Consider the following 115,343-nt stretch of genomic DNA (forward strand, 5'->3'; position numbering starts at 1 on the left):
TATCAATTAAACCATGTAACAAATCTTCACCATCTGGTAAAGATACATAGGACCAATCTGGGTTCAGTACGCCTGTCATAATTGCTTTTGTAATTTCTCCCGCTGTATCCTTTATTCCCTCTAGCGGGACTCCTGAAAAGGCCCATACATATATAACTGTAAGTGCTATAAAAATAATCCAGCGATATACACTCGGTTTCTTCGGTTTCGGTACGATTATCGTCGTTTTACTCATTATAATTTCTCCCGCAACAATGTACTTACATAATCAATTAGCAATACAACAACAAGAGTATAAATAATAATAGAAGCAGTTTGTTGATATTGTAAAAATCCAAGTGTACGATCGTAATATAATCCAATACCACCCGCTCCTACTAAGCCTAGAACAGCTGCTGCACGCACATTCACCTCAAATGTATAAAGGACATAGGAGACAAAGTGCGCTTTTACTTGCGGAATTACCCCATAAACAATCCATTGCACCTTATTTGCTCCTACCGCTGTCATCGCTTCTAATGGACCTGGGTCAATTGATTCAATTGACTCATACAACAATTTCGCCACGAGTCCAATCGAGAAAAAAGTAAGCGCCAAAATACCTGGAAGTGGTCCTATTCCAAAAATAGCTACGAAAATTGCCGCTAATAATAAATCTGGTATTGTCCGGATAAAATTTAAAATCAATCGAGCTGGACTGTACAAAAATGCGCTAGTAAACACATTACTTGCCGCAAATAGTGCAATTGGAATAGCTAAAATCGCTCCTAAAGTCGTCCCAATAATTGCCATGCGTATTGTATCTAACATTGCTGTTGTAATAACTTGAAAATAGCTCCAATCTGGCGGCACCATCTCTTTCAGCAAATCCATCATATTAGGAAAACCAACTACTAGTTTTGTAAATGATGCGTCGACCTGCACACTACTTCCCCACAAAAGTAAAATAACTAGAATAGCCGTTAACATATGTTTCAATTTACTCGGCGGCTTCGGTATCGATTTCGAATATATCGTCACGTCATTCATTTAGCTGCCACCTCTAATAATTCGCTTTTCTGAGCTACGTCCCCATAAATTCCAGCAAATTTTTCATCCGTTGCCTCTTCTACTGAACCATCAAAAACAATTTCACCTGCATGTAATCCAATAATGCGTGTAGCATATTGCCTAGCTAAATCAATAGAATGTAAGTTTACAATTGTCGTAATTCCAAAATCTTCATTAATTTTTTTCAAATCATCTAGCACTTGCTTTGTTGTCAACGGATCTAACGATGCAACAGGTTCATCTGCCAATATGATTTTCGCTTCTTGCGCCAACGCTCTAGCAATCGATACACGTTGCTGTTGTCCTCCTGATAATTCATCAGCCCTCGCATATGCTTTTTCTAAAATATTCACTCTTTTTAACGATTGAAATGCAAGCTCCAAATCCTCTTTTGGAAATAGACCTAACGTTGTACGCAGTGTCGAATGATACCCAACACGTCCAGCTAATACATTCTTCAATACCGTTGACCGCTTTACAAGGTTAAAGCTTTGAAAAATCATACCAATATCCCGGCGCATACGTCGTAACTCTTTTCCTTTTGCAGCAGTAATAGACTCACCTTCTATTATGATTTCACCTTCCGTAATCTCATGAAGGCGATTTACCGATCTGAGAAGTGTAGACTTTCCAGCCCCGGATAACCCTACCATTACAACAAACTCACCTTTTTGAATTTTCAAATTTATATTATTCAATCCTTTTGTACCATTCGGATACACTTTGGAGACATTTCGAAACTCTATCACACATCTTACCTACCTTCTATGTATTCAAAACGGCAAACTAACTGAAACTACACCCCTTCCAGTTAGCTGCCATTTTCATATGTATTATTGCGTTTTTACTTTCTTTCCGTATTCACGAACGATATCAAATTTACTATCATCAGATTTAACGTATCCTTCATGTGAGTATACTTCTTTAATGATTTTGTGCCCTTCCTCATTCTTTCCTATTTCAATGAAAGCATCCTGTAATTTCTTGCTCCACTCTGCATCTAAATCAGAACGTACAGAAATCGTATCGTTTGGAATTTCCTCCGTAAATTTCACTATTTTCGTTTGATCGAATATATTAGGATAATCTTTTTTTACAATATTACGAGCATCTTGGAATACAACAGCTGCATCTACATCACCATTTAAAAGCGCAATAAGTGACTGATCATGACCTTTTAATGTAACAGGTTTCACATCTTTCAACGGATCAATTCCCTCTTTTAACAATACAGCCGCAGGCCATACATACCCCGCTGACGATGTTACATCCTGATAACCAATTTTTTTACCTTTTAAATCTTTTACACTGTTAATATTAGAATCTTTCTTAACAACAAACTCAGATTTATAAAAGTCTACTAAATCTTTTGTAGGAGCTCCTGTCTCATCATCTACACCAAAACGTTGTGCCTGTAAAATTACATTTGCAGCCTTTTTCTCATGCGCTAACACATACGCTGTTGGAGGTAAAAAGCCTACATCTACTTGCTTAGATGCCATCGCTTCTACAATTGTATTGTAATTCGTTGAAATACTAACTTTTACCGGCATATTTAATTTATCACTTAATAGCTTTTCCAACGGTTTTGCCTTCGCCTCTAACGTATCTGCATTTTGAGAAGGAACAAATTGAACATTTAAAGTCTTCGGTACATAACCTTTTTTCGTATCTTCATTTTTACTTGCACTTGATTCCTTCGTTCCACAGCCACTTAATAATCCCGCTGCTAGTACAACTGTTGTACTCATTACAAAAACTTTTTTCAACATATTAATGCCTCCATTTTTGTTGTTATAAAATAACCTTCCGTAAACATGAAGAAATATATCACACATTTTCACGAATAATTCCCTATTTACAGAATCTTTACACATTCTATACATTCACATTAAAATTCCCTTCATATATTTGATATGCTTAATTAGTAGATAACAATAGAAAAGGTGAATGATATTGAATCAAAATCAAATTGTAACTTTAAATATCTTATTAACAAGCGATATACATGGTACTGTTTATCCAATTCACTACCAAGATAACTCCCAAGCAGACATTGGTTTAGCTAAGATTTCCACTCTTATAAAAAAAGAACGTTCTCAAAACACAAACGTTCTTTTAATTGATAACGGGGACTTCATTCAAGGAACACCATTTACTTATCATTACGCTACATACGAAAAAGATATGGAAAACCCAATGTCCTTATTAGCCAACTACTTAGAGTATGACATTGCAATTATCGGAAATCATGAATTTAATTATGGAATGGATATATTAAATAATGCTGTGGCTACTGCAAATTTCCCTTATCTATCAGCAAACATTTTAGATAAAAACAGAAAAGAACCTTATTTCGGGAAACCATATATAATAAAACATATTGAATCAAATATAAAAATTGCTATTTTAGGGGTGACAACGCATTACATCCCCCATTGGGAACAAGCACATCATATTAAAGATTTACAATTTGAAGATGCATTTGAAACAACAAAAAAATGGGTTTCTTACATCCGTAAACATGAAAAACCAGATTTACTAGTCGTAGCCTATCACGGGGGATTTGAACGCGATTTACAAACCGGGGTACCGACTGAAGTTTTAACAGGTGAAAACCAAGGATATGCAATGTGCCATGAAATTGAAGGCATAGATATTTTACTAACAGGCCACCAACACCGAGAAATCGCTCACACCGTGATTAATGGTGTAACAATTTTACAGACCGGATGCAATGGACACTCAGTTGGAAAAGTAACAGTAACATTCGAAAAAGCAGAACAAAAATGGGTGAAAAAAGAGAGTTATTCAGAGTTATTGCCGGTACAAGGAATTGCGGCAGACCAAGATGTTCTTTCCTTGGTTGCCGATTATGAAGAGAAAACACAAAATTGGCTTGATCAACCTATTGGACTAATCTATGGGGACATGCAAATTTCAGATGCTATGCAAACTCGTTTGCAAGACCATCCTTTTATTGAATTCATAAATAAAATACAGATGGATATAGCTAATGTTTCAATTTCGTGCACAAGTTTGTTCCATAATACATCTCCAGGTTTCCCGAAACATGTAACAATGCGTGACATCGTTTCTAATTATATTTATCCAAATACATTAAAAGTAATTAGAATAACCGGAGCGGATATAAAAGATGCTCTCGAACTCTCTGCTTCTTATTTCACATTAAAAGCAGATGGATCCATCATCGTAACCCCTACCTACATAGAACCAAAGCCGCAACACTATAATTACGATATGTGGGAAGGGATTTCGTACGTATTAAACATTTCAAAACCAATTGGTGAGAGAGTAGAATCTTTACAGTATAAAGGTGCTCCCCTTAATATAAATGAAGAATATGACGTTGTTATGAATAATTATCGCGCAAGTGGCGGAGGGAACTTCTTTATGTTTCAAAATAAGCTAGTAGTAAAAGACATACCAACAGATATGTCTGAACTTATCGCTAACTATATATTGAAGCACAAAAGGATAGAAGCAACAGTCAATCACAACTGGAAAGTTATTAAATAACGAATTTAACAAATAAAAAAAGATGGGCTATGCCCATCTTTTAATTTAATTTTGCATTCTCTTGCTTTTTTAAAGCTTTTAATTTCGCCGGTGTAACATCCGTTCCTTCTTCGTTAACGACTTTAATTCCTTTTAATTCGTTTAACATATTTTGACGAAACCCTTTTAAATATTGTTCACGTAGCGATTGGCGCTCACGTTGTTCTTCTTCAGTTAAGCCTTCAGCTTTTGCTTTTTTCGCTAAGAAGTTAATGCGTTCAATGAGTTCTTGACTTGGCATCTCGAATCCCCCTTCTACTCAAAACTGATTATTATCATACAATAGTTAGTCCTCTTTATCAAGCAATTGCTTTGTATATTCTACATACCTTCGATGTACAGTTGCTTTTGAAACATCATGACCAAAACCACGAAGTGTTGCTGCAATTTCTTCAAAAGTTAATTCATTCCGGCGTAAACGTACAATTTCCTCAATTGGCACTTCTTTTTTCTCACGTCCTATACTTAAATGACGATTTTTCAAATTATTCTCTGGACGAAATCCTTTCTCTACCGCCCTTTGCATGCCACGTTTAATTTTTAAATTGTGGATCTTTCTTTGATACTCTTCAACAATCCCTATTATATTTAGCACCATCGAATCAGAATCTGAAAGCTGTAATTCACCACTATGCGTGTGCGTATAAACTTTTATCCCCTCTTTATGTAAACAATGCATTAATGCAATCTTTGCATTTCCTCTACCAAGACGCGTTTCATCTTGTATAAGTAGTACATCAACTTGTTCATCTCGAATTGTATCTAGCACTTCTAATATGCCATCACGTTCAATTGTATAACCGCTAGCCTGCTCCTCAATTACCTTTGTAACATCCATTTGATAGCGCTCAGCTAAATGCAATAATTCATCTTTTTGACGCAATAATGATGTTTCCTGTTCTTCTTTTGTTGTGCTTACACGTGCATAAATAATTGCATTCATTTTGAACCCTTCTTTCTCACTATATCTTCCTTATAGTGTATCATAAATTTGCCTTTCGTTCGAACTTATGTTTGTAGAATGTTTTTTCGCATGTTATACTTAATAATAAGAAAAATGAAAGAAAACGAGGTGTTAGAAAACATGGAAAAGTTAACGAAACGCCAGCAAGACATTCTCGACTTTATTAAGCTAAAAGTACAAGAAAAAGGATATCCACCTTCCGTACGTGAAATCGGTCAAGCAGTCGGCCTTGCTTCTAGTTCTACAGTGCACGGACATTTATCACGACTAGAAGAAAAAGGATATATTCGACGCGACCCAACAAAACCACGCGCAATTGAAATTTTAGGTGACAACCGAATAGAAACACAGTCAGTTATTCAAGTTCCAATCGTCGGAAAAGTTACTGCCGGTTTACCGATTACAGCAGTCGAAAGTGTAGAAGATCACTTCCCACTTCCAGCAAGTATCGTTGCTGGAGCAGATCAAGTGTTTATGTTACGCATTTCTGGAGATAGCATGATTGAAGCTGGTATCTTTGATGGTGATTTAGTTGTTGTTCGCCAACAACAGTCTGCAAACAACGGTGAAATTGTAGTTGCTTTAACAGAAGATAACGAAGCAACTGTTAAACGTTTCTATAAAGAAAAAGATTATTTCCGTCTACAACCGGAAAACTCTTCACTAGAACCTATTATTTTAAAACAAGTGTCAGTTATCGGAAAAGTAATTGGCGTATATCGTGATTTACATTAAAAATAATAAAAAGAAGATAATTCCCTTATTTATATAGGTAATTATCTTCTTTTTATATTTTGATAGATTTCCGTTCATTCAAAAGAATGCGTTTCATTAATTATTAACGTGTTTCAATAGTAACATCTCCAGCAGCGGTTTTACCGCTAATCTTTTTACTACCATTACCAATCGTTATATTTTTATTGTCTTCATTAAAAATTGTCACGTCTCCAGCAGCGGTTTGCCCAGTTATAACTGCATCTTGTGGTTTTTCCAATAAAGTAATATCTACATCTCCAGCAGTTGAACTTGCCTCTAAATCATATTTAGAATCATGATCAATAATATCTATATCCCCACTAGCCGTTTTTGCTGTTACTTTCCCTATTACTTTTTTAAAATTCACCTCACCAGCTTTTGTAGACCCCTCCACACTCTTTGCTGTTACATGTTTCAAATCCACTTCTCCGGCGAGTGTTTCAACACTTACGCGGTCACTTTTCACATTACTTATTTCTATTTGTCCAGCGGATGAATTTACTTTTATCTCTTGATAAGAACGTTCTGGTACAAATATAGTCAATGTAGGCGTTTGAAATCCGAAATTGTAAAAGGAAAAATTAAATGAAACACCTTTTTCTATTTCCCCTATGACTTTTAATGTGTCACCATCTTCAGCAATACGAATCTCCTGTTTACTTACGTCTCCTGTTTGCTTTACATAAAAAGAGGAATCAGGAGATTTTTGTACAACAATATCTCCAGCATCTAACTTAACTTCCACATTTTTTAGCGTTTCGTTTTTAATAACTTCTTCCTTATTTCCTTTCTCTACAGTTTCTACTGCTTTCTTATATGTTTGTGAAATCCCTATTACTCCAATAATGATACAAGCGATAGCTACTAATAATATTTTTTTCATCATCTACTCCCCTTTTATCATTTTGAAGTTCCATACTACATAGCGTACACATAATCTTTTAAACCACTTCGTACTATAATAAGCTACAATACATAACAACAAACCTACTCCAACAAACGTTATACTAACGAAAAGGTCCAACCATATAAAAGTACCCATAAATACTTTTACAATAACGAAAAATGGTGTCACTACACTAGCAATACCACCGACCCAAAAGGAAAATATAAAAGCTATAATTGCAATTAATGGGCCTAACACAATAATAAAATTAAACAAACTAAGTCCAACCGCTGCCATGACAGCTCTTGTTACATTCGAAGTCGATGGATCTTTTTTCATCTCATCAAAGCGATACAAAGCAAGCAAGTCTTTCGCAATTACTTTCGGAGAACCAAGTCCCTTTATTATTTCTGATTCAGTTTTCCCCTCTTCCATCCCAAACTGAAAGTGTTCTTCATAATCAAATAAAATATCTTGTTGCTCTTCTTCTGGTAACTTTCTAAGATGACTTGATAATTCTTTAAGAAACTGTTCTTTACTCATCCCATTCCACCCCTTCAATAATTTCTTGAACACCTCTAGCAAAATCACGCCACTCAGTCACTAACAAATGAAGTTGCGTCTCCCCTTGCTCTGTTAGTTGATAATATTTACGGGGCGGTCCTTCCGTGGATTCTTTTAAATATGTTTGAAAATATTCCTCTTTCGTTAAACGACGTAATAGCGGATATACAGAACCTTCCGATATTAAAAATTTATTTGAAATTTGCTGAACAAGTTCATAACCATAACAATCCTTACGTTTTACAAGCGCCAATACACACAGTTCTAACACACCTTTTTTAAACTGAACGTTCAAGGACAATCCCCCTTTCTTATTTCAGTACTGTTCAATACACGGTACCTGTTATATCCATAATATACCATTAAGTACTGTTTATTGCAAGGTACTAAATTTTCGCACTTTAATTTATCACTAAACACATCCACAACATCAAACACTGAACAAAACATACCATGCAATTGTTTTTCTATATATACTCATAGCCAGCACGCATATTAAATCCTTATTCCACCACCTCCTCCCGAACAAAAAAATGATTTAAAGTTTACTAAGTTAAATTGAAGAAATACAATAGCACTTTAAATAATCTCCATGATTTTTTCCGGGCATTTCGCGGGCACCTATTTTGCCCACAAATAAAAAAAGCCCTAATACCGTAGTATTAGGGCTTTTTTCTCTCTTAGTATAGAGACATATATTGATCGCGTTCCCATTGGTGAACTTGCGTGCGGAAAATATCCCACTCAATTTCTTTTGCTTCAATGAAGTGCTCAAGTAAATGATCACCTAATGCGCCACATACGATTTCATTAGATTGTAAAGTAACTAATGCTTGCGCTAATGTTGCTGGTAAGTCAACGATACCTGCTTCCTCGCGCTCTTCTTTTGTCATTACATAGATATTACGGTCTACTGCAGCTGGTGGAGTTAATTTGTTTTTAATTCCATCAAGACCTGCTGCTAGTAAAGTTGCCATTACTAAATATGGGTTTGCAGCTGGGTCAACACTACGTACTTCTACGCGTGTACTAATACCACGAGATGCAGGGATACGTACTAACGGGCTACGGTTTTGTGCAGACCATGCTACGTAACAAGGAGCTTCGTATCCAGGTACTAAACGTTTGTAAGAGTTTACAGTTGGGTTTGCTACCGCTGTAAATGCTGGTGCATGTTTTAAAATACCCGCGATGAAGTGACGAGCATCATCACTTAATTGTAAGTCTCCGTTTTGATCGAAGAATACGTTCTCACCATTTTTAAATAATGATAAGTTACAGTGCATACCTGAACCATTTACACCGTATAATGGTTTCGGCATAAACGTTGCATGTAAACCATGTTTACGAGCAATCGTTCTTACAACAAGCTTGAATGTTTGAATGTCATCGCATGAGCGAATTGCATTTGCATATTTAAAGTCAATTTCATGTTGACCTGGTGCAACCTCATGGTGAGATGCTTCAATTTCAAAACCCATTTCTTCAAGTTCAAGAACGATATCACGACGACAGTTTTCCCCTAAATCCATCGGCGCAAGGTCGAAGTATCCACCGTTATCGTTTAATTCTAATGTTGGATTTCCTTTTTCATCAACTTTAAATAGGAAGAATTCTGGCTCTGGTCCAAGATTGAAATCTGAGAATCCTAATGCTTCCATTTCTTTTAACACACGCTTTAAGTTGTTACGTGGATCGCCATCAAATGGAGTACCATCAGCATTGTAAATATCACAGATTAAACGAGCTACTTTACCTTTTTCAGCTGTCCAAGGGAAAATTACCCAAGTATCTAAATCCGGATATAAATACATATCAGATTCTTCAATACGTACGAAACCTTCAATAGAAGATCCATCAAACATCATTTTGTTATCAAGAGCTTTTGTTAATTGGCTCACTGGAATTTCTACGTTTTTAATTACCCCTAAAAGGTCCGTAAATTGCAGACGGATATACTTTACATTCTCTTCTTTCGCCAAACGGAAAATATCTTCTTTTGTGTACCTAGCCATTATAAATTCCTCCTTAGTCCCTCTAAACACCTTAAGAATCAGTTATCTTTAGTGAAAAAACCTTGAAATGTCACCTTGTCGCAATGAAGTCCGATTAAATCTACCTGTATGTTGTAGTTCATCTCGAAGAATTTTGCGAAGCTCGGATTTTGAAATTTCTTTCGTTTCTTCTTTTACTTTCACTGCTTCTGTTTGATTTTCTTTCATTTGCAATACTTGTTTAATTCCGGCCATATTTAAGCCTTGATCTAACAAATCTTTAATTTCCAACAATTTATCTACATCGTTAAATGAAAATAATCTACGATTCCCTTTTGTACGGGTTGGAAAAATAAGATTATGCTCTTCATAGTAGCGAATTTGACGTGCAGATAATTGTGTTAAATCCATTACAATACCAATAGGAAACAGCGGAGCAGAACGTCTATCTTCTTTCATCACTTCAGTTCCTCCTTCGCCTTAACTGCTTCTCATTTTATACCACGTTATGTTTAGTGTCAATAGATGTTAGCTTTTCTTACATGGTTTTTTATAATTTTTTTCATTCTTTTTTCTAATGGCACAAATCATTACTTTCACACGAAAAAAAGCTGTCGAAATCGACAGCTTCCCTTTAAGAAATTGTTAATAGATTTTTTTCAATTAACGCATCAATTGCAGAACAAATCGCAATTTTCACATGAGAATACGTCAATCCACCTTGTACATATGCAACATACGGAGGACGAATCGGACCATCCGCAGATAATTCGATACTTGCACCTTGAATAAATGTCCCAGCAGCCATAATTACATCATCTTCATATCCCGGCATATAGTTTGCATACGGAGTGAAATGAGAATTAATTGGAGATGCATATTGAATCGCTTGACAGAATGCAATCATACGATCTTTATCGTCAAATTGAACAGATTGAATTAAATCCGTTCTTGGTGCATTCCATGCCGGTGATGTATTCATCCCTAATTCCTCTAAAAATGCCGCCGTAAAAATAGCACCTTTCAGCGCTTGACCAGCAACATGCGGAGCCAAGAAGAACCCTTGATACATTTCTTGCAGACTGTATAAAGACGCTCCTGCTTCCGCACCGATTCCTGGAGATGTTAAACGATATGCACACGCTTCAACATACTGTTCTTTACCGACAATGTAACCACCCGTTTTAACAATTCCCCCGCCAGGATTCTTAATAAGAGAACCTGCCATTAAGTCCGCACCAACATGACATGGCTCGTTTTCTTCAATAAATTCGCCATAGCAGTTATCTACAAATACAATAACATCAGGTTTAATCTCTTTAACAAACGCAATCATCTCTTTAATTTGTGAAACTGTAAACGACGGACGAGTAGCATATCCTTTTGAACGTTGAATACCAATCATCTTCGTGTTACTACGGATCGCAGCTGCAACAGCTTCAAAGTCCACAAATCCCTCTTCAGTTAACGGAACTGCGTTATAACCAATATTATATTCTTTAAATGAGCCTACACCTTTTCCGCGCACACCAACGATTTCTTCTAACGTATCATACGGTTTCCCCGTTATGTATAGTAACTCATCTCCCGGACGTAAAATACCAAATAAAGCTGTTGAAATTGCATGAGTACCCGAAATAATTTGAGGACGAACAAGACCCGCTTCCGCTCCAAATACATCCGCATACACTTTCTCTAACGTGTCACGACCAATATCATCATACCCATAACCTGTCGTCGGAATAAAATGCGAATCACTAATTTTATGTTTACGAAAACTTTCTAGCACACGAAATTGATTACTCTCAATTACTTCATCCACACGTTTATGCACTTCTATAATTTGACTTTCTACTTCTTTTACGATTGGAGCAATTTTTTCTCCATTTTTCAAACGATCAAACATTATTATTTTCTCCTTCTTCCACTAAAAATCTCTTTAATTGCCCATTAAGCGATGAATGAGCAAATATATATCCTGTACAATCATATACAAATTTATCTTCTAGAAACTCCATTTTAGTTAATAACGTTTCCGTCTTTAAAAGCGTTAACAACCTACCTTCACTCGGAGGAATTTCCACTTGATAATCATCCATTTCTTCCTTCATCTTCATTCCTATCGCTTCTTTTATACACAGTAAATCACTTTCTTCAAAAGCACTAGTCATTAAGAAATCACTTTTCGGAAATGGAATGAAGTTTTGATGCAATTTATCTTTTTTATTATATAACGTAATAATAGGAATATGATTAATTTCAAGGTCTGACAATAATTGTTTTACTGTCTGCTCATGCCCTACATAATTAGGATCTGCTGAATCAACAACATGTAAAATAACATCCGCTTCCCCAGCTTCTTCTAACGTAGATCGAAAAGCAGCAATTAGTGACGTAGGTAAATCTTGTATAAAACCAACCGTATCAGTCAAAAGCACTGTATACCCAGAAGGTAATGGCATCTTTCTTGTCGTCGGATCTAGCGTTGCAAACAATAAGTTTTCTTCAAACGTATCAGCTTCCGTTAATCTATTAAACAACGTAGATTTCCCTGCATTTGTATACCCAATTAACGCAACTTGAAATACTTTATTATCTTTCCTTCTCTCACGATATCTTTTCCGATGTTCTACAACAACCGCAAGTTGCTTCTTTATTTCATCAATACGTGATCGAATATGACGACGGTCCGTTTCGAGCTTCGTCTCTCCCGGCCCTCTCGTACCAATTCCACCACCAAGACGTGATAAAGACAAACCTTGCCCCATAAGGCGCGGCATTGTATATTGCAACTGAGCTAACTCTACTTGAAGCTTACCCTCTCTCGATTTCGCACGTTGCGCAAAAATATCTAGTATTAACTGCGTTCGGTCAATCACTCTCGCATCTAATACTGAAGATAAATTCCGAATTTGACTTGGTGTTAACTCGTTGTTAAAAATAATAACAGCTGGTTCTAATTCTTCAGTTAACAGCGTAAGCTCTTCAAGTTTACCTTTTCCTATATAAGTTGCAGGATGAAACTTCGGACGCTTTTGCGTCGTTGATACTAACACTTCCGCTCGCGCAGTCTTTGCTAGCGATGCCAGTTCTTTCATGGAATGCATAAATTTTTCATCATCATCTTGCGACAATTGACAGCCAACTAATATGACTTTTTCTTTTTCTTCCATCAAATATGTTCACTCATCCTTTTCGAAATTTAAACCTTCTAATATAATAGCAGAGGAAGCATATTTCATCTAGTTAGCGGGGGAGAAAATTCATGGCATGGGAGATTTTTAGCATCATAGGCACAATCGCCTTCGCACTAAGCGGAGCCATTGTTGCAATGGAAGAAGATTATGATATTTTCGGGGTATATATTTTAGGAATGGCAACCGCATTTGGGGGAGGTGCCCTTCGTAATTTATTAATCGGTTATCCAATCGTCGCATTTTGGCAACAAGACATGTTATTCCAAATCGCACTATTATCAATGACGATTATTTTTCTTTTTCCAAATAAATTAATTAGACATTGGAAAAAGTGGGAAAACATCACGGACGCCATCGGTTTATCAGCATTCGCTGTACAAGGAGCACTGTATGCTCAAAAACTAGATTTACCAATCAGCGCTACAATCGTAGCTGCTGTTTTAACAGGCATCGGCGGCGGTATTATTCGCGACCTTTTAGCTCGCAGAAAACCTCTTGTCCTTCGAGCTGACGTATATGCGTTTTGGACGATTTTAGCAGGGTTCTTAATTGGCGCTAAAATTATTGTTAGCGATTGGGCTCTATACACCTTATTCATTTTAATTGTTTGCTTCCGCATGATTTCTATTCATTACAAATGGCATTTACCGCATAGACGTATTGATACAAAGGAACGTTCAATGCATAAATAGCGCTCTAACCTCTTTACATATCGTAAAGAGGTTTTTCTTTTCTAACGAGTTTTTCTTTACATAATGTTCATACTAACTTTTAAAGCGAGGTGAATACAAATGACAAACCATGTTAATAAAGGTGCTCAAAAAAGCTCAGTAGACCAAATTACACACGATCCTAATTCAGCACACGAAAAAAGCGCTAAAATGGAACGCTTCCATAAATCTTACCAAGAAAAAGCGAAAAAAGAGTAACGTACTTATACATCAAAAAACAGACGCACAGTTTACGTACTGTGCGTCTCCTCTTCAAGCATCAAATCCATACTTGATATCCCAATTAAATCATATTTATCATACGTATCCTCTTGTAACAATCGCATAGCTTGTGTGCGAATTGATTTTTCAACAATATTCCGTACGTATCGCCCATTACTAAATGATGTAATTTGTGACGAATACTTGACCGCATGTAAATGATCTCTAAATTTCCACTCTGCTTCTTTCGATAACTGATATTCACGCTCTTCATACATTCTCTTTCCAATTTCCAACAACTGATTTACCGAGTAATCCGCAAATTCAATAATAAACGGAAAACGAGATTGTAATCCTGGATTTAATGAAAGAAAATGATTCATCTCTCTTGAATATCCAGCTAAAATTAATACAAAACCGTGCTGCTTATCTTCCATATGCTTCACAAGTGTATCAATAGCTTCCTTCCCAAAATCCTTCTCTCCACCCCGCGCTAATGAATACGCCTCATCAATAAATAAAATCCCTCCCATAGCCTTCTTTATTAAATCCCTTGTCTTTTGTGCTGTATGTCCGATATACTCACCTACAAGATCAGCACGTTCAGCTTCAACTAAATGCCCCTTCGATAAAATATTCATCTCAAACAACAATTTCCCTATCATTCTAGCAACGGTTGTCTTCCCAGTACCCGGATTCCCCCTAAATAACATGTGAAGCACTTGCTTCTCAGACTTCAACCCCACCTCTTGCCTTTTTTTATTTACATAAATCCAAGCATAAATTTCTTTTATTATCTTTTTTATATCATCCATCCCAACAAGTTTTCCCATCTCTTCTTCAATTCTCTGCAACATCTCATGTTTAGTAGTGGTTTCACTTGAAATTACCGTTTTATTTTCTGATGCCGGTAACGAAATTTTCTTTCGATGATTTAATACAATATTAATTTGATTGTTATTTTTCTTACGCATCGATTGTTCCATACAATCACCTCATTTTATCCACTCACCAAATATTATTATTCCAGTCCCTCTTGCAAATGCCTATTTTCAGAAAAGTTTGCTATAATATAAGAAATAATCAAGGTGGTGGGACTATGGAAACAACGGAATTCCATGATACAATACAAGCCTTTTCTATTTTTTTATTGAATAAAGGCCGAAAGTCTTCAACCATTAAACGTTATGTTTATGACATTGAAGATTTTGGACATTGGTTAGAAAAAAACAAAAAGCTCCCTTCCAGTAATATATGGGCAACACTTTGTACAAAAGACTATGAAGATTACTTTTCAGACTTAAAAAAGAATCGACACTACTCTGAGAAAACAATGCATCGTGTATTTATTGTATTAAATAGAATGCATCATTTTCTTAACATTCCAAATCCATTAAAGAATATGGAAATTACTATTCAACCAAACCGTGCATTGCGTAATGAAGATTTCATTTCATGCGAGGAAGAAAAAAGATTAAAGTATATAGTCACTTCATTAGAAGGACTTTCAGAAAAACAACGTCCTGTTCGTCCATTATTAATGGATCGTAATATTGCCATTTTAAGTCTATTAATCGACTACGGACTATCCTTACAAGAGCTTACAGCATTAACTATGCATCACGTTCATTTTGAAACTAATACACTTTCTATTCCGGCAACCGCAGGAGTAGAAAGAACAATCCCCTTAGCAACCGAAGACAAAAAACAACTGTACACATATTATAAAAGTATTCCAGAACCAGTTCGTCCTAAATATCATAGTAATGACCCGTTGTTTGTCGCATTCGATTTTAACCGCGGAACATACAGATGGGTATATGAAAACGACGCACCAAAAGCACTAACAGAAATCGCTATTCAAAAAATGATCCGACTTGAAGTAGCAAGAGCGAATTTACGTAAAGGCATTTCTGGACAGCATTTCCGGAACACGTTTATTTTACGCCTAATAAAAAAACAAACCCCAGAGCCAGAGATCATAAAATTAGTTGGCTTCAAATCAAAAATTTCACTAAAACGGTATTATCAATATGCTGAAAATAAAAAAAACGCCCTATAATAAGGCGTTTTTTTATTTTTTTCTCGAAACAATCAATTTCATGATGACCATTTAACCATTCCCTGCATCTACTATGATGAGTTTCGTTCACATTCTTATTAGAAAGGAGAGATTTAATGTCTCGCTTTAACGACGATCAAAATAAATACTCCAATCCGTGCTTTCCAACTAGCGCTGGACGCATTCCAACTACCCCAACAATCCCAATTACTAAAGCGCAAATTAGAACATTCCGCGCAATCATTAACGATTTAATAAAAATAATTCCTAAACTTTTCGCCAATCCATCTCCCAAAAACATAGAGGATCTAATAGATACATTGCACCTACTAAGCAAATTCATCTGTTCACTAGACACCACTTCCGCTCTGAAAGCACAAGGATTAGCCATCATTAAAAACTTAATAACTATATTAAAAAATCCAACCTTCGTAGCAAGTGCTGTATTTATTGAACTTCAAAACCTAATTAATTATATACTATACATTACAAAGCTATTCCGAATTGACCCGTGTACACTCCAAGAACTCCTTAAACTAATAGCCGAATTACAAACTACCCTAGTTAATTCAGCTTCGTTCGGTCGAGGACCTACTGGACCTACTGGACCTAGAGGTAATACGGGCGCTACTGGTTCCACTGGTCCTAGAGGTAACACAGGCGCTACTGGTGCTACCGGTCCTAGAGGTAACACAGGCGCTACTGGTGCTACCGGTCCTAGAGGTAACACGGGCGCTACTGGTTCCACTGGTCCTAGAGGTAACACGGGCGCTACTGGTTCCACTGGTCCTAGAGGTAACACGGGCGCTACTGGTGCTACCGGACCTAGAGGTAACACGGGCGCTACTGGTTCCACTGGTCCTAGAGGTAACACAGGTGCTACTGGTTCCACTGGACCTCAAGGTGCGCAAGGTAACACAGGTGCTACTGGTTCCACTGGACCTCAAGGCGTTCAAGGTAACACAGGTGCTACTGGTTCCACTGGACCTCAAGGTGCGCAAGGTAACACAGGTGCTACCGGTTCCACTGGACCTCAAGGCGTTCAAGGTAACACAGGTGCTACTGGACCTCAAGGTGCGCAAGGTAACACGGGTGCTACTGGACCTCAAGGCGTTCAAGGTAACACAGGTGCTACTGGTTCCACTGGTCCTCAAGGTGTTCAAGGTAACACGGGTGCTACTGGTTCCACTGGACCTCAAGGTGCTCAAGGTAACACGGGTGCTACTGGACCTCAAGGCGTTCAAGGTAACACAGGTGCTACTGGTTCCACTGGACCTCAAGGTTAACACAGGTGCTACAAGGCGTAACAACACACCTCAAGGTGCTCAAGGTGCTGGTTCCACAGCTGGTCCTCAAGGTGTTCAAGGTAACACGGGTGCTACTGGTTCCACTGGACCTCAAGGTGCTCAAGGTAACACGGGTGCTACCGGACCTCACTCAAGGTAACACGGGCGCTACCTCAAGGTATTCAAGGTAACACGGGTCAAGGTAACACGGGCGCTACTGGTTCCACTGGTCCTCAAGGTATTCAAGGTAACACAGGTGCTACCTCAAGGTATTCAAGGTAACACGGGTGCTACTGGACCTCAAGGCGTTCAAGGTAACACAGGTGCTACTGGTTCCACTGGACCTCAAGGACCACAGGTGCAAGGTCAAGTTCAAGGTAACACAGGTGCTACTGGTTCCACTGGACCTCAAGGTGCGCAAGGTAACACAGGTGCTAAGGTCAAGGCGTTCAAGGTAACACAGGTAACACGGGTGCTACTGGACTCACGTTCAAGGTAACACAGGTGCTACTGGTTCCACTGGTCCTCAAGGTGTTCAAGGTAACACGGGTTCAAGGTAACACGGGTGCTACCGGGTGCTCAAGGTAACACGGGTGCTACCGGACCTCAAGGTGGGTGCTCAAGGTAACACAAGGGTGCTACCGGACCTCAAGGTGTTCAAGGTAACACGGGTGCTACCGGACCTCAAGGTGCTCAAGGTAACACGGGTGCTACCGGACCTCAAGGTGTTCAAGGTAACACGGGTGCTACCGGACCTCAAGGTGCTCAAGGTAACACGGGTGCTACCGGACCTCAAGGTGTTCAAGGTAACACGGGTGCTACCGGACCTCAAGGTGCTCAAGGTAACACGGGTGCTACTGGTTCCACTGGACCTCAAGGTGTTCAAGGTAACACGGGCGCTACTGGACCTCAAGGTGTTCAAGGTAACACGGGCGCTACTGGACCTCAAGGTAACACAGGTGCTACTGGTTCCACTGGACCTCAAGGCGCTCAAGGTAACACGGGTGCTACTGGTTCCACTGGACCTCAAGGCGCTCAAGGACCAGCGGGTGCTACTGGCGCTACTGGACCTCAAGGTAACACAGGTGCTACTGGTATAGGAGTTACCGGACCTACTGGACCTTCTGGTGGACCTCAAGGTAACACGGGTGCTACTGGTTCCACTGGACCTCAAGGTGTTCAAGGTAACACGGGTGCTACCGGACCTCAAGGTGTTCAAGGTAACACGGGTGCTACCGGACCTCAAGGTGTTCAAGGTAACACGGGTGCTACTGGACCTCAAGGTGTTCAAGGACCAACGGGTGCTACTGGTATAGGAGTTACCGGACCTACTGGACCTAACTTCCCAGTAGCGACAATCGTTGTAACAAACAACATTCAACAAACTGTACTCCAATTTAACAACTTCATTTTTCATACAGTATTTAACGCAAACAATATTATCTTCAACGGCACAGATACAGTTACTGTTATCAACGCTGGTATTTATGTAATTAGCGTATCCATCTCTACAACTGCACCAGGATGTGCTCCGCTCGGAATAGGAATTTCAATAAATGGAGCAGTCGCAACTGACAACTTCTCTTCAAATCTAATAGGCGACTCACTTTCATTTACTACAATTGAAACGTTAGTAGCTGGCACAAATATTTCTGTCAAATCTACCCTTAGCGAAATTACAATTCCCGAAACAGGCAACACTAACATCCGACTTACTGTATTTAGAATCGCTTAAATTTCACTATTTATTGTTTATGACAAATAAAAAAAAGAGCGAGAAACTCGCTCTTTTTTTGTTATGTACAATAATTCATTACTACTCTAATTCAATCGAAACATTTTTTTGTGGTACAAATGTAGAAATTGCATGTTTATAAATAAGCTGTTGCTTACCTTCTGTTTCCAGCAGGACTGTAAAATTATCAAATCCTTTAATTAATCCACGAAGCTGGAAACCATTTAATAAGTACAGCGTAACGAACGTATTCTCTTTACGGAGTTGATTTAAAAACTGATCTTGAATATTGATTGATTGCTTCATGTCGAATCCTCCTCTTTTTCTCTACTTACTATTATTCGACTTTAGTTGTAGCTTTCCTTCTATGTATCGTAAAATTTCTGACGTTTTTTCACCATCAGTAACATCGAACCACGCGACATCCATCTTATTACGGAACCACGTTAATTGACGTTTTGCATAACGGCGTGAATTCGTCTTTAATTGTGATACCGCTTCTTCTAAAGATACACGATTCTCAAAATAATCATATATCTCTTTATAACCAATCGCTTGAATAGATTGACAATCTCGCACTCCTCTTTCATGTAGACCTTTTACTTCTTCTAATAAACCTTGTTCAATCATTAGGTTAACACGTAAGTTAATGCGATCGTATAGCATTTCTCGATCCATTGTCAAGCCAATTAATGAAACATCGTACAGTAACTCATTTTCTTGTTTTTCGAGCTGGTTACTCATTTTTTCACCCGTCGTGTGAAAAATTTCTAACGCCCGAATAACACGCCTTACATTATTGGCATGAATACGCTCCGCACTTTCTGGATCTACTTCTTGCAACTTTTTATGTATATATTCCACACCGCGTTCTAATGCTAATTTTCCCATCTGTTCTCGGTATGTAGCGTCCCCAGCCTCATCTGTAAACTGGTAATCGAATAGAACAGATTGTATATAGAGACCGGTTCCACCAACAATAATTGGTAATTTCCCGCGCTCAGTAATTTCTCGAATGCACTTACGGACACGTTCTTGAAATTCCGCCACAGAAAATGAATCTTCCGGATCTTTTATATCAATCATATAATGCGGAATTCCGTCCATCTCATCTGTCGTCACCTTTGCAGTCCCGATATCCATCGTACGATAAATTTGCATGGAATCACCACTAATAATCTCACCATTCAACGCTTTTGCAAGATCGATACTTAATTTCGTCTTCCCGACAGCAGTTGGCCCAATGATGACAGCAACTTTTTCACGTTGCACTTCTCCCATATCATTCAACTCTCTTTATGTAATATACTCCATCTATTGATTATACCCAATCTTACCAATTTTAACGGCATGATTGCAAGTTCTTTGAATCTAGTACATGAAATTATACATAAAAAAAGAGCATAGCTTGTCCAATTCTGCATATACATGATAAAAAATAGCTCGGGAGAGGGTGCAGTGACTATGAAACAAGCGACTATCGATTTTCCATTATTAATAAAAGACCTTATTTTAGCTACCGCTACAAAAGAACAAAATTGTTCACAAGAAGAATTATATTTCGCACTAAATTGTTTACTACGTTCCTTTCATTCTACTCTTCAAGAAACAGCGTTACATCCAGAAAATAAAAATACAGAGTATATGCAAACTCAATTTTGCACCGCGTATAAAATTATTACAGGTAAAACAATTTACCCTTTTCAATAATTCTTATAAAAAAAGCGGCCGCTTAGACATTTTCAAGCAGCCGTTTTTTATTTTAATACATTATTTTATAACTTTCACTTTAACGGATTTACGACCCCAACTATCAGCAGTGCTATCTGAACCAACTAAAACGTCAATACGGTTTCCTTTAATCGCGCCACCAGTATCTCCAGCAATTGCTTCTCCATATCCTTCCACCCACACTTTTGATCCTAGAGGAATTACTTTCGGATCAACAGCAATAACTTTCATATTTGGATTTGCTGTTAAATCATGCCCCATCGCAGTTAACACACGACCACCATATGTGCCATTTTCACTCGGATTAGCTGTGTAAGCTGTCGCTTCTACTGTTATTTCACGACCAGCAGGTGCACTTGTTTCAGTAGATTTCGCCACTGGCTTAGCTGCCGGCTTCGCTTGTGCTACTGGTTTACTTGATGCCCCACTTTTAACAGATTCTTTTCCGTTAACTGCCGTATCATTTTTAGCCGGAGTTTTCTCCTTAACTGATGCATCATTTTTAACCGCCGTTTTCACCTTAGTTGGTGCTTCATCTTGAGCTGGAACTTCTTTTCTTTCAATAACAGGTGCTGTACCTGTTAAAAATGGTACGTGAACATACGCCGCTTTCCCACCATATTCGAATTGTAACCATTCGTTTTGTACTTGATTTGTCGTTTCAATCAAGTCATCTTTTTTAAGCGTACCAAGAATTTCTGAATCAGTATTCGCTCCAGCACGAACGTTTAATACATTTGCTGTTACATAATAAGAACTTTTCGTAAACTCAGCACTTACAAACGCTTCTTTGCCATCTAATTTAATTTTGGACCATCCGTTTTCTGTATTTATAACATCTAATTTATTCCCACTTAACATTTTACCTACAAGCTTTGATTCTACAGTTGGGTTTTCTCTAACGTTTAATACATCTGTTGTTACAATCGTTTCCGCTTTAGCAGAACCTGCAAAAATCCCAAGACCAAAAACTGCTGCTGTTGCTATACCTAATAATTTTTTCATGAATAGCCTCCATTTGCTTTGTTTTCGTGTTCTCATTATAGCAACAGTTTTTTGTAGAATTTCGAAAATCACACAATTACAAAGCATTCGTAATAAACGATTAATGATTTGTAACATAAATTTCCATATTAAAGAATTGCATTTCTACCAAAATTAGCAATAGTTTTCATATATTTCTCACAAATTAGTATAAGAATTTTTTTCCAGAAAAAATTACAGTATTACTTTTTTGTTACAAAAAAATCACTTTTCATTACATCTTTTACCAAAATCCATCATAATCCAATTATTAAATTACTTTTTGTAATGAAAAAGGAACAACTCCTATTAGCTGTCCCTTTTTATCTTTTATTTAACTTTCTTCTTCCAAACACCTATCATAATAGCTGAAACAATCGTCCCAATTAATATAGAGAAAATGTATAGCAACGGTTTATTCACTAATGCGATAACAAACAATCCACCATGCGGTGCCGGCAATGTAATTTGGAATAACATAGATAAGGAACCCGCGATACTTGAACCAACAACACAACTTACTATTACTCGAACTGGATCGGCAGCTGCAAATGGAATCGCACCTTCTGTAATAAACGAAGCTCCCATAATATAATTTGTTAAACCAGATTTACGTTCCGCTTCTGTAAATTTTGTTTTAAAGAATGTGGTTGCTAATGCAATCGCAAGTGGTGGTACCATACCACCAGCCATCACTGCTGAGTGCACTCCAAAATTCTGTGCTTCTATGGCAGCAATACCAAATGTAAATGCCGCTTTATTAATTGGACCACCCATATCAATTGCCATCATACCACCTAAAATAAGGCCTAATAATATAGCATTTGTACCACTCAAACCATTTAACCATCCTGTTAACATTTCATTTAATGCTACTACAGGCGGGTTTACTACTTTTTGCATAACAACTCCTGTAATCAACAATCCAAAGACTGGATATAACAAAACAGGTTTAATTCCTTCTAACTGTACTGGTAATCCTGAAAATAATCTTTTCAATCCTAAAACAACATATCCAGCTAAGAAACCAGCAATTAATCCACCTAAAAATCCAGCATTCGCTTGTGCTGCTAAAAATCCACCAACAACACCAGGCATAAAACCAGGACGATCAGCAATAGAGCTTGCGATAAATCCAGCTAAAATTGGTACAAGGAATAAAAACGCACCTGTTTCTCCACCGCCAATAGCCATTAATATTTCAGCAATAGGACCTTTTGCCTTAATTCCACCGAACATAAACGCTAGCGCGATTAAAATCCCGCCACCAACAACGAATGGAAGCATATTACTTACACCGCTCATTAAATGCTTATAAATTCCCAGCCCTTTTTCTCTCTCTACACTTTCTGCCTTCCCATCCTTTTTTACACCCTTAAAGATTGGTGCATCTTGTTTTACAGCTCGATTAAGAAGGATTTCAGTTTTTCTAATGCCATCAGCGACCGGCACTTGAATGACATGTTTTCCAGCAAAACGGTTCATTTCTACTTGTTTATCTGCCGCAACGATAATCGCTGTTGCACGTTCAATATCCTCTTTCGTTAAACCATTCTTTATACCTGTTGATCCGTTCGTTTCAACTTTAATGGCTATACCTAACTCTGCTGCTTTTGCTTTTAAACTATCCGCAGCCATATATGTGTGAGCGATACCAGTTGGACAAGCTGTAACAGCTAATACGTACGGTTCATTCCCTTCTGGCTTTGCTACTTCAACTTCTTCTTCTTTTTCATTCTCTTTTTCATCAAATAAACGAAGAAGTTCCTCTTCATCCTTTGCTTCTAATAATTGTTTACGAAAACCTTCATCCATTAATAATGTAGATAGACGCGACAACGTTTCTAAATGAGTATTATTCGCCCCTTCACTTGCAGCAATCATAAAGAATAAATGTGCAGGCTGTCCGTCAAGCGATTCATAGTTGATACCGCTTACACTTCTACCAAAACAAATTGCTGGTTGCTTAACAGCTTTCGTCTTCGCATGAGGTATAGCAATACCTTCACCAATTCCTGTTGTACTTTGTGACTCCCGCTTTAGAATAGCTTCTTTAAATTCAGCTTTATTATTTAAACGATTAGCACCATTTAATTTCTCAACTAATTCATCTATGACAGCTTCTTTATTTGAAGCTGTCATATTCATAATGACTGTATCCCTTTTTAATAGTTCTGTAATTTTCATATGTTGCTTCCCCCTATCGCTTAGCTACAATTACTTGCGACAATAATTCTTCTACTTTTTCCTTTGTACATAAATCTGCCGAAAATGCTGTTGCACTCCCCGTTGCAACACCATATTGAAATGCTTTTTCAATATCTTTTGTCTGTTCATATTTACCTACAAATCCTGCAACAAGGGAATCTCCTGCCCCAACTGAATTAATTACAACACCTTTTGGAACAGTTGCTTCATATATACCTTCTGCCGTAAATAATAAAGCTCCATCTCCTGCCATTGATACTATAACGTGCTCTACACCTTGTTCGATTAATTTTCTTCCATACGGTAAAATGGCTTCTACTGTTGAAAGCTCCACTCCGAATAACTCACCAAGTTCATGATGATTTGGCTTTATTAAAAATGGCTTATTTTTAGTTACATACTGCAGTGCACTTCCACTTGCATCTACTACTACACGAATACCTTTTTCGGCTCCAAACGCTGCGATTGATTCATAAAAGGTAGTTGGAATAGAAGAAGGTACACTTCCAGCTAGTACAACACAATCTCCAGATTGCATACTTTCGATTTTTTTCATCAATTGTTCAAATTGCTCATTTGTCACAATAGGACCCTGTCCATTTAACTCTGTTTCTTCTTGCCCTTTTATTTTCACATTAATTCGAGAATCTCCATCTACTTGGACGAAGTTCGTTGTTACACCTTCACCATGCAATACATCTTTAATAAATTGACCAGTAAATCCACCCGTAAATCCAAGCGCTACATTTTCAACACCTAAACGATGAAGAACACGAGAAACATTAATCCCTTTTCCTCCAGGAAACTTCATATCTTTCTCTGCTCGGTTTACTGTTCCTAAATCGAAAGAATTAACTTGTACTACATAATCAATAGATGGGTTTAAAGTAACTGTATAGATCATTGTTTATCAGCCTCAATTACATTGGTTTGTCTTTTATATTTTTCTAAATCAATTTCTAAATGGTTTGTAATAATGCTTGCATCTTCAACATTTGCAATTTTCGCAAACGCAACTTCTGAAAATTTACTTTCATCAATTAAGAAATACCCTTCGTTCGCTAATGTTAATGCCATTTGTTTCAAGAGTGCTTCTTCTGGATCTGGCGTTGTATACCCTAACTGTTCATGTACACCATTAGCTCCTAAAAAACATTTATCAAAACGATACTTCTGCATACTTTCCTGTGCCATAGCACCAATTAAAGCTTTCGTCCTACTCTTCATCATCCCGCCTAATAAATACGCACAAATATTATTTTCAACTAAAGCTTCAATATGCATAAGTCCATTCGTTACGACAGTAACATCTTTGTTTATTAAAAATGGAATCATTTCAAATGTTGTACTTCCTGCATCTAAATAAACGCAATCCCCTTGTTCAACAATACTAGCCGCATACTTGGCAATTTGTTGTTTTATTTGAATGTTTTTGGATGATTTTTCAATCATCGTGGGCTCCTGTCCTTTTCCTGTTAAAACAGAGGCACCACCATGAACTCTTTTTAATAACCTTTGTTTTTCCAATTGTGCTAAATCACGACGAATTGTCGACTCAGAGCTTTCTGTTCTTTCCACTAATTGCTGTAATTTAACCACTTTTTGTTCTTTTACAAGTTGTAGTATCATTTGATGACGTTCAGGAGTTAACATCTTCTTCACCTCTTCTTTGATTACAGTATAATGAAAACGATCACAAAAATCAACCACAAACAACCAAAAATAATCATTAACAATCACAATCGGTTATAAACAACAAAAAAGAAACCTATTTGATACAACAATCAAATAGGTTTCTTCTCTCGCTTCACTTATAAAGAAGCTTTATAAATTGCAAGAACATCATCTTTATTTAATTTTTTAAAGTTACCGAATTCACCATAAGCCATCGCTTTATCCGCCATTAAGTCAATTTCACTTTCTCTAATAGCGTAATCAGCTAATGTTACTGGCGCTTCAATCGAAGTCCAAAATTGACGTAATGCCTCAATTCCCTCTAATGCAATCTCTTTATCGGTCTTCCCATCTGTTTCTACATCGAATACACGAATAGCGAACTGTTTAAAACGACTTATATTTTCATCTACAACATGCTTCATCCAGTTCGGGAATAAAATCGCAAGGCCACCCCCATGTGGTATATCATGAACAGCAGAAACTGCATGCTCAATATTATGAGTTGCCCAATCTCCTCTTACTCCCATCGCTAAAATGCCGTTTAACGCCATCGTTCCGCAATATAATATTGTTTCCCTATGCGCATAATTTTCTAAATCACTTAAAAGCTTAGGAGCTGTTTCAATGACTGTTCTTAAAACAGATTCACAATAACGATCTTGTAGTTCTGTATTTGTTCCATGATGGAAATATTGTTCTAATACGTGTGACATAATATCTACCATACCGTAAATTGTTTGATCTTTCGGTACAGACGCAGTATGAACTGGATCTAAGATTGAAAACTGAGGGAATGTAACTGGACTGCCCCAGCCGTACTTTTCATTCGTTTCCCAGTTTGTAATTACAGAGCCTGCATTCATTTCAGAACCTGTTGCCGCAAGAGTGAGTACAGTACCGAACGGTAACGCCTCGCTAGCAAATGATTTTTTCGTTACAATATCCCATACATCTCCATCATATTTACTACCAGCAGCAATCGCTTTCGTACAGTCGATTACACTTCCTCCGCCAACCGCTAAAATAAATTCGACTCCATTGTCTTTACAAATTTGAATCCCTTTCTTTACTGTTGATAAACGAGGATTTGGTTCAACACCCGTCAACTCAAACACTTCCGCATTTATATCCTTTAAAATAGAAATTACATTATCATAAATACCGTTTCTTTTAATACTTCCTCCTCCATATACGAGAAGAACTTTTTTACCTAACTGTGGAATTTCAGTTTTTAACTGCTCTAATTGTCCTTTACCAAAAATAAGTTTTGTTGGATTACGAAATACAAAATTTTGCATATACCTTTACCATCCCTTCCATATGAAAAGCAACTATACTTTTGTATACCACACTTTTTTAATTTCACAAACAAATTTGCTTAACAAAAAAATCCCAGCCTTAAAGGCTGAGATTTTTTATTGATAATAAGGCGAGATCATTAAGTAAACAATAACACCAGATAAACTTACATATAACCAAATCGGCATCGTCCAACGTACAATTTTACGGTGACGTGTTAATTGATTCGTAAAACCAAATACTAGTGCGAACAATGCAAGTGGTACAATAATCGCCGCAAGGATAATATGTGTAATTAAAATGATGAAATACACATATTTAATGAATCCTTCTCCACCGAAATGTGTTGCTGGTGCTAAGTAATGGTACGATAAATACGAAACACAAAATAGTAAAGTCGTTGTAAATGCTGCCAGGATAAAACCACGGTGCATTTTCACATTCTTTTTAATAATAGAGAATAAAGCTGCTAATAAAAATACAAACGTAAAACTATTAAAGATTGCATTTAACATTGGTAAAATTGTTACATCAAAATGGACTTCTCCTTCATAGCCAACAGGTCCAAAGAACAAAAATAATATAATCGCATTTACAATTACAGAAAGCGTTATCACAATAGGAGCATAGCTTTTCTGATTTGTTGATTGATCCACCAAAATGGTCACTCCCTCTTCCTTCAAATATGTATACGTAACCTCACTATTTTAACATATTATTCACAGTGTAAATGTGACAATAGTTTGACACAGCAAGACAAGGCAAAGAAAAAATCCTTCTTAATAAAACTTCTTAAGAAGGATTTTATCGCTTTATTATTTAAATAGCAATGCAATTAGTTTTTGTTAAAAAACGTATTGCTATACGCTTGATATATTTCAGACACTTGATATCCCATTAGTGAAATTGCTGTTAATGAAAAGAAACCAATCATAAGAAATCGAAACCACATATAAATCTCCTCCTTGTATTTAGCTTAAAAAACGTTAGCTATCTTACAAGTTAAGTGGCACTCTTCTTCATCACTTTCTTTCCTCTTCACAATCGCTGTTATAAAACGAATCATAAAGAATATAACAAAAGGAATTTGTTTATCATTTATATTGGCATAGTTTGGTAACGGCTCTCTTTGCAAATCGAACGGAGATGAGAAGGAATAGAACATACCTTGCTCTTCCATATATACGATTACAATCTTCATACAAAATACTATCCCGAGAAACGAAACAATATCTTGCCATTCTGTCGTATATAACAGGTTATACAGCTCTAATACGTACTCTTCCATCGTCATCCCCCCTTCCTTTTTTATCATTTTGCTCTCCTTCATATAAAAAGTCAAGAAAAAAGTTTATTTTCACTATGCTAATAGTAATTACTTGTTTCTTTACTTATATATGAATCTTTTCTAGCAATGATTGGATATACCATTCTTCGAAAACAAGATATCATAGGAAGTTCGATAGCCGAATTCATGCTATAGGTAAAATAATATGTGACGTCAAGAACAAGGCGCTAAAACATCGGAACACGAATCTGTACGGTATGCTGATAGTACCTAGATCACGAACCTATATGGTCTGTCGTGAGAGTGGTGATGGCACACCGCAATCTTGCACGTCAGCGATACCAGAAATGGACTTCTCCTTTGGTAACAAGAATCCCACTGACATTAGTCAACTTGCCCCTTTAAGGGTGGGAGTGTCAAATAACCTATTGTTGTTTTTTATTTATGCAAATTACTTTGTCGTATTCACATCTAAAGTTTTAAGAGATTCTTTTCCATCTCTCAAATAACTATTTACGAGACTTAAAAGTAACTTCCCACCAACCAACATCGCACGTTCATCAAAATCAAATTGAGGATGATGATGTTGGTATGTTGCTCCTATTTCTTCATTACCCGCACCTGTAAAGAAAAATGCTCCTGGAACATGTTCTAAATAATATGCAAAATCTTCTCCACCCATAATCGGTGGTACTTCAATGACTCTGTCTCTTCCAAGATCACGTTTCGCAATCTCCATAAAATGACTCGTTTCATCTAAATGATTTATTAATATTGGATAACCCCGTTTATATTGAATATTAATTTCAGCATGAAGAGACTGACAAATCCCCTCAACAACTCGTTTAAATTCCTTCTCCATAAATTCTCTAACTTCAGGATTTAACGTCCGAATTGTCCCTGTAAATGTAGCAGTATCCGCAATAATATTATCTGCTTGACCAGCATGGAATGTACCAACTGTTAATACAGCAGATTGCAACGGATCTACTTTTCTACTAACTAAAAGTTGCAATTGATTAATAACTTGTGTTGCAACGATAATGGCATCTACAGTATGATGCGGCATACCGCCGTGACCGCCTCTCCCTTGAATCTTCACTTCAAAAGTATCAGCTGCGGCCATCATTGCTCCAGCTTTCGCCCCAACAATTCCTACAGGCATTTGAGAAGATAAATGTGTGCCAAAAACAACATCTACTCCTTCTAAACAACCATCCTCAATCATAGCAATTGCCCCACCAGGTTCTTTCTCTTCTGCATGTTGATGAATAAGGACTATTTTCCCTGAAAGTTGGTCTCTGTTTTCACTTAATATTTTTGCGACTCCTAAAAGTGTTGCTGTATGTCCATCATGGCCACAAGCGTGCATTACGCCAGGAATCTTTGATTTATATGAAACTTGCTTTTCATCTTGAATAGGTAGTCCATCAAAATCAGCACGCAACGCGATCGTCTTCCCAGGTATTCCACCTTCAATTACGCCGATTACCCCTCTTCCCCCGACATCTGTTTTCACATCAATATGAAAACTTTTTAAGATTTCAGCTATTTTTTTCGGTGTTTCTATTTCTTGAAACGATAGCTCTGGGTATTGATGAAAATCTCTTCGCCACGAAACCATTTGGTTATATAAACTTTCCAATTCTTTATGCCATGTTTCTATCATAAAAATTCCCCTTTCTTTTTAACACTTTAAACAAAAAAATACACAATATTCTGTATTTAATCAATAAAAAAAGAGAACTTTCTTTAAAAGTACTCTTAATTCTCCAAAATATGAAACGTTCTACTTTAGTTACTACTTTGCTTCAATACAAAAACTGAAAATTCAGGTACGCTCCAAAATCTAACAGGCATTCGCGTCGTCCCAATACCGCGATTTACATATAAATGTAATGGCTTACTCTTTCCTTCTAATTCATACATTCCTTCAACATACTTCTCTGCTAATTTTGTGGTAATTAAAGGACCTACAAAAGGAATCTGAACTTGTCCTCCGTGACTATGTCCTGAGATTTGAAAATCAACTGGATAACAAGCTACTTTGTCTACAACATCAGGCTCATGTACTAATAACATATTGAAATCTTGTTGTCTTAAGTTTTTTAAAGTCGAGTCTATTTGTGGTTTCCCTAATAAGAAATCATCCAAACCAGATATTGTAATATACTTGCCATTTTCCACTTTAATTTTCTGCACGTCATTTACTAAAACAGAAAAACCCGCTTCCTCCATGTACCTTTTGTAGAATAAACTACCGCCCCCGCCTCTATCATGATTCCCAAACACAGCATACTTTCCGAGAGGAGCATGAATTTTCCTCAAAATTTCTTTCGCCTCTTCTCTTTCCTCATTATAAGATCCGAACTTATCTATTAAATCCCCTGTAAAAACTACTATATCTGGACGTAACTCATTCATTTTCTCAACCAAATTATCTAGTTGCTTCAGTGTAAACTCTGGCCCTAAATGCACATCTGAGAATTGCAATATCTTTTTATTGTTAAACTCTTTAGGAATCGTAGGAGCTTCTATTTCATTCCACGTGACCGATACTAATCTTCGTTCTATTTCTGTTGCATAGAAATACAAGCTTATTGGAATCATTAATATACTTATGAGACTAATAATAAATTTCTTTAAGATTGATTTTTTTCGCTCTTTTTTTACATGATGCGTATTCATATTTTCACCTCTAGATGTACTTTAAAACCTTTTTGTTACATTGATGTGACAACATGAAAAAACGATACGAATTTCAATTTTTTCGTAAATATATCTGCGTACACTTGTTCTCTGAACTTTTATACGTTATAATAACAACTTAAATAGCATTATTTACATATGAGGTGAAAACATGAATAAAACAGAATTAATCAAAAACGTAGCGCAATCAGCTGAAATTTCTCAAAAAGAAGCTACTGTAGTTTTACAAACTGTAGTAGAATCAATCACTAACTCTTTAGCTGCTGGCGAAAAAGTACAACTTATCGGATTCGGTACATTTGAAGTTCGCGAAAGAGCTGCTCGTACAGGCCGTAACCCACAAACGGGTGAAGAAATGCAAATCGCAGCTTCTAAAGTACCTGCTTTTAAAGCTGGTAAAGAACTAAAAGAAGCTGTAAAATAATGAAAAATAGCCTTCTCATTTATGAGAAGGCTATTTTTTTCATTATATAATTAATAAAAATCTGACCATTATGCTGCTTATTTTGTTCCTTTATGCAAATATAACCTTTACTTTCAAAGAAAGGTTTTGCTGTAATACTTGCCTCTGTATATATATCCCTATGTTCTAGCTTCATTACTTCTTTTTCTAACTTTTGTAATATATAAGAAGCTATCCCTTTCCCTTGATAATCTTTATGTGTAAACAAACGATTTATGTAATGTTCATCATTATAATCCCCAAATCCAACTATCACACCGTTGTTATCCGCTACATAACTAATATTCTTTTCTAAAGACTTTAGCCAACTTTCTCTATTTAGTCGCTTTGGTGCCCATGCCTGTAGCTGTAACGTATTATAATCTTGTGCATTAACCGTATGAACCGTTTCATAGAACAATTGTAATACTTGCTCTAAATCCTCTTTCTGGAATGTTCTAATTTTAATATCTTTAAACATATGTAAAACTCCTTATCAAACTAACTCTTCTATTTCGGTTATCTGGATAATTATTTCGTGTTTATTTTTGAAACAGTTTCTTCCACTATATAAGATTCACTACTTCTGCTCTTTCTATATTATATCGATCTTTCCTTCTAAACGAACAATAAACAATACTTATACAAAGTATTGTTTATTGTAAAAAAGCATATTAAATTCGTTTTATAGCTGAAAGTGTTTAAGATTTCAATTTAACTCTTTGCAATCTTAATGCATTTAATACGACTGATACAGAACTAAACGCCATCGCTGCACCTGCAACCCAAGGAGCTAAGAAACCGAGCGCCGCAATTGGAATTCCTAGGCCGTTATAAGCTAATGCCCAGAATAAATTTTGCTTAATATTTCTAATCGTCATTTTACTCATGAAAATTGCATCAGCAATACTATTTAAATCGCCACGGATTAACGTAATATCCGCTGCTTCCATTGCTACATCTGTTCCTGTTCCAATTGCCATTCCAATGTCCGCTGTAGCAAGAGCAGGAGCATCATTAATTCCATCTCCAACCATAGCCACTTTCTTACCACTAGCTTGAAGTTTCTTCACTTCTTCTGCTTTTCCTTCTGGTAATACTTCTGCAATTACGTGATCAATACCAACTTGCTTTGCAATTGCCTGAGCAGTTTGTGTATTATCTCCTGTAATCATAACGACATCTAGACCCATTTTCTTAAGTCTTGCAATTGCTGCTTTTGAAGTATCCTTTACAGTATCTGCAACAGCAACAATTCCAGCATATTCCTTATCTATCGCTATAAGCATTGCCGTTTTTCCTTCTCGCTCTAGTTCTTCCATCGCTTTAGAAACTTCTTCAATATCAATATTAAACTTCTTCATTAATCGGCGTGTACCAATTAATAACTGTTTCCCTTCTACAACCGACTCAATACCAAAGCCAGGAATTGCTTCAAACGTTTCTGAACTTGGGATATCAATTCCCTTTTCTTTAATTCCTTCTACAATTGCTTCTGCAAGTGGATGTTCAGAATTTCTTTCTGCTGCACCAACTAATTTTAATATTTCCTTCTCATCAAATCCATCTGCCACAATTATATCAGTTAATACCGGTTTTCCATTTGTCACTGTACCCGTTTTATCTAAAATAATCGTATCTAATCTGTGCGTCGCTTCTAAATGCTCTCCACCTTTAAATAAAATACCGTATTCAGCTGATCTTCCTGATCCCGCCATAATAGATGTAGGTGTTGCAAGACCTAATGCACATGGACAAGCGATAACAAGCACTGCTATCATTTTCTCAAGTGCTCCTCCAAAATCACCAGGTGTAACAAATATCATCCATACCGCAAATGTGATTATAGCAATCACAACTACAACAGGTACGAAAATACCTGAAATTTGATCAGCTACCCTTTGAATAGGAGCTTTCGAACCTTGAGCCTCTTCCACTACTTTAATAATTTGAGCTAATGCAGTGTCTCTTCCTACCTTAGTTGCCTTAACTTTTAAAAATCCATTTTTATTCATTGTAGAACCGATTACTACATCCCCAATTGTTTTATCAACTGGAATACTCTCGCCTGTTAACATCGATTCATCTATCGCTGATTTTCCTTCTACAATTTCTCCATCTACTGGGATTTTTTCACCAGGTTTAACATAGACAATATCACCAGCTACCACTTCTTCGATTAAAATTTTCATTTCTGTGCCATCTCGCACAACTGTGGCAGTTTTCGCTTGTAATCCCATCAACTTTTTAATAGCTTCTGATGAACGCCCTTTTGCTTTCGCCTCAAATAATTTACCTAAAATAATTAAAGTAATAAGTACCGCGCTCGTTTCAAAATATAAATCTGTCATATGTTCTGAAGAACCAATTGATTGAATACTTAAATAAACACTATAGAAATAAGCTGCGGACGTTCCAAGTGCCACAAGAACATCCATGTTTGCACTTTTATTGCGTAACGCTTTATAAGCACCAATATAAAACTGGCCTCCAATTATAAACTGTACTGGAGTTGCAAGGGCCAGCTGCACCCATGGGTTCATAAGCATATCAGGTAAATAAATAAAAGATGTAAATGAAAAATGACTCACCATTGCCCACAATAACGGAAATGATAAAATAAACGAAAACATAAACTTCTTCTTTTGTCGCTCAATTTCTTTTAAGCGGTGATCTGTTGATGAATCTTGCTCATCCGATTTCACTTCTAATTTATATCCTAATTTTGTGATTGTACTCTTCATCTCATTTACACTGATTTCATTAGGGTTAAAGTCTACTGTAGCTGATTCTAAAGCGAAATTTACTGTCGCCTTGTTCACACCATCTAGTTTATTTAAACGCTTTTCCACTTTATTCGCACACGCTGCGCATGTCATTCCCGAAACGGTAAACTCCGCTTTATCACTTACAATGCCATATCCTAACGATTCAACTTTTTCTTTAAATTCTTTCGGATTTGTTTTAGTTGGATCGTACAAAATTTTCGTTTTTTCAAGTGCAAAATTCACATTTGCATCCTGCACACCTTCTACTTTTTTAAGACCTTTTTCAATTCTATTTGCACATGCTGCACATGTCATGCCTGATATTTGGAGATTGGCCTCTTTTTGTTCATTCATGTCTCTCACCTCTATATACCCTTATAAGGTATAATTTTTAGCAAAATAAATCGTACTCCATATAAAGTACGATTTATTTCCATATTAAAAATTATTATTGAACATCATAGCCTTGATCTTCAATTACAGCAACGATATCTTTTAATGTTACAACTGATGAGTCGATAGTAACTTCAACAGTTCCTTCTGCTAATTGAACTTTTACTTGTTCAACGCCGTTTAGTTCTTTCACATTACTTTCAATAGAGTTTACACAATGCCCACAAGACATACCCTCAACTTTTAATGTTAACTGTTCCATTTAAAATCCTCCTCTTGTTTCTTCATTGTTTGTTAATCACAACTACATCTTACCATACCCCCCTAAGGTAATCAATGGTTTTATATAATGATTTAAAAATTTTTCTAAAACCTTTATTTTCTCTTTATTCCACGCATCAATTTTTATACCATCTGTCCATACCCCATATATGTATAAAGAAAAACCAAGCCAGTCAAATACTAGCTTGGTTTTTACGCTTTTGAAAAACGTTCAAAAACGGTCATTAATTCTTCAATTGCTTCGTCACCATTCCCGTTTTTAATAGCTCCTGAAACACAATGATTTGTATGATTCTTTAAGACGCCCATTCCTACTTTTTTCATCGCTGCATTGATCGCTGAAATTTGCACTAGAATATCAACACAATAACGATCATTTTCAATCATATTTTGAATTCCACGAACTTGTCCTTCAATTCTCTTCAATCTATTTATAATTTGCTCTTTTTCTTTTTCTGATCTATGCATAGCCGTTGTTTCCTGCTCTTTATGATCCATATTATCACCTTCTTAAAGTTTCTCTTCATCCAATAAAAACAAATACTTTTTACGAGTATACCAATTATAGCATTAAATATCTATGTAATGATACCCTATATGAGTATCTTATCTTTATATGATTATTCTTAACAAATACTTAGCTTCTCAATCCCAATTATCATTATACCCTTTCCCTTTTTCAAAAAAACAATGAAATCTCCCACTAAAACTCAATAAAAAAAGCCTCAATCATCACAAATTTGAATTGAGACTTTTTTTCTTTCTATTATATATACATCTATTGTTGATCACATAATTTTGTGTCATTAACTACAGAAGTTCCTTCAACGGTAACTGTATGAAAACAATCATTTACACGAACTGTAACAACATTATCTTGTCGATCAATAATATGATATTCATTAAATTCTTTATTTAGAGCACTACGAATTTGTTCTCCTTCATAAATTGGAATACCGTGTGATAAAACCCAAATAAGCCCAGCGATAGCAAGAATAGTTTTCATACGACCTACCTCCTTGAGAATAAAGTGAACTTTTAATCAGTGGTGTTTTCAGCCCTACTGATTATTAGTTGAATCAATTGGGCTATTATGCGGGATAAGTTCATTTCGTTTATAGTATGTTTATGCTAATTGTGACGGAATTGTGACAACTTTTTGTCTCTTTAGACGAAAAGTTGAAACAAAACTTTCAAAAAGGACAATTCTACTTACGTGAACAAAAAGGCTATGGAGAATTTCCTCCATAGCCTTTTTGTTGAATTTTATTAAACGACCATTTCACTATGCTTAATCTTAAGCGTTTCGATTTGAATTGTAGCATGTTCAATATGGAACTCCTGTTTTAACATAGTAATAATATTTTGAAGCACTTCTTGATCGTCCTGTTTTTTATCGATCATTACATGGACACTTAATGCATCTAATCCTGATGTAATTGTCCAAATGTGGAGATCGTGTATATCACGTACACCCTCTACTTCTTTAATAGCTTGCTTAACTTGTTCTATCTCAATTGAAACAGGTGTACCCTCCATAAGTATATGAATGGAATGTTTTGTTACTCCCCATGCACTCTTTAAAATTAATAGCGCTACAACCACTGAAATAATTGGATCTGCAATATACCATGAAAATAACGACATAAGTGCACCAGCTACTAACGCACCAACTGAACCTAAAGCATCTCCAAGAACATGTAAATATGCGCTACGTAAATTGACGTTATTTTTCACATCACCTTGTCTCATAAGAGCCCATGCACTAATTAAATTTGCTAGTAAACCAATTGATGCGATTAACATCATCGGACCACTTGCTACAGTTGGTGGTTCAAAAAACCTTCCAATCGCTTCCCACACGATAAGTCCAGCTACAACAAATAATGTAATACCATTAATTAATGCCGCCAATATTTCAAAACGATAATATCCATACGTTTTTGTAGAAGTAACAGTTCTAGCTGCTAATCCAATGGCAATTAAACTTAATAATAACGAACTCGTATCACTTAACATATGTCCTGAATCAGATAATAAGGCTAAACTATTTGTAACTAGTCCTCCAAAAAATTCAAGAAACATAATAATTGCCGTAATTACTAATGCCGTAATTAAACCTTTCTTATTCCCTTCTCTACTCTCTTCAAAATGATGATGTCCGTGGGAATGCCCGTGAGTATGCCCATGATGTTGGTGACCGTGATGATGTCCCATATAAATTCCTCCTTTTAATCTTGTTTTATCTTTAATAATTCTTCTATTGAATTTTCACTTTATTTATAAACGGCTCTTTTCTTACTTGAATTGAACTTGTTGGACAGCCGTCACTAGCTGCCAACATTGCTTTCAAGAAAATTTTGGGGATTCCCATTATTCCTTCATTGTTATCTAATACACCAAATGATTTTCCTTTTCCATCTAATTGATATATATCAGGAGCTACGGAAGCACATAATCCACATGACCCACAATTTTTTTTATTTACGACAGTATAATGTAACAATATAAATCACCTCCGATATCCACATACAATACATAGGTAGGGTATATTAAACCGTTTGTTTTATACCCATTTTCATTCTTAAATAATAATGACATATCGGTTTTAAATCGTTATCAAATTCATAAACTAATGGTGTTCCTGTTGGAATGTTTACATATTCTATATCTTCATCTGAAATTTGATCTAAATATTTTACTAAAGCTCTTATTGTATTTCCATGCGCTGCAATAATCACTTTTTTTCCATCTTTTAAATTAGGGGCTATTTCTTCATCCCAATATGAAACAACTCGTTTTTCTGTATCTTCTAGATTTTCTGTAAGGGGAAACTTATTATCTTTTAAATCTCTATACTTCGGATGTGCCGCTTCATATCTCTCATCATCTTTTGTAAGAGCTGGTGGGCGTACATTTGTTGAACGTCTCCATAAAGTTACTCTCTCATCACCATATTTTCTCGCTGTTTCTTCTTTATTTAATCCTTGAAGTGCACCGTAATGTCTCTCATTTAATTTCCATGTTTTATGAATAGGTATCCACATCAAATCCATTTCCTCAAGAGTAATCCACAAAGTACGCATCGCCCTTTTTAAAACAGATGTATATGCTATATCGAATGAGAATCCATTGGCTTTCAAAACCTCTCCAGCTTCTCTTGCTTCTCGAAGACCAGCATTTGATAAGTCTATATCTGTCCAGCCTGTAAACCGATTTTCAACATTCCATTCACTTTGTCCGTGTCTTATTAAAACGAGCTTAATCATACTTATTATCTCCTCTCCTTTTAAAATTGCATTTTCATAAAGAAATTTCTTTATGAAAATGCCTTACTACATATCGAATTCTTTATTTTTCATTTCACTACTATGACTAAACGCTAATTCAATTAATCCATTTACATGAGAATCATCTAATGAATAAAAAACAAGTTTTCCTTCTTTACGCTTTTTTGCTAATCCTATTGTTTGTAACAGTCTTAAATGATGCGAAGCCGTTGCAATACTACTATGAATAATACTGGCGACATCACGTACACAAAGTTCCTTTTCCGTATACAGTGCATACGCAATTTTTAATCGTGTTTCATCCGCGAGTGCCTTGAACATTTTCGCTACACTACTTATATTTTCTTTCTCCAACATGTCACTTGCATGCTTTACTTTTTGCTCATCGTGATAACAAAGTTCACAATGTTCTTCTTTCATAAGTAACACCTCTTATTCAAATATATATTTGATTATAAATGTAGTATACCTTATTAACCAAAAACATTCAAATGTTCATTTGAATGTTTTTGGTTAATACCTTAAATATGTTTATATAGCAAAGAGAATCCCACATAAAACATAGGATTCTTTTTATATTATTATTGATTTCTCCAAAATAAATTCCCTCTACAAATGACTAATATACCTTAATCCCTTACTTAAAGAAGTCGGCACAACAGATGCATGATTCTCTCCTTCAGCTTCATAAAACTTAAATCTTAACTTCTCATGTTTTAATTGGAGTAGACGCTCTGATAATTCATTTGCATCTACAACCATATGCTCTCGTTCTAAGGAACCAACTGTAAGGAATACTCCCGTTTCAACCTTAGCATTGTTTAATTGATTTATAAGATTCTCTTCTTTTTCAAGTACAGATTGGTTATTCCACCAAATAGACGGACTACTAATAAAATAATTTTGAAAGGCATTTACATTTGTAAATAGTATATGTAATGCAAATAATCCGCCTAGAGAATGTCCAAATAACGTTTGCTTCTCTTTATCAATTTCAAAATTATTTTCAATTTGTGGTTTCAATTCTTCTTCAATAAACGTAAAGAAGTTATGTGCCCCTCCTGTTTTAGGCCACGGTTTGCCATCTGGTTTTAAAGGAGCATCTTTTGAAATTACGGCAGGTGTAAAATCATAGCATCTTTCCTCTCCTGAAAATGCCCCTTCAATCGGATATCCAATACCAACTATAATAGCTGGTGAAACACCTGTTTTTTCTGCTCTAACTGATTGTATTTTAACCGCTTCATGGAATGTTTGAAAAAAGGCATTGCCATCTAATACGTATATGACAGGATATCCTGACTCTGGTGCTGGCTGCCTCGGCTTTGAAATATGAATTTGATATTCCTTACCTTCTAATTTTGAATATATTTTCCACTGTTCTGTATTAGATGTAATAATCTGCTGTTTTTCAATAGTAGTATTCATCTTATATCCCCCCTTTTAACTCGTTACATATATTTCTACTTTTTCTTCTTGAGATACAACGCTATCGTATCCGAAACAAACAGGAGACCCATTATACGGATCAATCATGACACGCGCATCAATATGAAATACTTCTTTTAATACTTCATTTGTAATGATTTCTTCTGGGCTACCAGTTGTAACAATTTCCCCTTCCTTCATTGCAATAATCTCATCTGAAAATCTAGCTGCATGGTTAATATCATGTAATACCATTACGACCGTACAATTATGTTCTTTATTTAATTTCTCCACGATTTGCAGTACATCTAATTGATGAGACATATCAAGGTATGTAGTTGGTTCATCTAGTAATAAGACTTCTGTCTGTTGTGCTAACGCCATTGCTAGCCAAACCTTTTGTCTTTGTCCACCTGATAAATTTGCAATTTGTCTCGTACGAAATGCTGACGTTTTAGTTACGTCTAATGCCCAATCAATCATTTCTTTATCTTTTGCCGTTAACTTATTCACGTTATTGCGATGTGGATAACGCCCATAAGAAATTAATTCTTCAACTTTAAGCTCTCCTGGAGCGATTGGATTTTGCGGAAGTAACGCTAATTGCTTTGCAATTTCTTTCGTTGGAATTGTATTTAAATCTTGTCCTTGTAAATACACTTTTCCGCTTTTTTGCTTTAAAATTCTTCCCATTGTTTTTAATAATGTCGATTTCCCACAACCATTTGGACCTATAATTGTCGTTACTTTTCCTTCTTGTATTTCCACATTTAAATCGCGGAATACGGTAAGCTTTTCATAACTTGTTTCTAAACTTTTTGCACTTAAAATACTCACTTTCATTCCCCCTCTTACGCTTTCGTCTTATAAAGTAGATATAAGAAATACGGTACACCGACAATTGAAATAACAATTCCAACCGGTAACTCTACAGGTGTGAATACTGTTTTTGCAATAAAGTCTGAAGCAATTACAAGAAACATTCCAATTACTCCGCACGTAGGAATTACATGCTTATGTTGTATACCGACAAGTCTTTTCGCTATATGCGGTGCCATTAGTCCAATAAAACCAATACTTCCTGAAACAGCAACGCATGCACTCACAAGCCCAATACTACTTAATAGTAAAATAGATTTCTCTCTTTCTACTGAAACACCTAGACTTGTAATACTCGTTTCTTCCAATTGAAATAAATCTAATAAATAAGCTTTCTTTTGTATAAGAGGAATTAATATAATAAGCCATGGCAACATAGCAACAATATACTTCCAGTTTGCACTATATATGCTTCCAGACACCCAAACTGCAGCCATTTCGAAATCCGTTGACTTCATTTTGAGTGATAAATACATAGAAAAGGCTCCAAATCCTGATCCAATTGCAATCCCTGTTAATAAAAGTCGCTGCGAGTCTAGCTTACCGTTTTTCCAAGAAAACAGATAAATTATTATCGCTGCACCTAATCCACCTATTAAGCCAAACATCGGCATCATCATAATAGAAACCCAGTCTGTGCTCTTTAATTGCCCTTGAAAGAAAAACATAAAAATTACGATTGCTGTACCTGCTCCGGCATTCACTCCTAAAATACCTGGGTCCGCCAAGCCATTTCTCGTAATTCCTTGAATAACGGCCCCCGCAACGCCTAAACCTAATCCTACTAATCCAGCAATTATAATGCGCGGAAGACGAAAATCAAAAATAACTAAATCATGCTCTGGTACTGGGTCTATTCTAAAGAGTGTTTTAAATACATCTGTAATCGTAATATCAAACGTACCATTCGTTAAACTAATATAAATAGCACATAGTATTAAAAATATACTAATCCCCATTGTCATTCCAAAACGTTGACTTGAACTTTTAAGCATGTCTCTCTCCTCCTCTTGTACGGATTAAATAAAGGAAGAATGGAATTCCAATTAAGGAAGTAACGACTCCAATTGGTGTTTCAAATGGATAGTTTACAAATCTACTTAAAACGTCACATAATGCTAAGAAAACTCCACCAATAACGCCTGCGCAAGGCAAAATCCACTTATAATCTACCCCAATTATAAAGCGCGTAATGTGTGGAATAATTAAACCTACAAAACCAACTTTCCCCACTAAAGCAACTGCTGTTCCTGTTAAAAAAATAACTGATAAAATTGCCATCGCTTTAACTAGTTTTGTACGCTGCCCTAGATTAATAGAAACTTCTTCTCCTAAAGAAAGAATGGTAATAGATTTTGATATTAAAAGTGCTAAAATTATACCAATTATCCCAAATGGTATCGTGATTTTAATGATATTAGGGTCCACTTGATCTAACTTTGCATTAAACCAAAAACTAACATTTTGAGAAATTTGGAAATACGAAGCCATCGCGGCTGATAAACTACTTAAAAATGTTCCAATAACCGTTCCTATAATCGCTAACCTAACAGGTGATAAGCCATTTTGAAGGAGTGAACCAAAACCAAACACTATACCTGCCCCGAGCGCTGAGCCAATCATTGAACATAAAACCATACCGATTGATGACATTCCCGGAAGAAAAATCATACAAAGTGTAATAACAAAGGCTGCACCATCCGTCACACCCATAATAGAAGGGGATGCAAGATAGTTTCTTGTCATCCCCTGCATAAGTGCTCCTGATATGGCTAGAAATGCTCCGACTAAAAGAGCTGCAACTACCCTTGGTAAACGTGAAGTAATAATAATATTATGATTTACATCGCTTGAATCAAAATGAAATAAAGCATTCCACACTGTTTCAGCATCAATGTTTTTCGCCCCATATAAAACAGAAAGTATAACTGTAAATAAAATCAATATGGGCGCTATACATAAAATGGTTACTGGTACCGCATTCGTTTTCTGCATATCATTCAACGCACCTTACTTATTGTATTATTTAGATAAATTTTTCACTGCTTCTTTTAAGAATGCTGTTTTACTCCAAGCTGTGCCACCTTGTGCCATTGGATCTACAACGTTTACAAATACTTTCTTTTCTTTTGCAGCATTCATACTTTGCCAAATTGGATTGCTTTCAATTTCTTCTAGCACTTTCGGGTTTTTATTTTCACTTTCCTCATATTGTAAGAAAATATAATCTGGGTTAAGTTCAGCAAGTTTTTCAAATGAAATTTTCTCTTGTGCTTTTACAGTTTTAAGTTGTTCTGGAGCAGTTAGTCCAAGATCTTTATAAATTACAGGGTTGAAGTATACTCCTTCTGGATATAGGAATAATTCATTTGCTCTTAGTCTAATTACAAGTACTTTTTTGTCTTTTAACTTATCTCCTAATTTTGCTTTTGCTTTTTCAGCGTCCGCATTGTAATCTTTAATAATTTTTTCTGCTTTATCTTTTTTACCAGTTAATTCTCCCATTAACTTTAAGTTATCTTCCCAATCTGTTGAAACGTGTGATACCGGGAACGTCGGAGCTACTTTCGTAAACTTTTCAGCTGTTTCTGCTGGGAATTTCGTACTAGATGTAATAACATCCGGTTTTAATTGAAGTAATGTTTCAAAATTAGGTTGCATTTTTTCACCCACAGATTTTGCACCCTCTAATTCTTTTTCAAGATACTTTGGTAATTTACCACCTACAGTAATTGCACCGACTGGTTTAATTCCAAGTACTGCTGCATCTTCCATCGACTCTAAACTAGCTGTCGCAATTTTATCTACTTTTGCTGGTACTGTATATTCTTTACCTAAATATGTAATTTTTCGTTTTTCATCTTTTTTTGTTTCCGTAGCTTTTGTCTGTTGCTTTTGTTCCCCTGAAGTTTTATCCGTACTATTACATGCTGCTAAACCTACACTTAAAACTGTAACCATCCCTAATGTAAATAACTTCTTGTTCATCTTTATATATCTCCTCTCAAAACTTGTAAATAGATTATTTTCATATGAAAACTTAACTACATGAAACTTGTCCCAAACATATATTTCATTAGATTAATAATTTTATCCGGAACTCATTCTCATTCACTTCCCCTAAACTATAATTCTTTTACACCTCACCCATTGATAATCTTTCCTAGTGATAATGATTATCGTTACTAAGTATATATTTAATATGCAATTATTTCAAGAATGATTTGAAAAATTCCAACAAACTGAATTAAAAAAGAAGTATCCTCCTAATATTAGGGAGATACTTCTTTTTTTAGAAATTTATATGTAATTCAACTGGACAATGGTCTGATCCCATCACTTCACTATTAATTTTCGCATCGGTAATTTTATGTTTTAGCCTTTCAGAAGTTACAAAATAATCTAAGCGCCATCCGATATTTTTCGCTCTTGCTCCCATACGGTATGACCACCATGAATATGCTCCTTCTTGATCAGGGTATAAAAAGCGATATGTATCAACAAAGCCTTCTTCTAAAATATTTGTAAACTTCTCTCTTTCTTCATCCGAAAAACCAGGATTTTTTCGATTACTTTTCGGATTTTTTAAATCTATTTCTTTATGGGCAACATTTAAGTCTCCACAAAAAATAACTGGTTTCTTTTCATCTAATCGCTTAATATAGGCCCTGAAATCATCTTCCCATTCCATTCTGTAATCTAAACGCTCTAATCCTCGTTTTGAGTTTGGCGTATATAACGTTATGATGTAAAAATCTTCGAATTCTAAAGTAATAACTCTTCCTTCTTGATCATGCTCTTCAATACCTAAACCATATGTAACAGCAATCGGTTCTTTTCTCGTAAAAATAGCCGTTCCTGAATATCCTTTTTTCACAGCATAATTCCAATATGTATAATATCCATCTAGATTTAAATCAATTTGTCCACTTTGTAATTTAATCTCTTGTAAACAAAATATATCTGCACTGGATTCTTCGAGATACTCTAAAAATCCACCCTTTGCAATAACTGCTCGCAAACCATTTACATTCCATGAAATTAACTTCACTTATAGTCCTCCTCTTGATGTTCACTTCCAAATTTCATGCTATCACAAAATAGAAAAAGAATCATATTTTCATCTTTGTAATCTTGCTCTTACATTTGTGAATACGTACATACGCACATGATTCAGGTTATACTAATTTCAGAGGTGATGATTTTTGCATAATGAAGGGTTTTCGTTAACAAATGAGTATTGGCAAGCAATTATTCATAATGATTCTTCATATGATAACAAGTTCTTTTATGCTGTGAAATCAACCGGGATCTTTTGCCGACCATCGTGTAAATCGAGAATACCGAATAAAAACAACGTACGAATTTTTCTAAATGCAGAGCAAGCACTGCATGAACACTTTCGTCCGTGCAAACGTTGTAAACCAAATGGGATAATTTTACCTAATGAAGAGTGGGTAGAACAAATTAAAGACTATATCGAAAAACATTATGACGAAGCACTAACTCTCGGCCTACTTGCAGAAATGTGCCACGGTAGCCCTTTTCATTTACAACGCACTTTCAAAAGACTGATAGGAATAAGTCCCATAGAATATATACAGCAATTTAGGATTGTTAAAGCGGCAGAATATCTTTCACATACAAATCAATCCGTTAAGGAAATTAGTACTGCTGTCGGGATAGAAAACACGGAGTATTTCGCAACTTTATTTAAAAAGAAAACCGGATTTACTCCTACTGAATATCGAAAAAAGAACGAAATGAAAGAGGGATACAATAATGAATTCCTATAAAAATAAATCTATATATTGGACGCTAATTACACATAAAAATTGGCGCTTGCATATTGCTGCAACTGAAAATGGACTATGTTTCATTGGATCTCAAGACGAAAACTTTGAAGAACTAAATTTGTGGGCTAGAAAAAAACTGCCACAACATATATTGACTCGCAATCCAGATTACCTGCAAACATATACAAAAGAAGTTATCGAGTATTTAGAAAACAAGCGAGAAACTTTCACATTGCCTATTGATGCTTACGGAACTGAATTTCAATTATCTGTTTGGAATACGGTACGTGAAATTCCTTACGGAAAAACATATTCTTATTCAGAAATTGCAGAAAGAATTCAAAAACCTACAGCTGTACGTGCCGTTGCTTCTGCTATTGCTGCCAACCCACTTCTTATTACAATTCCTTGCCATCGCGTTATAGGAAAAGATGGCAAACTAACTGGTTTTAGAGGCGGATTAGAAATGAAGAAAGAATTGCTTACATTAGAAAAGTTACCGGTGAAATTCATATGACAGCAGAATATAATAGCACATTGACTTTAGCAGTTCCGAAAGAATTTAGTTTCCAAGAAAATTTACGCTATCTATCACGTTCTAAAAATGAATGTATGTTTCACATTGAAGATAACAAAATTTATAAAGTCATCCCTGTTCAAGATGTAAATCCTTTTGTTGAAATTAGTATAAATACTGATGGCAATATTCAAATGCGTTTTTTAGGAGAATCATATATCTCTAAAAAATGGATATGCGATGCTATAGCTAACTATGTAAAAGAGTGGTTTGATTTAACTACGGATTTAGCTCCCTTTTATAAATTAGCAAAACATGACCCACTCCTTCAAGGTCCTATTCGAGAGTATTATGGGCTTCGCACATTAGGTATTCCAGATTTATTTGAAGCACTTTCCTGGGGAATTATTGGTCAACAAATTAACCTCACATATGCCTATACTCTAAAAAGAAGATTAGTCGAAAACTTTGGCACTTATGTAGAATGGAACGATAGAAAACATTGGATATTCCCCTCACCTGAAGTAATAGCAAATCTAAGTGTAGAAGATCTCGCATTATTAAAAATGACTACAAGAAAATGTGAATACTTAATTGACATCGCACAGCTCATTACAGAAGGTAAATTATCAAAAGAATCTCTATTAGAAATACAAGATGTGAGGCTAGCTGAAAAACAATTAACTAGCATTCGCGGTATAGGTCCATGGACTGCTCACTATGTTTTGATGCGTTGTTTACGATTCCCTTCAGCCTTTCCAATTGATGATGTCGGCCTGCATAATGCTATCAAATTTATTACAGGCTCCGAAAAGAAACCGACTAAAAATGAAATAAAAGAATTTGCAGCAAATTGGACAAGTTGGGAGTCTTACGCGACTTTTTATTTGTGGCGGGTGCTATATTAAAATTTCCTAATAAAAAACAGATAGGAAAACCTATCTATTTTTTCACATGTAAAAACTTCACACATACTGGTTCTGGAACATTTATGCCCGTCTGTACAAGCGTTAACTTACCTGTAAATTCATTCCTAGTAAATAAAGTCAATGTATTAGATTTTTCATTCGCAGCAATTAAAAATCTTTCGGTCGGATCTAAAGAAAAGTCACGTGGCCAATCTCCTTCTGTCGATACTGTTTCAACAAAAGTTAGCTCCCCATTATGCTCGTTCACTCGAAAAACTACGATACTATTATGTCCTCTGTTTGCTGCGTAAACGAATTTGCCATCAGAAGAAATATAAATTGCACTTCCATAACTCTCTTCACTATACTCTTCAGGTAATGTCGAAATGTATTGTTTTTCTTTAAAACTGCCACTCTGTGCATCATATTGCAGTACAATAATTTCTGAACTTAGTTCCGTCATAACGTATGCAAGATGTTTATTGGGATGGAATACAAGATGTCTCGGACCGCTACCAGGTTTAACAGATAAACAAGCAGCTTCCATTAATCCTCCATCACTTTCTTTATATGTAATCACCTTGTCTATTCCTAAATCAACTGCTACTACATATTTTTCATCAGGAGTGAAATTCGCATAATGAGCATGTGCCTTTTCCTGTCTTTCCTTATTCAGTCCTGAACCTTTATGTTCTACAATTGTCGTAGCAGTATTTATACTTCCACTACCCTTTTTCACTATATAAGATTCAACTGTTCCTTTATGATAATTCGCTGCTACTACTATACTATTCTCCCGATTCACACTTACATAGCACGGCGATGCCCCTTCGAAAACTTGCATATTAATCGAATTTAGATTACCGGATTTATTATGAATGGAAAAACTAGCAATTCCACCTAATCCATTATCTTTCGCAACAGAATAAAGGTACTCGTTGTCATGACTAATCGTTACATATGTCGGACTTCCTATATGAGCTGCTAATTCAATCCCTTTAATTTTTCCAATGTTCGTATCAAGTATAAATTTATAAATCCCCTTACTATCCACCTTTGTATATGTCCCTATATAACCATGATACTGATTTTCACTCATAACATTTCCCCCTTTTACACATGTCTTGTAAACAAGTTTCACCTTGTATTTTTACTATAGAAAAGAACCAAGTAGTACTTCATGACTACTTGGTTCTCTTTTTAAGCTTGCTCTTCAAATCGTCTTGCGATTTCTACAATAACTTGAACAGCTTTTTCCATAGTATCTACCGAAACATATTCAAATTTACCATGGTAGTTTTCACCGCCAGTAAAAATGTTTGGTGTTGGTAATCCCATATATGATAATTGAGATCCATCTGTCCCGCCGCGAATTGGATGAATATTCGGTTCAATATTTAAACTTTTCATTGCCTCATACGCAATATCAACAATTTCTCTCACCGGTTCAATTTTTTCAAGCATATTATAATACTGATCATTCATCTCTAAAACAATTGCATCTTCGCCGTACTTTTCTTGCATGTTTTTCACAATATCTTGGATGTTATTTTTACGCGCTTCAAAATGATTACGATCAAAATCTCGAATAATATAATAAGCTTTACTTTGTTCAACATCACCATTTAAAGAAAGTAAATGATAAAACCCTTCATATCCTTCAGTATATTCTGGCGCTTCTTCTACTGGCAAGTATCTATCAAATTCCATAGCGAGTTTACTTGCGTTGCGCATTTTGTTTTTCGCTGTTCCAGGATGTGTATTTGTCCCTTTAAAAGTTAACTTAGCGCTTGCAGCGTTAAAACTTTCATATTCTAAACCACCTAATGGCCCTCCGTCCATCGTATAGGCAAAGGATGCACCAAACGCTTCTACATCAAAATGCGATGGTCCACGGCCAATTTCTTCATCAGGTGTGAACGCTACTCTTATTTTCCCGTGTTTAATTTGCGGATTATGTATTAAATAATTCATTGCCACCATAATTTCTGTAAGACCAGCTTTATCATCTGCCCCAAGAAGTGTTGTACCATCAGTTGTAATAATTGTATGTCCTTTATATGATGGTAGTTCCGGGAACTGTTCTGGCGTTAGTACAACGTTTAACTCTTCATTTAACGTAATTGCTTTCCCATCAAAATTTTCATGAATTTGTGGTTTTACGTTTTTCCCTGTAAAGTCTGTCGCTGTGTCTAAATGTGCTAAAAAGCCGATTACAGGAACATCTTTATCTGTATTTGCAGGAAGTGTTGCCATTACATAACCATTACCATCCATCGTCACTTCTGATAATCCAATCTCTTTTAACTCTTCTACTAATAACTTACCAAATTCAATCTGTCCTGGTGTTGTTGGCACTGTATGACTTTCTTCATTTGATTGTGTATCAATCTTCACATATCTCGTAAATCTTTCAATAAGTTCTTGTTTCAAATTCGTTCACTCCTTTTTATATTTCTTTCTCTAGTATAATCCTTAAAACGAAATATTTTAACTTTTTTGACTGTGAAGGTGTATATTTCATGTACATTGTTAACACTTTAAAAAAAACATAAAAATACATAATATTTGTACATTAAAATTCTAACATGTAATATACATAATTATATAATGGGAGGTTTAAAAGATGAGACTAACTCTCTTTCGCTATTTTCTTTTTTTCTTAGGATTAATTTTCTTTGGGCTCGGAAACGCTCTTGCAGTCAAAGTTAAATTCCTCGGGTTACATCCTTGGGAAGTTTTAAATATGGCTCTCTATGAACGATTCGGATGGACACTTGGTACTTGGAGTGTTATATGCGGGTTATGCCTCGTACTTATTTCTTTACTAGTAGATCCAAAATATATAAACGTAGGCACATTTTTAAATGCATTGCTTATCGGCCCTATTATGGACTTTTTCTTACAATCAAACATCCTTCCAAACGCTACTGATTATTTATGGATAAATTTATTCATTTTGTTTTCTGGTATTGTAATTACAGGTATTGGGGGCGGTATGTACGTTGCGGCTGGAATTGGTGCTGGACCTCGTGACGGATTCATGCTTACTATTTCTGACAAAACTGGACTGTCTATTAGCCGGGCTCGAATCATTGTAGAATGCGTGGTATTAGTCATTGGATACATACTAGGAGGTCCTGTTTTTATCGTAACTTTCCTATACACTTTTATTCAAAGTCCGATATTCCAGCACTCATTTAAGATATTTCAAACACTCTTACATACTTTATATAACAAAAATAAAGAGCAAATTAGTGAAAATATATAAAACTCAACTTAATACAAATTACTCTTCCTGTTAACTTTCTTGCAAATAATACACCCTATTTACGATTCCCACCGCAAATAGGGTGTTTCTTTTTTCATCCGATAATATATATTTAATTAAACATCAAGAGCATATACTACTCATTCACAATAAAAGTATATACATCATTATAAATACAACCATTGACCCTAATAACATACTTCCCAGGCTCACTAAAACTAATTGTGTATTTGTCCAACTGAATTTCCTCCTTATTTCCAGAAAGAACGTCGATGCTTCTACCACTCAATAAATAAGATTCACTTTGATTCAGCGCTACATTAATAGCATTGAACTTCTCCTCTTTCACTTGCGTTGTTTCTGCAGCGCTTACACTTGGTTCTAAAAAAAGTAATCCACTTAATCCAATTGAACCCGCTAGAGCTACTCCTGCAAATTTTTTCATTTTTTTCATCACAATGGCCTCCTTATAATTTTAGTGTCAAGGCGATGTCCCCCCTACACCACAAAGCCTATATGTTAGGAAATGAAAAGTAAACGTGTACAGTAAGACAAAATTCTACATTTTTCTCTCCTATATGAATATAAATCCAGCGTTTGGAGTTTTGTCACATTTAAAATTGTTTTCCTAAACCAATTTTTCAATAAATTATTCAAAAGCTGAATAATTACTTATTTGATTTAACATTCTAAAAATAGTTGATAAAAACTATTTCTCTTCAAAAAAAGAGTGTGTTTTAAAAGTAGTTTTTAAAACGCACTCCATATCCCCCATTTCATTCTTCTCTCCATAATCTCTCTACATTTATTAATTGCTGTTCTTTAAATTCTAGCTTATACACGTCCGGCTTTGATGTATTCATTAAAAATTCAAGCCTATACTGGTTATCAAAATAGTTCATCATCAATGTCATTACAAGCCCATGTGTACCAACTACAATTTTATGTCCTTGAAAATCTATTAATATTTCTTTTAATATTTTCACGACTCTTCTCTGACAATCCACATACGACTCTCCTCCAGTTAGTGTGAAATCTGGATTAGAGAACATCTTCTTTACGAGTGGATACACTTCCTTATCTGATATAATCTTATCCTCACTTAAAAACCTACACTCTTTGAGATTTTCATATACTACTATTTCTTTTTCATGGAAATTAGCTGACTTTTCTATCGTTAACATAGCCCTCTTATACGGACTTGAAATGAAAGTATCAATCCCCTCTGTTTTTAATATCTCAGTTACTTTATGAGCATCTAAAGTTCCCTTCTCAGTTAATCCACGTGTTCTTTCATCTCCTTCTAATTTTGGTGATTCACCATGCCTAACCATATAGATATATGTATTCATAAGTCCTCCTTGAAAATATTTATAAGTTAATTACTTATTTTAATCTCTGCCGTCTCAAAACTTGAGTACAATCAAAATATTAATTAATTCTTCTTTTAAACTATTTTATGAACTTTGCTAAACTGTTCGTCTAATCCATTCCCAAACTAAACTCTCAAATAGATCAGGCTGTTCAATTTGCAAATTATGTCCCGCCATATCTAACACCGCTAATGTTGCTCTTGGGTAATCTTCAATAATTCGTACAATATCTTGATAACCTACTGATATATCTTGTCTCCCAGCTAACAATAGAACTGGTTTCTCATATTTCTTACGATGAAAGTCTAAAGTAAGAGAATAATTCTTTTGTAATCTTTCAATAAATTCATTATTAGCAACATCTAGACCCGGCTTAATCTCTTCTTTGAATCGCTTATATGTATATTCATTCGCTACCACTGCTAATTCGCAAAATTCTTCCCTTTCGGTTGAAGTGAGCGTTTTTAAAAATTCCTCATCTCTTACAATTACCTGTTTATCTGGTAGAAGTCTTTTTCCTGGTTGTGCTACAACAACAGGACATACTAATAATAATCCATTAACCCTCTCAAACATCTTTGAAAGTATCCCTCTAGCTAAATATCCCCCGTATGATTCTCCTACCAATAAAAATTCTTCAGCAGAAATGATTTCCTCAATAAATGTGATAAGCACTTCTACTATACGATCTGAACTATTTATCCAATCTGGAGCATTCGATTTCCCCATGCCAGGTAAATCAATATAAATTCTTTGATAACCTTCATATTTCTGAAATACTGATTCCATACACCTCTTCATTAACCTATGGTCAGGAGCACAACCATGTATGATAATGACTGGTTTACCTTCTCCCACAATTTCATAGTATATTTCTGCGTCCTTAATCCGGCATATTATAAAAAAGACCTCCCTAGTTTTATATTTATCTTTAAAGACAACTGTCTCAAACCAATAGGAATATACGTTCTTATTTTATATCTTTTCATAACATTTTTTCAAATTTTAATTTTCAGACTTGAAAATTAAAAAGCTTCCTCCTAGTTTTATTTCTTAGAAGGAAGCCAATATATTTTTACCTTATCGAAATTCGAAACCTTATTCTTATTTGTTTCATTACCCTTTATTCTTCTATTTTCATTAACACAATTCTCCAACCATCCGGATCCTCTATCGTTATCCCCTTATCTTTCCAATATGGATTTTCTGGTTCTACTTCATCGTATCCCATTGCATGCAGCCTTTTACTCACTTTTTTCATTTCACTATCTTCACGCATGTAAAATACAAGTAAATTGTCTTTTGTTGGAGCCGGACAAGGGCTTCCATCTATATGTCTTGTAAATTCTAAATGATACTCTTCATCTGGTAGACCGAACATGATCCCATCATAGCCATCATGATCGTAGAATTCACCTATACGTTTTAAACCTAATCCTTTTTCATAGAATGCTATAACCTCTTCAAATTTATCAGTTGGACGTGCTATTCTAAACTTCACCCATTTCATCATGATTTTTCCTCCATATTAAAAATTAATTACTGTATTACATATTATTGTATATAATCAACACGTTTCTTTAATCCCTCATTAGTATGAGAATAGCTACATACAAAGGTCTTACTTAATACTCTATAATAACGAAAAACTCACCTCATCTAGAGAGAAGTTCCCATCATTTTATCCCGCTATTTGCGGGCAGTAAGACTACCACCTCAAAATTCGGCGAACGCGAGGGAGTTATGTGGGAGTCGGGCTGCCCGTAAAATCCCGATTGGTGAGGGCTAAAAATCAGTGGGGATGGACAAAACCCCAACTGATTAAAGTTTCACTTTATATGCAATTTTACATCTCCGCTTGCAAATCACTAAAAAACCTTTAAAATCTAAAGGATGACTAAATATACAAATTCTATCTGCATTCCTTATAAATTAAAAATTATTGAACTCAATACTTTTTCAATTTTAATAAGTATTACATTCTTCATTTTTTTCTTATAAGCATGCTTTTTATAAGGAAATCTGATACAATCCTTAAGTAATATTAATATGTATTGATATTACGAATATAGTACATACTTAAAGAAGGTGATTTTATTGAAAATAAATAAAAATTTACAACTATGTATATTAATTACAACGCTAATATGCTATTCAATCTATTTTATGTTTTTCTTTCTGTTCCCTACTCATTTTTCAAATTTCAATGTACGCTTCGCTTCACTCATCGTTGAAGTCATTACATTTATATCGCTAATTTACTCTATATATTCTAAAAAAGTTAGTTCAAATCCTTTTTGGATATGTATTACAATTGCAATTGGTAGTTTTTTATTAGGAAAAGTAGTATATACGTATCAAGATACCTTTTTCGAACTTCCAATACATCATTTTACTGTTTCTGATGTATTTTACATGTTTTTTCTATTCTTCTGTCTTATCGCTTTCTGCTATAAGATCTTAAAAGAATGCAATAAATGGGAAAAATCTTTCTTTATTTGTGATATATGTATAGTACTTACTTCCATATTCACATTAGAATGGTATTTATTTAATCAGCCAAATTTAAATATATTCTCACTTTCACTCGGAGATATTTTCCTTTCATTTCTATATCCAATTGCAGATCTATTATTTCTTCTACTAGGTGTTAGTCTCTTTTTCCGCCCAACAATTTTTAAGTCCAAGCGGAAAATTTATATCTTTATTTTTGTATTAATTAGTTCTGCAACTTTTAACTATATTTATTTTTACTTAAATACCCATTTATCAACTGACACTATAACATTTTTACGTCTTTTATATAGAATACCTATATTGCTTATCGCAATAGCTGGGTCTATTTCAGAAGATGATAATAGCCATAAAAATTATTTCATTGTAAACCCTATACTAGGAAAGAAAGTTTTAGTCGTATTTCCCTATCTTGCTGTTGCAATACTAATCGGGTTTACGTTAAAAGAACAAACATCATCTTCAACTCTCATTACAGGGAATTGTATCGCTTTTGTTTTCGTACTTATTCGCCATTCTATTGTGCGTATGCAAAACGACACCCTAACAAAACGTTTACAAGTATTTAATGCTCAACTAGAAGAAAAAGTTACTTTAAGAACTTCTGATTTAGTCCATAAATCAGAGGCCCTATCTCAGAAACAACAAAAATTCAAATCATTATATGAATATCATCCTGACCCTATTTTTACAATTGATTTAAATGGAGTATTCTTAAATGTAAATAAGGCAGGAAGCGTCCTACTCGGAGCACCAACAAACGAGTTACTTGGTGAGACATGTTTTTCTATCATTTTAGATGCAGATAAACATAAACTGATATCTGCATTAGAAAAAGTTAAACAACAAGAATCCGCATCTTTACAACTTAGTTCTCAATATAAAGATGGCTTTACTTATTTTTTATACGTTACCATCGTTCCTATTATGATAGATGGACAAATTTCTGGAAGCTATATTATGGTAAAGGATATTACCGCACTAAAAAAACAACAAGAAGAAATAAAATATTTAGCATTCCACGATACTGTAACGAAAATTGGGAACCGATCCTTTTTCCATAGGAAGTTAAGAAAATTTATAAAAAATGCTCAAACAACACAAAGTGAGTTTGCATTATTATATTTAGATTTAGATCGCTTTAAAGTAATTAACGATACACTTGGACATTCGTCAGGTGATTACATATTAGAAGAAGTAGCAAAACGTTTCCAATCATGTCTTCCATCACATACTCATCTGTCAAGAATCGGTGGCGATGAATTTACAATTTTAATCGAAAACTATACGGACTATGATTCCTTATTCAAGTTATGTAACCAATTATTTGAAGGCATGAAAAAACCGTTTGTCCTACATGAGCATAAATTAACTTTATCACTTAGTATCGGCATCGCTATATATCCATCTGGTGGAATTGATACCGCTACACTCTTAAAAAACGCTAATGTTGCAATGTATGATGCTAAGGAAAAAGAGCTTAACTCTGTCTCTATTTATGACGATGTAATCGCTAAAAAAATCGAAAGACGATTACGATTAGAGAAAGATTTACCAAACGCAATTCAAAATGAAGAATTGTTCCTTTTATATCAACCTCAAGTTGATAGCAAATCAAATAAAATTATCGGTGCCGAAGCTTTAATCAGATGGAATCATCCCGAATTAGGTGTTATTTCTCCGTATGAATTTATCCCTATCGCCGAAGAAACACTACAAATTATTCCAATAGGAAAATGGACATTACAGCAAGCCTGTCAGGAAATGAAACGTTGGCACACACTCGGATATTCTCATTTAAAAATAGGAGTAAATTTATCTGCTAAAGAATTTGAACAAGAGGACTTTGTAAAATCTATTTCTTCTACTTTAGCAACTACAGGCTTACCAGCAAGTTCCCTTGATCTAGAATTAACAGAACGAATTGCAATGATGGATGAGAGAGAAACATTGATAAAACTGCGTACACTAAAAAGTTTAGGGATTCACATTTCAATCGACGACTTTGGTACAGGCTATTCTTCCCTAGCCTACTTACCTTTATATCCAATCGATACGTTAAAAATCCCAAGAGAATTTATTACAATGTCTGAAACGTGTGAAGATGGAATGGAAATCATTAAAACGATCATCACATTAGCACATACACTAGGAATGTCTGTCATTGCTGAAGGTGTAGAAACGAAAGAACACGTAAATTTCCTTCAAAAAAATAAATGTCAGTTTATTCAAGGTTATTATTACAGTAAACCTATTTATACAAATGAATTTACTAAACTGTTAGAAAACGGTATTCGTCCATAGTATATAGCTCTATACAGAATATAATCGGCATAAGTAACAATGAATTTGAACAACTATAGTAAAAAGGAAAGAAGATACCTTCTTTCCTTTTTTTTCTATTTAAATTTCTATTACTTCACCACTTCATTTATTATATCTATTAATTGATGAATTCCCTCATCATTTGTTTTCTTAAATCCATTCATGTTTTGAATATATCTCTCCTTATTGGCATACAACTTATTTACCACATCTGTAAATGTACTGGCGCTTATTCTATCTTGAAGTAATACTTCCGCATACCCTTGTCGTGCAAAATAGTCAGCATTTAAAACTTGATCCCCTCTACTGGAACCATTAGTTAACGGAATAAGCAACATCGGTTTCTTCAAAAATAACAATTCAGAAATAGCAGTAGAACCCGCTCTGGAAACTACAACACTTGCCATATTCAGTATATGCGGCAACTCTTCGCCTATATATTCAAATTGCATATAACCTTCCATTCCAATAGATGGATCCACCTTCCCTTTACCACACATATGAACAATATTAAAACTTAATAATAATGTATCTAAACTTTTCCTTACCATATCATTTATCCATTGTGCACCTTGACTCCCACCCATTATTAACAGTACCGGTTTATCTTGCCTAAATTTACAATAGCTTCTTCCTCGTAATACGTTACCGCTCTCAATTTCTTCCCTTACAATTGGTCCTACATAAACCTTTTTCTCATTACTTACATTCTCCCCTGTATGAGGGAATGTTGTGCATAGTTTTGTAGCAAAAGGTAATGCTATTTTATTTGCTAACCCTAACGTACTATCTGGCTCACGTATTACGATAGGTACATGATTTAACCATGCCCCTATAACTACAGGAAATGAAACAAATCCTCCTGCCGAAAAGATAACGTCAGTCTTCATTTTCTTAATTAATTTATAACTTTGTAAACAACCGTTTATAATTTTAAAAGGATCTTTAAAGTTCTCCCAATCCCAATATCTCCTAAGCTTCCCTGTTGAAATACTATTATACTTAACATTTCGAACTAATAATTTTTCAATTCCATTTTGAGATCCAATATACTCAACTCCCCATCCTTTTTCCATAAATTTAGGAATCAATACCATATTAATCATTACGTGTCCGGCTGTACCGCCCCCAGTAAAGAGAATCTTTTTATTCATAACTTATATCCACCTTTATCATTAAAAATCTAGCTTTATATTAATCTTTAACTCAAGTCCTATATCTTGTAAGAGATCTTTGATGAGTTCATAAAAATCATTTCCATACTCACTACACTCATACTGAGCAAAAACTTGAATCACATGCCTAGTTCTAGTCTCTAGTGCTGGCTTTATTCGATTAACCTTTTTTCCTTCCACATACGCTCGATATTGATTTATTGCCTCATAGAGGTGCAACACATGCGCTTCTTCATCTTTCCAATCCAGCGTATCAACAATCGAAAGAAATAGCGTACTTTGATTATCTATTGCTTCATAACTATTCATATACTTCTTACACCCTTTTTTATTTTTCATTGAATGCAGATGTCACTGTGCTTCGCATACTCAAGTACATCTTTCAATGATTGATGAAATTGGATTTTCGGGACCCAACCTAACTTTTTTATATCCTCTAACACTAAACTTTTATTTGAGTCACTCTCAAAATTATCTGTTTCTTTTATAGTAAAGTTCAGCTGTGTTAATCCTTTATATTGTTCTAGTACATCTAATAAAGATCGTTTTACTCCTGATCCAATATTATATTCTTTTCCATTTATACCATCACGTAATAACACATGATACGCTTTAACTACATCACGTACATCTAGAAAGTCCCTACTATCTTTCAAACTGTTTACTTCAATAATTGGTTCACTTTTACCCGACTCTATATCTATCATTTTTTTTGCCAGAATAGAACAAATACCATTCGATACTCCTGGACCAATTAAGTTCGAGGGCTTTGCAATGATAATATTTGAATCCATTAACCCACCCCAAGCCTCTGCGACGATTACTTGCATAGTTTTACTTAAACTATATGGATTTGAAAATTTTATGTTGTTCATACTATCTGCTTGCAATGCAGATCCTATAACTAATGTTCTACAATGGGGTGCTTCTTGCTTAATTGCTTCTAATAAATATAACGTCCCTATCACATTAATCTCCATGTATTCAAGAGCAGCTGTCCAAGACTCTATGACCGAATTTCTTCCTGCTAAATGCAATACATAGTCTGGCTTTATTTGTTTAATTACCTTCATTACTTCGCCCTTATTAGTTAAATTACAAGTAATTCCATTCCTGCATTTTTCTCTATGTGAACGATTTTGAAACATAGGAATTACATGAAAGCCCTTGTCTAAAAAATATTGGCAAGCATGGCGCCCTGTGAAGCCATTTGCACCAGTTATTAAAAGGCTCACATTTTTTTTCATAGTAAAAATCCTCCTTTTTCTAACATTTGTTTCACCTCATGTTTTGCAAGTAAGTCTTGTTGAGAACTAAAACTCTTCACATCCACAAGCGGATAACTAGCATAATATTCTTGAAGTCCTTCTATAGGAATAGTCGGTAGTACCACAAAATAATTTTGATCAAAACTAATACTTGTTTTACTCTCTACCTCAGATAAAAGCATTTCACTTAATTTTTCACCAGGTCTTATCCCTACCTCTTTTATCTTCACGTTTTCTTTTTTCGAATCTTCAATCAATACTTTTGCTAAATCCGTTATTTTACATGCTGGCATTTTCATAACAAAGATTTCCCCTCCTCTTCCTTCAGATGCTGCTTTAAATAACAATCCAACAGCATCTTCAATTGTTAAGAAAAATCTAGTCATATTTTCATCAGTAATCCCTACCTGTGAAGACTTTTTAATTTGCTTTTTAAAGAGCGGTACCACACTTCCACTCGTCCCTAAAACATTTCCACCACGAACACAAATGAATTTTGTTTTCTTCGTTTGCACATTCGCATGAACCATTAACTTTTCACCAATTGCTTTTGTCATCCCATACGTATTTGATGGGTCGGCCGCTTTATCAGTTGAAACATATATAACTTTCTCAACTTGCTTCTGGATTGATGCTTCAATTACATTTTGCGTACCATGTATATTTGTTTTTATAGCTTCATAAGGATAATACTCACATACTGGAACATGTTTTAAAGCTGCAAGATGGAATACATAATGTACACCTTGGCAAGCATATACGAGTTGGTCTTTATCACGAATATCTCCAATAATAAATTTCAATCTATCTTCATTTATAAATTGTTGCTGCATTTCAAACTGAACTGTTTCATTTCTTGAAAAAACTCTAATTTCTTTCGGTGATTTTTCTAATAGTTGTTTTATAAGTTCATGCCCCCACGAACCTGTACCACCAGTAATTAAAATTATTTTATTAAGCATTCCTTTTCCTCCTACCGGACATTTCATTAAAAATTGTATTTATTAACGCGATTGAATTATTTTCAATTGATTCAAATCATAATCGTCGTTTGTTACATTTAATTGACAAAATAAAAAAACAGAAACTATTAAACATAGTTTCTGTTTTTTATTTCACTTCTTAACAGTAAGATTTTTTCATACTGTTTGCATGATAACTATATTACTTGTAGAAAAACACCGTTCATTTATTTCTTATACTCGTAATAAAATAAATAGAATGGTGCATAGCCAATGCCATGTTTACATTCATGAAAAAAGGGAGGTAATGGAATGTACCGAAGCAATTCAAACAACTCAAATAATATATATAACGATCCTTTCAAAGCACTTCCTCTCTCCCTATTCGATGTAAAAAATGAGTTAAAACAAAAAAGCAAACTCATTCATTCTGGCACCATGTATACATTAACGAAAGAAGAGCAACTCATCATCGACAAAATAAAAGTACAGACAAAACAACTAAATAAAAATAACGTCACAAGAACACGTGCATACTATCAATTTTACATTCAATATCCCGAAATACATTGGGCACTACTTGGACATATGGTATCACGTAACGGTGGTTGGAATATGACTGATTTAAAGGGAGACTTATATACGAGGATTTTATCAGAGAAGGATCAAATTACATTTTTTTCTTTTTTAGAAAGAGGAAATTGGCTCATTTTTCAAGATGTATATCCTCAATTTTTGCTATATGAACAAAGTGTTAAAAAATCACAAAAGCTATTTCATCTTCTTCCTCACCTAAATGTTTCTACATTTATGGAAACGATGTGGAACGATTTTTGGAAAACAGGTAACAAAAAAACATTGGCGATCGCAACTATTATTAATGAACAAAACTACTTAGAAAAAAGGGTTATTCAAAATGTCCACTTTCAAAAGACTGTACTAAATAGTATTGGATTTAAACTCTTTGATTTCTTTCAGTTTAATCATATCCTTTTCCCATTCTACGAAAATGATAAGAAACAAAAAGTATTACTATTTGGTGATACAATGAAACATTTTACGTCCTTGCATGAACGAATCTTAATTGGAAAAAGGTTGTATTCACTATTATTTCGGGATACACATATTTTATCTCAAATAATAAGTTGGGCCGAGCATCATCCACACACAGGCTCAAGGAAAGATTACTGGCCTCATTTATTTTCAAGTGTAAATGAATCTTTTTCCCGTGAGTTTTATAAACGCCGAATAAAGAAATGCCAGTTGCGTAGTGGTGCATATCGTATATACAGCCCTGCACTCATCTATGCATGGCGCGATATGAAACATGAAGAAGATAAAAGTAAAGATTGGTTTACTGATTGGCAAGTTGTAAATTACTTAGTTGATAAGGAGGAAAGTATAAGTGGACAAATTTCAGAAGACTACTGCAAAACACTCGAAAAAATTGAACTTGCAATTCTCGCAAAGAAAAATGTCCTCCTCCGAGAGGAAGAATGACTTTCTAGCTTTAATAATTACAGTTTTTCTCTCTGCTATTATTGGAACTTGTTTAGATGCTTTCTTTGTTAATAAACAAATATATTCTTTTCCAGTTAGACCCTTCTCATCCACATTTTCAGTTAACATAGCTTTCACATTACTCGTACTACCGATTTTATCAGCCTCTTTTATACAAATTTCAAAAACATTATCTACAGTTTCTAGAACTCTATTTATTATTTCAATAGGCGTTTGCGCTAGCATTTTTGAGCAAGTTGCTGAGAGGCTAGGTTTATTTGTACATAATGGGCATTGGCATCATACTTATTCTTTGTTTGGGTATATGATTTTTCTTGCTTTTATTTGGAAAGTATATCGTTGGCTACCAAAATAAAGAGACCGTTTGTATAACGGCCTCTCCTCTTAAGCATAATCTTCAATTCTTACTACTGAACGACTTTGAAGACTTTTTGATCGCAAACGATATGCAACTACTTTCTTCTTATATTGCTTTATTACATCAACGTGTTCCTCGTAGCTATATAAAGAAAACTTAATCGTTTTCTTTCCTATCTTCGTCTCAATAACTAATGGTGTTCCATTCCCTTGCGGCGGAAAATAATGCTTATCCAAAAATAAAGCCTCATTAAATTCATGAATAACTTGAAGTTTCATTTCTCCTTCTATACTTTCCCCATCTACTGTTACAGTAGTATTTTCCTCATCCAATTTTTGATGTAACTCAAATCTACTAATAATTGATTCTACGACAGAAGTTGGCATACTAGAAACTAGTACTTTAACAGCACCAAAAATAAATAATGTAACTATAAACCATGTTGTCATTTTAATCATCTCCATTACACTCTAAAATGAGTAGTGTTATGCTCCTTATTACGATTCATTAATTTTCAAAATAAAAATTTCATTCCATAAGGTACTAATATACTAATAAGTATCCCTGTTACAATCATCGTTACCGAACCGATAGTTGCTTCTTTCTCTCCCTCTTTCACTAGACGACTCACACCAATGATATGTGATGCGCAGCCCATCCCAACTCCTTTTCCAATTGTACTTGTTATACGGAAAAGTTTAAGTACTGTCGGTCCCATGATAGCACCTGTTATTCCCGCAACAACTACAAAACTAGCAGTCATAGATGGAATACCCCCAATTTGTTCGGCTAATGAAATTGCAATAGGCATCGTCGCTAATTGCGGGATAGTTGTTAATATAAGTTCCTTATCTATATTCAACATTTCCCCAATCACTACATTCAAACTTATTAAAGCCACTATACCGATTACTACCCCAACAAGTATCGATAAGAAGTTTTTCATAAGTATTTTTCGTTCCTTAAATAGTGGTATTGCTAAAGCTACAATCGCAGGGCTCAAGAAACTGGAAAGAATATCTCCCCCATTTCCCTTATAATCTTGATGAGAGATCCCGAAAATAAGGAATATGCAAATCATAATTGCCGTAACTGTTAACACCGGTAAAGTAAATGGAAACGTAAATTTTTTATATAGCTTTGTCGCCAATAAATAAATCACTACAGTAATAAAAATTAAGACCATTTGAATAGCGCACCTTATCAATTTTATTTTTTAGATGTTATTAATAATTGACTTACATAACCTGAAATAATCAATGTTACTAAAGTACTTACAACAACTAGAAAGAACATAATACTACCCTTACTTAAAAGAAATGAACCGTATTCCATTAGCCCCGTCGTTGAAGGAATTAAAAATAAAGGTAAAAATACTATTAGCTTTTCTGCACCTATCTCAAACCATTTTAATGGCAAAATGCGAGTAGAAAGAAGCAGAAAAAGAATTAACATTCCTATTAAACTTCCTGGCATAGATAGATGAAATACTTCCTGAATCCATACACCAACCAAACTAAACATATATAGCACTCCTACTTGAAGTAAAAGCTTCAAAAACTTCAATTGCTACTCCCCATTTCAATACCAAATCCCCACAATTTATTATTGAATCTCGTTTAATGTCTCTGCAAATCTTGTAATTCCAAGCTGAATTTGTTCGACATTCGCTCTGCCAAAAGTAAATCGTATATATTCACTTTTCGAACCTAGGACGCTTCCTGGGACAAATGCTACACCATTGCGTATAGATTCACCTAGTAAATGGTATTCATCAAACGTTCCTTGGACTTTACACCATAAATGTATTCCGCCCTCTGGAACAAAAAATTCAACCTGGTCCCCTAATATTTCTTCAAGCTTTCTAATTAACTCATCTCTTCTTTGCTTCAGTTGTCCACGAAGCATAGTAATATGCGTATGAAAATCCTCAGATTCTAAAAATTGGTTCGCTACCCACTGTGTAAATACACTATGACCGAAATCAACTTGCTGCTTCGCATCTGCCAATCGCTCAATTACGCGCGTGGGGCCAATTACCCAACCAATACGTAATCCTGATGCAACAATTTTTGATAATGAGCTTACATAAAGAACATTCCCATTTTGATCCATCGATTTCAATGTTGGATTCACTTCTCCATTAAAAGAAGTCAAACTATACGGATCATCTTCTACAATCGGTATACCAAATTCAGAAGATAGTTCTAAAACCTTTTTACGTCTTGCCAACGAAAGTACCGTTCCAGTTGGATTTTGATAATCTGGATTTAAAAATACCATACGAATGCGATGCTTTTTGTGCAAATCGATTAAGTCATCGGGATTCATTCCATGCTCATCAACTGGTAAACGGAATATGTTTAAACTTGCTGATTTAAACATCGGAAGTGAATAACAATAGGAAGGATCCTCAATTGCAATCGCATCGCCAGGTTTTAACAAACATTGAACGATAAGATTAAGTGCCTGCTGAGCTCCAGATGTAATAAGAATAGAGCTTGAATCTGCTTCTATTTGTTTATATTGCTCGACATGTGCTGCAATTGTTTTTCGCAACATTTCATTTCCAAGTGGATGGTCATAACCGAGATTTCCCATAAATGTTTTCTCCGACAAAATTGTTCGAAATCTATCACTCGGAATTAATTCTGGTGACAATTCACCACTCGCTAAATTGATTAAATCATCTTTTTGTGTTTCCGTTCGAATTTGTTGAACAAGTGGTACATTAGGCAAGAACGATCCATCCTCAACGTACCTACCCCAGTTCGGTATTCGTTTATGTGACACACCCCATATGTCTGTATTCACCCGGGTGCCGCTTCCTTTTTGCCGTTCTACTACCCCAAGTGATTTTAATTCCTCATAAGCAGCTACTACCGTACTCCGGTTCACTTGTAACTCCTGTGCTAACATACGCTCAGAAGGTAATTTTCTATCAGAAGGGAATTCACCGGTAGAAATGCCTCTTTCAATGTAATCAGCAATTTGTTTATAAACTGGTATCTTATTTTCACGATTCGGTTGCCATTCCATTTAGTTCCCTCCTCTCCAAGCAGGTGTCCTGAATTCATTAATAATAGTATTCACTGTGAAAATGGTATTAATCAAGCGCATGATTTAAAAATGTCTCAACCGTCACATTAAAACTAGTAGGCTGTTCTAAATAAGGCAAGTGCCCACTATCTTTCAACTCAACGAAAGTCACGTTTCTCAGGTGTTTTTCAAATTCTCTCACATACTTTTCCGGAACAAAATAATCATTCTCTCCTCGTATTATTAATGCAGGACATGCAATGTTAGAGAGGTATGGTCTTTGATCGTAATCAACTAATTCAGCGAATAGCCTTTGAATATGCATCGGATTAATAGTTTGTAGGGATTGATGAAATCCTCGGACAATTGCATCATTATCTTCTACTCCCATTGCTCTCAATAACGTACCCGCCCAAGTTTTCCCTTTATCATGCAAGCTAAGTAAATCATATACTTCAAGTCGTTCTTTACGATCTGCCGGTTCTAAATAGGGAAATGCATTTACAACAATTAATCTAGAAACAAAACCTGGATATTGAATAGCAAAATCAACCCCTACTCTAGCCCCTTTTGAAAGACCACAAATGACTACTTTTTGTAGCTTTAAATAATTGCATAACTCATACAAAACATTTGAGTATTCTTTAAAACTAATTTCCAGTCCTTCAGATTTCCCATGTCCAGGTAAATCAAGTGAAATCACTGTCCAATTTCCCTTGAAATATTGTCTTTGATATAACCAATTGTTTGAGTTTCCTCCAAGACCGTGTAAAAACAATATGACAGGACCCGATCCTTCTATATTGTAATAAACCTTTTGATTTTTATATATAAAATACATATAAATCCCCTTCAGTTATAGCACTACATTTTCTTATTCTTTAATGGATATATCCAAAACGGCTCTCTTTCTAACCACTCAACTGTTTCTGGAACACCGTCTTCATACTCTCTTTCCAGCTCATCCACTTTAGTTGCAAATTGTGATGCATGTGCTCGTAATGCCTCTAATTTTTTCGGAACATATTCCGTCACTTCATTTTTAAAATCCGGAGGGCCTATTTCGTCTTCATGATTTTTCGAAAAAGCTACAGCATAAAAGACCGGTCGTTTACTTTCCGAAATATTAGCTAATGCCTCTACTACCGCTGCCCCTGTTGCATCGTGATCTGGATGAACTGCATACCCAGGATAGAAAGAAATAACTACAGAAGGATTCAATTCTTCAATACAGTTTTGAATCAGACTTCTTAATTTTTCAGGCTCTTCAAATTCAAGAGTTTTATCACGATATCCCATCATACGTAAATCTTCAATCCCTAAAATATTTGTAGCTCGCTTTAACTCTTTCTCTCTAATAGCATATAAAGACTCCCGTGTTGCAAAAGGTGGATTCCCCATTGCTCTCCCCATTTCACCAAGTGTTAAGCAAACATAAGTAAGAGGGACTTTCTGCTCAGTATAGGCCAAAATTGTGCCAGCCACGCAATATGACTCATCATCTGGATGCGGGAAAACAACTAAAACGTGGCGCTCATTTTTCATCAATATATTAACTCCTTCATCATATATAAACTCTATAAAATAACGACCGCATACCAAGTAACTCCTACAAGAAGCACTAAAAGAAGAATGATATAGATAGCTGATAAGTTTTTCACATTCCTCTTTGTAGACTTACCGTAATTCTCCTCCACATTTCGTGCAACTAGTACGGTCCCAAACAGTGATACAACTACAATAATAACAACTAGTGAAATCGCAAAACTCATTGTCTTTTCACCTCTCTAAAACCAGTCTATTTATAAACAAAGAAGATACATATAAAATGTCCTTCTTAAGGTACAATAAAATACTACCTTTCTTCTCTTATCATAATGGAAGTTTGCGAAAAACGGACCAACCACTTTTAGGTTTTTTTGCTCATCCACTTCAAAATAAAAAGCAACTGATCTCCTAGAATCAGTTGCTTTTTTACAAGGCTAATTATATTCATTTTCACTTAAAATTAATCCGATTTAAAAGTTTGGTCTTTTCATAATGAAACATCGATTGAGATAACTCAAAAATGGTTCCATTTACAAGATGAACTGTATTTTCAATAAGAAGTGCCGGATCACCTTCATTTATTTCTAAAAGCTGTGCATTTTCTTTATTTACTTTTTCACAACTAATAACTTTATCGGCAAAGCCAATATTTAATCGTAAATCTTCAATGAAATAACTGTATACAGAGCTTAATGCTATTTCTTCATTCAAATAAGGAATGATATCCTTTTTGAAATAACTTACTTCAATAGAGAATGGTTTCCCATCTACAATTCTTAAGCGCTTCAAAAAATATAACCTAGTTCCAACTTCACATTGCATCCGCTTTGCTATCTCTTCGTCCGCATCTATTACTTCAAGCTCTAACACTTTCGTTTCAATATTTTGTGAAACGAGGTTTTTCGTTAATCCACGCAAACTGCCTAGATTAATGTAATCTGTTACAGAAGTTTCACGTAAAAACATGCCACTACCTTGCACTTGAAAAATATAGCCTCTATTAACAAGCTGGCTAATCACTTTACGTATCGTATTACGACTTACTTCAAATCGGTTCATCAACGCTTCTTCTGTAGGTAGTTTTTTCGTTTCATTAAAAAGTCCTTCTCGAATGTCTTGCTCTAAAATATCTGCAATTTGTTTATACTTTGCACTCATACACTTTCTCCTAAAATACTCTTTTATCTTTTATAAATTTTCTCCTCTCGTTTCGATAATATGCTTATACCAATGAAACGAAAGTTTCTTCTTACGTTTTAAGTTATCATTATGATCGACAAAAATAAAGCCATATTGCTTTTTATATCCATTTAGCCAACTTAACAAGTCAATAACTGACCATGCATAATAGCCTTTTAAATTAATCCCTTCTTGAATCGCACGCTTCATTACTTTTAAATGCTCTTCAATGAATTTAATTCTCGGAACATCTACAATTTCTCCGTCAATGATTGGATCTTCATCACCTAATCCGTTTTCTGTCACATACATCTTTATGTCACCGTAACGTTCTTTCAACATATGCAATCCATCTAAGAAACCTTCCGGAGATATTTCCCATCCCCATTTTGTATATGTTTTATCTTCCATTTTAACTGTTCGATAAAACCCATCAAAAGAAGGGTTACCCGGAGCAAGTGTTGAGTTTTCTCGAGAATGCTCCTCGCTCTTTATATCCATATCGTATTTTTCTACTCGTATCGGTTGATAATAATTCAAGCCAATAAAATCATTTTTTTCGGCATTTTGTTTAATGATTTCTAATTCTTCAACCGTCCAATTAGGAGTCCATCCTTTTTCCTTTAATTCCTGCACAACATAAGACGGATACTCACCTTTTAAAACTGGATCATAGTACCAATACATTTCATATTCATTCGCATGATTTGCTGCTAGTATATTTTCTTTTTGATCATCCACACTATAAGCAGGTAAGAAAACATGCGTAATCCCAATCTCTCCATATTGTTTCAGCTGCTTGTACACTGCAACTGTTTTTGCATGCGCATAAAATACATAATGAGTCGCTTGAAAGTACTTTGGAACATCATTTTGTATTCCAGGTGGATGTGCACCTTTTAAGTACCCTAATCCACAAAACATCACTGTTTCATTAAAAGTAATCCAATGTTTAACTCTATCACCAAATGCCTTAAAGCAAATCTCTGCGTACTTTACGAAAGCTTCTGCTGTTCGTTTATTCGTCCATCCACCGTCTTTTTCTAAAGTTAATGGTAGATCCCAATGATATAAAGTTACAAACGGTACAATCCCGTATTTTAAACATTCATCAATTAAGTTGTTATAAAATGCTATTCCTTTTTCATTTACCTCTCCATCTCCAGTCGGCAAAATTCTCGCCCAAGAAATAGAAAAACGATACGATTCTAATCCCATCTCAGCCATTAAGCGAACATCTTCCTTATATCGATGATAATGATCAACAGCTACATCACCATTTGTCCCATTGTATGTTTTGCCAGGAATTTTTGAAAACTCATCCCAATTCGTAACACCTTTTCCATCTTCATTCCATGCACCTTCTACTTGATAAGAAGCTGAAGCAGCCCCGAATAAAAAATCATGTGGAAACTTCATAGTATATACCTCCGTTTCATTACAATAAATCAAATTTATTACTACATATAAAATTTATAGGTACAAATTTTATATGTGTAATTATAGCGTAAGTTTCGATTTTTTTCTATCATGAACGTACGATATGTAAAACTATATTTAATGTTAATTTTTAGAAAACAAAAAAGAAGCGACGTAGTTCATCGCTTCTTACAATCACCATCTTTACTCTTTTATAAGTGACTTATTCGCTCTTATAACTTCTTGATAAAGTAATGGTGACCATTTTTCATTTATATAATCTTGAATTATCCAGCCCACTCTCGTAGGATTCTTTTGCTTCATATAGTTTGCAATTTCAGGATTTATGTAGGACGCATAATAATATGGACTATTCCATGCTGTACCACCAGAAGACAAGCTTGTAAAATTAATATATAGATGATTAAAATCTTCACTATTGTTAATCGTTTCATTTATCGTATCTTTAATAGATTTTACTTTCTCATCATAACTCACTTTATATTTATCTTGTACTGTTACATTTACATTTTGATTTACATTTGTAGTAAACGTCTCATTGTCTGGCCAATAAAAATTATTATATCCTCCAGACTCATTACTGCCACTATATCTTTTTAATAATACAATTTTCCCACGAGCATCTCCAAGTTTTATATTTCCTTCTGTTTTTAAAAAGATAGGATCAAGAAAATAATTTTTTTCAAACGTACTACTAAATGAGTTTTCCGCTCCTTTCATATCCTCATACTCTTTTTTTAAAGACATAATAATCGTTTCACTTGGGTTATCTTTTAAAAATTGTTTCGCTTCATTTATAAATCCGTGTAACGTTACATAAAGATATAATGGCCCATGATGAAGAACTATCGTATTATCATCTGTTAAACGCCCTCTTATATCAAAAATTCTAGCTCCGTGATCCGTTTGATAACGAAAATCATATTCTTGCGTCATTCCCCATACTTGCTTTATCGGATTTTGCAACTTGAACGTTCCACTATCATGTGTTCCTGGAATTGAAATTCGTGTTAACGGTATGTCATCAGGTATAGGTTTCATCCATTTTGACCAGTTTTCAAGCCCATTACCAGAGCTAGCAGCAATTGCTTGCTTATCATTCAAAGCAAATACAAATGTGCTAAGTATAGTACTACATATGAATAATTTCAAAATAAACTTCTTATTGCTCATTTTTATTCCTCTCTTTTTCTGTTTTTACATCAAACTTATTGAATATAATATAAGCTACTTAATAAAAAATAAATAATATTTCATAAATATGAAATATTACATAGAAGTAAAATTAAAAAATCATTCACATATTCTCAATGCATTAGGAAAATTTAAAGTCCCTTTCTACTAGATAAATTATAGTAATCAACAGCATAAACTTCAATGGGCTTTCATATGCAATATTTCATATTTGGGTCCTACATGATATAAATAAAAAACTTATGATGATTATTTATTCCGTACGTGCTAATATACTTATATTAAAATATAAATACATACCTTATATACTCTGAACTACATTATTCAACAGTTAAAACTTAATTTTTTATTGGGAGGATTTACAATGAAATTATTAAAAATAAAACATATAATTCCTTTGTCTGCAGCAGCAATTACATTCATATGTAATCAAGGTGCAGCTGAGGCTTCCACCATTCATACAGTAAAAAAGAATGATACACTTTGGGGTATCAGTAAACAATATGGAGTTTCAATACAATCTATTAAACAAGCGAATAATAAAGGAAACGATCAAACTTTTATTGGTGAACAGTTACATATTCCAGGATCCATGAAATCAAATGAGGTCACTGTTCATCAAAACGACAAACCTAAGAACATCTCTGGACAAATTATTTATCAAGTACAGCCTGGAGATTCATTAGAAACTATAGCAAAGCGTTACAATGTTACCGTTCAATCTATAAAACAAATTAACAATACAGTCGGAAACAAGCTTTATACAGGACAACATTTAAAAATTAATTCAAGTATTTCAGAAAAAGAAAAAGACTTAATGGCAAGCTTAGTTACTGCTGAAGCAGGTGGCGAATCATATAAAGGAAAAGTAGCAGTAGCAAAAGTTATATTAAATCGTGTAAATGCAAAAGGTTTTCCAAATACAATAACAGGAGTTATTTATGAACCTATTAAACACGGATATGCATTTACCCCTGTTACAGATGGAAGAATTAATCAGCCTGCAAGCGCAGAAGCAAAAATGGCAGTAGAAGAGGCTATCTCCACAAATGGAATACATTCTGATTGGCTTTATTTCTATAATCCGAAAACATCAACAAGCAAATGGATTACTACACGTCAAACAGTAGCAGTAATCGGTAACCACGTCTTCGCTAAATAAAACTGTAATTTTCTTCAGATTTATTCACTTAACAACTATTTCAAATGATTAACAGACCTCTTTACTTAAAAGGTCTGTTCTTTTTATATCTAAGCTTTTTATTAACCATATGATAAAATGATTGTTTAAAAGTATCTCTCTTTTCAAATAAAAAACTGTTGTATCTCATTCATCATTTAGAGTAATTGAGAAAGTATCAAATCCACAACTATGACTTTATTAATACAAGCTATTTCTTAACTTTGTAAAATTGTTATACACTAGGAAAATAGCAAACAAACTATTCGGTAGCAGGTGAAAAAAATGTATGATATTACAATTATCGGTGCTGGAGTGAGTAGCATTTTTATGGCTTATACATTAGCCAAAAGCAACAAAAAGGTTTTAATTCTTGATAAAGGTAAACCGTTAGAACATCGAAATTGCTCTTTAAAACAAGGGGAAATATGTAACTGTACTGCATGTGATAAATATTTCGGGTTTGGTGGTTTAGGAAAGTCTGAAGGGAAATTTAATTATACAAACGGATTTGGAGGCGAACTCGAGCAAAAAGTAGGTAAAGAAGGATTTATGCAACTCATGGCGGAAGTAGATGAAATTCTATGTCAGTTTGGTGGAAGTTCAGTTTCAAAATATTCTACAGAAAATCCAACTCTCACTAAGAAGGCTGAGACATGTGGTTTACAAATGCTAACAACAGAAGTAAGGCATCTGGGTACTACACTTTCAAGTAACATTTTTCAGCAGCTCTATGAATTTTTACTTACCAAAATAGATATCCAATTTCATATAGATGTACAAAATATCGTTAAGCAGAAAGACCATTTTAAAATATATACAAATCAAGAAACTGTCCATTCTAAGAAATTAGTATTTGCAACCGGTCGTTCCGGGGCGGATTGGTTAAAAGAAATGTGCACTTCTCTAAATATTTCTCAGGAGCAAACCCGTGTAGATTTAGGTATTAGGGTAGAGATGAAAGAACATCAATTACGTTCTATATTAAAAGATACATTTGAGACGAAACTTTCTTATCAGCATGAACATTTCACGGCTACTACTTACTGTATGAATCCAAAAGGACGTATTATTCGAAAGTACGAAGAAGGTTTAGTTATGCCTGACGGTCAAAATTTTCGAGAGCAAGGAACTGGCACTTCTAACTTAAATTTCACTTTATTTATCCCGCGCTATTTTCCAACTCTCAAAGAAGCAAATGTATACGCAAGTTCAATTATTAAAAGCATTAACCAAGGACGAGATCGGATTGTTATACAGCGTTTAGAGGACTTAATAAAGAAACAACCTACAACGGAGAACAACATGAAACATAATCGTATACAGCCTACACTACACGGAGATTATGGAGATTTGAATAAAGAAATTCCTCAATTATATATTGAAGGACTCAAAAAATTTTTATTACGTTTAGAACAATTTATCCAAGAACCTATCGATAAAGATACTTTATTATATGGAATTGATGGAAAGTTCTATGCCCCTACGATAAAAATCAATAACCATTTTGAAACAAGTATGAATGGGCTATTTTTAATTGGAGATTGTTCAGGCATCACTCATTCATTATCTCAAGCAGCTGCAAGTGGTCTGTATGTTGGAAAATATTTATCAGACATTTAATTACTCTAATCAAATGGAAAGGGAGCAACTAATTGCTATTGCTCCCTTTTCCCTATTACTTCTCTTATAACACATGATGCAATCTGCTATTAAAAAGAACGTACATATTATACAGATGTAAACAAAAAACAACTCCAAAATCAACTTTTATTGTATATTTTGGAGTTACTTTACGTTTATTCTATGATTGTTTCTAAAGGTAAATCTGTATAGGAATTATCCTCACCTATATTCAAGATTACTTCACATTGACGTAATCTCAATTCAAAGAGCGTTATAGGATCACGATAAACTTCAGGGTTTGATTTCATTTTATGCAGTTTATCTTGTTTTTCTTTTATTTCTAAATGAGTGTTTTTTACAGCTTGTTCCAACGCGTCAAATGGATTTCTAAAGAACATATTAATATCCCGCTCTTGTGTGTTTTCAAACAGCTCAAATTGCAAGAAAAACTTCTTCATAATAGAAGCCGTTACATCTGTATAATCTTCATTTTCTAAATACTGTTTATATTTGTTATATAGCATAGCTTTATTTTTAGGAAGAACTCCAAATAATTTACCGGCACTTTTCAGTAAAAATTGTGCTGGCGTAAATCGGCGTAAAATATTTACTTCTTCCATTTGTATTCTAGTTGTCATTCTATCAGTATCTCTGCGCCAGTCATCAATTACTTTAAAGTCACATTCTAACTGTATTCGATTTTCTCCAAATAAAGAATTAAGTCCTTCACTGGTTTCTTCTAAGTACAATTGACTTTGAAGGAGCTCGTTATTAGAAGTCGCAATCCAATTTTGCATAGAGCGAGCAAGATTAGGTAATACAGTTTGTTCTAGATATTGTTGCACTCTTTCATTCATCGCTGTGTTTAGTTCAATATCAATGTGACCAAAATCGCTTTCTTCACTAATTAAATCGGAACAACTCTGCAATAGTTTCGGAATATGTTCTGTAAGATCATTAGTAATTTCGTTTTTCATTGTACGATATGATTCTGTAATTAAATGAATTTTGTCCTTCTCAAAAGCAGTAAGGTTATTAATACAAGCATTTAGTTTAACTAACATATCTTCATTCCAATTAATAGAATCTACTAGATTATTTTCCCTCTCGACGCGTTTATCCAAAAGATATGTAATTGTTTTTCGAATGAAAAACAATAGCTTTTCAGTACGTTCTGCATCGATATTTTTATGGTTAAAGTTAAAATGAATAAACTCAGTTAAATCGTTTAGTTGTTTACTATTTGTATATAACGAAGAATAAGGGAAAACTCTTGCATTAGGGAAATATGTATTTATTCTCACTTGCGTATCTTGTATAACTCTTTTTGCTTCTGCTTCATTGTAAATGTTATCGATTTTATTTAATAAGAAATGAACTTGTAGATTTGGTGTATGTTCTTGAATACTTAATAGAATGTCACGTTCTTTGTCAGTAAAAGGTGAATCCGTATTCAATACGAATAATAATTCATCTACAGAGTTTAAATATTCAAACACCTCATCTCTCGCGTCATTGTTCCTATTAAAGCTAGGTGTAACAACGAATGTAAGTTTATTTTCACTTAAAAACCTGCATGGTAATTTAAATTCAACACATGCTCTATCTCTATATGTTTGACGGTGCACTGCCATCATGTTATGGAAATCAGAGAAATTCTCAGTTGTTGTAATTTCCGAATCTGTTATAGCGTTAATTTCTGTATAAGCGTCATTTTTAAAAACAACAACATTTGAGATTGAGTTTTCTAATATATTTTCTCCTAGAATAGAGTTAATAAATGACGCTTTTCCGTTTCCTGAAGTTCCAGTTACTAATAGGCGATTTGTTTTTAAATCTGCAAGCTCGCCTACTAACCAGCTAAATCGGTGACCCATTTCTAAATCATGTTCTTGTGCCCACCCTGTAATAGATTCAAAAAGATGTAAACTATACTCTAAGCCATTCACATGATTAATAGAATATGACAGTAGGTTTTCCGCATATTTTATATCCGCTGAATCTATTTTGGAAGGAAAAATCTCATCCCATGCCAATACTGCTGCAGATGGAAATACAGCATGAGAGGGATTGACTACCTTTAACCAATTTGTTAACAGATTTGGAATAATATCGTGTAATTGTCTAAGCATATATTGACCTTGAATTAATTCAAAGTATGTTTCTTCGTAAAGAGAAGAAATTTCGTCCCATATATCGGACGAATGCATTTCGATATGTATGAAAAATTCATTTATTGTGTTAAGCCATAATAAGTAATTTTGTTCATCTTTATAGCTGTGCCAAAGTGATGAAACCATTTGCGTAAATTGCACTTGATCTACATTATTTAATGTAACTAATACTGTATAAAAATAATCTGGTGAAATATTTTTAGTAAATCCTTTATCTATATATTCTTTTAGAACCGCAAACCACGGATAAGATTCTGTTCGAATTAACTCGTTCACAGCAAGCTCTACTGCACTATCAAAATCTTGCTGTTCTTCATAAAAGGAACGTGCAATTGTTGTGACGTTTGGATAATCGGGATTTAAAGAAACCGCTTCTTTTATAACAGCGAAAGCTGAATCAAAATTATTTTGCTCGATGTAAAGAGACAGTAATTGCAGTACAATTTCGGTCATAAGTATTTTGTTATCAGTAGTAATGGAAGTATACACATTTTCAGCAACTGATAATTGGTTAAGTTCGAAGTAAGCATCCGCAATATTTTTTTGTGCCCATGGCGCTAATTCATTACTAACTTTCTCCCATTTAAAAATAGCTGCTTCAAAATCTTGATGGTGATAATAAAATTCACCTTGTGCAAAACGAATATAAGATCCATCAGAAATCTCATTTTTTTCTTCGTTTACATAAGCTTCTCCAAGTACTTGAAGAGGTGGGTGTGTTTCATTCTCCATTAGGAATGTTTCATAATACATCTTTTTTATTAATTGTTTTTCTAATCTCATCTTTTCCCCCACTATATCTCGAAAATACATTTTTCGAGATATGTCAATACTTTTTTGTATGTATGCTTTTTATCTTAACAAAGAATTCCTTTTGGAAAATTTCATTTTCCTTTCATTTTTCAAGTAAGATTGAATTTTTATGAGAAAAGTTTCAGTTCTTTTTCAATTCCCTTTCAATTGTGAAACAACATTAAATGTTCCTAATAACCTAATAACACTATAATATTCCACATTATTTTATTAGGAAAATTCAATGTGGATTGCATTATAAAAACAATCTATAACGAATATATATGCAACGTTTGATTCGCTGACAAACAAAAAAACCTCATATAATAGTTGTTAGATGAACCTATATGCCACGTCTCTTCAGAATTTCAAATACATCACAATAACTTAAAAAACAACAATAGTAGTCAACGGCTTTTCAAACAATATCTTTCTCGAATTGTTTTCCTTAAAATATTTCAGTATTTATGTAATTAAATTCCATTAACCTATATAAATAACTAGTCCAAAAAAATATATTTGCATATCATGTTATAGTAAAGAATTTAGGAAATCCTAAAAAGGAGGCATTTTCATGTTTGAAGATAAATCTAAAATAAATTACCCCTATGAATTTACAGAAACTACAACAGTTCCTCTAAAGAACCCCATTGATAAAAAATTTAAGAACGGCACAGGTACACATAATTTTCCAATAACAAAACATTACAAAGAAAAAGTTCTATATACTGAAAAAATTAATAATAATAAAAATAAATAATCGTATAGATCCTTATAATATAATTAACCAAATAAGAATCAATATTTGGCCATGCATAGTTATGTTTTTAGCAATGTGTAAATCTTTATTATGCAATTCACGTACCTTTTAAAAAGTGCTGATATACAGCGCTTTTTTATACATAGATACATTAAATCTGCCCTAGACTAGAGATGAATTACTTATAACATTAAGTATTTAAACAGTTATAAATAAAAATAAAATAGTCTGACTACAGTATACATGTAGTCAGACTATTTTATTTTTACATACCCTTTTTCTTTCAGTTATTGTTTCTACTATATGGGGTAACAATCCCATTTCTAGTCCCAACAGATTAAGAAATAATCCCTTCTTCATTCATTATGTTTAAGAGGGATTCCTCCAATGAACTGTACCTTTTGTTAATGCTTTCAATCTTAATTTCACTCATAATAAGTGCTCTTAAAATTTCTTGCTGCTTTTCTTTCATTTCATAAATACGAATTGTCCGTTCGTTCATGATTTTATAATTTATTAAGCCTAGTTTATAATCTAAAATGAACACTGCTTTTTTAACCTCCTGAGCTATCACCTCAATATACTCTGTCCGTTCTTCTTTGATATTCTTCACTGAAACTTCTTCTAGTAGCTTCCCGCTTTGAATGATACCAATAGTATCTGATATTTGTTCCAATTCCGCTAAAATATGGCTGGAAATTAATAAAGTAATGCCATATTCTTTACAAAGCATTTTAAATAAATTTTTTAACACTTTAACGCCAGTAGAATCTAACCCATTGAAAGGTTCATCTAAAACCAACAGTTCTGGCTTTGTCGTAATTGCTCTGGCAATTCCTAACCTCTTTTTCATTCCAAGGGAAAAATCTTTAACTTTTTTATTCTCGATATTATTTAATTTCACAAGGTCTAACGCATGATTAATGCTATTTTTATCGTAATAGCCCATGTACTCGCAATGTAAGTAGAGATTCTCTTGAGCTGTTAGTTCTTCATAGAAAATAGGATATTCATTAATCATCCTCATACGTTTTAGCAATTTAAATGATCTATTCGTTAATTTCTCACCAAAAATTTCAATCTCACCACTTTTCGGTTTGATTAAATTCATGATCATTCTCATAATCGTTGTTTTACCAGCACCGTTTGGTCCTAATAATCCGTAGATTTCCCCTTTTTTCACATGTATATTAACCCCAGAAACAACCTCACTGTCTTCAAACGATTTTGTAAGTTGATATATTTTTAATATATATGACATTTCACCCTCCTTATTAACTTAATATCCGGATTTTAAGAATCGGAATTCATCTTTATCTTACTTAATAAAAAAATTATAAATGGTAGATTTTTTATTGATCAAGAAGAAAAAACAAGCGCTACATTATTAAATGAGCACTTGTAAAATACCTATGACTACTACCTTTACTTGTTATTAGAGATGTACTTATTTTACGGGATAAAAATAGACAATTGTTTTAAAAGTTAAAAATGAAATTTCCTTTTCAATATTTCTTTCCATTTGTTTGGAAAACCATAGGAAAGAATTAGACATACGGCACCAATAGATAAAAAGACTTTCATATCCTCAAGAGACCTTGAAAAGGTATAGGGACGGTTACTATATTGTCCTAATATAAAACTGATCCATGCTGTCAAAACAAATACAGATATTGTAATTACTCCCGCAAAAGCAAGCCATCTTTTTTTGTTCTTTTTATAAAACATTCTGTTCAGCCAGATTAAAGTAACACACATTAAAAATATAGGAATTGCTATAGTAACAGACCAATTTATTTGTTTATCAGCTATATCTAATGCAAGTAATAAACATATAGTTGTAATATTTAATATAAGAGCTTTCCTTTTAACTTTCTTAGAAAAAACATAAATTACAATCCAAAAAGAAATGACTGAACTGCTACTATATAGAGACCATGTTAAAGTGTTAGCTAATATAAAATTAATTAATGTAGGAATGAAAAGAGCTAAAAGAGCCACTACGCTAAAGATACGAAAAGTTAGTTTTAGTACATTATCTCTTACATTTTCATACATACTGTAATAGTGTGGAAAACCATTTTCTTTAAGAAGCTGTTTATCGCTCGAGACCTTAGGAATATAGGTAAAGCATAATGGGCAAGGTATTTGGTCCCTCTCTACCTGAATACCGCACTTTGGACAATATGCCACTAATATCCTCTCCTATTAGATTCTATTTTCACATTAATACCATCTTTTTTTAGTTTTCTAAAGAACTCCCGTTCCACAATTTGAATATCAGATATATTTCCGAAAGTAATATACATGTAAGAACCATAACTAATAACTCCGGCTTTTATTTTATTACCTACACTGGGGGGTGGATAGAATTCAAATCGCTCAATAAAAGGTTCTATGTCCTTATTCAGAGATACTACCCCTAAATTAGAGATAGAGCTTGTATACAAGCTTTCTCCAAATTTTGAATGTATAATAGGTGCCAATTGGTCCTTAATAGTAAGTGGCAAAAGTCGTAGCAAAACATTTCTTTCTCCACGAACATTTCTAGCAATAAGTGGTTTCAATTGTTTGCTGTTTAAATATCGTTTAAATTCTATTTGAACCTTCTGTACAATCTCATGAAATGTGTATTCTCCTAGCCGAGGATCAATTGTTATGGGTATACTAACAAAGAAATTGCGAAGTGTTTGACTTTCAAAAAAGTTCCGTAAGTTAACAGGTATATTTATGGTGATAGGTTTAGGCTTAGCTGCTAGCTCATCTTGAATTTCGATTAATACCTCTATGTATTTAGATATTAAATAAGTAGTAATGCTTATACCTTGAGATTTAGCTAACTGTTTAATTTCTCTTATATCGATTTCTCCTGTAGTAATATGATATATTCCCTTCTTATCAAACTTAAATGGGAGTTTGTATGCATAATCAAGACCTTCTTGCCAGCTTGGTACATTTTCTTCGTAATATGTAGCAAAAGAATCTTCAAACTCTAAGTTAATACTATTTTTCATTTCCATTTGCAAATCAAGAGATTCTTTTCTCATTACATAATAAGTCACCAAGAGTTTCAAAAATTCTAGAGCTCCCGTACCGTCTGTCAGCATATGCGAAACTTCAAAAGATATCCTTCTGTTATAATACAGAATGCGATAAGGGAATGTATTATGACTGGTAAAAAACAGATTAGAACAAGGATAGTAATGCTCTATTGAAGCAATAGGAATTTCATTCGTTTTTTTAAAATAATTCCAGAAAATCCCCTTCTTTACGATTACTTTAAATAGAGGGAGTTGTTCTAAAGTTTGTTCAATAGCCCATTGTAAAACTTCAGGATTAACCATGCTTTTAAGGTTAACTGAGAGTCTAAAAACCATAGAAACTCTCGATGTAACAGTTGAAGCATATAGCTTTCCGGCATTATCTAGTTTGTACCACTCTACGTTCATCGTTAACTCCTTTGCATAAAGAAAGAATCTAACAGTTTTTATTCAATGAATATATACTATAAGTAATGATAGTATAAAAATACATACAGTAAGTACATTCATCTTGATTCCTCCTAGTTTTATATTTTCACAAACAAGGTCTCTTTATTCTTCTCCAACAAGACGAATGAAAAAATCTTGTAGACCCAACGGTGAAATAATTACCGTGTCTGTACCCTGTATCCTCAATTTGCTTGTCACAAACGTACTGCGATACAAACCCACCCATTTTGAAAAAGGTTGATCAAAATGGGTAAAGGGTTATGAAGTTATGAAGTTATGAAGTTTTAAAATTCAAATTAAATAACATTGTTTTCTTTGTGCATATTTATCCTAAGATACCTAGAAATTTATTTATTAATTTTAAAATTAACGAACAAATTTAAGGTCTATGTCTCCATTATTAGCATTGATATCTAATTTTTTATCACCACCACTTTTATTTTCTGGCAGATTGTTTTTACCTTTAGAAGCTTGGCTCGAAATACTAAATACATCATACGATCCTACTATAGTTCCATTTATACCACCATTTTTCGATTTTAATTTTAATGTATCTTCAATTGCAACTTTTTCTATATCTAGGTTACCATTTGAAACTGTTGCATCAACGGAACCTTTCACCTTAACATTGGATAGATTTATATCGTCATTTTTGGTTTCCAATTTGAATCTTTTCTCAATTTCTACATTAGAAGCTTTTATTTTTCCATTTGAAGTTATTGCATCGATAGTACCAGATATATTTACTTCTGAAAGATTAATATCCCCTTTAGATGTTTTTATTTCAATACCACTTTCAATACCACGCGGAACTGATATCTTTATATTTCTATGTGTTTTATCGGAATTAAGGCCCACATAGTCTTTCAATTCTTTATCGGTATTGGCTTGCATAATTAAACTCTTTTCATCTGAAACATTTATCGCATAGGATTCTTTATCATTATCAAAATACGTAATATGAATCTCGTTATCGTTTGATTTTACCACATCGACACTTCGATCCATTGCAGCTAGAGATATTTGGGAAATCTTATCTGCTTCTATTGAATAGCTCTTTTCCTCATATTTTATTGAACTATTTTTCTTATCAGAACTAGCATCATTTGTACATGCAGAAGTAAAAATTAGTACTGAGCTAACAACTACAGTGACAGGTAAGACATTTTTAAAAACTTTTTTCATGATTTGTAACACCACTTTCTAAATAAATACATAATTTAATCTTCATTTTTACGATTTCAAGATTTAATGAATAAATCTTTACCTTAGGAATTCGGCCAAAATATTTATATTTTGACCGAATCCATACTTTTCTTTGCAAGAGAATAATATTTCGCTCTCATTTTAACTTAATTAATGTTGAGCGTTAATCCATCCTGAGACATCCTTTATTACTTGAGAATCTACATGAGCTGGTTTGTTGTAAATACTACCATCAAATTTATCTGCGGAACCGCCTGGCATAAACAAATGACTCAGTCCTGGATACACCTTGAAACTAACATTGTCTTTATCCTCAAGTGTTTCCTGCCACAGTTTATAATCTACTTTTTCTAAGACATGAAAATCAGTTGTACCTTGTATAATGAACATTGGAATACTAAGATTTTTAACAATGCTTGCTCCATCAATTTTATTCAAACTATTCCAATAGCTAGCCGGATAACCAAGTATAACTTCTGTCTTATCAGAGGAGTTGAGTTTTTTAATTTTATCTACTCCCGCTTTTGTATTGTCCAGTTCTTCTTTTTTACGCTCGTTCGATAGATTTTCTTGTTCTAATCGCAATGTAGTCTGTGTCAACACTATATCCTCTAAACGACGTAAGGTACCAGCCATTGAGACAAAACCTTTTATTTCTGGATTATCCTGTGCTATTTTTGGTCCCAATAGGCCACCTTGACTGTGTCCAATTAGATAAATTCTGTTACTATCTACTCTTTTATCTTCTTTAGCAAGTCGCACAGCCTCTTTAGCATCATACAAATATTCTGTTTCTACGTCAGAGACATCATTTGGATATGCATAAGAGCGCTTGTCATAGCGGATAGAAGCAATTCCATTTTCTGCAAGACCGTGTGCAATATCCGCAAAAGGACGATTAAGACCCGTGCCAATGATAGAATCCATATTATTGGGACCAGACCCCTGAAGCAAAATTGCAACCGGCGGCTTTTCTACTCCTTTCGGAAGAGTTAACAACCCATTCAATTTTTTTTCATTGTAACCAACTTTAATCGAAGATTATTCCTATTTTTTCCCTTTCTCCGGTTTAACTATAAGTGGTTGTAGTTGAGTTTGAACGTCGGTTACCTTCCCATCTTTTGTATATACAAAAGTAGTTTGCAAATTTTTTTTACGATGTACTGTGGTAATGGACACTTTTCCATTTTTATCTTTCGAACTAAATACTTCTGATTCTGTATCTAGAGCAGGTCCTAATTGAGATATTAAAGCATTCCATTTAGAGGCAAACTCATCCTTAGGTAATTTACTATTCATTTCATGAGTTACATTTTTATAAAGTTGATCAAAATCATTTTTCTGAAATTGCTCTAAATAGGCTGCACTTTTTATTTTTAAATCCTTCTCATCAAAATTTTTTGTGCCTTGCGTAACATTTTGGTTCTGTCAATTCTTATCCGGCTTTTCAGGCGTTGTACCACAAGCTGCAAGTGAAATTATTATTGCACTTGCCACAATAGGCTTGGTAAACTTAAACATAATAATCCCTCCACTAAATCTCTAGTTAGTAATTTCAACGCGTATAAAGCGGCCTATAATAGTTAAGATGGGTATTTTTATTTTCTATCCTGTCCTATTTTACTTATACTCAGCAAAATATAACGGATGCTCATTTCACCTTTACTGCCTCTATCCTTTAGTAAATGATAACTTATTAATATTTAAATCTTCTTCCGACTTACGACCAAAACACATAATATATAGACAATGACAGATACTACAATACAACTTATTATTTGAATAACTGCGTTAGGAGTAAAGATTAGTGTTTCAAATATCAAGCCTAATACTTTTCGAAGTGCAGCAATAGGTGTAAATACACAAATGATAGCTACAATGATAATATCTGTAAGCCAACCATACCAAGTACCTTGGATTGTAGTTAATGTATGAACAATCAAAGCAACCATCAGCATAAATACAAATTGACGAATGAAGGCAATACTAACTCCATTTTTATCCCAACCAAAAACACCAAATGGATTGGCTACAAATCCATTATTACCTACAGGTAATAGTTTATCTAAACAAAGATAGCAAAGCGCTGTAAATAGCGAAATAACAAGGGCGAAACCAATATAATTTATAAGGATCCCTCTCATATAATCCAGCTTTTTTACATTAAGATTCATAATTTTCCGGAAATTCTTAGCAGGAATGAGCACCGCACTCATTAAAATTATGATATAAGAGTAAAAACTAAAACTTAAATAAAATTGTCCTTTATTTGTTGTTCCTAATAAATCATTGATTACGTAACTAATTATTTGTAAGACAATCGCTGCGATAAAAATAACGTACGATAATTTTACTTTCTTAAAATTTAGCTTTGCTACAGCAAGTGCATTCATCTTAAGTCCTCCTAATTTTATATTTTCACAATCAAATTCTTTTTATTCTTCTTCAACAAGACTGATGAAGAAATCTTGTAAGCCCAAAGGTGATATCATTACTGTATCTGTATCCTCAATTGGTTTGTCAAAAATGTATTGTGATACAAATCCACCCACGTTCTTTTTACCAATAATATTTAGACCTTTCGTTACCTGTTCGACGATATCAACTGGACCTGTTACAGAATAAGCCATCTCATCAATATCAGTGGTATCTGCATATAATTTCAGTTCTCCTTTATCAATGATAAGAAGCTTTTCTGCAACTTTAGAAATTTCATCAATTAAGTGTGTGGACACAATAATAATTTTTGGTTTCTGTTCGTTGCATACTTGTAATAAATCGTAAAAACTATTACGTGTAATAGCATCAAACCCTAAAACTGGTTCATCTAGAATAATTACAGCCTTGTTACTAGCCATTCCAAGGATTGTGTTGACCATAACCTTCATTCCAAATGATGTTTGTTCATACTTTTTGTTTAAATCCAGTTTGAATTTTTCCGCAATTTCAATTGCGAAATTGAGATCAAATTGACTGTGCAATTCTTTTGCAGTCTTGAATAAGTCCCTGATACGCATATTAAAATGTTCTGCATCACTAGGAACAAAATATACTTGCTCTGGCATACGCATCATATTTACGAGGTTCCCCTCAACTCTGACTTCACCAGCACTAGCATTATGGTGACCCGCAATTAATTTGAGAAAGGTAGTTTTTCCTGCCCCATTTTTACCTAGCAAACAGTAAATACCAGGTGAATCCAAGGTTACGGAGAAATTCCGCAACCCTTCATTTTTTCCATAATCTTTAGTTACATTGAATAAATTAATCATCGTTTTCCTCCATTACTAATTTAATTATTTCCTCTCGTGATATACCAATTTTCATCGATTGTCGTATCGTATCTAACAGCTCTTTTTTTCGCTCGTCCAATATGATTTTCTTTGCCTCATTGGTTACTGCCATTCCAATTCCTCGCTTTTTATAGAGCACCCCTTTATCTGCGAGAATCTTAACAGCCTTTACCGATGTAGTTGGGTTTACTGAGAGAAGCTTAGAAATCTGAGTGGTTGAAATAATTAAGTCATCCGGGTTATATGTACCAGATAAAATATCATTTTCAATCATCTCTGCAACCTGTGCAAATACGGGTTTCTCAGTTCTCATGAGCACTTCCTTCCCCCATTGTTATATGGTTAATGATTTGAGTCACTAACCAAATCTACAATAACCCCATCAACTTGTCAAGACGCTCATTGGATTTAGGTGCTCTACAAGTAGTTTGAAGTTTTAATTGCTTATATTGTTTAGATCAATAAGAGTTTATATTCTAAATGAAATGATATTTGATTTAACTCTATTACCTGTACAAATACAGAGAATATATACCTTTATTACCACTTCCTTCATTCGTTATATGGTTAATGGTTTAAGTCACTAACCAAATCTACTATACCCCCATTAACTTGTCAAGATACGAATTTAAAACAGGTGCTCTGCAAATAGTTTAAAGTCTCGATTACTTGTACTGTACAGGTCACTAAAAGTATATGTTCCATCTGAAATGACATTTTAGATAACTCTATAACATGTACAAATGCAGAACTCCAGATCTACTGTAACTATTTCCCTCTAACGTTATATGGTTAATGGTTTAAGTCATTAACTTAATCTACAATACACTTACTGACATGTCAAGGTTCATATTTATGTTGAGCATGCTTTAGATGTCCCTCTTCCTTACCTATAGTTATACATTGCTTACCAATTCAATAAAGTTTTCTCAACGGTAAAAAATGATGAAAAATATATTGTTTTTCATTAAAATCCTAAATTGGTGAATGTGAGATAGTGATATTCAGAAAAAAGAAGTTCGAACAAAATAGCCCGAAACATTCACAAATTATAACGAATTTGTTTTAAGATATAAATTTTACTATTTGATATTTTGAAAAAGTTTAATATAATTTAACTATTAATTTTTATTAAACTACATTAAACTAAACTAAATTAATATTTAATATAATTTAATAAATTTCATTATATTTTAACAACCAGTGATAATACAATTGGAATTTTTATAGATTTAGGTAAGGTTGAATTTTAAAATGAAAATGAACGCAATTGCAATAGAGGATATATATCAAGAAATTTTAGAGGGAAAAAGAAGTAGGTTCCCAGCTAATACATGGAAAGAAGATAAAAATGGAGAACTGTCTAGAAGGGTAACAAAATATTTAATTGAAACAATTTTAATGTGGAACAAAGAAGATATTAAATTGAAATGGAATACACCATTAATTGTAAAGTACAAACTACGTGGTGCACTTAAACATTGCTATAACAATAGTCCCTATAAAATGATTGAGGATTTATACCCGAATCAATTTAAAGAATGGGAATTGGCTATGGCTCCCTTAAATTTTTGGACAAAAGAAAAAGCCATTGAAATATTAAAATGGACAATCGAGGAAAAAGAGCAATTAACAAGGGAAGAATTATTAAAAGTATACAGTAAAAAATGGATAAAACATAACAAACTGAGTGCCCCCTTAGTTATGTACTGGAATGGTAGCCCTTATGCAATGTTGCATTCCCTATATCCGAATCAATTTAAAGAATGGGAATTTAAATTTACACCTACTGGATTTTGGAATAAGAAGCGAGCGTTAGAAGCACTGAAATGGACGATAGAAGAAAAGGAAAGACTAACAGAAGAGCAATTGTTACGTATATTTACCCGAAGATGGTTGGTTAAACATAAATTATGCACACCTTTAAAAAGATATTGGAATGGTAGCCCCTATGAAATGCTAAACGCCTTATATCCAAATCGGTATTCGAAGAATATGCTAAAAGGTTACAATGAAAAGTTATTAATGTTGTTCATAGAATTATTAAAAAAAGGAGCAACTTGTTATTGTTGCCCCCTTTCACATACCAACCTCATGATTTTATTGAAATAATAACCCAAAAAATCACCATGTTTATTAATTTTCTATTAGTCTAATTAATTTTTCCCTAGTCTATTTAATTTTTCCCCAGTCTAATTAATTTTCCCCTCCACACAGTATCCCTACATAACCCTCTTAAACATCTTCTCCAACTCATAAGTAGAATGATGCACAAGAATCGGTCTCCCGTGCGGGCATGTGTATGGATTTGTTGTTGTGCGCAGCTCTTCAAGTAAAGCAAATATTTGATCGTTCGTTAAATATTGATTTGCTTTTATGGAAGCTTTACAGCTCATCATGATGGCTGCTTCTTCTCGTAGTTTTTTAATATCTACTTTTTTTAGTTTGACAACTTGCTCCATCATTTCATCGATGATTTCTGTTTCTTGCCCTTTCGGGAACCACGTTGGGTGCGAACGGACGATAAAGGATTGATGGCCAAACTGCTCTAAAAATAGTCCAACTTTCTTTAATTCTTCTAACTGCTCTTCGACACGTAAAAATTCGGTAAGAGATAAATCAATACGGTACGGTACAAGTAACTCTTGCACTTCTTGCGTAACTCGTCCCACTTTATCACGGAAATATTCATAATTGATGCGCTCCTGCGCTGCGTGCTGGTCGATCATGTATAACCCTTTATCATTTTGAGCAAAAATATATGTTCCGTGCATTTGTCCAATTGGATAAAGCGGTGGTAAGTCATTCCCGTTCATTTCAATCTCTTTTATTCCCCCAACTTCTTCTTCCAATTCCTCTAACTCAAAGTCCTCTTCATTACTGTTCCATGATTTCTCTTCCCGAATTGGTTCTTCAATTATCGGTTTAGTAGATGGCTGCCAACTTTGTTCTTCTCTTACGAGCGACTGTGGTGGCTGCCATTCTTGCTTCGGCGGTTGCCACAGTTGCGCTGGCTGTTTTACAGTCGTTGTTTCTTCTTGTTTCTCATCCATTCCAGTCGGTAAAACGATGTTTGGCATTGGCGGTTCTTTCGGTTTTGTATGCTCAAACTGGAACTGCCCTTGCACACTTTCGTCTTTTTCTTTTTTCTTCGTTGTTACTCCTGCATCTGGAATGAGCTGTATTTTTTTGAATGCATCTTGCAATGTTTCTTCGATAAGTTTTAGCAATTCTTGTTCTTTACTAAAGCGAACTTCTAATTTTGCTGGATGTACGTTGACATCAACAAGCATTGGATCCATTTCAATTGATAAGAAGCCGATTGGGTATCGTCCGATTGGCAGTAACGTATGATATCCTTGCTGAATTGCTTTCATTAATACGAAATTTCGAACGTAACGGCCGTTTACAATCGTTGACATATAGTTACGAGACGCTCTCGTTACTTCTGGCAATGTTACATAACCTTTAATGGTAAAGTCTAGAGACTCAGCTTCAATCGGAATCAGCTTCTTCGCAACTTGAATGCTGTAAATCGATGCAAGTACTTGTCTTACATCACCGTTTCCTGATGTATGAAGCAATTTCTTTTCATTATGAAACAGTTTTAACGATACTTCTGGATGAGACATTGCAATACGATACACGATATCTGTAATGTTCCCAAGCTCTGTATGAATAGTTTTCATATATTTAAGGCGCGCTGGTGTATTAAAGAATAAGTTTTGTACTGTAATATCTGTTCCTTTTCGGCTCGCCGTTTTCTCTTGTCTTATAATGTCTCCACCTTTAATAATAAGGTGTGTACCAGGCGCATCACCTGTGCTTGTGATTAATTCTAATTCACTTACAGAAGCAATACTCGGCAGGGCCTCTCCGCGGAAACCGAGCGTTCTTATACGAAATAGATCATTTTCATCTTTAATTTTGCTCGTTGCGTGGCGTTCAAATGCAACGATACAATCTTCTTCTGCAATGCCATCTCCATTATCAATGATGCGAATTTTCGATAACCCAGCTTCTTCTAAGTGGATTTCAATAGATGTACTATTCGCATCGATGGAATTTTCCACGAGTTCTTTTACAACTGAGGCAGGGCGCTCTACTACTTCCCCTGCCGCAATTAAATTAGAGAGTTGATCATCGAGTTTGCGAATTTTCCCCATCTACTTACTCATCCTTTCTTTAACTTTTTCTGTAAACGATACAGTTCGTTCATCGCTTCTAAAGGCGTCATATCGAGTAAATCAATCTTTTTAATTTGTGCAAGTACTGCCGTTTCTTTTTGATCGAGCACAGGCTTGTCTTGTTTTTTCGAAGACTGTTCTCCTCCAAAGAAAGATAGTTGTGATTCTTCGTCTGTCTCTTCTTGTATTTTTGCCAGTTCTTCTTTTACAACAACTGGTTCTGGAGCAACTTCTTGTACTTTCACTTCTACTCGTTTCGGAATAATAATTTCTTCCTGTCCTTCTAGTTGTGCTAACACTTCTTTCGCGCGAGCGATTAAGCTATCTGGAAGCCCAGCAAGTTGAGCAACGTGAATTCCGTAACTTTTATCAGCCGCTCCATCTTGAATTTTATGAAGGAAAACTACTTTTCCATTCTCTTCAATTGCTGAAACATGTACATTCTTTAGTTGGTCTAAATTTTCTTCTAACACTGTTAATTCATGATAATGTGTAGAGAATAATGTTTTCGCACCAATTTGGTCATGAATATGTTCAATGATTGCTTGTGCAAGTGCCATACCATCATACGTAGATGTACCGCGTCCAATTTCATCGAATAAAATTAAACTTCTTTCTGATGCATTTGCAATTGCATTTTTCGCTTCTAACATTTCAACCATAAATGTACTTTGACCTGAGATTAAATCATCCGCTGCACCAATTCTCGTAAAGATTTGATCGAAGACAGGTAATACTGCTTCTGTCGCTGGTACGAAGCAACCAATTTGTGACATAACAGTAACAAGTGCTAATTGTCTCATATACGTACTTTTACCAGACATGTTCGGTCCTGTAATTAAAAAGACATCCATCTTCTCCGGCATAATACAATCATTCGGTACATACAATTTCCCGTTCAATACTTTTTCAACGACAGGATGACGACCATCTTTAATAAAGATTTCGCGCTTAGTTGTTAAAACAGGTTTTACAAACTGCTCTTCTTCACTAACTGTCGCAAAGCTTTGCAGTACGTCTAGTTCACTAATTACTTTCGCTAAGTGTTGCAATTTCGGTATGAATACTTTTACTTCTTCGCGAAGTGCTGTAAATAAATCGTATTCTAATTGTACAATTTTCTCTTCTGCTTCTAAGATTAATGTTTCTTTTTCTTTTAGTTCATCTGTTATGAAACGTTCTGCATTTGCAAGTGTTTGTTTACGCTCATAGCGCCCTTCTGGAAGTGCTGCAAGATTCGCCTTCGTCACTTCAATATAGTAGCCGAAAATACGGTTGTACCCAATTTTTAATGATTTAATCCCTGTAATATCACGCTCTCGTTTTTCAAGCTCAGCAATCCACGTTTTTCCGTTTTTACTAACGTAACGATATTGATCAAGCTTGTCATTATAACCGTCTTTAATAATATCTCCATCTTTAATAGAAAGCGGTGGGTTTTCTTGAATACTTCTTCCTAGTAATTCAGTTAAGCTCTCACACGGATCCGCACCTTGAATTAACCTTGCTGCATAAGCATTATCTAAAAGACTAATCGCTTCTAAAATAGCTGGTACTTGCAGTAAAGAACGTCTTAACTGTAATAAGTCCCGTGCATTTACATTACCAAATGCAACTTTCCCTGCTAAACGCTCTAAATCATATACTTCTTTTAACTTTTCTTTTAAATCTTCACGTAAAAAGTAATCATTTACAAACGTTTCAACCATTTCTAAACGCTCTTCAACTTTTTCTTTCTGGATAAGTGGACGTTCCATCCACTGTTTTAACATACGCCCACCCATAGCCGTTTTTGTTTTGTCTAATAGCCATAATAATGAGCCTGTCTTTTCCTTCGTGCGAAGAGTCTCTGTTAACTCTAAATTGCGTTTTGAATGCACATCAATTTTCATAAATTGATTCGTGTAATAAATTTCTACTGGTTGCAAGTGATCTAACGAACGTTTTTGTGTTCTTATCACATAGTTAAATAAGCGTCCAATTGCTTTAATTAATTTTGCTTGGGAAACATTTTTCACAAGATGTTCTAATCCTTCTGGAATAGTTGTTGCATCTTCATACGAAATCGTCATTTTTAATGTTTCAGTTAATTTATTTAATTCATCTTTTGAAAATGTAGAATCTACAACAATTTCTTTTGAACCAGTTGCATACACTTCTAATAAAATATCTTCTACTGAACCTGTTAACAACGTCACTGTATTTTGTCCAGTCGTTAAGTCATTGCAAGCTAGCGCATAAGATCCATCTTCGAAATGTGTTAATGCTGCTAAGAAGTTATTCTCTTTCTCGTCTATTGTACGCCCTTCCATCATCGTTCCTGGCGTAATTAGTTGTACTACTTCACGGCGCACTACACCTTTAGCTGTTTTTGGATCTTCCACTTGCTCACAAACAGCTACTTTATATCCTTTTTCAACAAGTTGTTCAATATAATTTTTAGCTGCATGATGCGGTACACCGCACATCGGTATACGATCACTACTACCACCATCTCGGCTCGTTAATGTAATTTCAAGTTCATGAGCTGCTTTAACCGCATCCTCAAAGAACATTTCATAAAAATCACCTAATCGGAAAAATAAAAAGGCATCTTGATAGTCTGCCTTAACCTTTAAGTATTGCTGTATCATAGGCGTATATTGCGTCATGTCTTTCCTCCATAATTCTTACATAATAATCTATATTCATATATGTCACACTTCACGGACACCCATATCTCCTATTCCAGGAGTCTTTCCTCATTATAGCACATTTCATAAGGAATCATGGTCATTCAGCACCACTTATGTACTGTAAAAAGCTAGGAAGAACTTCTCCCTAGCTTTCTCTTACTCTTCTTCTGCGTCAACGATAAAGTTCGGATCTAATTCTTCAAACTCATCATCATCGACTTGGAAATCCTCGTCTGATTCTACGCAACCTTCAGGATTTACACTTACACAAATTTTCGTTTCCCCAACTACTTCTGTTACAAATTCACGTTCTACCGTCACAACAATTTTATTACCATTTGGCGATACAAGAGCTTCTAAACAATTTGGCGGCTGAATTACACGAGCGATAATTTCTAAATCGTCACCAGAAAAGTTTTTGTCACGATAACCAATGCTTACTTCATCATTGTAGTTAACACGTTCTGTTACAACTTCAGTCTTTGTGTTTCCATCAAATGAATACCAAGTGTTTACATCATAGAAACCTTCAATTTCCACATGTTTCCCATTCTTTCTCGCTTCGTACGAATGGTTAATTACCCAGCACCCTAAAATACTTGTTGGCTCATTATTCGATTCACATGTATGCGTTGACTTTGTATACTTACGTCCTTTTCCAACCACTGCTTTTGTAATAATCTCTCTAAATTCGGACATTCGTAACCCTCCTCAATCACTATTCACTTAATCATATGCGTGACAATAGCGGAATGTGTCATTCTTTTTTTTGAGAAGAATTTACAATATAACTCACTAAAAAAAAGAGATGTCAATAAGACATCTCTTTAACAACCACAATTTCCTTTTTTACTTTCTACCGCTGCACCAGTTTCACCCTTCAATACATCGCCACCAGTTGAAACTAATATTTCATCTGTTACATTGTTAGAAATGGTACTAGCAACTAACTGTAGTAAGTCATTTACATATGTTTGTGAAGATTTAAACTCCTGTACAACTGGGATATTATCCAACTTATCTTGAAGCGCATCAATTTCAGCTTCTACTTTTTTCAAAGCTTCCCATTTCCCATAATGTTGCAAGTTTACTGCTTGTTTTTGCAAAGCTTTTATTTCATCAATTGCTCGCTTTACATTTTCATTTTTATGAATTTGTGCTTCTGCTCGCTTAAAAAAATCGACTTCTTCTGTTTCAGAGATCATTTTTGCTAATTCTTTCGCTTGCTCAACAATTTCATCTTTCGTATATACTTTCATCTATTATTTCACCTCAATCGGTTCCTTAACCAATTCCCCGTTAAGAGACCAAGTTTTTGCTTCCGTTACTTTTACTTTCACAAGCTGACCAATTAAAGATTTTGAAGCAACAAAGTTTACAAGTTTATTCGTACGTGTGTATCCTGCAAGTACTTCAGGGTTATTCTTACTTTCTCCATCAACTAATACTTCTACAATTTGTCCTATATAGCGCTTATTCTTATTAACTGCATATTCATTCACTAGTGTATTTAAGCGTTGTAATCGCTCTTTCTTCACTTCCATCGGCACATTATCCTGCATTTTTGCAGCTGGTGTACCTTCACGCGGAGAATAAATAAATGTAAATGCCGTATCAAATCCTACTTCACGATATAACGACATCGTCTCTTCAAACTGCTCATCCGTTTCATTTGGGAAACCAACGATAATATCAGTCGTTAGTACTGCATTCGGAATGGTTTCTTTAATTTTTCGTACAAGCTCTAAATAGTGTTCTCGCGAATATTTACGCGCCATAATTTTAAGCATATCTGTACTACCAGATTGAACTGGTAAGTGGATATGTTCTACTAGGTTACCACCTTTTCCAAGAACATCAATTAAATGATCATCAAAATCACGTGGATGGCTTGTTGTAAAACGAATACGTGCGATATCGATTTTACGAAGTTCATCCATTAAATCGCCAAGACCATATTGTATATCTTCAAAGTCTTTACCGTATGCGTTTACGTTTTGTCCAAGTAACGTAATTTCTTTATAACCGTTCGCAGCTAAATGGCGAATTTCTTTAATAATATCTTCTGGACGTCTGCTGCGCTCTTTTCCGCGTGTATACGGTACAATACAATATGTACAGAACTTATCACAGCCATACATAATATTTACCCAAGCTTTAATATCACCACGACGTACTTTCGGAAGGTTTTCAATTACATCCCCTTCTTTTGACCAAACTTCAACTACCGTCTCTTTTGAGAACATTGCGTCCTTTAAGATATACGGTAATCTATGAATATTATGTGTACCAAACACCATATCTACATGCTGATTTTTTTGCATAATTTTATTTACAACAGATTCTTCTTGAGACATACAACCACATACACCAATTAAAAGATCCGGATTTCTTCGCTTTAATGATTTTAAATGACCAAGTTCACCGAACACTTTATTTTCAGCATTTTCACGAATTGCACAAGTATTTAATAAAATCACATCTGCCTCTTCAGTTGAAAAAGTTGGCTCATATCCAAGTGTTGTAAAAATCCCAGCCATTACTTCTGTATCATGTTCATTCATTTGACAGCCGTATGTACGAATGTAAAACTTTCTTCCTGCGCCAAAATTGCGGAACTCTTCAGGTAAGCCAAAATCTCGTTCAATTTTAACTTCTTCTTTCCCACGCTTTTTCGCCAATTTCAAGGAAGGTGGTTGGTATACACTTTCAAAGTATTTACTATAATCTTTCTCTTCTTTTTTCGTAGAGGAATTTGCTTGTCGACTTGCTAATCGTTGTTGCTCGTTCATCGGTAATCTCCTTTCACCCTTAACTATACACACTCTGTAGTCCATTTTAATGCGCTTAGACCCATCTCAATGATGTTAGATAGCTTGAGAGATAACTTGCCCTTTGAAACTTGAGTAATCGATCTAATCATCCGTAAGAATGAAGTCTTCCCCACACAAATAGACATTCCCTTTTATTATTTCATCTTGTCCTATTGAAAAGCATATTGCTTTATCCCTATACACATTATCATAGTATAGAGCCTTTAGCCAACTTTAACGAAGAAGAAGCCTTATCCTATATTACATTTCACAGTTAATGAACATGCTATTTTTATACAACGATTTATATATTATTTTATCATTCTGAATTTTCTAAGTAAACAAATCTATTAATTATTTTTATTCACTCAAAAAGAAGGTTGCCAAGTGGCAACCTTCTCTCCGATCATTACATAAATTCAGCAACAAGCTCATCAAACATTTTCTGATCCATATTTAAATCAGCTTGCACTAAAGGCTTTTCACTATAGTCTTTTACAAGCTCTTGGTAAGAAGGCTGCTTTGTATTTTGATAAATTAAACCTGTTACTAACCCGTTCTTTTCCATTAATGTTTGCATAGCCATCATGCGGTTAGATGGATCATATCCTTCTACTGTACTTAGTTTCGTTAAATTCTCTTTAAACCAATCATAAGTATTTACTTTATTGTAAGTAACACATGGACTAAATACATTAATTAATGAAAAGCCTTTATGGTTAATACCAGCTTCAATAATTTGCGTCAATTCTTTTAAATCACTTGAAAAGCTTTGCGCCACAAATGTCGCACCAGCTGTTAAAGCCATTTCCATAACATTTAGTGATGGTTCAATTGAACCTTGTGGTGTACTTTTCGTTTTAAATCCAGCTTCACTACGTGGTGAAGTTTGACCTTTTGTTAATCCGTAAATTTGGTTATCCATTACGATGTACGTAATATCAATGTTACGACGAATAGAATGGATCGTATGTCCCATACCAATCGCAAAACCATCACCGTCACCACCGGATGCAATAACTGTTAAATCACGATTTGCCATTTTCACACCTTGTGCAATCGGAAGAGCACGTCCGTGAATACTATGCAAACCATATGAATTAATATACCCTGAAATACGACCTGAACAGCCGATACCAGAAATAACAGCTAGCTCATCTGGATTTAAACCAACGTTAGCTGCCGCACGCTGAATCGCAGCCTGCACCGAGAAGTCTCCGCAACCTGGGCACCAGTTTGGTTTTACACTGTTACGAAAGTCCTTAAATGTTGCCATTTAATACAACCCCTTTTTTACATTCGTTGTAAATCTCTTTCGGCAAGAATGGATTTCCATCGTATTTTAAAAGATTAGAAATTTTCTCACCATTGCCAAGATTCATTTTCATAATGTTAGCAAGCTGACCAGTTGCATTGTTTTCTACTACTACAACACGCTTCGCTTTTTTCACAAGTGGATCGATTTCAGCTGTTGGGAACGGATGAATTAAACGTACATGGGCATGGTTTACTTTCATTCCTTCTTGTTCCAAACGCTGCATTGCCTCTTCGATCGCACCACGAGTTGAGTTAAAGCCAACTAACAATACGTCTGCGTCATCATGCTTAGCATTTTTGTAAATAGGGGTATTAAACTGCAAGTTCGCCATTTTACGGAAACGTTTGTCCATTTGATCTTTACGATTTAACGCTGATTCAGATGGTTTACCCGTTTCATCATGTTCTACACCTGTAACATGGTGAATACCATTTTTCATACCAGGTAAAACACGTGGTGAAACTCCATCTTCTGTTACTTCATAACGCTTGAAGTATGCTTTATTTTCACGTTCTGGTAATTCTATTTCTAAATCAAGCTTACCGCGACGAATTTCAACTTTATCTAACTTAAGTGGTTCTACTGTTTGCTTTCCTAAAGAAAGCTGTAGATCTGTTAAGAAGATAACAGGCACTTGATATTCTTCTGCTAAGTTAAACGCTTCTACAATATCATAGAAAGCTTCTTCAACTGTACTTGGCGCCATTACGATTTTTGGAATTTCACCATGCGTTCCGTAAATCATAGCCATTAAGTCAGACTGCTCTTGTTTTGTTGGTAAGCCCGTACTTGGACCACCACGTTGTGTATCAATGATAACTAGTGGTGTTTCAGTAATACCTGCTAAACCAATTGCTTCCATCATTAATGAAAGACCAGGACCAGCAGATGCTGTTAATGTACGAACACCAGCGTAGTTTGCACCGATCGCCATTGTACAAGCTGCGATTTCATCCTCAGTTTGGATTACTGTTCCGCCGACTTTCGGTAACTTTTTAATTAAATATTCCATAATTTCAGATGCAGGTGTGATTGGGTATGCGGACATAAAGCGAGCACCACCAGCTACCGCACCAAATGCGATTGCGTCGTTTCCAATCATAAACATGCGTTTCTTACCATCAGCTTTTTCAAGCTGCATCATGTTTACTTTCTCACCAAGCAATTCTTTCATATATTGAGAGCCGCGTTTAATTGCTTCCATATTCTTTTGAACGACTTGCTCCCCTTTACGACCAAAGATTTCTTCAACAACCTCTAAATAAGCTGTTTCGTCTAACCCTAATACCGAACTAGATGCCCCAACAGCAACCATATTTTTCATTAATGATGTGCCTAACTCTGAAGCAATATCTGTAAACGGTATCACATATAGATTTACATCTGTATTATCAGGTATTGTTGGATTAAATTTCGCATCCGCAACTACAATTCCGCCCGGACGTAGTTCGTGGAAGTTAAAATCAATTGTTTCTTGATCAAAAGCAATTAAAATATCTAAATCATCTGAGATCGCGCGTACTTCTGTTGTACTTACACGAATTTTATTATTTGTATGGCCGCCTTTAATACGTGATGAGAAGTGGCGGTAACCGTATAGGTAATATCCTAATCGGTTTAATGCAATACAGAAGATTTCCCCTGTACTTTCAATTCCTTCACCTTGTTGGCCTCCAACTTTCCATGAAAGTTGACTAATCATCTCCTACACCCCTTTTGGCTGCATTCATTGTAGTGTATTTTTTTACAGTATTAGTTTAGCATTTTTTATGCAAATAAACTACAATGGACGCAAATTATGCCTCTTCTGATTTCCCTTAATCTTTAGTATAATGCTATTTCGTTCACCATTCTAGTATTAGGTCTTAAAAAAATCAATAAATTACCGCGAGTAAAATTTATTTTTTCTGATTTTTTAGAAATTAATAATCAGAAAGTAATACAGTCAATAAAATTTTTATACAAAAAATGCTCTACCATTGATTCACTATACTTTTTACAAAGTTGGTTAATTATATTTTCATAATCCCTATATGCTTCTACACCTACAACAGTTTCTAAAATCCCATCAAAATCAGAACCAAACCCTATATTTTTTTCTCCACCTAATGAACAAATATATTCCACATGCCTTAATATATCTGCTATATTCGCTTGTCTTTCATTCGTTAAAAACTGTGGTACGAAAGTAATACCAATAATGCTATTTTTCTTTATAAGAGCTCTTATTTGTTCATCGGTTAAATTGCGTGGATGCCCACAAAGTTGATAACAGTTTGAGTGAGATGCAATTGGGTTTTCAGCAATTTCTATAACATCCCAAAAGCTTCTTTCATTTAAGTGAGACACATCCGTCCATAAATGTAACGTATTAAGTTCTTGTACAACCTGTCTACCAAATGTAGTTAAACCTGCCCCACGTGCCTCTAGCGCTCCATCCGCTAACAGATTGGCATAGTTCCATGTCAATCCAAAGGAACGTACACCTAAGCGATAAAACAAACGTAATTTCATCGCTTCTTTTCCAATTGCTTCGCATCCTTCTAATGTTAATAATGCTCCAATCTCGTCCTGTTTTAGCATGTTAATATCGTTTTTTGTCTGAATAAACTTCATTCCTGGTAGCGATAAAATTTCATTATGAAAAATATCTATCATTTGCAGCGCAACTTCAAAACGATTTTCATACGCTACTGTTTCTGGTACATATATAGCAAAGCATTGTATACTTCCTTTTCTTTTCTTTAATTGTTCAAATGTAATATGTAATTGTGAATCGTTTTGAAAGTCTTTTTTCCCCTTTGCACTCCATAACTGAAAGAGTACATCGCAATGCGCATCAAAAATTTTCATTTTCATTCCTCCATTACAAAAACAACCTGTTTGCATACATGCAAACAGGTTGTTTCAACTTAACGAGGTTCTACAATTAATTTTATTGCTGTACGCTCTTCACCATCAATCATAATATCTGTAAACGCTGGGATACAAATCAAGTCCAAACCGCTAGGCGCTACAAATCCTCTTGCAATTGCTACTGCCTTTACCGCTTGGTTCAATGCACCTGCACCAATAGCTTGAATTTCTGCTGTTCCGCGTTCGCGAATAACACCTGCAAGTGCACCAGCTACAGAATTAGGGACCGACGTTGCTTTAACTTTTAATATTTCCATTCCGCGTTTCCTCCTCGTTTCTATAAAAAGTAATAGCAATTATTTCACTTTAACTTATATTCACGAGGAATGACACGTATTCCTGCTAAATTCCTGTAATTTTTCTAAAAAATTAAAATATAAAAAATTCTCTAACTTTTCGTTAAAAATCAATCAAAAAACGGCTGGTCATCATTAATTAAAATACGCTCAATTTTCTTCGCTTTCCCTGTATTAGGATCCACATCAATTAACACTGCACTTAATTGCGTTCTACCATTCGTCACTTCAAAACGTACTGGTAAGTTCGTTAAAAACTTCTTCAATACCGCTTCGCGATCCATACCTAAAATCCCATCATATGGGCCTGTCATACCAACATCTGTAATATAAGCTGTTCCGCTTGGTAAAATACGATTATCAGCTGTAGGAACGTGTGTATGTGTACCTACTACCGCTGTAGCACGACCGTCTACGTACCAACCTAACGCCTGCTTCTCACTTGTTGTTTCAGCATGAAAATCAACAAAGATAATGTTTGTACGTTTTTTTGCAATGCTGATCAACTCATCCACTTTACGGAATGGACAATCGATTGGAGGAAGGAAAGTACGTCCTTGTAAGTTAATAACTGCAACTTCTGTTCCATTACAATTTACAAAGATAAGCCCTTTTCCCGGCGTTCCTTCTGGGAAGTTAGCTGGTCTTGCAAGATATTTTGCATCATCAATAAACTCAAATACTTCACGGTTATCCCAAGCATGGTTTCCAAGCGTAACCGCTTGTGCCCCGCACTCTAAAAAGTTTCGATATATTTTTTCCGTAATTCCACGTCCACCCGCAGCATTTTCTCCATTAATAATTGTTACTGTAGGTGTATATTTTTTCTTTAAAGCCGGTACGTACTGTTGAATCATGTCTCTACCAGGAGATCCTACTACATCCCCAACAAATAATATTCTCATATGTCTTACCCTTTCTATGTACTACATTTTTTATTACCATACTATAACGTGAAGCTATTTTCTTACAACAGTTACAATTTATCTATTATAAGTTTCTTTCACTTGCATACTGCTCATAAAGTGAAACTATAATCAGTGGGGCGGTGTTCATCCCCACTGATTATTAGCCTTCACCAATCGGGCGTTAACGGGCAGTTTATCCCCCACCTAATTTCTTTGCTCAAGCCGAATTTTGAGGTGGGAGTTTTACTACCCGTTAACGCGGGATAAATAGTTTTTTTATTTTACCCAATTCCAACACAAAAAAATAAAGTGGTGTTTCACCACTTTATTTTGCGTATTCCACTGCACGTGTTTCACGAATAACAGTTACTTTAATATGTCCTGGATAATCCAGTTCATTTTCAATACGTTTTCGAATATCACGAGCTAAACGATGAGCTTCTAAATCATCAATTGTATCTGGTTTTACCAGAATACGAACTTCACGTCCTGCTTGAATTGCGAAAGATTTTTCTACGCCTTCATAAGACTCTGAAATTTCTTCTAACTTTTCAAGACGACGAATGTAGTTCTCAAGCGTTTCACTACGAGCCCCCGGTCTTGCAGCTGATAATGCATCTGCTGCTGCAACTAGAACTGCAATGATAGAAGTTGGTTCTGTGTCACCATGGTGAGATGCGATACTGTTTATTACAACAGGATGCTCTTTATATTTCGTTGCGAGTTCAACACCAATTTCAACGTGACTACCTTCTACTTCATGATCGATTGCTTTTCCGATATCATGTAATAGACCAGCACGTCTTGCTAGTTTTTCATCCTCACCAAGCTCCGCTGCCATAAGTCCAGTTAAGTATGCAACTTCCATAGAGTGTTTTAAGACGTTTTGTCCATAACTTGTACGGTATTTTAAACGACCTAAAATTTTAATTAAATCTGGATGTAAGCCATGAACACCCACTTCAAACGTTGTTTGCTCTCCGACTTCACGAATATACTCGTCCACTTCACGTCTTGATTTTTCGACCATCTCTTCAATACGCGCTGGGTGAATACGTCCGTCCTGTACTAGTTTATCAAGAGCGATACGAGCTGTTTCACGACGAATCGGGTCAAATCCAGATAGAATTACCGCTTCTGGTGTATCATCGATAATAAGGTCAATACCTGTTAACGTTTCTAACGTACGAATATTACGACCTTCACGTCCGATAATACGTCCCTTCATTTCGTCATTTGGAAGATTTACAACCGAAACGGTTGTTTCAGCAACATGATCAGCTGCACATCTTTGCATTGCAAGAGATAAAATCTCTTTTGCCTTCTTATCCGCTTCTTCTTTCGCGCGAACTTCACTTTCTTTTACCATAACGGCAATTTCATGAGAAACTTCACTTTCCACTTTACCAAGAATAATTGCTTTCGCTTGTTCGCGGGTCAGATTGGAAATGCGCTCTAATTCTGTTTGTTGCTTTTGAACTAACTCTCCCACTTTGCTTTCCAACTCTTCAATCTGTTGTTGTTTCGCTACAAGAGATTCCTCTTTCTTTTCTAACTGTCGCTCGCGCTTATCGAGCGTTTCGTCTTTACGATCAAGGTTCTCTTCTTTTTGCATTAAACGATTTTCTTGTTTTTGTAATTCGCTTCTACGGTCACGAATTTCTAATTCAGCTTCTGTACGAAGTGTATGAATTTCATCCTTTGCTTCTAAAAGCGCTTCTTTCTTAAGTGCTTCAGCATCACGATTCGCTTCGTCTAGAATACGTTTTGCTTCATTAGCTGCACCATTAATCTTCGCTTCAGCAATAGACTTTCGAACAAAAAAGCCAACAACTGCACCGACTGTTGCAAGCAAAATGGAGATGAGTATCCAAACTGTACTACTCATGATTTCACCTCCCCTTGCTATGAATGAAAAAAGACTGTCGGCATGTACATTGAATTACAACGTACAGCAAAGACCGTCGTCCCGCTTTTTTAAGGGACTTTCTTCATTTCACAATTAAAATGTCATATTATTATTTCGGCAAGATTTAAGTCTTACTCCGAATATTACTTCTCTTCTTGAGAAGAGTGTATCGTATATAAGAAAAAATATACATTCTCATTGTATCTATCGCAATTTTCATTGTCAAGCGTTGTCTACTTTTACTTTCTTTACCTTCAGCCCTGAATCTTATATGGATTAAAAAAACAGACGGCATATTATCCTGGAAAACCTTAGAAAATCCCAATTCATTCACTTAAAATATATGAATATTCCCCTTTACACATAGCCTTTTGGACAGAATAAATATTTTATCTCCAGCTATATACAACGCTTTCATAGTGGATTAAAAAATAAAAGACACGGGACCGTGTCTTTTATTTTTTAATCTTGACGAGTTGAACCTTCCGTGTCTTCAACACCAGAGTTTTCACCAATTCCGTGATGTTCACGAACAAAGAAGGCAATTTCCTCTCTTAAATCCGTATTCTCTTTTAAGAATTGCTTCGAATTTTCACGACCTTGCCCTAAGCGTTCTTCATTATAAGAGTACCAAGCACCGCTCTTTTGAACGATATCAAGTTCAGAAGCCATATCTAAGATTTCACCTTCTCTTGAAATACCTTCTCCGTACATAATATCAACTTCAGCAACGCGGAATGGCGGTGCTACTTTATTTTTAACTACTTTTACTTTCGTTTTATTACCAACGATGTCATTACCTTGCTTTAATTGCTCAGCACGACGTACTTCAAGACGGACAGTTGAATAGAATTTCAACGCACGACCACCTGGAGTTGTTTCTGGGTTCCCGAACATAACCCCAACTTTTTCACGAATTTGGTTGATAAAGATTGCGATTGTTTTTGATTTGTTGATTGCACCTGAAAGTTTACGAAGTGCTTGTGACATTAAACGTGCTTGTAAACCAACGTGAGAGTCACCCATGTCCCCTTCGATCTCAGCTTTCGGTACAAGAGCTGCTACAGAGTCAATTACGATAATATCAACCGCGCCACTTCGTACAAGTGCTTCTGCGATTTCTAGTCCTTGCTCCCCTGTATCAGGCTGTGATAATAGTAATTCATCTATGTTAACACCTAATTTTTGTGCATATACAGGATCCATTGCATGCTCCGCATCAATGAACGCTGCTTGTCCACCTTGACGCTGTACTTCCGCGATTGCGTGTAATGAAACTGTTGTTTTACCTGAACTTTCAGGTCCATAAATTTCAATAACACGACCACGTGGGTATCCGCCTACCCCTAGTGCCACATCAAGTGCTAAAGAACCACTTGAAATTGTAGAAATTCTACGCTCCGCTTGTTCTCCTAATTTCATAATTGAACCTTTACCGAATTGCTTCTCTATTTGTTTTAACGCCATATCTAATGCCGCTTGACGATCGCTCATTCAAAATTCCTCCTTAACTAAATTGCTAATCTTATTATACCTATTTTCAATTCAATTTGCCAACAAAAATCGAACATTTATTCGATTTTTTTATTTTAGATCGAATAAAACTAGGTTTTCCAACAAAAAAAACTAGAAGAAATTTATATCTCTTCTAGCTTTTTAAATAAATGATAAAATCCATATTTTGTAGAGCGTTCTCTAATTTGTTGACGACTTCCACTTAAATTAAGCGAGAAGACTACAGCTGGTTCATCTTTAATCGCCAATCCAATAAATACGGTTCCTGGTTCTTTATACTCTGAAGCATCCGGTCCTGCCACCCCAGTGAAACTAATCCCGATATCTGCTTTTAACAGTTTCTTTACATTTTCAGCAAGATAACGAGCACACTGTTTACTAACCGCGCCGTCAGTGCGTAACACTTCTTCAGGCACATGTAAAATTTGTTGCTTCACATCATTTTGATAACAAATGACACCGCCTTTAAATACAGACGAGACGCCAGCATTTTCTGTTACTTGATTTCCAAAAAGACCACCTGTTAAACTTTCTGCACATGCTAAAGTTAACCCTTTTTCCTTCAATAACCTTATTGCCTTGTAATGAAGGAAATCTTGGTCATATCCGTAGAAAAATTCTCCTACTCTTTCTAAAATCAAATCTTCCACATGCTGAATCAGTTTCTCCGCCTCATCAGCATTTTGATGTTTGGCAGTTAAACGTAATGTCACTTCTCCATCATTTGCGAGTGGTGCAATGGTTGGGTTCGTTTGACCATCAATTAAATCTTGAACTTTCACTTCTAATTGAGATTCCCCAATACCAAAAAAACGAAGAACACGAGAATAAATATTTTCCCCCGTTGTAAACTTACATAAAAAAGGCTCTACGTAACTTATATACATCGGCTTCATTTCTTTTGGTGGTCCTGGTAATAAAATATAAACTTTTCCGTTCTTATTTAACCCCATACCAGGCGCCATACCGTGATCATTCGCAAATACAGTCGATCCATTTAAAACGAGCGCCTGCTTTTTATTATTCTCCGTAAATTCACGGCCTGTACGCTTAAAATAATCGCTTATCGATGTTAATGCCTTTTCATCATACACAAGCTCTTCATCTAAATTAGATGCTATTGCTTCTTTCGTTAAATCATCTTTTGTCGGTCCTAATCCACCTGTAAAAATGAGCATATCAGCTCGTTCTTCAGCCAATTCAATTGCCTTCTGTAATCGCTTGTTATTATCCCCAACAACAGTATGGTAGTACACGTTAATTCCGATTGAAGCTAACTTTTCAGATAAAAACTGGGCATTTGTATTTGCAATTTGTCCAAGTAATAATTCCGTTCCAACCGCAATAATTTCAGCATTCATCCCAATTCCCCCATAAACTTCTATTTTGAGTTTACAAAAGCATCTTTATTTTTCCAGAAATAATCCCATCCTGAAATAACGGTAAAGAATAATGCAATCCATATGAAAATATCTGCAACTGGAATATGAAGTAAACTTAACGGTACATCATGTAATAAGTATGCTGCAATCGCAATAATTTGTGTCCATGTCTTAATTTTTCCTAGCTGATTTGCTGCAACTACTTCCCCCGTCCCAGCAAGCACAAGGCGTAAACCTGTTACTGCAAACTCACGGCTTATAATTACAATAACGATCCAAGCAGGTACATATTGCATCTCTACCAATGTGATAAGTGCTGCAGAAACAAGTAATTTATCTGCTAACGGGTCAAGAAATTTCCCTAAATTCGTTACAAGATTATATTTTCTTGCATAATATCCATCAATCCAATCTGTAGCTGAAGCAATTATAAAGATTAGTGCTCCTACTAAATGTTGAATTGGTAAATTGACATCACCAATTGTATATGAGCCCCAGTTAAAGGGCGCTAGCATAATTACCATAAAAATTGGAATTAAGCAGATTCTAGATATTGTAATTTTATTTGGTAAATTCACAGCTATTCCTCCATCATGTCAAAAACATTTGTTCATTGAAAAAAGTCATCGAAGCGATGACTGTTATTGCGCAGGTTGCCCTATCCCTTGGTTTTTTATCACCAATCTTTGGTGATATTCTTTTTCTGGATCTAATGGGAAAGTAACCACTTGGCCATTCAGTTTAATTTCAACATTCGGTGCACTTCCAATATTAAGCCGCACTTCTTTTACTGTTGATAAATCACGTTTTTCTGTTTGACCACTTTGTACTGTAGTGTTTAGAATTTCGTTACCCGCATCATCTTTAACATCTACATAGCTTGCACCCTTCGCTGAAATTTCCAGTTCTAATGTTTTATTATTATGAATTTCCAAAGTAGATACCTTACCACTCGTTCCAACTACCTTCACTTCTTGTTGTCCAGTTGGTTGCACTGGTTGTTCCTCTTTCTTTGGCTCTTCTTTCTTTGGCTCTTCTTTTTTTGGTTCTTCCGCTTTCACTTCATCTTTCTTCGTATCTAGCGGAGAATCTTTTGCTTTTTGAACTTCAATTTTCTCACTTTGAGCATTCGGAACTTGCCTATCATCTTTTCCAGTTAACGCTTGAATAACAAACCAGACTACCACTCCAAATGCGATTACTAACAACACAATCAAAATTTTTGGCATATGATCTGCAATTGGCCATGATGAAGATTTTTGCATTGTTTCTTGTGTTTTTTGTCCAGTTGATACTTGTGGAACTTCACGATTTTCAGATTGTGGTATCGTACTCTGATATTCTACAAGCAGTTCCTCTCCATTTAATCCAACAGCATCTGCATATTGTTTAATGAATGCACGCGCATAAAAAGCTCCTGGCAACACATCATAATTGCCTTCTTCAATCGCTACTAGATGGCGTTTTTGAATTTTTGTAATCTCATGCAGCTGATCAATAGATAAGCCTTTCGCTTCTCTTGCTTCTGTCAGCTTTTGTCCTAATTCCGTCACTACTAACACCTCGATATTTCTTTAAAAGTCGAACATAGAGAAATTGTTTTTCGTACCTTGCTCAATTTCATCTACTAAATTATATTGAATTTCTTCATCATAATCGTTACGCAATTCGATAATATAATCAAAATCATCCAATGTGTATTCTGACTGACTCACAAACACATCCGGATGTTCCACAACTTTCGTTGCAGGCAATCTCATGATTTCACGAACGAGCTGCCAGTGTCTTTCATTGGCACGCTTTGTCGACACAATTCCATCTAGTATGAAAATATTATCGTCGCTATACTCATCTTCAATCAATTGGCTACGAACAGTTTGCTTAATGAGAGTAGATGATACGAATAACCATCTCTTATTTGCACAAACACTTGCGGCAACAATAGATTCTGTTTTTCCGACACGAGGCATTCCTCGTATCCCAATTAATTTATGACCTTCTTTTTTCATTATCTCCGCCATAAAGTCTACAAGCAATCCTAATTCATCACGCACAAATCGAAATGTTTTCTTATCATCTGCATCTCGTTGTATGTACCTACCATGTCTAACTGCTAGCTTATCTCTAAGCTTTGGCGGACGATATTTCGTTACCGTTATATTATCCATCGTATTTAAAATTGATTCAAGTCTAGAGATTTGTTCTTGATTATCACACATAAGCAAAAGTCCACGTCGTGCATTATCTACACCATTAATTGTGACAATATTGATGCCAAGCATACCGATTAACGAAGAAACGTCACCAAGTAAGCCAGGTCGGTTTTTATGTATTTCATATTCAAAATACCATTCAATCATCCAAGATCACTCCCCTACGCTTACTTTACACCTACGTACTATATTATATGATTTCACCTTAATAGGGAAGCTAAATGTATAATCTATTCCTCCTAATTACTATACAAAAAAAGTAGAGAGGAGCTTCTCCTCTCTACTTTTACTTATGTTGTACAAACTTCACCATTAAATTTGCGATTGTATGTTGCTCTTGTTCATCAGCAACTTTCCAAAGCTCAGACAATAATTTTTCTTGATCGTTGCGCGCTTCTACTTCATTTGCTAAATAATCACCAACACGAAATGCCATATCTGATACGGCACCACCATCAAGCCCTTTTCCCCCCGCTTGTTCTAAACGTTCTCCTAAAAAGCTCTTCCACTGATCAAAATTATCTAACACTGACATGTTTAAGCACCTCACTATTGAGTAATAGAATCATGCTTAATTTGTGCATTTTTTTATTTTTTATGTAAGAAATTTTTAGCAATGCCAACCGCCATTGACTCCAATAATTTGCCCCGTAATATAAGAAGCTCCTGGCGAAACAAGGAAAGAGATTGTTTTTGCTACCTCTTCGGGTAGTCCTATTCTACCTAATGGAATATCTTCAGCAATTTCATTTTTATCATCTTCTGAAAATACATTTAACATTTCTGTTTCGATCGCACCTGGCGCTACCGCATTAACGCGCAATCCACTTAAAGAAACTTCTTTCGCTAAAGCCTTCACATATGAATTTTGTGCACCTTTCACCATTGAGTACAGCACCTCACAAGACGCTCCTATTTGCCCCCAAATAGATGAAATAATGACAACATTACCACTTCTCCGCCCGATCATTGGTGGAAGCGCCATCGATAGAAGTCTATATAAACTCTTTACTTGAAGCTCCACCATATAATCTAATTCTTCATTAGTAACATCTGTTACTAATCCAAAGATACTCTTTCCAGCTGCGTATACAATAACATCAATATGATGTTCGATTTGTCCCCACAATTTCTCCGCTCCATCGATAGAAGCTAAATTTGCTTGCACAGGAATCACTACATCAAATTCCTTTTGTAACTCCTTTACCTTCTCTTCGCTTTTATTGTAATGAATATAGACTGTGTAACCATCCTCAATTAACTGCTTCGAAATAGCAGAGCCAATCCCTCCGCTTCCTCCAGTTACTAATGCATACTTTTTCATAAATTCCCTCTCTTATCTTTTATGTATAAATAAATAATACCCTCATCTTACCATTTGGCAATAACCAAACGTTAGATGAGGGATATAGATACTGCGTTTTTTATTCACATATTACTTCACTTTTTTGGTAACACTTGGCAGACACTCATTTTCTCTTCAATTAATAATGTTTTTGCTGCTTGTTGTAGGTCTTGAACAGTTAATCCTTCTAACACTGTAAGAGCATCAAATAAACTAGATTCATTAAACGCATATCGTGTAAACTGATTTGCAATATATTCAGGTGAATTCAACGATCGTAAAAATCCGCCAATTTTCTTTTTCTTCACCCGTTCCAGCGCAGTCTCATCTAACTGATCATAATTCGTTTGTAGTAAAATACCTTTTAATTGTTCTGCCAATTCATCAGGTTGCTTCGTATCTCCACCAACCATTGCAAAACCGAAGTTATTTTCTTCTGTATAGTCATACGAGAACGAATCATCAATAAGACCTTCATTATATAAAGATTCGTAATGAACTGACCCTTTTCCAAATAAATAATCTAAAAGTAATGTAAGCGCAATTTCTTGTTTTAAAAGGGCTTGCCCTTTTTCTTTTAAATTCGTTGCCTTAATACCAACTAAACATTTTGGAGTTTGGACAGGCATTGAAATAATCTTTTTCTTTTCATTTACTTCTTCTGGTTCCTCTTCAAAAGAGCGAACGATTTCCGGTTGATTTTCGTAATCTTTTTTCGCTTGATTTTCACGAACTAAATCCATTGTTTTTTCAGGATCAATCGCTCCAACAACAAATAATAACATGTTGCTCGGATGGTAAAAAGTCTCATAACATTCATACAGTAGGTCTTTTGTAATTTTACTAATAGACTCAATCGTCCCTGCAATATCAATTTTAATTGGATGTTTCACAAACAAACTATCGATTAACCCAAAGTATAAACGCCAGTCTGGGTTATCTTGGTACATTTGAATTTCTTGACCGATAATACCTTTTTCTTTTTCAACCGTTTTTTCAGAGAAATACGGTTCTTGTACAAAGTCTAACAACGTATTTAAATTGCTTTCTACATTTGATGTACAGGAAAAGAGATAAGCGGTTCTTGTAAAAGATGTAAAAGCGTTCGCTGAAGCACCTTGTTTACTAAACAATTGAAACGCGTCATGGTCCTCTTTTTCAAACAATTTATGCTCAAGGAAATGAGCAATTCCATCTGGTACACGAGTCATGTCTTCTTTTCCAAGCGGAACAAATGTATTATCAACAGAGCCGTACTTCGTCGTAAATGTTGCAAATGTTTTGTTGAAGCCTTGTTTCGGTAAGATATATACGTCTAATCCATTCGGAAGTTTTTCATAATATAGCGTCTCTTTTAATTGCTCATACACAATTTTCTCCATTTATTCTCCCTCCGTTCCATGTAAAAAGTAAATTGTATCTAGTTCAATATTATTAGCAACTTTCACAATCTCTTCTTTCGTCACGCTTTCTATGCCCGTTAGCCATTCTTCAACTGGACGCGTACGCTCTGAGATTACCCCGTGATAAAGCATTTCAACAAAACCACGTGGTGTATCAATTGCCTCTAAGATTTGATTTTGAATTACACTTTTCGTTTGCTGAATCTCTTCCTCTGAAAAATCACCGCTTTGCATTGCTTTCATCTGTTCTTTAATAATTTCAACAGCTTTTTCAAAGTTCTTCGCTTCAATCCCAGACATAACGAAGAGCAAACCTTTATGACTTTCAAATCTCGATGCTGCATAGTACGCTAAACTATTTTTTTCACGGACATTTACGAATAACTTCGAATGAGAAAACCCTCCAAATAATCCGTTAAACAATTGTAATGCAAAATAATCTTCATCTTTATACGTAATGAATGTGCGATAGCCGATATTTAATTTACTTTGCTTTAGTTCTTGTTTTTCAACAATTTCTTTTTCTTCATTATTTCGTTTATGAAGAAGTACATTTCTTTCTTTCACAACACGAGGTGAAATCGAAAAATACTTATTTACAAGCTCCACAGCATCTTCTGAAATGTCACCAATGATATATAAATCCATTTCATCTTCAGCTAACACTTTTTGATAATATTGATACAAACTTTCATTTGTAATAGAAGCAACACTCTCTTTTTTCCCATTTGCACTTAAGCGATATGGTTCTACTTTGCACATTTCTTCAATTAAACGCTCGTTTGCATAACGCATTTTATCATCATAAGTAGCTTCAATTCGTTGCAAGAGTGCTCGTTTCTCACTTTCTACAATAGAAGATAGAAAACCGTCCCCTTCTGTTGCTGGATGTAAAACAATATCAGATAACATAGAAAGCGCCTTTTCAAATAACGGTGGTGCATCGCGTAAATATGTTTCATTTGCAATGTCTACATAAATAGAGATGATATGGTCTTCCCCTTTTTTACTTACATCTACCGCTAAAGAAGATCCATATAATTCTTCTAAATATTGACGAAGACGAATTACAGAAGGCAGTTTTTCTGTCGCACTTTGCAATACGTACGGCAATAGAGCACGCTCTGTCACCGTCTCCTCATTTAAAGGTGCTTTAAAACGAAATACAAAGGTATTTGTTTTAAATTTATCAGTCGGAATAATATGTACTCGCAAGCCACCTAATTCATGCAGTTGCTGTTCCATTAGTTTCATTAATAGCCCTCCTTTACGTATGTAGGAATATTCCTCTTCAATATACAGTTTTTAGAAATAAAAAATCAACTTTTCTTCCTTATTATGCTTACATTTGATTCTTTCTAAAAACTTTAATATGTAAGGAACATAGTAAAATTCCGTATTAAATATATTCTATGTAAAAAAGCCCGCACTAATGTGCGAGCTTTTCTTATACTTTCTAAATACTCATCGTTTTCCTTTTTCATAAGGCGTTCCTAATGCTTTCGGAGCTTCAGATCGTCCTACAAAACCAACAAGTGCTAATATTGTAAATACATACGGTAATATCGTTAAGAATACACTTGGAATTTCTTTTAATACAGGAATGGTACCACCTGTTATCCCAAGTGATTGAGCAAATCCGAAGAACAGCGCTGCTCCAAGAGCACCAAGTGGATTCCATTTACCAAAGATCATAGCTGCTAGCGCCAAGAAACCTTGTCCAGTAATTGTAGCACCTGAGAAGTTACCAGAAATCGACATTGCGAAGACCGCACCACCCACTCCTGCAAACATTCCAGATATACAAACTGCAATATAACGCATTTTATATACATTAATCCCCATCGTATCTGCTGCCATTGGATGTTCACCAACAGCACGAAGACGAAGACCGAACGGCGTTTTATAAATAATGTACCAAACAACAAAAGCTAAAATAATAGCAATATACGATGTTAACGGTACATTTGAGAAAAAGATTTTCCCGATTACCGGAATATCCGAAAGTCCTGGAACATCGATTTTTTCAATTCGGTATTGAATAAAATCAGTTTGTCCTTTACCAAAGATTTTCTTAATCGCAAATACTGTTAAACCGAGGGCCAAAAAGTTAATCGCTACCCCGCTTACTACTTGATCCGCGCGGAATGTAATGGATGCTACTGCGTGAAGAAGTGCAAATAACCCACTACCAATAGCTGCAAATAATAGTGCAATCCAAGGAGTCATTGCTCCCCACGTATCACCCATTAATAACGTTGTAACGATACCAGTAAATGCACCAAATAACATTAAACCTTCTAATGCTATATTTACAACTCCAGAACGTTCACTGAACACTCCACCTAACGCCGTAAAAATAAGTGGCGCTGCCGTATATAACGTACCAGTCACAAGAATGGCTAAAACATCTAAAAAGCTCATTTATTTTCCCTCCTTGCTCATGCGTGTAAGTGCCCAGCGTAAAACATAACTGCAAGCAACAAAGAAAATAATACATGCGATAATAACATTAATTAACTCAGAAGGTACATCTGCTTCAAAATTCATTTGTGGGGCTGCACTTTTCAAACCACCGAACAGTAAAGCCGATAATAATATACCAAATGGATTATTCCCTCCAAGAAGAGCTACCGCAATCCCATCAAATCCAATACCTGTAAACGAAGACATCGCTGTCATGTTTTGGAATGTACCAAGCCCTTCCATAGCACCACCAATCCCTGCAAACGCACCCGCAATCGTCATAGATAGCACAACATTTCGAGAAACTTTCATCCCCGCATACTGAGAAGCATGTTGATTAAATCCAACAGATTTCAATTCGTATCCCAATGTCGTTCTATCCAATAAGAACCACATAATAATCGCAATTAAAATCGCTACGATAATTCCCCAGTGCAAACGAGAACCATCCGTTAAAGAAGATAACCATTCAGAAGATAATGAAGCACTAGATTTTATGTCATACGATTTCTCATTCGCCTCATGTAAAAAGCGCTTAATTAAATCATACGTCACATAAAGTGCAATATAATTCATCATGATTGTTACGATTACTTCATTTACTTTAAATTTCCCTTTCAAATATCCCGGGATAAATCCCCACAAACCACCAGCTATCGCCGCTACTAAAATTGACAACGGAATATGTAAAATTGCCGGTAATGATACTGCATATCCAAACCAAACAGCAGCAAGCCAACCAACTAATAATTGCCCCTCTACTCCGATGTTAAAAAGACCTGTACGGAATGCAAATGCCACAGAAAGTCCTGCTAACACAAGCGGAATCATCGTACGTAATGTCTCACCAATTGCTTGCGGATTTCCAACCATTCCTTCCCAAAGCGCTGCATACCCAACAATTGGATCATATCCACTAACTAACATTACAATGGCACCAACAAGTAAACCAAAAATAACGGATAATACAGGAACTAAAATGTTAATTGTTCGCTCCGTTAAAAATTTTTTAGCCATTTGTATTCACCTTCTCTTTCTCCGTTCCGCCAGCCATCAACAAACCAAGCTGTTGTTCATTTGTTTCTTTCGCATCGACAATTGCTACAATTTTCCCTTCATATATAACAGCAACTCGATCACTTACATTCAAAATTTCATCCAGTTCTAGCGATAGAAGTAATACTGCTTTCCCATTATCTCTCTGCTCGATTAATTTTTTATGAATAAATTCAATCGCACCTACATCTAAACCACGTGTTGGCTGTGCCGCAATTAATAAATCCGGATTACGATCCACTTCACGTGCGATAATTGCCTTTTGCTGGTTTCCACCAGATAGTGCGCGAGTTAAGGTTTGTTCACTAGGTGTACGTACATCAAACTGTTCAATAAGCTCTTTTGCTTTTTGTGTGATTTTACTAAAGTTTAAAATCCCTTTCTTTGAGAATGGGTTTTTATAGTACGTTTGCAAAACTATATTATCTCTAACAGAAAAATCAAGCACAAGCCCGTGTTTATGACGGTCTTCTGGAATATGACCAATTCCTTCCTCTGTAATTCTTCGAACAGGCCAATTCGTTATTTCTTTTCCTTTAATTGCAATAGAACCTGACTCAACTTTTCGTAAACCAGTAATTGCCTCTATTAATTCACTTTGTCCATTTCCATCAATCCCTGCAATACCAACGATTTCTCCTGCACGAACAGTTAAGTCAAGGCCTTTTACAGCAGGTAATTGGCGTGCATCATGAACGACAAGATTCGCAACAGACAGAACCTCCTCTTTCGGTTTGGCCCCTATTTTTTCTGTTTTAAAATTCACTTGACGTCCGACCATTAATTCTGCAAGTTTATGTTCATCCATTTTCGCAACGTCAACTGTACCAATTCCTTTACCTTTACGAATAATTGTGCAACGATCGCAAACTTCCATAATTTCTTTTAATTTATGTGTAATAAGAATGATAGATTTTCCTTCTTGCACAAGCTTTTTCATAATTTGAATCAACTCATGAATTTCTTGAGGAGTTAACACTGCAGTCGGTTCATCGAATATTAAAATCTCCGCACCACGATAAAGCGTCTTTAATATTTCAACCCTTTGCTGCATCCCAACCGAAATATCTTCAATCTTTGCATTTGGATCAACAGCTAAACCGTACTGTTCAGATAATTGTTTAATTTCTTTTGCAGCCTCTTCAACAGCTATTTTCCCTTTTCTCTTCGGCTCATTTCCAAGAATGATATTCTCTGTAACTGTAAAATTATGAACAAGCATAAAGTGCTGATGGACCATCCCAATTCCAAGGTCATTTGCTATATTCGGATTTGTAATTTTTACAGGGTTTCCTTTAATTTTAATTTCGCCCTGTTCTGGTTGATACAAACCGAACAGTACATTCATCAACGTTGATTTCCCTGCACCATTTTCTCCAAGTAAAGCGTGTATCTCTCCCTGTTTTACTTGCAGCGTAATATCATCATTCGCTACAATGCCTGGGAATACTTTTGTAATATTGTTCATCTCAATTACGTATTCCATTTTGTTCCTCCTTCTAGCAGGGAACACTCCCTAATTACACTCTATTAAAAGTATTTTTATATATACAAAGGTTAGTTCTAAGAACTAACCTTTGCTATTGCTCTATCATTATTTCTTTAGAGCAGCTTCGTATGCTTTATATTCATCATCAGTCGCAGGTACTTTAATTTCACCAGCAGTGATTTTCTTCTCAAACTCTTCTACTTTTGTTAAAATTTCTGGGTTTACTTTTTTCACATTATCAGTTGATTTCGAGATACCAACACCATCATCTTTTAAACCAAACTCTTCTACTTTACCGCCTTTTAACTTACCATCTTTCGCTTCTTGTGCTACTTTTGCAACTGCAATATCAACACGTTTCACCATAGAAGTTAAAGTTACGTTTTCAGGCATACCTTCTTGATTTTGGTCACGGTCAACACCGATTACCCAAACATTTTCACCTTTTTTCTTACGATTTTTCGCTTCTGTGAATACACCGTTACCAGTTGCACCTGAAGCATGGTAAATTACGTCAACGCCTCCACCGTACATTGCTGAAGCTAATATAGATCCTTTTTCTGGCTTATCAAATGCATCAGCATATTGTGATACGATTTCGATATTTGGGTTTACTGCTTTTGCACCAGCTTTGAAACCTGATTCAAATTTTGTAATTAATGGACTCTTCACGCCACCAACAAATCCAACTTTATTTGATTTTGTTGTCATTGCTGCTACAGCACCAACTAGGAATGAACCTTCATGGTCTTTAAATGTAATACTTGTTACATTCGGTTCTTTCACAACAGTATCTACAATTGCAAATTGCTCTTTCGGATATTGTTTTGCAACCTTTTCAATCGAGTCTTGCATTAAAAATCCAATACCAAACGTTGTATTATAATGATCTTTCGCAAATTTCGTTAAATTCGGAATGTAATCAGCATCTTTACTTGATTGAAGGTAACGATATCCTTCATTTTTCTTTAAATCGTTGTCTTTACCAAATTTCGTTAAACCTTCCCAAGCTGATTGGTTGAATGATTTATCATCAACGCCCCCAACATCTGTAACCATACCAACCTTAAACTCTTTATCCCCTTTTTTGTCACTATCCGCTTTATCCGAGTTACCACAT

Annotated in this window: 112 protein-coding genes and 1 pseudogene (2 of these 113 only partly in view); 19 read left to right on the forward strand and 94 right to left on the reverse strand. The window is 35.0% G+C overall.

Features of this window, described 5'->3' with window-relative positions:
- The 4 genes from phnE (MHB76_RS17220) to MHB76_RS17235 all read right to left on the reverse strand — a co-directional run.
- Nucleotides 1-235 carry the 5' end (the start) of a phosphonate ABC transporter, permease protein PhnE gene (phnE, locus tag MHB76_RS17220; protein ID WP_002160869.1) on the reverse strand. Its footprint begins 569 nt before the window's first position, so the window shows 235 of its 804 coding nt (coding positions 1-235); its start codon is at nt 233-235; the stop codon falls past the left edge of the window.
- Nucleotides 235-1,029, reverse strand: coding sequence for a phosphonate ABC transporter, permease protein PhnE (phnE, locus tag MHB76_RS17225; protein WP_078174984.1), 795 nt, complete (start codon nt 1,027-1,029; stop codon nt 235-237). The genes phnE (MHB76_RS17220) and phnE (MHB76_RS17225) overlap by 1 nt, the downstream gene beginning before the upstream one ends.
- Complete coding sequence (gene phnC / locus MHB76_RS17230; protein ID WP_078174985.1) at nt 1,026-1,799, reverse strand: phosphonate ABC transporter ATP-binding protein; 774 nt, start codon at nt 1,797-1,799, stop codon at nt 1,026-1,028. Before phnC ends, phnE (MHB76_RS17225) begins: the two co-directional genes overlap by 4 nt.
- Nucleotides 1,800-1,883: 84 nt before the next feature.
- Entirely contained in the window at nt 1,884-2,822 is a 939-nt protein-coding gene (locus MHB76_RS17235; RefSeq protein WP_033710861.1) for a phosphate/phosphite/phosphonate ABC transporter substrate-binding protein, read from the reverse strand.
- Nucleotides 2,823-3,006: 184 nt separating this feature from the next.
- Here MHB76_RS17235 and MHB76_RS17240 point away from each other — a divergent pair, with 184 nt between their 5' ends.
- The gene (locus MHB76_RS17240) at nt 3,007-4,590 is read left to right on the forward strand and encodes a bifunctional metallophosphatase/5'-nucleotidase (protein ID WP_078174986.1); all 1,584 of its coding nucleotides are present in this window, start codon (nt 3,007-3,009) and stop codon (nt 4,588-4,590) included.
- A 40-nt stretch (nt 4,591-4,630) separates the two neighbouring features.
- Here MHB76_RS17240 and MHB76_RS17245 read toward each other — a convergent pair whose 3' ends face one another.
- Both MHB76_RS17245 and MHB76_RS17250 read right to left on the reverse strand, forming a co-directional pair.
- Nucleotides 4,631-4,870, reverse strand: coding sequence for a DUF896 domain-containing protein (locus MHB76_RS17245; RefSeq protein WP_002111213.1), 240 nt, complete (start codon nt 4,868-4,870; stop codon nt 4,631-4,633).
- A 45-nt stretch (nt 4,871-4,915) separates the two neighbouring features.
- Nucleotides 4,916-5,572: a YneB family resolvase-like protein gene (locus tag MHB76_RS17250; RefSeq protein ID WP_002111214.1), complete on the reverse strand. Its 657-nt coding sequence runs from the start codon at nt 5,570-5,572 to the stop codon at nt 4,916-4,918.
- Between the two features lie 141 nt (nt 5,573-5,713).
- Between MHB76_RS17250 and lexA the strand changes: the two genes are divergently transcribed.
- Nucleotides 5,714-6,328 (forward strand): transcriptional repressor LexA, encoded by a 615-nt coding sequence (gene lexA, locus MHB76_RS17255; RefSeq protein WP_002111215.1) that lies wholly within the window; start codon nt 5,714-5,716, stop codon nt 6,326-6,328.
- Nucleotides 6,329-6,431: 103 nt separating this feature from the next.
- On the opposite strand, the gene MHB76_RS17260 is transcribed toward lexA, so the two are convergent.
- From MHB76_RS17260 to hflX, 7 genes are all read right to left on the reverse strand, one after another.
- Nucleotides 6,432-7,232 carry a DUF4097 family beta strand repeat-containing protein gene (locus MHB76_RS17260; protein ID WP_002160864.1) on the reverse strand — a complete coding sequence of 267 codons (801 nt, stop codon included), beginning with the start codon at nt 7,230-7,232 and terminating at the stop codon, nt 6,432-6,434.
- Nucleotides 7,233-7,235: 3 nt separating this feature from the next.
- The gene (locus tag MHB76_RS17265) at nt 7,236-7,778 is read right to left on the reverse strand and encodes a DUF1700 domain-containing protein (RefSeq protein WP_078174987.1); all 543 of its coding nucleotides are present in this window, start codon (nt 7,776-7,778) and stop codon (nt 7,236-7,238) included.
- Nucleotides 7,771-8,094 carry a PadR family transcriptional regulator gene (locus MHB76_RS17270; protein WP_070146821.1) on the reverse strand — a complete coding sequence of 108 codons (324 nt, stop codon included), beginning with the start codon at nt 8,092-8,094 and terminating at the stop codon, nt 7,771-7,773. Before MHB76_RS17270 ends, MHB76_RS17265 begins: the two co-directional genes overlap by 8 nt.
- Nucleotides 8,095-8,479: 385 nt before the next feature.
- Nucleotides 8,480-9,814, reverse strand: a complete 1,335-nt coding sequence (gene glnA, locus MHB76_RS17275) for a type I glutamate--ammonia ligase (protein ID WP_002014472.1) — start codon at nt 9,812-9,814, stop codon at nt 8,480-8,482.
- Between the two features lie 48 nt (nt 9,815-9,862).
- Nucleotides 9,863-10,252 carry a transcriptional repressor GlnR gene (gene glnR, locus MHB76_RS17280; protein ID WP_002014475.1) on the reverse strand — a complete coding sequence of 130 codons (390 nt, stop codon included), beginning with the start codon at nt 10,250-10,252 and terminating at the stop codon, nt 9,863-9,865.
- Nucleotides 10,253-10,427: 175 nt separating this feature from the next.
- A complete protein-coding gene (locus MHB76_RS17285; protein WP_078174988.1) occupies nt 10,428-11,699 on the reverse strand; it encodes a methionine gamma-lyase family protein in 1,272 nt (423 codons plus the stop codon).
- A complete protein-coding gene (gene hflX / locus MHB76_RS17290) occupies nt 11,692-12,966 on the reverse strand; it encodes a GTPase HflX (protein ID WP_078174989.1) in 1,275 nt (424 codons plus the stop codon). Before hflX ends, MHB76_RS17285 begins: the two co-directional genes overlap by 8 nt.
- 92 nt (nt 12,967-13,058) lie before the next feature.
- Between hflX and MHB76_RS17295 the strand changes: the two genes are divergently transcribed.
- Entirely contained in the window at nt 13,059-13,682 is a 624-nt protein-coding gene (locus tag MHB76_RS17295) for a trimeric intracellular cation channel family protein (RefSeq protein ID WP_002111257.1), read from the forward strand.
- Nucleotides 13,683-13,781: 99 nt separating this feature from the next.
- Nucleotides 13,782-13,919 carry a hypothetical protein gene (locus tag MHB76_RS17300; protein WP_002111258.1) on the forward strand — a complete coding sequence of 46 codons (138 nt, stop codon included), beginning with the start codon at nt 13,782-13,784 and terminating at the stop codon, nt 13,917-13,919.
- Between the two features lie 32 nt (nt 13,920-13,951).
- Here MHB76_RS17300 and spoVK read toward each other — a convergent pair whose 3' ends face one another.
- Nucleotides 13,952-14,908, reverse strand: a complete 957-nt coding sequence (gene spoVK / locus MHB76_RS17305) for a stage V sporulation protein K (RefSeq protein ID WP_002111259.1) — start codon at nt 14,906-14,908, stop codon at nt 13,952-13,954.
- Between the two features lie 113 nt (nt 14,909-15,021).
- On the opposite strand from spoVK, the gene MHB76_RS17310 reads away from it, so the two are divergent.
- Together MHB76_RS17310 and MHB76_RS17315 are read left to right on the forward strand one after the other, a co-directional pair.
- Entirely contained in the window at nt 15,022-15,984 is a 963-nt protein-coding gene (locus tag MHB76_RS17310; protein ID WP_016105898.1) for a tyrosine-type recombinase/integrase, read from the forward strand.
- 116 nt (nt 15,985-16,100) lie between these two features.
- Nucleotides 16,101-19,005 (forward strand): annotated as a pseudogene (locus tag MHB76_RS17315) (Gly-Xaa-Xaa repeat protein).
- An 81-nt stretch (nt 19,006-19,086) separates the two neighbouring features.
- Here MHB76_RS17315 and hfq read toward each other — a convergent pair.
- The gene (hfq, locus tag MHB76_RS17320) at nt 19,087-19,311 is read right to left on the reverse strand and encodes an RNA chaperone Hfq (protein WP_000813896.1); all 225 of its coding nucleotides are present in this window, start codon (nt 19,309-19,311) and stop codon (nt 19,087-19,089) included.
- Nucleotides 19,312-19,332: 21 nt separating this feature from the next.
- Nucleotides 19,333-20,286, reverse strand: a complete 954-nt coding sequence (gene miaA, locus MHB76_RS17325; RefSeq protein ID WP_078172987.1) for a tRNA (adenosine(37)-N6)-dimethylallyltransferase MiaA — start codon at nt 20,284-20,286, stop codon at nt 19,333-19,335.
- 183 nt (nt 20,287-20,469) lie between these two features.
- Between miaA and MHB76_RS17330 the strand changes: the two genes are divergently transcribed.
- Nucleotides 20,470-20,715, forward strand: a complete 246-nt coding sequence (locus tag MHB76_RS17330) for a hypothetical protein (protein WP_002199601.1) — start codon at nt 20,470-20,472, stop codon at nt 20,713-20,715.
- Between the two features lie 60 nt (nt 20,716-20,775).
- Here the strand turns inward: MHB76_RS17330 and entD are convergent, their stop codons facing one another.
- The 9 genes from entD to MHB76_RS17375 all read right to left on the reverse strand — a co-directional run bounded on the left by entD (nt 20,776) and on the right by MHB76_RS17375 (nt 30,919).
- On the reverse strand, nt 20,776-21,741 hold the full coding sequence (entD, locus tag MHB76_RS17335) for a cell wall-binding protein EntD (protein ID WP_078172986.1): 966 nt from the start codon (nt 21,739-21,741) through the stop codon (nt 20,776-20,778).
- Nucleotides 21,742-22,089: 348 nt separating this feature from the next.
- On the reverse strand, nt 22,090-23,946 hold the full coding sequence (locus MHB76_RS17340) for a PTS fructose transporter subunit IIABC (protein ID WP_078172984.1): 1,857 nt from the start codon (nt 23,944-23,946) through the stop codon (nt 22,090-22,092).
- A gap of 13 nt (nt 23,947-23,959) precedes the next feature.
- The gene (gene pfkB / locus MHB76_RS17345) at nt 23,960-24,871 is read right to left on the reverse strand and encodes a 1-phosphofructokinase (RefSeq protein WP_078172983.1); all 912 of its coding nucleotides are present in this window, start codon (nt 24,869-24,871) and stop codon (nt 23,960-23,962) included.
- Nucleotides 24,868-25,620, reverse strand: coding sequence for a DeoR/GlpR family DNA-binding transcription regulator (locus tag MHB76_RS17350; protein WP_002111269.1), 753 nt, complete (start codon nt 25,618-25,620; stop codon nt 24,868-24,870). The genes pfkB and MHB76_RS17350 overlap by 4 nt, the downstream gene beginning before the upstream one ends.
- Before the next feature lie 158 nt (nt 25,621-25,778).
- Nucleotides 25,779-26,942: an iron-containing alcohol dehydrogenase gene (locus tag MHB76_RS17355; protein WP_078172982.1), complete on the reverse strand. Its 1,164-nt coding sequence runs from the start codon at nt 26,940-26,942 to the stop codon at nt 25,779-25,781.
- Nucleotides 26,943-27,059: 117 nt separating this feature from the next.
- The gene (locus MHB76_RS17360; RefSeq protein WP_000228315.1) at nt 27,060-27,602 is read right to left on the reverse strand and encodes a DUF420 domain-containing protein; all 543 of its coding nucleotides are present in this window, start codon (nt 27,600-27,602) and stop codon (nt 27,060-27,062) included.
- Between the two features lie 317 nt (nt 27,603-27,919).
- Complete coding sequence (locus MHB76_RS17365; RefSeq protein WP_002160823.1) at nt 27,920-28,258, reverse strand: hypothetical protein; 339 nt, start codon at nt 28,256-28,258, stop codon at nt 27,920-27,922.
- A gap of 424 nt (nt 28,259-28,682) precedes the next feature.
- The gene (locus MHB76_RS17370) at nt 28,683-29,900 is read right to left on the reverse strand and encodes a M20 metallopeptidase family protein (protein ID WP_078172981.1); all 1,218 of its coding nucleotides are present in this window, start codon (nt 29,898-29,900) and stop codon (nt 28,683-28,685) included.
- Nucleotides 29,901-30,025: 125 nt separating this feature from the next.
- A complete protein-coding gene (locus tag MHB76_RS17375; RefSeq protein ID WP_078172980.1) occupies nt 30,026-30,919 on the reverse strand; it encodes a metallophosphoesterase in 894 nt (297 codons plus the stop codon).
- Nucleotides 30,920-31,091: 172 nt separating this feature from the next.
- Between MHB76_RS17375 and MHB76_RS17380 the strand changes: the two genes are divergently transcribed.
- Complete coding sequence (locus MHB76_RS17380) at nt 31,092-31,364, forward strand: HU family DNA-binding protein (RefSeq protein WP_002111275.1); 273 nt, start codon at nt 31,092-31,094, stop codon at nt 31,362-31,364.
- Between the two features lie 19 nt (nt 31,365-31,383).
- Here the strand turns inward: MHB76_RS17380 and MHB76_RS17385 are convergent, their stop codons facing one another.
- From MHB76_RS17385 to MHB76_RS17455, 15 genes are all read right to left on the reverse strand, one after another.
- Nucleotides 31,384-31,863, reverse strand: coding sequence for a GNAT family N-acetyltransferase (locus MHB76_RS17385; protein WP_002160820.1), 480 nt, complete (start codon nt 31,861-31,863; stop codon nt 31,384-31,386).
- 220 nt (nt 31,864-32,083) lie between these two features.
- A complete protein-coding gene (locus tag MHB76_RS17390; RefSeq protein WP_078172977.1) occupies nt 32,084-34,504 on the reverse strand; it encodes a heavy metal translocating P-type ATPase in 2,421 nt (806 codons plus the stop codon).
- 94 nt (nt 34,505-34,598) lie between these two features.
- Nucleotides 34,599-34,805, reverse strand: coding sequence for a copper chaperone CopZ (gene copZ, locus MHB76_RS17395; RefSeq protein WP_002160818.1), 207 nt, complete (start codon nt 34,803-34,805; stop codon nt 34,599-34,601).
- Nucleotides 34,806-35,017: 212 nt separating this feature from the next.
- Nucleotides 35,018-35,323: a metal-sensing transcriptional repressor gene (locus MHB76_RS17400; protein ID WP_002160817.1), complete on the reverse strand. Its 306-nt coding sequence runs from the start codon at nt 35,321-35,323 to the stop codon at nt 35,018-35,020.
- Between the two features lie 280 nt (nt 35,324-35,603).
- Nucleotides 35,604-35,831 carry a hypothetical protein gene (locus tag MHB76_RS17405; RefSeq protein WP_002160816.1) on the reverse strand — a complete coding sequence of 76 codons (228 nt, stop codon included), beginning with the start codon at nt 35,829-35,831 and terminating at the stop codon, nt 35,604-35,606.
- Between the two features lie 263 nt (nt 35,832-36,094).
- Complete coding sequence (locus tag MHB76_RS17410) at nt 36,095-37,042, reverse strand: cation diffusion facilitator family transporter (RefSeq protein WP_002111281.1); 948 nt, start codon at nt 37,040-37,042, stop codon at nt 36,095-36,097.
- Between the two features lie 43 nt (nt 37,043-37,085).
- Complete coding sequence (locus MHB76_RS17415; RefSeq protein WP_002160814.1) at nt 37,086-37,331, reverse strand: ferredoxin; 246 nt, start codon at nt 37,329-37,331, stop codon at nt 37,086-37,088.
- Between the two features lie 46 nt (nt 37,332-37,377).
- Nucleotides 37,378-38,094 (reverse strand): 2,3-diphosphoglycerate-dependent phosphoglycerate mutase, encoded by a 717-nt coding sequence (gene gpmA / locus MHB76_RS17420; RefSeq protein WP_002160813.1) that lies wholly within the window; start codon nt 38,092-38,094, stop codon nt 37,378-37,380.
- A gap of 66 nt (nt 38,095-38,160) precedes the next feature.
- Entirely contained in the window at nt 38,161-38,535 is a 375-nt protein-coding gene (locus tag MHB76_RS17425) for an ArsR/SmtB family transcription factor (RefSeq protein ID WP_002111285.1), read from the reverse strand.
- A 189-nt stretch (nt 38,536-38,724) separates the two neighbouring features.
- Entirely contained in the window at nt 38,725-39,543 is an 819-nt protein-coding gene (locus MHB76_RS17430) for an alpha/beta hydrolase (RefSeq protein ID WP_002199592.1), read from the reverse strand.
- A gap of 15 nt (nt 39,544-39,558) precedes the next feature.
- Entirely contained in the window at nt 39,559-40,380 is an 822-nt protein-coding gene (locus MHB76_RS17435; RefSeq protein ID WP_002111287.1) for an ABC transporter ATP-binding protein, read from the reverse strand.
- 14 nt (nt 40,381-40,394) lie between these two features.
- The gene (locus tag MHB76_RS17440) at nt 40,395-41,417 is read right to left on the reverse strand and encodes a FecCD family ABC transporter permease (protein ID WP_078172976.1); all 1,023 of its coding nucleotides are present in this window, start codon (nt 41,415-41,417) and stop codon (nt 40,395-40,397) included.
- Nucleotides 41,410-42,417: a FecCD family ABC transporter permease gene (locus MHB76_RS17445; RefSeq protein ID WP_078172975.1), complete on the reverse strand. Its 1,008-nt coding sequence runs from the start codon at nt 42,415-42,417 to the stop codon at nt 41,410-41,412. The genes MHB76_RS17440 and MHB76_RS17445 overlap by 8 nt, the downstream gene beginning before the upstream one ends.
- A gap of 27 nt (nt 42,418-42,444) precedes the next feature.
- Nucleotides 42,445-43,410: an iron-hydroxamate ABC transporter substrate-binding protein gene (locus MHB76_RS17450; protein WP_078172974.1), complete on the reverse strand. Its 966-nt coding sequence runs from the start codon at nt 43,408-43,410 to the stop codon at nt 42,445-42,447.
- Between the two features lie 304 nt (nt 43,411-43,714).
- A complete protein-coding gene (locus MHB76_RS17455; RefSeq protein ID WP_078172973.1) occupies nt 43,715-44,473 on the reverse strand; it encodes an exodeoxyribonuclease III in 759 nt (252 codons plus the stop codon).
- 154 nt (nt 44,474-44,627) lie between these two features.
- Between MHB76_RS17455 and MHB76_RS17460 the strand changes: the two genes are divergently transcribed.
- The 3 genes from MHB76_RS17460 to MHB76_RS17470 are packed head-to-tail and all read left to right on the forward strand — an operon-like array spanning nt 44,628 to nt 46,643.
- Nucleotides 44,628-45,218, forward strand: coding sequence for a bifunctional transcriptional activator/DNA repair enzyme AdaA (locus MHB76_RS17460; protein WP_078172972.1), 591 nt, complete (start codon nt 44,628-44,630; stop codon nt 45,216-45,218).
- A complete protein-coding gene (locus MHB76_RS17465) occupies nt 45,205-45,735 on the forward strand; it encodes a methylated-DNA--[protein]-cysteine S-methyltransferase (protein ID WP_078172971.1) in 531 nt (176 codons plus the stop codon). Before MHB76_RS17460 ends, MHB76_RS17465 begins: the two co-directional genes overlap by 14 nt.
- Complete coding sequence (locus MHB76_RS17470) at nt 45,732-46,643, forward strand: DNA-3-methyladenine glycosylase family protein (protein WP_078172970.1); 912 nt, start codon at nt 45,732-45,734, stop codon at nt 46,641-46,643. Before MHB76_RS17465 ends, MHB76_RS17470 begins: the two co-directional genes overlap by 4 nt.
- A 34-nt stretch (nt 46,644-46,677) precedes the next feature.
- Here the strand turns inward: MHB76_RS17470 and MHB76_RS17475 are convergent, their stop codons facing one another.
- Together MHB76_RS17475 and pepT are read right to left on the reverse strand one after the other, a co-directional pair.
- The gene (locus MHB76_RS17475) at nt 46,678-47,742 is read right to left on the reverse strand and encodes a lactonase family protein (RefSeq protein ID WP_078172969.1); all 1,065 of its coding nucleotides are present in this window, start codon (nt 47,740-47,742) and stop codon (nt 46,678-46,680) included.
- 101 nt (nt 47,743-47,843) lie between these two features.
- Nucleotides 47,844-49,076, reverse strand: a complete 1,233-nt coding sequence (gene pepT / locus MHB76_RS17480; RefSeq protein WP_078172968.1) for a peptidase T — start codon at nt 49,074-49,076, stop codon at nt 47,844-47,846.
- Between the two features lie 193 nt (nt 49,077-49,269).
- Here pepT and MHB76_RS17485 point away from each other — a divergent pair, with 193 nt between their 5' ends.
- Nucleotides 49,270-49,914, forward strand: coding sequence for a YczE/YyaS/YitT family protein (locus MHB76_RS17485; protein WP_078172967.1), 645 nt, complete (start codon nt 49,270-49,272; stop codon nt 49,912-49,914).
- Between the two features lie 136 nt (nt 49,915-50,050).
- Here the strand turns inward: MHB76_RS17485 and MHB76_RS17490 are convergent, their stop codons facing one another.
- The 4 genes from MHB76_RS17490 to MHB76_RS17505 form a co-directional block, all read right to left on the reverse strand.
- A complete protein-coding gene (locus MHB76_RS17490) occupies nt 50,051-50,368 on the reverse strand; it encodes a hypothetical protein (protein WP_078172966.1) in 318 nt (105 codons plus the stop codon).
- A 322-nt stretch (nt 50,369-50,690) separates the two neighbouring features.
- A complete protein-coding gene (locus MHB76_RS17495) occupies nt 50,691-51,266 on the reverse strand; it encodes a histidine phosphatase family protein (RefSeq protein ID WP_078172965.1) in 576 nt (191 codons plus the stop codon).
- Between the two features lie 117 nt (nt 51,267-51,383).
- Nucleotides 51,384-52,187, reverse strand: coding sequence for an alpha/beta fold hydrolase (locus MHB76_RS17500; protein ID WP_078172964.1), 804 nt, complete (start codon nt 52,185-52,187; stop codon nt 51,384-51,386).
- A gap of 223 nt (nt 52,188-52,410) precedes the next feature.
- Nucleotides 52,411-52,800 carry a VOC family protein gene (locus MHB76_RS17505; protein WP_002111302.1) on the reverse strand — a complete coding sequence of 130 codons (390 nt, stop codon included), beginning with the start codon at nt 52,798-52,800 and terminating at the stop codon, nt 52,411-52,413.
- Nucleotides 52,801-53,384: 584 nt separating this feature from the next.
- Here MHB76_RS17505 and MHB76_RS17510 point away from each other — a divergent pair.
- Entirely contained in the window at nt 53,385-56,105 is a 2,721-nt protein-coding gene (locus tag MHB76_RS17510; RefSeq protein WP_078172963.1) for a GGDEF domain-containing phosphodiesterase, read from the forward strand.
- Between the two features lie 110 nt (nt 56,106-56,215).
- Here the strand turns inward: MHB76_RS17510 and MHB76_RS17515 are convergent, their stop codons facing one another.
- Genes MHB76_RS17515 through MHB76_RS17530 form a run of 4 tightly spaced genes read right to left on the reverse strand, consistent with a single transcriptional unit; the run spans nt 56,216 to nt 59,531 of the window.
- Complete coding sequence (locus MHB76_RS17515) at nt 56,216-57,280, reverse strand: undecaprenyldiphospho-muramoylpentapeptide beta-N-acetylglucosaminyltransferase (RefSeq protein WP_340987267.1); 1,065 nt, start codon at nt 57,278-57,280, stop codon at nt 56,216-56,218.
- 21 nt (nt 57,281-57,301) lie between these two features.
- Nucleotides 57,302-57,640 (reverse strand): DUF6572 domain-containing protein, encoded by a 339-nt coding sequence (locus tag MHB76_RS17520; RefSeq protein ID WP_078172995.1) that lies wholly within the window; start codon nt 57,638-57,640, stop codon nt 57,302-57,304.
- On the reverse strand, nt 57,637-58,548 hold the full coding sequence (locus MHB76_RS17525) for an NAD-dependent epimerase/dehydratase family protein (protein ID WP_002160792.1): 912 nt from the start codon (nt 58,546-58,548) through the stop codon (nt 57,637-57,639). The genes MHB76_RS17520 and MHB76_RS17525 overlap by 4 nt, the downstream gene beginning before the upstream one ends.
- Complete coding sequence (locus tag MHB76_RS17530) at nt 58,545-59,531, reverse strand: UDP-N-acetylglucosamine 4,6-dehydratase family protein (protein WP_002111308.1); 987 nt, start codon at nt 59,529-59,531, stop codon at nt 58,545-58,547. Before MHB76_RS17530 ends, MHB76_RS17525 begins: the two co-directional genes overlap by 4 nt.
- Nucleotides 59,532-59,843: 312 nt before the next feature.
- Between MHB76_RS17530 and MHB76_RS17535 the strand changes: the two genes are divergently transcribed.
- The gene (locus tag MHB76_RS17535) at nt 59,844-61,031 is read left to right on the forward strand and encodes a DUF2515 domain-containing protein (protein WP_078172961.1); all 1,188 of its coding nucleotides are present in this window, start codon (nt 59,844-59,846) and stop codon (nt 61,029-61,031) included.
- The gene (locus MHB76_RS17540) at nt 61,006-61,407 is read left to right on the forward strand and encodes a CBO0543 family protein (protein WP_078172960.1); all 402 of its coding nucleotides are present in this window, start codon (nt 61,006-61,008) and stop codon (nt 61,405-61,407) included. Before MHB76_RS17535 ends, MHB76_RS17540 begins: the two co-directional genes overlap by 26 nt.
- Nucleotides 61,408-61,436: 29 nt before the next feature.
- Here MHB76_RS17540 and MHB76_RS17545 read toward each other — a convergent pair whose 3' ends face one another.
- The 10 genes from MHB76_RS17545 to MHB76_RS17590 form a co-directional block, all read right to left on the reverse strand.
- Nucleotides 61,437-61,859 (reverse strand): YfmQ family protein, encoded by a 423-nt coding sequence (locus tag MHB76_RS17545; protein WP_002160789.1) that lies wholly within the window; start codon nt 61,857-61,859, stop codon nt 61,437-61,439.
- A 65-nt stretch (nt 61,860-61,924) separates the two neighbouring features.
- Nucleotides 61,925-62,596: an LrgB family protein gene (locus MHB76_RS17550; RefSeq protein ID WP_078172959.1), complete on the reverse strand. Its 672-nt coding sequence runs from the start codon at nt 62,594-62,596 to the stop codon at nt 61,925-61,927.
- 23 nt (nt 62,597-62,619) lie between these two features.
- Nucleotides 62,620-62,976, reverse strand: coding sequence for a CidA/LrgA family holin-like protein (locus MHB76_RS17555; RefSeq protein WP_033710841.1), 357 nt, complete (start codon nt 62,974-62,976; stop codon nt 62,620-62,622).
- A gap of 39 nt (nt 62,977-63,015) precedes the next feature.
- Nucleotides 63,016-64,449, reverse strand: a complete 1,434-nt coding sequence (gene pdxR / locus MHB76_RS17560; protein WP_078172958.1) for a MocR-like pyridoxine biosynthesis transcription factor PdxR — start codon at nt 64,447-64,449, stop codon at nt 63,016-63,018.
- Between the two features lie 67 nt (nt 64,450-64,516).
- Nucleotides 64,517-65,290, reverse strand: a complete 774-nt coding sequence (locus MHB76_RS17565; RefSeq protein WP_340987273.1) for an alpha/beta fold hydrolase — start codon at nt 65,288-65,290, stop codon at nt 64,517-64,519.
- A gap of 23 nt (nt 65,291-65,313) precedes the next feature.
- Nucleotides 65,314-65,994, reverse strand: coding sequence for a bacillithiol biosynthesis deacetylase BshB2 (gene bshB2 / locus MHB76_RS17570; RefSeq protein ID WP_002199566.1), 681 nt, complete (start codon nt 65,992-65,994; stop codon nt 65,314-65,316).
- A gap of 32 nt (nt 65,995-66,026) precedes the next feature.
- Complete coding sequence (locus MHB76_RS17575) at nt 66,027-66,221, reverse strand: hypothetical protein (RefSeq protein ID WP_002066705.1); 195 nt, start codon at nt 66,219-66,221, stop codon at nt 66,027-66,029.
- A 226-nt stretch (nt 66,222-66,447) separates the two neighbouring features.
- Nucleotides 66,448-67,155 carry a GntR family transcriptional regulator gene (locus tag MHB76_RS17580; protein ID WP_002111317.1) on the reverse strand — a complete coding sequence of 236 codons (708 nt, stop codon included), beginning with the start codon at nt 67,153-67,155 and terminating at the stop codon, nt 66,448-66,450.
- A gap of 30 nt (nt 67,156-67,185) precedes the next feature.
- Nucleotides 67,186-68,595 carry a GH1 family beta-glucosidase gene (locus MHB76_RS17585; protein ID WP_078172953.1) on the reverse strand — a complete coding sequence of 470 codons (1,410 nt, stop codon included), beginning with the start codon at nt 68,593-68,595 and terminating at the stop codon, nt 67,186-67,188.
- Nucleotides 68,596-68,799: 204 nt separating this feature from the next.
- Nucleotides 68,800-69,789: a phosphatidylinositol-specific phospholipase C gene (locus MHB76_RS17590; protein ID WP_078172952.1), complete on the reverse strand. Its 990-nt coding sequence runs from the start codon at nt 69,787-69,789 to the stop codon at nt 68,800-68,802.
- A 385-nt stretch (nt 69,790-70,174) separates the two neighbouring features.
- Between MHB76_RS17590 and MHB76_RS17595 the strand changes: the two genes are divergently transcribed.
- Both MHB76_RS17595 and MHB76_RS17600 read left to right on the forward strand, forming a co-directional pair.
- Nucleotides 70,175-70,972 (forward strand): cell wall hydrolase, encoded by a 798-nt coding sequence (locus MHB76_RS17595; RefSeq protein ID WP_078172951.1) that lies wholly within the window; start codon nt 70,175-70,177, stop codon nt 70,970-70,972.
- A 303-nt stretch (nt 70,973-71,275) separates the two neighbouring features.
- Nucleotides 71,276-72,613: an NAD(P)-binding protein gene (locus tag MHB76_RS17600; protein ID WP_078172950.1), complete on the forward strand. Its 1,338-nt coding sequence runs from the start codon at nt 71,276-71,278 to the stop codon at nt 72,611-72,613.
- Nucleotides 72,614-72,789: 176 nt separating this feature from the next.
- On the opposite strand, the gene MHB76_RS17605 is transcribed toward MHB76_RS17600, so the two are convergent.
- The gene (locus MHB76_RS17605) at nt 72,790-75,573 is read right to left on the reverse strand and encodes a dynamin family protein (RefSeq protein WP_078172949.1); all 2,784 of its coding nucleotides are present in this window, start codon (nt 75,571-75,573) and stop codon (nt 72,790-72,792) included.
- Nucleotides 75,574-76,156: 583 nt separating this feature from the next.
- Between MHB76_RS17605 and MHB76_RS17610 the strand changes: the two genes are divergently transcribed.
- Nucleotides 76,157-76,342 (forward strand): hypothetical protein, encoded by a 186-nt coding sequence (locus tag MHB76_RS17610; protein WP_016105948.1) that lies wholly within the window; start codon nt 76,157-76,159, stop codon nt 76,340-76,342.
- A gap of 337 nt (nt 76,343-76,679) precedes the next feature.
- On the opposite strand, the gene MHB76_RS17615 is transcribed toward MHB76_RS17610, so the two are convergent.
- The 9 genes from MHB76_RS17615 to MHB76_RS17655 all read right to left on the reverse strand — a co-directional run bounded on the left by MHB76_RS17615 (nt 76,680) and on the right by MHB76_RS17655 (nt 84,645).
- Nucleotides 76,680-77,603, reverse strand: coding sequence for an ATP-binding cassette domain-containing protein (locus MHB76_RS17615; protein ID WP_002160778.1), 924 nt, complete (start codon nt 77,601-77,603; stop codon nt 76,680-76,682).
- A gap of 224 nt (nt 77,604-77,827) precedes the next feature.
- Nucleotides 77,828-78,535, reverse strand: coding sequence for a DUF6320 domain-containing protein (locus tag MHB76_RS17620; protein ID WP_078172946.1), 708 nt, complete (start codon nt 78,533-78,535; stop codon nt 77,828-77,830).
- Nucleotides 78,535-79,791 (reverse strand): alcohol acetyltransferase, encoded by a 1,257-nt coding sequence (locus MHB76_RS17625; RefSeq protein WP_078172945.1) that lies wholly within the window; start codon nt 79,789-79,791, stop codon nt 78,535-78,537. Before MHB76_RS17625 ends, MHB76_RS17620 begins: the two co-directional genes overlap by 1 nt.
- Nucleotides 79,792-80,199: 408 nt before the next feature.
- Nucleotides 80,200-81,018: a DUF4097 family beta strand repeat-containing protein gene (locus MHB76_RS17630; RefSeq protein ID WP_078172944.1), complete on the reverse strand. Its 819-nt coding sequence runs from the start codon at nt 81,016-81,018 to the stop codon at nt 80,200-80,202.
- A gap of 171 nt (nt 81,019-81,189) precedes the next feature.
- Entirely contained in the window at nt 81,190-81,966 is a 777-nt protein-coding gene (locus MHB76_RS17635; RefSeq protein ID WP_234921127.1) for an alpha/beta hydrolase family protein, read from the reverse strand.
- A 120-nt stretch (nt 81,967-82,086) separates the two neighbouring features.
- Nucleotides 82,087-82,413, reverse strand: coding sequence for a DUF3887 domain-containing protein (locus MHB76_RS17640; protein ID WP_340988208.1), 327 nt, complete (start codon nt 82,411-82,413; stop codon nt 82,087-82,089).
- A 329-nt stretch (nt 82,414-82,742) separates the two neighbouring features.
- Entirely contained in the window at nt 82,743-83,432 is a 690-nt protein-coding gene (locus MHB76_RS17645) for a hypothetical protein (protein WP_063219725.1), read from the reverse strand.
- A gap of 42 nt (nt 83,433-83,474) precedes the next feature.
- The gene (locus MHB76_RS17650; protein ID WP_078172943.1) at nt 83,475-84,311 is read right to left on the reverse strand and encodes an ATP-binding cassette domain-containing protein; all 837 of its coding nucleotides are present in this window, start codon (nt 84,309-84,311) and stop codon (nt 83,475-83,477) included.
- Nucleotides 84,304-84,645 carry a GntR family transcriptional regulator gene (locus MHB76_RS17655; protein WP_002160770.1) on the reverse strand — a complete coding sequence of 114 codons (342 nt, stop codon included), beginning with the start codon at nt 84,643-84,645 and terminating at the stop codon, nt 84,304-84,306. The genes MHB76_RS17650 and MHB76_RS17655 overlap by 8 nt, the downstream gene beginning before the upstream one ends.
- Nucleotides 84,646-85,586: 941 nt before the next feature.
- On the opposite strand from MHB76_RS17655, the gene MHB76_RS17660 reads away from it, so the two are divergent.
- Entirely contained in the window at nt 85,587-86,444 is an 858-nt protein-coding gene (locus tag MHB76_RS17660; protein ID WP_254866001.1) for a DUF4046 domain-containing protein, read from the forward strand.
- Between the two features lie 110 nt (nt 86,445-86,554).
- On the opposite strand, the gene mutL is transcribed toward MHB76_RS17660, so the two are convergent.
- From mutL to MHB76_RS17780, 24 genes are all read right to left on the reverse strand, one after another.
- The gene (mutL, locus tag MHB76_RS17665; RefSeq protein WP_078172942.1) at nt 86,555-88,498 is read right to left on the reverse strand and encodes a DNA mismatch repair endonuclease MutL; all 1,944 of its coding nucleotides are present in this window, start codon (nt 88,496-88,498) and stop codon (nt 86,555-86,557) included.
- 8 nt (nt 88,499-88,506) lie between these two features.
- Nucleotides 88,507-91,170: a DNA mismatch repair protein MutS gene (mutS, locus tag MHB76_RS17670; RefSeq protein ID WP_078172941.1), complete on the reverse strand. Its 2,664-nt coding sequence runs from the start codon at nt 91,168-91,170 to the stop codon at nt 88,507-88,509.
- Between the two features lie 180 nt (nt 91,171-91,350).
- Nucleotides 91,351-91,893, reverse strand: a complete 543-nt coding sequence (cotE, locus tag MHB76_RS17675) for an outer spore coat protein CotE (protein ID WP_002014610.1) — start codon at nt 91,891-91,893, stop codon at nt 91,351-91,353.
- A 128-nt stretch (nt 91,894-92,021) separates the two neighbouring features.
- Nucleotides 92,022-92,453 (reverse strand): RicAFT regulatory complex protein RicA family protein, encoded by a 432-nt coding sequence (locus MHB76_RS17680; protein WP_002033698.1) that lies wholly within the window; start codon nt 92,451-92,453, stop codon nt 92,022-92,024.
- Between the two features lie 3 nt (nt 92,454-92,456).
- Nucleotides 92,457-93,986, reverse strand: coding sequence for a tRNA (N6-isopentenyl adenosine(37)-C2)-methylthiotransferase MiaB (miaB, locus tag MHB76_RS17685; protein WP_016100344.1), 1,530 nt, complete (start codon nt 93,984-93,986; stop codon nt 92,457-92,459).
- Nucleotides 93,987-94,416: 430 nt separating this feature from the next.
- Nucleotides 94,417-95,283, reverse strand: coding sequence for a 2-oxoacid:ferredoxin oxidoreductase subunit beta (locus tag MHB76_RS17690; protein WP_002088040.1), 867 nt, complete (start codon nt 95,281-95,283; stop codon nt 94,417-94,419).
- Entirely contained in the window at nt 95,270-97,027 is a 1,758-nt protein-coding gene (locus MHB76_RS17695; protein ID WP_002160764.1) for a 2-oxoacid:acceptor oxidoreductase subunit alpha, read from the reverse strand. The genes MHB76_RS17690 and MHB76_RS17695 overlap by 14 nt, the downstream gene beginning before the upstream one ends.
- A gap of 227 nt (nt 97,028-97,254) precedes the next feature.
- On the reverse strand, nt 97,255-98,178 hold the full coding sequence (locus MHB76_RS17700; RefSeq protein ID WP_002160763.1) for a dipeptidase: 924 nt from the start codon (nt 98,176-98,178) through the stop codon (nt 97,255-97,257).
- Nucleotides 98,179-98,237: 59 nt separating this feature from the next.
- Complete coding sequence (spoVS, locus tag MHB76_RS17705; protein ID WP_000404341.1) at nt 98,238-98,498, reverse strand: stage V sporulation protein SpoVS; 261 nt, start codon at nt 98,496-98,498, stop codon at nt 98,238-98,240.
- Between the two features lie 149 nt (nt 98,499-98,647).
- Nucleotides 98,648-99,442 (reverse strand): TIGR00282 family metallophosphoesterase, encoded by a 795-nt coding sequence (locus MHB76_RS17710; RefSeq protein WP_002014601.1) that lies wholly within the window; start codon nt 99,440-99,442, stop codon nt 98,648-98,650.
- A 328-nt stretch (nt 99,443-99,770) separates the two neighbouring features.
- Nucleotides 99,771-101,333 carry a ribonuclease Y gene (gene rny / locus MHB76_RS17715; protein WP_002160762.1) on the reverse strand — a complete coding sequence of 521 codons (1,563 nt, stop codon included), beginning with the start codon at nt 101,331-101,333 and terminating at the stop codon, nt 99,771-99,773.
- A 483-nt stretch (nt 101,334-101,816) separates the two neighbouring features.
- Nucleotides 101,817-102,848: a recombinase RecA gene (gene recA / locus MHB76_RS17720; protein WP_340987289.1), complete on the reverse strand. Its 1,032-nt coding sequence runs from the start codon at nt 102,846-102,848 to the stop codon at nt 101,817-101,819.
- A 143-nt stretch (nt 102,849-102,991) separates the two neighbouring features.
- A complete protein-coding gene (locus tag MHB76_RS17725; RefSeq protein ID WP_078172940.1) occupies nt 102,992-104,230 on the reverse strand; it encodes a competence/damage-inducible protein A in 1,239 nt (412 codons plus the stop codon).
- A gap of 20 nt (nt 104,231-104,250) precedes the next feature.
- The gene (gene pgsA, locus MHB76_RS17730) at nt 104,251-104,829 is read right to left on the reverse strand and encodes a CDP-diacylglycerol--glycerol-3-phosphate 3-phosphatidyltransferase (protein ID WP_016105953.1); all 579 of its coding nucleotides are present in this window, start codon (nt 104,827-104,829) and stop codon (nt 104,251-104,253) included.
- Between the two features lie 63 nt (nt 104,830-104,892).
- Nucleotides 104,893-105,804: a helix-turn-helix domain-containing protein gene (locus tag MHB76_RS17735; RefSeq protein ID WP_016105954.1), complete on the reverse strand. Its 912-nt coding sequence runs from the start codon at nt 105,802-105,804 to the stop codon at nt 104,893-104,895.
- 21 nt (nt 105,805-105,825) lie between these two features.
- Nucleotides 105,826-106,611, reverse strand: coding sequence for a DUF3388 domain-containing protein (locus MHB76_RS17740; protein WP_002066761.1), 786 nt, complete (start codon nt 106,609-106,611; stop codon nt 105,826-105,828).
- A gap of 139 nt (nt 106,612-106,750) precedes the next feature.
- Nucleotides 106,751-106,999, reverse strand: a complete 249-nt coding sequence (locus tag MHB76_RS17745) for a DUF3243 domain-containing protein (protein WP_000114449.1) — start codon at nt 106,997-106,999, stop codon at nt 106,751-106,753.
- Between the two features lie 75 nt (nt 107,000-107,074).
- Nucleotides 107,075-107,788, reverse strand: a complete 714-nt coding sequence (ymfI, locus tag MHB76_RS17750; RefSeq protein WP_078172939.1) for an elongation factor P 5-aminopentanone reductase — start codon at nt 107,786-107,788, stop codon at nt 107,075-107,077.
- Nucleotides 107,789-107,904: 116 nt separating this feature from the next.
- Nucleotides 107,905-109,191 carry an EF-P 5-aminopentanol modification-associated protein YfmH gene (gene yfmH, locus MHB76_RS17755; protein WP_002111339.1) on the reverse strand — a complete coding sequence of 429 codons (1,287 nt, stop codon included), beginning with the start codon at nt 109,189-109,191 and terminating at the stop codon, nt 107,905-107,907.
- Nucleotides 109,192-110,466, reverse strand: a complete 1,275-nt coding sequence (gene yfmF, locus MHB76_RS17760) for an EF-P 5-aminopentanol modification-associated protein YfmF (RefSeq protein ID WP_078172938.1) — start codon at nt 110,464-110,466, stop codon at nt 109,192-109,194.
- 210 nt (nt 110,467-110,676) lie between these two features.
- A complete protein-coding gene (locus MHB76_RS17765) occupies nt 110,677-111,636 on the reverse strand; it encodes an ABC transporter permease (protein WP_002111342.1) in 960 nt (319 codons plus the stop codon).
- Nucleotides 111,637-112,695: an ABC transporter permease gene (locus MHB76_RS17770; protein ID WP_002111343.1), complete on the reverse strand. Its 1,059-nt coding sequence runs from the start codon at nt 112,693-112,695 to the stop codon at nt 111,637-111,639.
- Nucleotides 112,688-114,220, reverse strand: a complete 1,533-nt coding sequence (locus MHB76_RS17775) for an ABC transporter ATP-binding protein (RefSeq protein WP_002111344.1) — start codon at nt 114,218-114,220, stop codon at nt 112,688-112,690. The genes MHB76_RS17770 and MHB76_RS17775 overlap by 8 nt, the downstream gene beginning before the upstream one ends.
- Before the next feature lie 108 nt (nt 114,221-114,328).
- Nucleotides 114,329-115,343, reverse strand: the 3' portion of a protein-coding gene (locus MHB76_RS17780; protein WP_002111345.1) for a BMP family lipoprotein. Its footprint extends 62 nt past the window's final position; the window shows 1,015 of its 1,077 coding nt (coding positions 63-1,077); the start codon falls outside the window, past its right edge — the gene reads right to left on this strand; it ends in the stop codon at nt 114,329-114,331.

Source organism: Bacillus sp. FSL M7-1345 (genome assembly GCF_038006985.1).
Classification (GTDB): Bacteria; Bacillota; Bacilli; order Bacillales; family Bacillaceae_G; genus Bacillus_A; species Bacillus_A cereus_U.

Coding starts and splice junctions, on each gene's coding strand:
- phnE (WP_078174984.1), bottom strand. CDS start 1,029: ATGAATGACGTGACGATATATTCGAAATCGATACCGAAGCCGCCGAGT.
- MHB76_RS17235 (WP_033710861.1), bottom strand. CDS start 2,822: ATGTTGAAAAAAGTTTTTGTAATGAGTACAACAGTTGTACTAGCAGCG.
- MHB76_RS17245 (WP_002111213.1), bottom strand. CDS start 4,870: ATGCCAAGTCAAGAACTCATTGAACGCATTAACTTCTTAGCGAAAAAA.
- MHB76_RS17250 (WP_002111214.1), bottom strand. CDS start 5,572: ATGAATGCAATTATTTATGCACGTGTAAGCACAACAAAAGAAGAACAG.
- lexA (WP_002111215.1), top strand. CDS start 5,714: ATGGAAAAGTTAACGAAACGCCAGCAAGACATTCTCGACTTTATTAAG.
- MHB76_RS17260 (WP_002160864.1), bottom strand. CDS start 7,232: ATGAAAAAAATATTATTAGTAGCTATCGCTTGTATCATTATTGGAGTA.
- MHB76_RS17265 (WP_078174987.1), bottom strand. CDS start 7,778: ATGAGTAAAGAACAGTTTCTTAAAGAATTATCAAGTCATCTTAGAAAG.
- glnA (WP_002014472.1), bottom strand. CDS start 9,814: ATGGCTAGGTACACAAAAGAAGATATTTTCCGTTTGGCGAAAGAAGAG.
- glnR (WP_002014475.1), bottom strand. CDS start 10,252: ATGAAAGAAGATAGACGTTCTGCTCCGCTGTTTCCTATTGGTATTGTA.
- MHB76_RS17285 (WP_078174988.1), bottom strand. CDS start 11,699: ATGTTTGATCGTTTGAAAAATGGAGAAAAAATTGCTCCAATCGTAAAA.
- hflX (WP_078174989.1), bottom strand. CDS start 12,966: ATGGAAGAAAAAGAAAAAGTCATATTAGTTGGCTGTCAATTGTCGCAA.
- MHB76_RS17295 (WP_002111257.1), top strand. CDS start 13,059: ATGGCATGGGAGATTTTTAGCATCATAGGCACAATCGCCTTCGCACTA.
- MHB76_RS17300 (WP_002111258.1), top strand. CDS start 13,782: ATGACAAACCATGTTAATAAAGGTGCTCAAAAAAGCTCAGTAGACCAA.
- spoVK (WP_002111259.1), bottom strand. CDS start 14,908: ATGGAACAATCGATGCGTAAGAAAAATAACAATCAAATTAATATTGTA.
- MHB76_RS17310 (WP_016105898.1), top strand. CDS start 15,022: ATGGAAACAACGGAATTCCATGATACAATACAAGCCTTTTCTATTTTT.
- hfq (WP_000813896.1), bottom strand. CDS start 19,311: ATGAAGCAATCAATCAATATTCAAGATCAGTTTTTAAATCAACTCCGT.
- miaA (WP_078172987.1), bottom strand. CDS start 20,286: ATGGGAGAAGTGCAACGTGAAAAAGTTGCTGTCATCATTGGGCCAACT.
- MHB76_RS17330 (WP_002199601.1), top strand. CDS start 20,470: ATGAAACAAGCGACTATCGATTTTCCATTATTAATAAAAGACCTTATT.
- entD (WP_078172986.1), bottom strand. CDS start 21,741: ATGAAAAAATTATTAGGTATAGCAACAGCAGCAGTTTTTGGTCTTGGG.
- MHB76_RS17340 (WP_078172984.1), bottom strand. CDS start 23,946: ATGAAAATTACAGAACTATTAAAAAGGGATACAGTCATTATGAATATG.
- pfkB (WP_078172983.1), bottom strand. CDS start 24,871: ATGATCTATACAGTTACTTTAAACCCATCTATTGATTATGTAGTACAA.
- MHB76_RS17350 (WP_002111269.1), bottom strand. CDS start 25,620: ATGTTAACTCCTGAACGTCATCAAATGATACTACAACTTGTAAAAGAA.
- MHB76_RS17355 (WP_078172982.1), bottom strand. CDS start 26,942: ATGCAAAATTTTGTATTTCGTAATCCAACAAAACTTATTTTTGGTAAA.
- MHB76_RS17365 (WP_002160823.1), bottom strand. CDS start 28,258: ATGATAAAAAAGGAAGGGGGGATGACGATGGAAGAGTACGTATTAGAG.
- MHB76_RS17370 (WP_078172981.1), bottom strand. CDS start 29,900: ATGATAGAAACATGGCATAAAGAATTGGAAAGTTTATATAACCAAATG.
- MHB76_RS17375 (WP_078172980.1), bottom strand. CDS start 30,919: ATGAATACGCATCATGTAAAAAAAGAGCGAAAAAAATCAATCTTAAAG.
- MHB76_RS17380 (WP_002111275.1), top strand. CDS start 31,092: ATGAATAAAACAGAATTAATCAAAAACGTAGCGCAATCAGCTGAAATT.
- MHB76_RS17385 (WP_002160820.1), bottom strand. CDS start 31,863: ATGTTTAAAGATATTAAAATTAGAACATTCCAGAAAGAGGATTTAGAG.
- MHB76_RS17390 (WP_078172977.1), bottom strand. CDS start 34,504: ATGAATGAACAAAAAGAGGCCAATCTCCAAATATCAGGCATGACATGT.
- copZ (WP_002160818.1), bottom strand. CDS start 34,805: ATGGAACAGTTAACATTAAAAGTTGAGGGTATGTCTTGTGGGCATTGT.
- MHB76_RS17400 (WP_002160817.1), bottom strand. CDS start 35,323: ATGGATCATAAAGAGCAGGAAACAACGGCTATGCATAGATCAGAAAAA.
- MHB76_RS17405 (WP_002160816.1), bottom strand. CDS start 35,831: ATGAAAACTATTCTTGCTATCGCTGGGCTTATTTGGGTTTTATCACAC.
- MHB76_RS17410 (WP_002111281.1), bottom strand. CDS start 37,042: ATGGGACATCATCACGGTCACCAACATCATGGGCATACTCACGGGCAT.
- gpmA (WP_002160813.1), bottom strand. CDS start 38,094: ATGATTAAGCTCGTTTTAATAAGACACGGACAAAGTGAATGGAATGTT.
- MHB76_RS17425 (WP_002111285.1), bottom strand. CDS start 38,535: ATGAAAGAAGAACATTGTGAACTTTGTTATCACGATGAGCAAAAAGTA.
- MHB76_RS17430 (WP_002199592.1), bottom strand. CDS start 39,543: ATGAATACTACTATTGAAAAACAGCAGATTATTACATCTAATACAGAA.
- MHB76_RS17440 (WP_078172976.1), bottom strand. CDS start 41,417: ATGCTTAAAAGTTCAAGTCAACGTTTTGGAATGACAATGGGGATTAGT.
- MHB76_RS17445 (WP_078172975.1), bottom strand. CDS start 42,417: ATGCAGAAAACGAATGCGGTACCAGTAACCATTTTATGTATAGCGCCC.
- MHB76_RS17450 (WP_078172974.1), bottom strand. CDS start 43,410: ATGAACAAGAAGTTATTTACATTAGGGATGGTTACAGTTTTAAGTGTA.
- MHB76_RS17465 (WP_078172971.1), top strand. CDS start 45,205: ATGAATTCCTATAAAAATAAATCTATATATTGGACGCTAATTACACAT.
- MHB76_RS17470 (WP_078172970.1), top strand. CDS start 45,732: ATGACAGCAGAATATAATAGCACATTGACTTTAGCAGTTCCGAAAGAA.
- MHB76_RS17475 (WP_078172969.1), bottom strand. CDS start 47,742: ATGAGTGAAAATCAGTATCATGGTTATATAGGGACATATACAAAGGTG.
- MHB76_RS17485 (WP_078172967.1), top strand. CDS start 49,270: ATGAGACTAACTCTCTTTCGCTATTTTCTTTTTTTCTTAGGATTAATT.
- MHB76_RS17490 (WP_078172966.1), bottom strand. CDS start 50,368: ATGAAAAAAATGAAAAAATTTGCAGGAGTAGCTCTAGCGGGTTCAATT.
- MHB76_RS17495 (WP_078172965.1), bottom strand. CDS start 51,266: ATGAATACATATATCTATATGGTTAGGCATGGTGAATCACCAAAATTA.
- MHB76_RS17505 (WP_002111302.1), bottom strand. CDS start 52,800: ATGATGAAATGGGTGAAGTTTAGAATAGCACGTCCAACTGATAAATTT.
- MHB76_RS17515 (WP_340987267.1), bottom strand. CDS start 57,280: ATGAATAAAAAGATTCTCTTTACTGGGGGCGGTACAGCCGGACACGTA.
- MHB76_RS17520 (WP_078172995.1), bottom strand. CDS start 57,640: ATGAAAAATAAAAAAGGGTGTAAGAAGTATATGAATAGTTATGAAGCA.
- MHB76_RS17525 (WP_002160792.1), bottom strand. CDS start 58,548: ATGAAAAAAAATGTGAGCCTTTTAATAACTGGTGCAAATGGCTTCACA.
- MHB76_RS17530 (WP_002111308.1), bottom strand. CDS start 59,531: ATGCTTAATAAAATAATTTTAATTACTGGTGGTACAGGTTCGTGGGGG.
- MHB76_RS17535 (WP_078172961.1), top strand. CDS start 59,844: ATGTACCGAAGCAATTCAAACAACTCAAATAATATATATAACGATCCT.
- MHB76_RS17540 (WP_078172960.1), top strand. CDS start 61,006: ATGTCCTCCTCCGAGAGGAAGAATGACTTTCTAGCTTTAATAATTACA.
- MHB76_RS17545 (WP_002160789.1), bottom strand. CDS start 61,859: ATGACAACATGGTTTATAGTTACATTATTTATTTTTGGTGCTGTTAAA.
- MHB76_RS17550 (WP_078172959.1), bottom strand. CDS start 62,596: ATGGTCTTAATTTTTATTACTGTAGTGATTTATTTATTGGCGACAAAG.
- pdxR (WP_078172958.1), bottom strand. CDS start 64,449: ATGGAATGGCAACCGAATCGTGAAAATAAGATACCAGTTTATAAACAA.
- MHB76_RS17565 (WP_340987273.1), bottom strand. CDS start 65,290: ATGTATTTTATATATAAAAATCAAAAGGTTTATTACAATATAGAAGGA.
- bshB2 (WP_002199566.1), bottom strand. CDS start 65,994: ATGAAAAATGAGCGCCACGTTTTAGTTGTTTTCCCGCATCCAGATGAT.
- MHB76_RS17575 (WP_002066705.1), bottom strand. CDS start 66,221: ATGAGTTTTGCGATTTCACTAGTTGTTATTATTGTAGTTGTATCACTG.
- MHB76_RS17580 (WP_002111317.1), bottom strand. CDS start 67,155: ATGAGTGCAAAGTATAAACAAATTGCAGATATTTTAGAGCAAGACATT.
- MHB76_RS17585 (WP_078172953.1), bottom strand. CDS start 68,595: ATGAAGTTTCCACATGATTTTTTATTCGGGGCTGCTTCAGCTTCTTAT.
- MHB76_RS17590 (WP_078172952.1), bottom strand. CDS start 69,789: ATGAGCAATAAGAAGTTTATTTTGAAATTATTCATATGTAGTACTATA.
- MHB76_RS17595 (WP_078172951.1), top strand. CDS start 70,175: ATGAAATTATTAAAAATAAAACATATAATTCCTTTGTCTGCAGCAGCA.
- MHB76_RS17600 (WP_078172950.1), top strand. CDS start 71,276: ATGTATGATATTACAATTATCGGTGCTGGAGTGAGTAGCATTTTTATG.
- MHB76_RS17605 (WP_078172949.1), bottom strand. CDS start 75,573: ATGAGATTAGAAAAACAATTAATAAAAAAGATGTATTATGAAACATTC.
- MHB76_RS17610 (WP_016105948.1), top strand. CDS start 76,157: ATGTTTGAAGATAAATCTAAAATAAATTACCCCTATGAATTTACAGAA.
- MHB76_RS17615 (WP_002160778.1), bottom strand. CDS start 77,603: ATGTCATATATATTAAAAATATATCAACTTACAAAATCGTTTGAAGAC.
- MHB76_RS17625 (WP_078172945.1), bottom strand. CDS start 79,791: ATGAACGTAGAGTGGTACAAACTAGATAATGCCGGAAAGCTATATGCT.
- MHB76_RS17630 (WP_078172944.1), bottom strand. CDS start 81,018: ATGAAAAAAGTTTTTAAAAATGTCTTACCTGTCACTGTAGTTGTTAGC.
- MHB76_RS17635 (WP_234921127.1), bottom strand. CDS start 81,966: ATGGATTCTATCATTGGCACGGGTCTTAATCGTCCTTTTGCGGATATT.
- MHB76_RS17645 (WP_063219725.1), bottom strand. CDS start 83,432: ATGAATGCACTTGCTGTAGCAAAGCTAAATTTTAAGAAAGTAAAATTA.
- MHB76_RS17650 (WP_078172943.1), bottom strand. CDS start 84,311: ATGATTAATTTATTCAATGTAACTAAAGATTATGGAAAAAATGAAGGG.
- MHB76_RS17655 (WP_002160770.1), bottom strand. CDS start 84,645: ATGAGAACTGAGAAACCCGTATTTGCACAGGTTGCAGAGATGATTGAA.
- MHB76_RS17660 (WP_254866001.1), top strand. CDS start 85,587: ATGAAAATGAACGCAATTGCAATAGAGGATATATATCAAGAAATTTTA.
- mutL (WP_078172942.1), bottom strand. CDS start 88,498: ATGGGGAAAATTCGCAAACTCGATGATCAACTCTCTAATTTAATTGCG.
- mutS (WP_078172941.1), bottom strand. CDS start 91,170: ATGACGCAATATACGCCTATGATACAGCAATACTTAAAGGTTAAGGCA.
- cotE (WP_002014610.1), bottom strand. CDS start 91,893: ATGTCCGAATTTAGAGAGATTATTACAAAAGCAGTGGTTGGAAAAGGA.
- MHB76_RS17680 (WP_002033698.1), bottom strand. CDS start 92,453: ATGAAAGTATATACGAAAGATGAAATTGTTGAGCAAGCGAAAGAATTA.
- miaB (WP_016100344.1), bottom strand. CDS start 93,986: ATGAACGAGCAACAACGATTAGCAAGTCGACAAGCAAATTCCTCTACG.
- MHB76_RS17690 (WP_002088040.1), bottom strand. CDS start 95,283: ATGGCAACATTTAAGGACTTTCGTAACAGTGTAAAACCAAACTGGTGC.
- MHB76_RS17695 (WP_002160764.1), bottom strand. CDS start 97,027: ATGATTAGTCAACTTTCATGGAAAGTTGGAGGCCAACAAGGTGAAGGA.
- MHB76_RS17700 (WP_002160763.1), bottom strand. CDS start 98,178: ATGAAAATTTTTGATGCGCATTGCGATGTACTCTTTCAGTTATGGAGT.
- spoVS (WP_000404341.1), bottom strand. CDS start 98,498: ATGGAAATATTAAAAGTTAAAGCAACGTCGGTCCCTAATTCTGTAGCT.
- MHB76_RS17710 (WP_002014601.1), bottom strand. CDS start 99,442: ATGAGAATATTATTTGTTGGGGATGTAGTAGGATCTCCTGGTAGAGAC.
- rny (WP_002160762.1), bottom strand. CDS start 101,333: ATGAGTAGTACAGTTTGGATACTCATCTCCATTTTGCTTGCAACAGTC.
- recA (WP_340987289.1), bottom strand. CDS start 102,848: ATGAGCGATCGTCAAGCGGCATTAGATATGGCGTTAAAACAAATAGAG.
- MHB76_RS17725 (WP_078172940.1), bottom strand. CDS start 104,230: ATGAATGCTGAAATTATTGCGGTTGGAACGGAATTATTACTTGGACAA.
- MHB76_RS17740 (WP_002066761.1), bottom strand. CDS start 106,611: ATGATTGAATGGTATTTTGAATATGAAATACATAAAAACCGACCTGGC.
- MHB76_RS17745 (WP_000114449.1), bottom strand. CDS start 106,999: ATGTCAGTGTTAGATAATTTTGATCAGTGGAAGAGCTTTTTAGGAGAA.
- ymfI (WP_078172939.1), bottom strand. CDS start 107,788: ATGAAAAAGTATGCATTAGTAACTGGAGGAAGCGGAGGGATTGGCTCT.
- yfmH (WP_002111339.1), bottom strand. CDS start 109,191: ATGGAGAAAATTGTGTATGAGCAATTAAAAGAGACGCTATATTATGAA.
- yfmF (WP_078172938.1), bottom strand. CDS start 110,466: ATGAAACTAATGGAACAGCAACTGCATGAATTAGGTGGCTTGCGAGTA.
- MHB76_RS17765 (WP_002111342.1), bottom strand. CDS start 111,636: ATGAGCTTTTTAGATGTTTTAGCCATTCTTGTGACTGGTACGTTATAT.
- MHB76_RS17770 (WP_002111343.1), bottom strand. CDS start 112,695: ATGGCTAAAAAATTTTTAACGGAGCGAACAATTAACATTTTAGTTCCT.
- MHB76_RS17775 (WP_002111344.1), bottom strand. CDS start 114,220: ATGGAATACGTAATTGAGATGAACAATATTACAAAAGTATTCCCAGGC.